Source organism: Roseateles aquae (assembly GCF_032337115.1).
GTDB lineage: Bacteria > Pseudomonadota > Gammaproteobacteria > Burkholderiales > Burkholderiaceae_C > Roseateles_C > Roseateles_C aquae.
In genome coordinates, this window is sequence record NZ_JAVXZY010000004.1 from 318,663 (window position 1) to 432,797 (window position 114,135).

General features: G+C 67.0%; 95 protein-coding genes, 1 pseudogene and 1 riboswitch (2 of these 97 running past the window's edge). Of the genes and pseudogenes, 40 read left to right on the plus strand and 56 right to left on the minus strand.

Annotated elements, in window-relative coordinates; translation table 11 throughout:
• Window positions 1-388: the 5' portion of a cytochrome b/b6 domain-containing protein gene (locus RQP53_RS12355; protein ID WP_315650607.1), read on the minus strand. It extends 299 nt beyond the left edge of the window; the window shows 388 of its 687 coding nt (coding positions 1-388); its start codon is at window positions 386-388; its stop codon lies off the left edge, out of view.
• 118 nt (window positions 389-506) lie between these two features.
• Between RQP53_RS12355 and RQP53_RS12360 the strand changes: the two genes are divergently transcribed.
• Window positions 507-971: a c-type cytochrome gene (locus tag RQP53_RS12360; RefSeq protein ID WP_315650608.1), complete on the plus strand. Its 465-nt coding sequence runs from the start codon at window positions 507-509 to the stop codon at window positions 969-971.
• 423 nt (window positions 972-1,394) lie between these two features.
• On the opposite strand, the gene RQP53_RS12365 is transcribed toward RQP53_RS12360, so the two are convergent.
• The 6 genes from RQP53_RS12365 to RQP53_RS12390 are packed head-to-tail and all read right to left on the minus strand — an operon-like array spanning window position 1,395 to window position 6,124.
• Complete coding sequence (locus RQP53_RS12365) at window positions 1,395-2,123, minus strand: alanyl-tRNA editing protein (RefSeq protein WP_315650609.1); 729 nt, start codon at window positions 2,121-2,123, stop codon at window positions 1,395-1,397.
• Entirely contained in the window at window positions 2,120-2,704 is a 585-nt protein-coding gene (locus RQP53_RS12370; protein ID WP_315650610.1) for a VOC family protein, read from the minus strand. Before RQP53_RS12370 ends, RQP53_RS12365 begins: the two co-directional genes overlap by 4 nt.
• 41 nt (window positions 2,705-2,745) lie before the next feature.
• Window positions 2,746-3,594: a PhzF family phenazine biosynthesis protein gene (locus tag RQP53_RS12375; protein ID WP_315650611.1), complete on the minus strand. Its 849-nt coding sequence runs from the start codon at window positions 3,592-3,594 to the stop codon at window positions 2,746-2,748.
• 49 nt (window positions 3,595-3,643) lie between these two features.
• Window positions 3,644-4,117: a GNAT family N-acetyltransferase gene (locus RQP53_RS12380; protein ID WP_315650612.1), complete on the minus strand. Its 474-nt coding sequence runs from the start codon at window positions 4,115-4,117 to the stop codon at window positions 3,644-3,646.
• A 13-nt stretch (window positions 4,118-4,130) separates the two neighbouring features.
• Entirely contained in the window at window positions 4,131-5,339 is a 1,209-nt protein-coding gene (locus RQP53_RS12385; protein ID WP_315650614.1) for an aminotransferase-like domain-containing protein, read from the minus strand.
• Between the two features lie 23 nt (window positions 5,340-5,362).
• Window positions 5,363-6,124: an aspartate/glutamate racemase family protein gene (locus RQP53_RS12390; protein ID WP_315650615.1), complete on the minus strand. Its 762-nt coding sequence runs from the start codon at window positions 6,122-6,124 to the stop codon at window positions 5,363-5,365.
• Between the two features lie 130 nt (window positions 6,125-6,254).
• On the opposite strand from RQP53_RS12390, the gene RQP53_RS12395 reads away from it, so the two are divergent.
• Window positions 6,255-7,682, plus strand: a complete 1,428-nt coding sequence (locus tag RQP53_RS12395; RefSeq protein ID WP_315650617.1) for an aminotransferase-like domain-containing protein — start codon at window positions 6,255-6,257, stop codon at window positions 7,680-7,682.
• Between the two features lie 9 nt (window positions 7,683-7,691).
• Here RQP53_RS12395 and RQP53_RS12400 read toward each other — a convergent pair whose 3' ends face one another.
• Together RQP53_RS12400 and RQP53_RS12405 are read right to left on the minus strand one after the other, a co-directional pair.
• Entirely contained in the window at window positions 7,692-8,069 is a 378-nt protein-coding gene (locus RQP53_RS12400) for a DoxX family protein (protein WP_315650618.1), read from the minus strand.
• 43 nt (window positions 8,070-8,112) lie between these two features.
• The gene (locus RQP53_RS12405) at window positions 8,113-8,898 is read right to left on the minus strand and encodes an SDR family oxidoreductase (RefSeq protein ID WP_315650619.1); all 786 of its coding nucleotides are present in this window, start codon (window positions 8,896-8,898) and stop codon (window positions 8,113-8,115) included.
• A gap of 148 nt (window positions 8,899-9,046) precedes the next feature.
• Between RQP53_RS12405 and RQP53_RS12410 the strand changes: the two genes are divergently transcribed.
• Together RQP53_RS12410 and RQP53_RS12415 are read left to right on the plus strand one after the other, a co-directional pair.
• Window positions 9,047-9,970, plus strand: coding sequence for a LysR family transcriptional regulator (locus RQP53_RS12410; RefSeq protein ID WP_315650621.1), 924 nt, complete (start codon window positions 9,047-9,049; stop codon window positions 9,968-9,970).
• A 249-nt stretch (window positions 9,971-10,219) separates the two neighbouring features.
• Window positions 10,220-10,819, plus strand: a complete 600-nt coding sequence (locus tag RQP53_RS12415) for a response regulator (RefSeq protein WP_315650622.1) — start codon at window positions 10,220-10,222, stop codon at window positions 10,817-10,819.
• A gap of 46 nt (window positions 10,820-10,865) precedes the next feature.
• On the opposite strand, the gene RQP53_RS12420 is transcribed toward RQP53_RS12415, so the two are convergent.
• Both RQP53_RS12420 and RQP53_RS12425 read right to left on the minus strand, forming a co-directional pair.
• A complete protein-coding gene (locus tag RQP53_RS12420; protein WP_315650623.1) occupies window positions 10,866-12,746 on the minus strand; it encodes an ATP-binding cassette domain-containing protein in 1,881 nt (626 codons plus the stop codon).
• Between the two features lie 48 nt (window positions 12,747-12,794).
• Entirely contained in the window at window positions 12,795-13,655 is an 861-nt protein-coding gene (locus RQP53_RS12425; RefSeq protein WP_315650624.1) for a helix-turn-helix domain-containing protein, read from the minus strand.
• A gap of 55 nt (window positions 13,656-13,710) precedes the next feature.
• On the opposite strand from RQP53_RS12425, the gene RQP53_RS12430 reads away from it, so the two are divergent.
• Window positions 13,711-15,132 carry a cytochrome P450 gene (locus RQP53_RS12430; RefSeq protein ID WP_315650625.1) on the plus strand — a complete coding sequence of 474 codons (1,422 nt, stop codon included), beginning with the start codon at window positions 13,711-13,713 and terminating at the stop codon, window positions 15,130-15,132.
• 9 nt (window positions 15,133-15,141) lie between these two features.
• Here RQP53_RS12430 and RQP53_RS12435 read toward each other — a convergent pair whose 3' ends face one another.
• Window positions 15,142-15,390, minus strand: a complete 249-nt coding sequence (locus tag RQP53_RS12435) for a hypothetical protein (protein WP_315650626.1) — start codon at window positions 15,388-15,390, stop codon at window positions 15,142-15,144.
• A gap of 128 nt (window positions 15,391-15,518) precedes the next feature.
• Window positions 15,519-16,874, minus strand: a complete 1,356-nt coding sequence (locus tag RQP53_RS12440) for a chitinase (protein ID WP_315650628.1) — start codon at window positions 16,872-16,874, stop codon at window positions 15,519-15,521.
• Between RQP53_RS12440 and RQP53_RS12445 the strand changes: the two genes are divergently transcribed.
• On the plus strand, window positions 16,866-17,120 hold the full coding sequence (locus RQP53_RS12445) for a hypothetical protein (protein ID WP_315650629.1): 255 nt from the start codon (window positions 16,866-16,868) through the stop codon (window positions 17,118-17,120). The genes RQP53_RS12440 and RQP53_RS12445 overlap by 9 nt on opposite strands.
• A 100-nt stretch (window positions 17,121-17,220) precedes the next feature.
• Here RQP53_RS12445 and RQP53_RS12450 read toward each other — a convergent pair whose 3' ends face one another.
• The gene (locus tag RQP53_RS12450) at window positions 17,221-17,679 is read right to left on the minus strand and encodes a hypothetical protein (RefSeq protein ID WP_315650630.1); all 459 of its coding nucleotides are present in this window, start codon (window positions 17,677-17,679) and stop codon (window positions 17,221-17,223) included.
• A 200-nt stretch (window positions 17,680-17,879) separates the two neighbouring features.
• Between RQP53_RS12450 and RQP53_RS12455 the strand changes: the two genes are divergently transcribed.
• A complete protein-coding gene (locus RQP53_RS12455) occupies window positions 17,880-18,662 on the plus strand; it encodes a hypothetical protein (RefSeq protein ID WP_315650631.1) in 783 nt (260 codons plus the stop codon).
• Here the strand turns inward: RQP53_RS12455 and fghA are convergent.
• From fghA to RQP53_RS12480, 5 genes are read right to left on the minus strand one after another with little or no spacing between them, the layout of a single operon-like run.
• Window positions 18,636-19,469 carry an S-formylglutathione hydrolase gene (fghA, locus tag RQP53_RS12460; protein ID WP_434064082.1) on the minus strand — a complete coding sequence of 278 codons (834 nt, stop codon included), beginning with the start codon at window positions 19,467-19,469 and terminating at the stop codon, window positions 18,636-18,638. The genes RQP53_RS12455 and fghA overlap by 27 nt on opposite strands.
• A 1-nt stretch (window position 19,470) precedes the next feature.
• Window positions 19,471-20,577: an S-(hydroxymethyl)glutathione dehydrogenase/class III alcohol dehydrogenase gene (locus RQP53_RS12465; RefSeq protein ID WP_315650739.1), complete on the minus strand. Its 1,107-nt coding sequence runs from the start codon at window positions 20,575-20,577 to the stop codon at window positions 19,471-19,473.
• Window positions 20,578-20,618: 41 nt separating this feature from the next.
• Window positions 20,619-22,772 (minus strand): FUSC family protein, encoded by a 2,154-nt coding sequence (locus RQP53_RS12470; protein WP_315650633.1) that lies wholly within the window; start codon window positions 22,770-22,772, stop codon window positions 20,619-20,621.
• A 26-nt stretch (window positions 22,773-22,798) separates the two neighbouring features.
• The gene (gene gshB / locus RQP53_RS12475) at window positions 22,799-23,749 is read right to left on the minus strand and encodes a glutathione synthase (protein ID WP_315650634.1); all 951 of its coding nucleotides are present in this window, start codon (window positions 23,747-23,749) and stop codon (window positions 22,799-22,801) included.
• A 40-nt stretch (window positions 23,750-23,789) separates the two neighbouring features.
• A complete protein-coding gene (locus tag RQP53_RS12480) occupies window positions 23,790-24,956 on the minus strand; it encodes a benzoate/H(+) symporter BenE family transporter (RefSeq protein WP_315650635.1) in 1,167 nt (388 codons plus the stop codon).
• A gap of 69 nt (window positions 24,957-25,025) precedes the next feature.
• Between RQP53_RS12480 and RQP53_RS12485 the strand changes: the two genes are divergently transcribed.
• Entirely contained in the window at window positions 25,026-25,793 is a 768-nt protein-coding gene (locus tag RQP53_RS12485) for a class II glutamine amidotransferase (RefSeq protein WP_315650636.1), read from the plus strand.
• Window positions 25,794-25,876: 83 nt separating this feature from the next.
• Window positions 25,877-26,698, plus strand: a complete 822-nt coding sequence (locus RQP53_RS12490; RefSeq protein ID WP_315650637.1) for a glutaminyl-peptide cyclotransferase — start codon at window positions 25,877-25,879, stop codon at window positions 26,696-26,698.
• Here RQP53_RS12490 and RQP53_RS12495 read toward each other — a convergent pair whose 3' ends face one another.
• The 4 genes and pseudogenes from RQP53_RS12495 to RQP53_RS24765 form a co-directional block, all read right to left on the minus strand.
• Entirely contained in the window at window positions 26,699-28,585 is a 1,887-nt protein-coding gene (locus RQP53_RS12495; protein WP_315650638.1) for a potassium transporter Kup, read from the minus strand. It abuts the gene before it with no gap.
• 92 nt (window positions 28,586-28,677) lie between these two features.
• Entirely contained in the window at window positions 28,678-30,696 is a 2,019-nt protein-coding gene (locus RQP53_RS12500; protein WP_315650639.1) for a S9 family peptidase, read from the minus strand.
• Window positions 30,697-30,698: 2 nt separating this feature from the next.
• Window positions 30,699-32,198: a TonB-dependent receptor domain-containing protein gene (locus RQP53_RS24760; RefSeq protein WP_434064087.1), complete on the minus strand. Its 1,500-nt coding sequence runs from the start codon at window positions 32,196-32,198 to the stop codon at window positions 30,699-30,701.
• Window positions 32,199-32,951: 753 nt separating this feature from the next.
• Window positions 32,952-33,437 (minus strand): annotated as a pseudogene (locus tag RQP53_RS24765) (TonB-dependent receptor plug domain-containing protein); the annotation flags it as partial.
• Between the two features lie 91 nt (window positions 33,438-33,528).
• On the opposite strand from RQP53_RS24765, the gene RQP53_RS12510 reads away from it, so the two are divergent.
• On the plus strand, window positions 33,529-34,527 hold the full coding sequence (locus RQP53_RS12510; RefSeq protein ID WP_315650641.1) for a LysR family transcriptional regulator: 999 nt from the start codon (window positions 33,529-33,531) through the stop codon (window positions 34,525-34,527).
• On the opposite strand, the gene gshA is transcribed toward RQP53_RS12510, so the two are convergent.
• Window positions 34,518-35,813 (minus strand): glutamate--cysteine ligase, encoded by a 1,296-nt coding sequence (gene gshA, locus RQP53_RS12515; RefSeq protein WP_315650642.1) that lies wholly within the window; start codon window positions 35,811-35,813, stop codon window positions 34,518-34,520. The two genes, RQP53_RS12510 and gshA, sit on opposite strands and share 10 nt — an antisense overlap.
• Window positions 35,814-35,975: 162 nt before the next feature.
• Here gshA and RQP53_RS12520 point away from each other — a divergent pair, with 162 nt between their 5' ends.
• A complete protein-coding gene (locus tag RQP53_RS12520) occupies window positions 35,976-36,365 on the plus strand; it encodes a response regulator transcription factor (protein ID WP_315650644.1) in 390 nt (129 codons plus the stop codon).
• 93 nt (window positions 36,366-36,458) lie between these two features.
• Here the strand turns inward: RQP53_RS12520 and RQP53_RS12525 are convergent, their stop codons facing one another.
• The 3 genes from RQP53_RS12525 to RQP53_RS12535 form a co-directional block, all read right to left on the minus strand.
• Complete coding sequence (locus tag RQP53_RS12525; RefSeq protein WP_315650645.1) at window positions 36,459-37,994, minus strand: ammonium transporter; 1,536 nt, start codon at window positions 37,992-37,994, stop codon at window positions 36,459-36,461.
• Window positions 37,995-38,149: 155 nt separating this feature from the next.
• Entirely contained in the window at window positions 38,150-38,488 is a 339-nt protein-coding gene (gene glnK, locus RQP53_RS12530) for a P-II family nitrogen regulator (protein WP_315650646.1), read from the minus strand.
• Window positions 38,489-38,514: 26 nt separating this feature from the next.
• Entirely contained in the window at window positions 38,515-39,249 is a 735-nt protein-coding gene (locus RQP53_RS12535; protein ID WP_315650647.1) for a TorF family putative porin, read from the minus strand.
• 244 nt (window positions 39,250-39,493) lie between these two features.
• Between RQP53_RS12535 and RQP53_RS12540 the strand changes: the two genes are divergently transcribed.
• On the plus strand, window positions 39,494-41,008 hold the full coding sequence (locus RQP53_RS12540) for a YifB family Mg chelatase-like AAA ATPase (RefSeq protein WP_315650649.1): 1,515 nt from the start codon (window positions 39,494-39,496) through the stop codon (window positions 41,006-41,008).
• 103 nt (window positions 41,009-41,111) lie between these two features.
• Here the strand turns inward: RQP53_RS12540 and RQP53_RS12545 are convergent, their stop codons facing one another.
• The 5 genes from RQP53_RS12545 to metH form a co-directional block, all read right to left on the minus strand.
• Window positions 41,112-42,449 carry a hypothetical protein gene (locus tag RQP53_RS12545; RefSeq protein ID WP_315650650.1) on the minus strand — a complete coding sequence of 446 codons (1,338 nt, stop codon included), beginning with the start codon at window positions 42,447-42,449 and terminating at the stop codon, window positions 41,112-41,114.
• A gap of 99 nt (window positions 42,450-42,548) precedes the next feature.
• Window positions 42,549-44,531 carry an acyltransferase family protein gene (locus RQP53_RS12550; protein ID WP_315650651.1) on the minus strand — a complete coding sequence of 661 codons (1,983 nt, stop codon included), beginning with the start codon at window positions 44,529-44,531 and terminating at the stop codon, window positions 42,549-42,551.
• A gap of 286 nt (window positions 44,532-44,817) precedes the next feature.
• The gene (locus tag RQP53_RS12555) at window positions 44,818-45,309 is read right to left on the minus strand and encodes a SixA phosphatase family protein (protein WP_315650652.1); all 492 of its coding nucleotides are present in this window, start codon (window positions 45,307-45,309) and stop codon (window positions 44,818-44,820) included.
• Window positions 45,306-45,854 carry a glycine zipper 2TM domain-containing protein gene (locus tag RQP53_RS12560; protein WP_315650653.1) on the minus strand — a complete coding sequence of 183 codons (549 nt, stop codon included), beginning with the start codon at window positions 45,852-45,854 and terminating at the stop codon, window positions 45,306-45,308. Before RQP53_RS12560 ends, RQP53_RS12555 begins: the two co-directional genes overlap by 4 nt.
• Before the next feature lie 211 nt (window positions 45,855-46,065).
• Complete coding sequence (gene metH, locus RQP53_RS12565) at window positions 46,066-48,813, minus strand: methionine synthase (RefSeq protein WP_315650654.1); 2,748 nt, start codon at window positions 48,811-48,813, stop codon at window positions 46,066-46,068.
• A gap of 61 nt (window positions 48,814-48,874) precedes the next feature.
• A riboswitch (S-adenosyl-L-homocysteine riboswitch) is annotated at window positions 48,875-48,973 on the minus strand.
• A gap of 116 nt (window positions 48,974-49,089) precedes the next feature.
• Between metH and RQP53_RS12570 the strand changes: the two genes are divergently transcribed.
• Window positions 49,090-50,286, plus strand: a complete 1,197-nt coding sequence (locus RQP53_RS12570) for an HD-GYP domain-containing protein (RefSeq protein WP_315650655.1) — start codon at window positions 49,090-49,092, stop codon at window positions 50,284-50,286.
• 2 nt (window positions 50,287-50,288) lie between these two features.
• Here the strand turns inward: RQP53_RS12570 and RQP53_RS12575 are convergent, their stop codons facing one another.
• The 5 genes from RQP53_RS12575 to RQP53_RS12595 all read right to left on the minus strand — a co-directional run bounded on the left by RQP53_RS12575 (window position 50,289) and on the right by RQP53_RS12595 (window position 54,530).
• Window positions 50,289-51,356 carry a homocysteine S-methyltransferase family protein gene (locus RQP53_RS12575; RefSeq protein WP_315650656.1) on the minus strand — a complete coding sequence of 356 codons (1,068 nt, stop codon included), beginning with the start codon at window positions 51,354-51,356 and terminating at the stop codon, window positions 50,289-50,291.
• Between the two features lie 62 nt (window positions 51,357-51,418).
• Window positions 51,419-52,084 (minus strand): DUF4197 domain-containing protein, encoded by a 666-nt coding sequence (locus RQP53_RS12580; RefSeq protein ID WP_315650657.1) that lies wholly within the window; start codon window positions 52,082-52,084, stop codon window positions 51,419-51,421.
• Window positions 52,085-52,112: 28 nt separating this feature from the next.
• Window positions 52,113-52,586: a GNAT family N-acetyltransferase gene (locus RQP53_RS12585; protein ID WP_315650658.1), complete on the minus strand. Its 474-nt coding sequence runs from the start codon at window positions 52,584-52,586 to the stop codon at window positions 52,113-52,115.
• Window positions 52,579-53,544 carry a nucleoside hydrolase gene (locus RQP53_RS12590; RefSeq protein ID WP_315650659.1) on the minus strand — a complete coding sequence of 322 codons (966 nt, stop codon included), beginning with the start codon at window positions 53,542-53,544 and terminating at the stop codon, window positions 52,579-52,581. The genes RQP53_RS12585 and RQP53_RS12590 overlap by 8 nt, the downstream gene beginning before the upstream one ends.
• Window positions 53,541-54,530, minus strand: a complete 990-nt coding sequence (locus RQP53_RS12595) for a fumarylacetoacetate hydrolase family protein (RefSeq protein ID WP_315650660.1) — start codon at window positions 54,528-54,530, stop codon at window positions 53,541-53,543. The genes RQP53_RS12590 and RQP53_RS12595 overlap by 4 nt, the downstream gene beginning before the upstream one ends.
• Before the next feature lie 73 nt (window positions 54,531-54,603).
• Between RQP53_RS12595 and RQP53_RS12600 the strand changes: the two genes are divergently transcribed.
• The 4 genes from RQP53_RS12600 to RQP53_RS12615 all read left to right on the plus strand — a co-directional run bounded on the left by RQP53_RS12600 (window position 54,604) and on the right by RQP53_RS12615 (window position 61,863).
• Complete coding sequence (locus RQP53_RS12600) at window positions 54,604-55,509, plus strand: DUF3108 domain-containing protein (protein ID WP_315650661.1); 906 nt, start codon at window positions 54,604-54,606, stop codon at window positions 55,507-55,509.
• 202 nt (window positions 55,510-55,711) lie between these two features.
• Entirely contained in the window at window positions 55,712-55,996 is a 285-nt protein-coding gene (locus RQP53_RS12605) for a BTH_I0359 family protein (RefSeq protein WP_315650662.1), read from the plus strand.
• 169 nt (window positions 55,997-56,165) lie between these two features.
• Window positions 56,166-58,466: an ATP-binding protein gene (locus RQP53_RS12610; protein ID WP_315650663.1), complete on the plus strand. Its 2,301-nt coding sequence runs from the start codon at window positions 56,166-56,168 to the stop codon at window positions 58,464-58,466.
• A 538-nt stretch (window positions 58,467-59,004) separates the two neighbouring features.
• Window positions 59,005-61,863 (plus strand): TonB-dependent receptor plug domain-containing protein, encoded by a 2,859-nt coding sequence (locus tag RQP53_RS12615; RefSeq protein ID WP_315650664.1) that lies wholly within the window; start codon window positions 59,005-59,007, stop codon window positions 61,861-61,863.
• Window positions 61,864-61,917: 54 nt separating this feature from the next.
• Here RQP53_RS12615 and RQP53_RS12620 read toward each other — a convergent pair whose 3' ends face one another.
• A complete protein-coding gene (locus RQP53_RS12620) occupies window positions 61,918-62,331 on the minus strand; it encodes a VOC family protein (RefSeq protein WP_315650665.1) in 414 nt (137 codons plus the stop codon).
• A gap of 67 nt (window positions 62,332-62,398) precedes the next feature.
• Between RQP53_RS12620 and RQP53_RS12625 the strand changes: the two genes are divergently transcribed.
• The 3 genes from RQP53_RS12625 to RQP53_RS12635 all read left to right on the plus strand — a co-directional run bounded on the left by RQP53_RS12625 (window position 62,399) and on the right by RQP53_RS12635 (window position 65,358).
• A complete protein-coding gene (locus RQP53_RS12625; RefSeq protein ID WP_315650666.1) occupies window positions 62,399-63,388 on the plus strand; it encodes a TraB/GumN family protein in 990 nt (329 codons plus the stop codon).
• 71 nt (window positions 63,389-63,459) lie between these two features.
• Entirely contained in the window at window positions 63,460-64,173 is a 714-nt protein-coding gene (locus RQP53_RS12630) for a PhaM family polyhydroxyalkanoate granule multifunctional regulatory protein (RefSeq protein ID WP_315650667.1), read from the plus strand.
• Window positions 64,174-65,358: an FIST signal transduction protein gene (locus RQP53_RS12635; protein WP_315650668.1), complete on the plus strand. Its 1,185-nt coding sequence runs from the start codon at window positions 64,174-64,176 to the stop codon at window positions 65,356-65,358. It begins immediately after the preceding gene.
• A 25-nt stretch (window positions 65,359-65,383) separates the two neighbouring features.
• Here the strand turns inward: RQP53_RS12635 and RQP53_RS12640 are convergent, their stop codons facing one another.
• The 4 genes from RQP53_RS12640 to RQP53_RS12655 form a co-directional block, all read right to left on the minus strand.
• Window positions 65,384-68,068 carry a TonB-dependent receptor gene (locus tag RQP53_RS12640; RefSeq protein ID WP_315650669.1) on the minus strand — a complete coding sequence of 895 codons (2,685 nt, stop codon included), beginning with the start codon at window positions 68,066-68,068 and terminating at the stop codon, window positions 65,384-65,386.
• Window positions 68,069-68,155: 87 nt separating this feature from the next.
• A complete protein-coding gene (locus RQP53_RS12645; protein ID WP_315650670.1) occupies window positions 68,156-69,382 on the minus strand; it encodes an MFS transporter in 1,227 nt (408 codons plus the stop codon).
• On the minus strand, window positions 69,379-70,344 hold the full coding sequence (locus tag RQP53_RS12650; RefSeq protein ID WP_315650671.1) for a carbohydrate kinase family protein: 966 nt from the start codon (window positions 70,342-70,344) through the stop codon (window positions 69,379-69,381). Before RQP53_RS12650 ends, RQP53_RS12645 begins: the two co-directional genes overlap by 4 nt.
• Before the next feature lie 70 nt (window positions 70,345-70,414).
• Window positions 70,415-71,662, minus strand: coding sequence for an ROK family transcriptional regulator (locus tag RQP53_RS12655; RefSeq protein WP_315650672.1), 1,248 nt, complete (start codon window positions 71,660-71,662; stop codon window positions 70,415-70,417).
• Between the two features lie 152 nt (window positions 71,663-71,814).
• Here RQP53_RS12655 and RQP53_RS12660 point away from each other — a divergent pair, with 152 nt between their 5' ends.
• From RQP53_RS12660 to RQP53_RS12695, 8 genes are all read left to right on the plus strand, one after another.
• Window positions 71,815-73,722, plus strand: a complete 1,908-nt coding sequence (locus tag RQP53_RS12660) for a glycoside hydrolase family 9 protein (RefSeq protein ID WP_315650673.1) — start codon at window positions 71,815-71,817, stop codon at window positions 73,720-73,722.
• A 137-nt stretch (window positions 73,723-73,859) separates the two neighbouring features.
• Complete coding sequence (locus RQP53_RS12665) at window positions 73,860-74,360, plus strand: MarR family winged helix-turn-helix transcriptional regulator (RefSeq protein WP_315650674.1); 501 nt, start codon at window positions 73,860-73,862, stop codon at window positions 74,358-74,360.
• A gap of 18 nt (window positions 74,361-74,378) precedes the next feature.
• On the plus strand, window positions 74,379-75,260 hold the full coding sequence (locus RQP53_RS12670) for a LysR substrate-binding domain-containing protein (RefSeq protein WP_315650675.1): 882 nt from the start codon (window positions 74,379-74,381) through the stop codon (window positions 75,258-75,260).
• Window positions 75,261-75,420: 160 nt separating this feature from the next.
• The gene (locus RQP53_RS12675; protein ID WP_315650676.1) at window positions 75,421-77,079 is read left to right on the plus strand and encodes an L-lactate permease; all 1,659 of its coding nucleotides are present in this window, start codon (window positions 75,421-75,423) and stop codon (window positions 77,077-77,079) included.
• 30 nt (window positions 77,080-77,109) lie between these two features.
• The gene (locus RQP53_RS12680) at window positions 77,110-78,576 is read left to right on the plus strand and encodes an FAD-linked oxidase C-terminal domain-containing protein (RefSeq protein ID WP_315650677.1); all 1,467 of its coding nucleotides are present in this window, start codon (window positions 77,110-77,112) and stop codon (window positions 78,574-78,576) included.
• Entirely contained in the window at window positions 78,576-79,661 is a 1,086-nt protein-coding gene (gene glcE / locus RQP53_RS12685; RefSeq protein ID WP_315650678.1) for a glycolate oxidase subunit GlcE, read from the plus strand. The genes RQP53_RS12680 and glcE overlap by 1 nt, the downstream gene beginning before the upstream one ends.
• A 6-nt stretch (window positions 79,662-79,667) precedes the next feature.
• Window positions 79,668-80,909, plus strand: a complete 1,242-nt coding sequence (gene glcF, locus RQP53_RS12690) for a glycolate oxidase subunit GlcF (protein WP_315650679.1) — start codon at window positions 79,668-79,670, stop codon at window positions 80,907-80,909.
• Between the two features lie 433 nt (window positions 80,910-81,342).
• A complete protein-coding gene (locus tag RQP53_RS12695; RefSeq protein ID WP_315650680.1) occupies window positions 81,343-83,091 on the plus strand; it encodes an alkaline phosphatase family protein in 1,749 nt (582 codons plus the stop codon).
• A 10-nt stretch (window positions 83,092-83,101) separates the two neighbouring features.
• Here the strand turns inward: RQP53_RS12695 and RQP53_RS12700 are convergent, their stop codons facing one another.
• The 4 genes from RQP53_RS12700 to RQP53_RS12715 form a co-directional block, all read right to left on the minus strand.
• The gene (locus RQP53_RS12700; RefSeq protein WP_315650681.1) at window positions 83,102-84,700 is read right to left on the minus strand and encodes a PH domain-containing protein; all 1,599 of its coding nucleotides are present in this window, start codon (window positions 84,698-84,700) and stop codon (window positions 83,102-83,104) included.
• Entirely contained in the window at window positions 84,693-85,190 is a 498-nt protein-coding gene (locus RQP53_RS12705) for a PH domain-containing protein (RefSeq protein WP_315650682.1), read from the minus strand. Before RQP53_RS12705 ends, RQP53_RS12700 begins: the two co-directional genes overlap by 8 nt.
• A 141-nt stretch (window positions 85,191-85,331) precedes the next feature.
• Window positions 85,332-86,069 carry a substrate-binding periplasmic protein gene (locus RQP53_RS12710; protein WP_315650683.1) on the minus strand — a complete coding sequence of 246 codons (738 nt, stop codon included), beginning with the start codon at window positions 86,067-86,069 and terminating at the stop codon, window positions 85,332-85,334.
• 138 nt (window positions 86,070-86,207) lie between these two features.
• Window positions 86,208-87,023, minus strand: a complete 816-nt coding sequence (locus tag RQP53_RS12715) for a head GIN domain-containing protein (RefSeq protein WP_315650684.1) — start codon at window positions 87,021-87,023, stop codon at window positions 86,208-86,210.
• Between the two features lie 289 nt (window positions 87,024-87,312).
• Between RQP53_RS12715 and RQP53_RS12720 the strand changes: the two genes are divergently transcribed.
• The 5 genes from RQP53_RS12720 to pssA are packed head-to-tail and all read left to right on the plus strand — an operon-like array spanning window position 87,313 to window position 91,015.
• The gene (locus RQP53_RS12720; RefSeq protein ID WP_315650685.1) at window positions 87,313-88,017 is read left to right on the plus strand and encodes a hypothetical protein; all 705 of its coding nucleotides are present in this window, start codon (window positions 87,313-87,315) and stop codon (window positions 88,015-88,017) included.
• Window positions 88,018-88,020: 3 nt separating this feature from the next.
• Complete coding sequence (locus RQP53_RS12725) at window positions 88,021-88,335, plus strand: HPr-rel-A system PqqD family peptide chaperone (RefSeq protein WP_315650686.1); 315 nt, start codon at window positions 88,021-88,023, stop codon at window positions 88,333-88,335.
• Window positions 88,332-89,249, plus strand: coding sequence for an HprK-related kinase A (locus RQP53_RS12730; protein WP_315650687.1), 918 nt, complete (start codon window positions 88,332-88,334; stop codon window positions 89,247-89,249). The genes RQP53_RS12725 and RQP53_RS12730 overlap by 4 nt, the downstream gene beginning before the upstream one ends.
• On the plus strand, window positions 89,246-90,367 hold the full coding sequence (locus tag RQP53_RS12735; protein WP_315650688.1) for a nucleotidyltransferase domain-containing protein: 1,122 nt from the start codon (window positions 89,246-89,248) through the stop codon (window positions 90,365-90,367). Before RQP53_RS12730 ends, RQP53_RS12735 begins: the two co-directional genes overlap by 4 nt.
• 30 nt (window positions 90,368-90,397) lie before the next feature.
• Window positions 90,398-91,015 (plus strand): CDP-diacylglycerol--serine O-phosphatidyltransferase, encoded by a 618-nt coding sequence (gene pssA / locus RQP53_RS12740; RefSeq protein ID WP_315650689.1) that lies wholly within the window; start codon window positions 90,398-90,400, stop codon window positions 91,013-91,015.
• Here the strand turns inward: pssA and RQP53_RS12745 are convergent, their stop codons facing one another.
• Complete coding sequence (locus tag RQP53_RS12745) at window positions 91,016-92,635, minus strand: S41 family peptidase (RefSeq protein ID WP_315650691.1); 1,620 nt, start codon at window positions 92,633-92,635, stop codon at window positions 91,016-91,018.
• Between the two features lie 81 nt (window positions 92,636-92,716).
• The gene (locus tag RQP53_RS12750) at window positions 92,717-93,679 is read right to left on the minus strand and encodes a DMT family transporter (protein WP_315650692.1); all 963 of its coding nucleotides are present in this window, start codon (window positions 93,677-93,679) and stop codon (window positions 92,717-92,719) included.
• 141 nt (window positions 93,680-93,820) lie between these two features.
• Here RQP53_RS12750 and RQP53_RS12755 point away from each other — a divergent pair, with 141 nt between their 5' ends.
• From RQP53_RS12755 to RQP53_RS12765, 3 genes are all read left to right on the plus strand, one after another.
• Window positions 93,821-95,053: a DEAD/DEAH box helicase gene (locus RQP53_RS12755; protein WP_315650693.1), complete on the plus strand. Its 1,233-nt coding sequence runs from the start codon at window positions 93,821-93,823 to the stop codon at window positions 95,051-95,053.
• Between the two features lie 99 nt (window positions 95,054-95,152).
• Window positions 95,153-97,255: a putative bifunctional diguanylate cyclase/phosphodiesterase gene (locus RQP53_RS12760; RefSeq protein ID WP_315650694.1), complete on the plus strand. Its 2,103-nt coding sequence runs from the start codon at window positions 95,153-95,155 to the stop codon at window positions 97,253-97,255.
• A gap of 16 nt (window positions 97,256-97,271) precedes the next feature.
• Complete coding sequence (locus RQP53_RS12765) at window positions 97,272-97,877, plus strand: DUF938 domain-containing protein (RefSeq protein ID WP_315650695.1); 606 nt, start codon at window positions 97,272-97,274, stop codon at window positions 97,875-97,877.
• Window positions 97,878-97,895: 18 nt separating this feature from the next.
• On the opposite strand, the gene RQP53_RS12770 is transcribed toward RQP53_RS12765, so the two are convergent.
• Complete coding sequence (locus RQP53_RS12770) at window positions 97,896-98,342, minus strand: hypothetical protein (RefSeq protein WP_315650696.1); 447 nt, start codon at window positions 98,340-98,342, stop codon at window positions 97,896-97,898.
• 326 nt (window positions 98,343-98,668) lie between these two features.
• Here RQP53_RS12770 and RQP53_RS12775 point away from each other — a divergent pair, with 326 nt between their 5' ends.
• A complete protein-coding gene (locus RQP53_RS12775) occupies window positions 98,669-100,006 on the plus strand; it encodes a DUF3422 family protein (RefSeq protein WP_315650697.1) in 1,338 nt (445 codons plus the stop codon).
• A 4-nt stretch (window positions 100,007-100,010) separates the two neighbouring features.
• On the opposite strand, the gene ppk2 is transcribed toward RQP53_RS12775, so the two are convergent.
• The 3 genes from ppk2 to glpD all read right to left on the minus strand — a co-directional run bounded on the left by ppk2 (window position 100,011) and on the right by glpD (window position 104,216).
• On the minus strand, window positions 100,011-101,210 hold the full coding sequence (gene ppk2, locus RQP53_RS12780; protein WP_315650698.1) for a polyphosphate kinase 2: 1,200 nt from the start codon (window positions 101,208-101,210) through the stop codon (window positions 100,011-100,013).
• 91 nt (window positions 101,211-101,301) lie between these two features.
• Entirely contained in the window at window positions 101,302-102,597 is a 1,296-nt protein-coding gene (locus RQP53_RS12785) for an acetyl-CoA hydrolase/transferase family protein (RefSeq protein ID WP_315650699.1), read from the minus strand.
• A 62-nt stretch (window positions 102,598-102,659) separates the two neighbouring features.
• On the minus strand, window positions 102,660-104,216 hold the full coding sequence (gene glpD / locus RQP53_RS12790; RefSeq protein WP_315650700.1) for a glycerol-3-phosphate dehydrogenase: 1,557 nt from the start codon (window positions 104,214-104,216) through the stop codon (window positions 102,660-102,662).
• A gap of 25 nt (window positions 104,217-104,241) precedes the next feature.
• Here glpD and glpK point away from each other — a divergent pair, with 25 nt between their 5' ends.
• Complete coding sequence (gene glpK, locus RQP53_RS12795) at window positions 104,242-105,735, plus strand: glycerol kinase GlpK (protein WP_315650701.1); 1,494 nt, start codon at window positions 104,242-104,244, stop codon at window positions 105,733-105,735.
• 1 nt (window position 105,736) lies between these two features.
• On the opposite strand, the gene RQP53_RS12800 is transcribed toward glpK, so the two are convergent.
• The gene (locus tag RQP53_RS12800) at window positions 105,737-106,354 is read right to left on the minus strand and encodes a Crp/Fnr family transcriptional regulator (protein WP_315650702.1); all 618 of its coding nucleotides are present in this window, start codon (window positions 106,352-106,354) and stop codon (window positions 105,737-105,739) included.
• A gap of 28 nt (window positions 106,355-106,382) precedes the next feature.
• Here RQP53_RS12800 and RQP53_RS12805 point away from each other — a divergent pair, with 28 nt between their 5' ends.
• The gene (locus tag RQP53_RS12805) at window positions 106,383-107,159 is read left to right on the plus strand and encodes an SDR family NAD(P)-dependent oxidoreductase (RefSeq protein ID WP_315650703.1); all 777 of its coding nucleotides are present in this window, start codon (window positions 106,383-106,385) and stop codon (window positions 107,157-107,159) included.
• A 38-nt stretch (window positions 107,160-107,197) separates the two neighbouring features.
• Window positions 107,198-107,533: a darcynin family protein gene (locus tag RQP53_RS12810; protein WP_315650704.1), complete on the plus strand. Its 336-nt coding sequence runs from the start codon at window positions 107,198-107,200 to the stop codon at window positions 107,531-107,533.
• A 60-nt stretch (window positions 107,534-107,593) separates the two neighbouring features.
• Here RQP53_RS12810 and RQP53_RS12815 read toward each other — a convergent pair whose 3' ends face one another.
• The 3 genes from RQP53_RS12815 to RQP53_RS12825 form a co-directional block, all read right to left on the minus strand.
• A complete protein-coding gene (locus RQP53_RS12815) occupies window positions 107,594-110,368 on the minus strand; it encodes a TonB-dependent receptor (protein WP_315650705.1) in 2,775 nt (924 codons plus the stop codon).
• 203 nt (window positions 110,369-110,571) lie between these two features.
• A complete protein-coding gene (locus RQP53_RS12820) occupies window positions 110,572-113,688 on the minus strand; it encodes an ATP-binding protein (protein WP_315650706.1) in 3,117 nt (1,038 codons plus the stop codon).
• Between the two features lie 40 nt (window positions 113,689-113,728).
• Window positions 113,729-114,135, minus strand: the end of a protein-coding gene (locus RQP53_RS12825) for a response regulator (RefSeq protein ID WP_315650707.1). Its footprint extends 751 nt past the window's final position; the window shows 407 of its 1,158 coding nt (coding positions 752-1,158); its start codon lies off the right edge, out of view — the gene reads right to left on this strand; its stop codon occupies window positions 113,729-113,731.

The window sequence follows — 114,135 nt, forward strand, 5'->3', positions numbered from 1 at the left end:
CGATCTCGTCGTCGGCAATCAGCCCCGAGCCCACCTGCAGCCCCAGCCAGGCCAGCATCAGCAGCACCGACAGCGCCCCCAGCGGGTTGTGACCGATCTCGAAGCAGTCCTCAGGCAGCGGGCGGCCACGCAGATAACGCACAAACGCCGCCGGCGTGTAGAAAAACTGGCGAAAGCGCGACCAGTGGCCACCAACAATGCCCCACAGCAGCCGAAAGACCAGCAAGGCCGCGATCGCATAGCCGCAGCGCAGATGCCAGGCCATCATCAAGCCGCCGATCTTGGCCGATACCACGGCGCCGAGCACCGCCAGCACCAGCGCCCAATGGAACAGCCGTGTCGGCAGGTCCCAGACGCGGATCTTGTTGACTTGATTGGCTTCGCTCATCCCATGCAGCACTGTTTACGCGGCACACACGATACCCGAAGCGCGCCAGGCTTCTACACTCGCGCACCGGCACCCGTCCTCGGTAGCCGCCGGCCTTCAACCCCAAGGAACACCCCGCATGAAGCAAGTCCTGCTGGCTCTCGCCGCCACCGCTGCCCTGAGCTGTGCCCTGCCCGCTCACGCCCAATTCCAGAAGCCCGGCGACGCCATTGAATACCGCCAGTCCGGCTTCACCATCCTGGCCACGCATTTCAAGCGCGTATCAATGATGGCTCAAGGCAAGACGCCCTTCGACGCCAAGCTGGCCGCCGAGAATACCGCCGTGATGATGGCGGTGGCCAAGCTGCCCTTCAGCGCCTTCCCCGAAGGCAGCACCACCGGCCACCCGACCGCCGCCCGCGCCGAGATCTGGAAGGAAGCCGACAAGTTCCGTGAAGCCTCGGAAAAGATGATCAGCGAAGTCGCCAAGCTCGACGCCGCCGCCCGTGCCGGCAACCTGGACCAGATCAAGGCCGCTGTCGGCGGCGTGGGCCAGAGCTGCAAGGCCTGCCACGATAGCTACAAGGACAAGCACGAGCACTGAAGCGCGCCACAGCCAGCCTCCGGAGCCTTAGCCTCCGGCTGGCTGGGCAAAGCCCAGCACGACGCGGCGCGCCATGGCGGCACAGGAGTTTCTGGTGATCACTCACATCGGCTGCGCCGATATGAGTGCTCCCCGAAGAAGTCCGCCCAGGGCAGCACTGAACCCGTCTCCGCGCGCCGCGTTTGCGAGAGAAGCGGCTGACTCGTAGGCGCAGTGCGAAGGTCGGGCTGGTAGCCCGACAGCCGAGCGCTGCAACGCCCGAGACGGCCGCTTATCTCGCAAACCCTTCAGGGGCGGGCCTTTGCGGGTGCTGGCCGGCGTTGCGACCCTTGCACAGGCCGCCAGCCTGTGCGGCGGCTCGCGCCTTGCCCAGCCTCCCGCAAAGCCCCCGCCGCGGCGTGCGGAGATGGGTTCAGTGTTGCCTCAGCCTGGCTGGGCAAAGCCCAGCACGACGCGGCGCGTCATGGCGGACTTCTTCTCAATCTTCGTGATGATGATGGGGCCGATGTCGGCGGTATTGGCGACATGAGTGCCGCCGCAGGGCTGCAGGTCCACGCCGGCGATCTCCAGCAGGCGCACCCGGCCCGAACTGCGCGGTGGCTGGACGCTCATGCTGCGCACCAGGCCAGGATTGGCATCGAGTTCGGCATCGCTGATCCAGCGATGTGTGACGGCATGTCCTTCGGCCACCAGGCGCGCCAGCCCGGCATTGAGCTGTTCCTTGTCGAGCGGCTCGTTCATGTGGAAATCCAGCCGCGCATAGCCGGCAGTGATCGAACAGCCGTCGACCGGCTGCGGCACCAGCGCGCAGAGCAGGTGCGTGGCGGTGTGAAAGCGCATATGGGCGTGTCGACGAACCCAGTCGATCCGCGCCTGCACGGCAAGACCTGGCACCAGCGTGTCCAACAACGCTTCCTGCCCGGGGGCGGGCAGGTGCAGGATCTCGCCGGCCTCGCCTTTGCGGGTGTCGGCGATCTGCAGCCGACGCTCGCCAGGCAACAACAAGTCGCCTGCATCGCCGGCCTGGCCGCCGCCCTGCGGATAGAACACGGTGCGGTCCAGCAGCAGGCCGCGCTCGTCGGCGCGCAGCAAGATGCCAGTGCACTCGCGCAGCAGCGCGTCCTCGCGGAAAAGTTCTTCGGTCGCGTTCACGCCAGCAATTCCAGTTTCAGCTCGCCCCTGGGCGTCAGCAGCGTCGCCGTGAGGCCGTCACGCGCCTCCCAGCTTTGCAATTGCACGCCGGAGGCTGGCAGCGCATCGCAGGGATGCGCGGCGCCCCATTCGATCAGCACCGGCAGGCCCTCGCGGCGCAGACGCCGGCCATCCTCACGCAGCGCAATGCGCCAGCTCAAGGCGCCGCGCGTGGCCGCCACGGCGACGCCAGCATCGACACCCTCGCCGCGCCACTGCGCCAACGCCGCCTCCAGGCTGGGCACCCGGGCCACCCAATGGATCAAGCCGGCGCGCTGGCTCAGCGCTGCCTGCAACGCCGGCTGATCGAGATCGAACCAGCGTGCCCGCGTCGGCGGCGGCGCTTCCGGGTCGATGGCGATGATTTCCAGATAACAGCGCGGATAGGCGTCCGAGCTGATGTTCAACAGCAGGTTGTGTGTGCCCATCAGCGCATGCTTGCCGCCAGGCATCGGGCTGACGCCAAACTGCTGCTCGCACCAAGCCACACCTTCCTCTAGGCTGGCCGCGCCAACGACCAGGTGATCCAGTTCCATCGCCATGTCTGCCTCCCTGCGCCGCCTGAACGGCACGCAAATACCTGTCAGAGCTGCAGCTTACCTGCGATCAGCCGCTGCACATCGCCGCCAATCCAGGTCTGCTCGCCTTCGCGGCTGATATGGATGCGGCCCTGACGCTGCAACTGCGTGCCCTGGGCCACGGTGTAGCGCTCGGGCGCCAGTCCAGTAGCCATCATCCACAACGCCAGGCCGGCGTTGAAGCTGCCCGTCACCGGGTCTTCGGGCACACCCATCTCGGGCACGAACATGCGCACCTCGAACTGCGCCTCGGCGCCGGGCTCATGGGCACCGACGACGCCGACGTTCAGCCCCGCCATCGCAGCGAAATCGGGCTGCAGCGCCAGCACCTGGGCGGCACGGGCCACACGCACGGCAATCCATTCCGGTCCGTTGCTGACCCAGACCACATCCAGCGCCTCAGCCTCGGGGAGGCGCAGCGCGCGCAAGACCTGGGCGCGCAGTTCAGACGCCAGCGGACCTTCGCGCGTCAGCGGCGGCGCGGCAAAGGCGAGCCGGCCCTCTTGACCGGCCACCTGGCGCACCGGGATCAGGCCGATCTGGCACTGCTGAACGATCAGCCCGGGCTGGCGAGGCCGCCCGCCATGGTCCAGCCAGACCTGGGCACTGCCCAGCGTCGGATGGCCGGCAAAGGGCAACTCGCCGCCGGGCGTGAAGATGCGCAGCCGGTAGTCGGCCGCAGGGTCGGTGGGCGGCAGCAGAAAGGTCGTTTCGGACAGATTGGTCCAGCGCGCAAAGCGGGCCATCTGCGCGTCACTCAAACCCTCACCGTCAACGACCACCGCCAGCGGATTGCCGCGCAAGGGCTCGTTGCTGAAGACATCAACCTGGGCAAAGCGGCGTGATCGGTTCATGGGAACTCGCGGGTGAGGGTCAGGTCTTGCCGCTGCGCCGCCAAACGACTCAGGCGGCGGGCTGCAGATACAGGCCGGGCCGGCTGATCTCCATGCCGCGATCCGGCGCGGCCAGCGGCTTGAAGCCATGGCGCTGGTAGAGCGCATGGGCGTCACGGGTGATCAGCTGGAAGCGGCGCAGGCCCTGCAGCTCCGGGTGCTGCAGCAGGGTCGCAATCAGCCAGTCGCCCAGGCCCTGGCCGCGGTGGGCCTCCAGCACATAGACGTCGCAGAGATAGGCAAAGGTCGCCCGGTCACTGATCACGCGGGCAAAGCCAACCACCTGCTCCGCCGCCCCGCCCTCGCTGCAGCGCAGCGCGAAACACAGCGAATGCTGCATGGCCTGCTGCACCAGCGCGAGGCTGATGCCTTCGCTCCAGTAGCAGCGGGTCAGGAAGGCGTGAACGGCGACCGGGTCTTGATCGGCCGCCGCACTGCTGATGCGGTAGCGACGATTGCCCAGCGCCTTGATGTCCTCAACCATCGTCGCGGCCACCTCAGGGCGTGGTTTCGGGAATCGCGGCCAGCGCCTCGCCCAGCACGCGGCCGAGAATGGCCACGCCTTCGGCAATCAGCTCGGGCGTCAGCGTCACAAAGGACAGGCGCATCGTGCGCGGATCCGGGTTCGCTGCATAGAAGGCAGCGCCGGGCACGTAGGCAATATTGGCATCGACGGCCTTGGGCAGCAGTGCCATCGCATCCAGGCCCTCGGGCAGGCGGATCCAGAAGAACATGCCGCCCTTGGGGCTCTGCCATTCGCAGCCGGCCGGCAGGTGCTTCTTCAGGCCCTCGGCCATCGCATCACGATTGGCCTTGTAGCGGGCACGGATCTTGGGCACATGCTCGTCGAGGAAACCGTTCTTGATCACCTCGTAAACGACGCGCTGGTTGAAGCCCGGCGTGTGCAGATCGGCCGCCTGCTTGGCCTGCAGCAGCTTGGGGTACAGGGCCTTGGGCGCAATGATGAAGCCCAGGCGGAAGCCCGGCGTCAGCACCTTGGAGAAGGAACCGAGGTAGATCGAACCTTCCGGCCACATCGAGCTGAGCGAGGGCAGCGGCGGTTCGTCGAACCACAGGTCGCCATAGGGGTTGTCTTCGATCACCGGCACGCCGGCAGCCTTGGCGGCGGCCATCACCGCCTGACGGCGCTCCAGGCTCATCACCCGACCGGTCGGGTTCTGATAGTTCGGCAGCAGATAGGCGAAGCGCGTGCCTGGCGCGTCGTGCGGCAGGCGGGCAAAGGCCTCGGGCAGCGGGCCCTGCTCGTCGCTGGCCAGGCTGATGAAGCTCGGCTCATAGGGCGTGAAGGCCTGCAGTGCACCCAGATAGGTGGGCGTCTCGACGGCCACCGGCGCGCTGGCATCGCAGAGGATTTTGCCGACCAGATCCAGGCCCTGCTGCGAACCGCTGGTGATCAGCACCTGATCCGGGCTCACGTCCATGCCCAGCGCTTTGACGCGCGCGGCGACCCATTCACGCAGTGGCGCAAAGCCCTCGCTGGCCGCGTACTGCAGCGCTTCCTTGGCGTTTTCGCTCAGCACCTTGTCGCAGGCCGCCTTCAGTGCGTCGACCGGAAAGGTGTCGGCCGAGGGCAGACCACCAGCCATCGACAGGATGCCGGGCTTTTCGGTGACCTTGAGGATTTCGCGAATGATGGACGGGTTCATGCGCGCGGCGCGGCGCGCCTGGGTCCAGATGCTGCTCATGGGAATATCTCCGGGGAGGGGTCTCAAGTTGTTGTTGTACCACCTGGGCGGTGGGAGTCGGGACTGGGGCTCAGCATCCATTCAACCGCCGCCTGCGCCTGCAGCACGGTGCTGTCGAACAGCGGGATGGGGCTGCTGGCCTGCGCGCTGGCGTCCAGCAGCAGGCCGATTTCGGTACAGCCAAGGATGGCGGCCTGGGCGCCTTCGGCCGCCAGCGCGGCGACGATGGCCTGGTAGCGCTGGCGCGAGGCCGGCAAGACCTGACCCCGGCACAGCTCTTCGTAGATGATGCGATGGACTTCGGCGCGGTCGTCGGCGCTGGGTGTCAGCAGTTCAATGCCGTGGCGCTGCATGCGCTGGTGATAGAAGGAGCCGGCGGCCATGGTGTAGCCGGTGGCCAGCAGCCCGACTCGGCTAAAGCCGCGCGCGCGCAGCGCCGCCGCCGTGGCGTCAACGATGTGCAGCAGCGACAGGCCGGACTCGGCCTCGATCTGCTCGGCCACCCTGTGCATGGTGTTGGTCGCCAGCAGCAGGGCCTCGGCACCGCCGGCCTTCAAACCAGCCGCGGCCTCAGTGAGCAGGCGGGCGGCAGCAGCCCAGTCGTCGGTACGCTGGCAGCGCTCGATGGTCGCGAAGTCCACGCTGTGCATCAGCAGACGAGCGCTGTGCAGCCCGCCCAGCCGGGCCGCCACCTCGCGGTTCAGCAAGGCGTAGAGATGGGCACTGGATTCCCAGCTCATGCCGCCGAGCACGCCCAGCAGCCGCAGGCTTGGCAGCGTGTTCATGGGCAATCTCCGGCGCGGCGGAGGCCGCAGGCGGGGAGCGGGAGCTGGAACTTCATGCGATCCAGTCTAGCGGCGCCAACCAATACAGAACCAGTACACTTTCGCGAACAAGCACAGCATCTGTACTGGCATGAGCACCAACACAGCCGCCCCGCTGGCCCGCGGCGCCAGCACCCCGCTGGCCCAGCAACTGGCCCAACGATTTGCCGAACGCATCCAGCAGCGCCTGCTGCTGCCCGGCGCCCGCCTGCCCTCGGTACGCGATTGCGCCCGGCATCATGGCGTCAGCCCGTATACCGTCGTGGCGGCTTACGATCAATTGCTCGCCTCAGGCCTGCTTGAAGCGCGCAAGCAGCGTGGTTTTTTCGTCCGCGATATGCGGCCGGCCAGCCCGGCGCCGACCAGGGCCTGGCTGGCCCGGCCTGCGCAGGCGCCGGTGGACGCCAGTGCGCTGATACGCGGCATGTTCCAGGCCGATGCCCGCCATGCACCGGGCCTGGGCACCCTGCCCGGCGACTGGCTGGACCTGCCCATGCTGCAAAGCGCGATGCGCCGGGTGCTGACGCAGAGCGAGCAGCCCGATCAGCTGGCGCTGCAGTACGGTGAGCCCGGCGGCGACCCGCGACTGCGCGCGGCGCTGTCGCGTCGGATGGAAGATCTGGGCGTCAGCGTGGCGCCGGAGCAGATCGTCAGCACCGTCGGCGCCACCCATGCGCTGGATCTGATCACCCGCACGCTGCTGACGCCGGGCGATGCGGTGCTGGTTGACGACCCGGGCTGGGCGATCGAATACGCCCGCCTGTCGCAGGCCGGCATGCGGCTGCTGCCGGTGCCGCGCGACCAGCATGGCCCCGACCTGGCGGTGATGCAGCGCCTGATCGCCGAGCACAAGCCGCGCATGTACGTCACCGTCTCGGTGCTGCACAACCCGACCGGCGGCAGCCTCTCGCTGGCCAGCGCCCACCAGATCCTCAAGCTGGCCGAGGCGGCCGATCTGATGATCGTCGAGGACGACACCTATGCCTGCCTGGCGCCCAACCATGCGCCGCGGCTGTCGGCGCTCGATGGCCTGCGCCGCACGCTGTATGTCTCGGGCTTTTCCAAGATCCTGACGCCGGCCTGGCGGGTCGGCTTCGTCGCCGCGAGCGCCGAGCGGGTGGCCAAGCTGACCGATCTGAAGCTGCTGTCCACGCTGACCACCAGCCCGATGATGGACCGCGCCGTCGCCCTCTGCCTGGAGCAGGGCCAGCTGCGCCGCCATGCCGAACGCGTCATCGCCCGGCTGGACGCCGCCCGCCAGCGCAGCGTGCGCCTGGCCGAGGACGCCGGCTGTCGCTTCGTGACGCCACCGCAGGGACTGTTCGGCTGGCTGGATGTCGGCGTCGACACCGAAAAGCTGGCCCAGCGCCTGCTCGACGCCGGCTGGCTGATCGCCCCCGGCGTGCTGTTCAGCCCGACCCGCCGCGCCGGCACGCTGATGCGCATCAATTTCGCTACCTCGCAGGATGCGCGCTTCTGGCGGCTGCTGGAGCAGTTGCGCGCGGAACTTCAGAGATAGGCGGCCCGATCAAGCCGGCGGCAGCCGCCGCTGCCACTCGGCCTGAGCGACCAGCAGCAGGCCGCCGATGGCGCTGAGGTTCTTCATGAAATGCAGCAGCTGGCCATGGCGCTGCAGCCCCTGCTCGCGCCAGAACGGATGCGCGAGGCAGGCATCGACGGCAAGAAAAGCGGCCATCACCAGCGCCGCCCAGCCGGCTTGCCAGCCGCAGACAATGAGCAGACCGGCGGCCAACTCAAACAGGCCGAAGGCCAGGTAGCCGGCGCCGAGCGAGGCGACGCCGCCGTCAAGCACGCCGCCGTAGGCCAGCAGGCGCTCCAGCCCCATCGCGACAAAGACACTGGCCACCAGTGCGCGGGCAAGAAAATAGAGCTGCAACTTGTCCATGATGATCTCTCCCAGGTCTGCAGGGGCGGGCCACCTCTGAGCTTCAGCGCGCCGTGAAACCGCCGTTGGCGAACAGCGTCTGACCGTTGATCCACCAGCCCTCGCCGGCCAGGAAGCGGACGATGGGCGCGATATCGCGAATATCACCCAGCTTGCCGTTCATGCTGGCCGCGCTCAGATAGGCGGTGGAGGCCGCGTTTTCCTGGCCGTGGAAGAAGGGCGTGTCCAGCGGGCCGGGCGCCACGGCATTGACCGAGATGCCACGGGCGGCGAACTCCTTGGCCGCCGCACGGGTGAAATGTTCCAGCGGCGCCTTCGCCCCGGCATAGACGCTGTAGCCGCCAGTGAAGGCGGCCAGCAGCGAGGTCGCAATGCTGATGATCTTGCCGCCGTCTTCCAGTTGCCGGCCGGCCTCACGGATGAAGAAAAAGGCGGCACGGCTGTTGACGGCAAACATCGCGTCGAACTCGGCCTCGCTGGTCTCGATCAAGGGCTTCTTCAGCACCTTGCCGACGGCATTCACCGCGATATCGATGCGACCGAAGGCGGCTTTTCCCTCGGCAAAGAGGCGCTCGATCTGGCCCACCTCGCTGAGGTCGCCCTGCAGCGCCTCGGCCCGCACGCCCAGCCCGCGCAGCTCACGCACCGCCGCCTCGGCATCGGCCGCTGACGAGGCGCTGTGGAAGTGCAGCAGCACATCGGCGCCGGCGGCCGCCAGCTCCAGGGCGATCTGCCGGCCCAGATTTCGCGAAGCGCCGGCCACCAGGGCGACTTTGCCGTGCAGGCTGTGTTCATTCGTTTGGCGGGCGGTGGGGTTCGTGTTGCTCATGGTTTGCTCCGTTGAAATCAAAAAGGGGCGGCTGGCCGCCGTGCTGTGGCCACGTGTCCGTCGCCATGCCCAGACTTTGATTGACAAAGCATTTCGAATAAATAACGATCTATTTGCTTCTTTGTTTTCACATGGGAACCAATAGACGATGGATCGCCTGCAAGCCATGCAGCTTTTTGTGCAGATCGCCGACAGCGGCAGCTTCACCCGCGCGGCCGAGGCACTGGGCCTGTCACGCCCGGCCGCCTCGAATGCGATCCGCGCTTTGGAAGATCGACTGGGCACCCGGCTGCTCAGCCGCACCACCCGCCAGGTCCAGCTGACGGCCGACGGCCAGGCCTACCGCGAGCGCTGCCAGCGCCTGCTGGCCGATATGGCGGAGGCCGAGGCGCTGTTTCGCCCGCAGGGCAGCCAGCTACGCGGCCGGCTGCGCATCGATGTGCCCAGCCGCGTGGCCGCCGGCCTGATGGCACCGGCACTGCCGGATTTCCTCGAGCACCATCCTGAGCTGAGCCTGGAACTGGGCAGCAGCGACCGCGCCATCGATCTGTTCCAGGACGGCGTCGACGCGGTGATACGGGTTGGCGCCAGCAGCGACGAACGGCTGATCAGCCGGCCGCTGGGCCAGTTCCGGGTCGGCAGCTATGCCAGCCCGGCCTATCTGGCCCGCCATGGCCGGCCCGAACGCCTGGAGGCCTTGTCCGGCCATTGGCTGGTCGACTATGCGCCGCCCCAGGCCCCAGCCAGCGAGCAGCTCGGGCTGGCCGCCTGGGAGCATCTAGCCGCCAACGGCAGCCGCCAGCGGCTGATGCTGAGGAGCCGGCTGCGCGTCAACAGCGTCGAGACCTATCTGGCCGCCGGACTGGCCGGCCTGGGCCTGATCCAGGTGCCGGCCTACGACGTGGCCGGCGCGCTGGCCCGAGGCGAGTTGGTTGAGCTGATGCAGGCCTGGCCGGCGCCGCCACTGCCGGTCGCCCTGCTCTATCCACAGCGGCGCCACCTGTCGCGCCGGCTGCAGGCTTTTGCGGCCTGGTGCGAAACACTGTTCCGGCCGCATTTGCTGCCGATATAGCGGCTTGGTGCAGACTGGTGCAGGTCAGTGCCCGGCTGTCAGGCGGCTGACAAGTGCCGCCGCTATGCTCTGTGCAGCCTGCCGAACTGAGGCGGGCAGGATTGACGGCGTCGCTTGCCAGATCGCCAGCGTTCGGCACAAGATTCAGGCATGCTTCGCGTCCAGCCCCAGCGTTTTTCTTGACTCCGTCTTTGATCGAGATCGCCGTTTCCCCGTCTTATGAGCCCACCGTCGCTACGCTTTCTGATTGTGGACCCACTGGCAGGCGTGCAGACCTTTGCGCGCCAGCTGCTTGAGAGCTTCGGCTTTGATCCGCAAGGCATTCTGTGCTGCGGCAATACCGAGACGGCATTGGCCCAGGGCCTGGAGTTCAAGCCCGATTTCCTGATCACCGACTGGTTCGGCAAGAGCCCCCTCACCGGCCTGGCCCTGCACCAGCGCCTGCTGGAGGTGAAGCCGACATGCCGGCTCTCACTGCTCAGCTTTGAAGTCACACCCGACCATGAGGCCCAGGCCAAGCAGGCCGGCGCCCGCTTCCTGCTGAAAAAGCCCTTCACCGCCGAAGACCTGCGTCGCACCCTGCATCAGGCCCTGCAGGTCATGGCCAAGGACTATCCGGAGCTGCACCAGCGGCTGCAGTCGGTGATGATGGCGCCGCGCCCGCAGCCGGCGATTGCCCCGCGCCCCATCGTGCTGCCGCCCATGGTGCAGTACAAGCCGGGCGACAAGGTGCGCTTCGGCGACAAGACCGAGGTCGTCGAGTGCGTGGTGGTGCGCCACGGCGAGCTGGTCGTCCAGCTGAAGAACAAGAGCGGCCTGATCCCCGCCACCAAGCTGCAGAAGCAGTAGGCGGGCGGCCCGCTCCCGCTGCCGCCGCGCCCCTGAGTGCCGCGCCTCAGCGCGCGCCGAGCTCTTCCCAGCGTTCCAGCAGCAGCAGCAGCTCTTCGTCGATCTGCGCGGCCCGTGCCGTCACTTCGGCGATGCGCGCTGCGCCCTGGGTGTAGAGCTCGCTGCCAGTCAGCAGCGCATTGAGCGTGCCCTGCTCGGTTTCCAGCGCGGCGATTCTTGCCGGCATTTCCTCCAGCTCGCGTTGCTCCTTGTAGCTGAGCTTGCGCGCCTTGGGCGCGGCCACGACGGGCGCTGGCGCCTGTGCAGCGACGGGTGCAGGCGCAGCAGCGGGCGCCGGCTGGCGCGCCGCCAGCTGCTTGGCACGGGCCGACTGGATCAGCCAGTCCTGCACGCCGCCCTCGTACTCGCGCCAGCGGCCTTCGCCCTCGCTGACGATGGTGCTGGTGACCACGTTGTCGAGGAAGCGGCGATCGTGGCTGACCAGGAAGACGGTGCCGTCGTACTCGGCCAGCAGTTCTTCCAACAGTTCCAGCGTCTCGATGTCCAGGTCATTGGTCGGTTCATCGAGCACCAGCACATTGGCCGGGCGGGCGAACAGCCGGGCCAGCAGCAAGCGGTTGCGCTCGCCGCCGGACAGGCTCTTCACCGGCGAATTGGCCCGTGCCGGCGAGAACAGGAAGTCGCCCAGATAACTCTTCACATGCTTGCGCTGACTGCCGATCTCGATCCATTCGCTGCCCGGGCTGATGGTGTCGGCCAGCGTGGCTTCAAGATTCAGCGTATCGCGCATCTGGTCGAAATAAGCCACCGTCAGCCGCGAGCCCTGGCGCACCTCGCCGCTGTCTGGGGCGAGCTCGCCGAGGATCAGCTTCAGCAGCGTGGTCTTGCCGGCGCCATTGGGGCCGACCAGGCCGACCTTGTCGCCACGCAGAATCGTTGCGCTGAAATCGTTGACGATGGTGCGATCGCCATAGCGCTTGGAGACGTTCTCCAGCTCGGCCACGATCTTGCCGCTGGCGCCGCCGGTGTCGATATCGAGCTTGACCTTGCCCTGCACATCGCGGCGCGCGGCATGGGCCAGGCGCATCGCCTCCAGGCGCTGGATGCGCGCGACGCTGCGCGTGCGCCGGGCCTCGACGCCCTTGCGAATCCAGACCTCTTCCTGGGCCAGCAGCTTGTCGAAGCGGGCGTTGAACAGCGCCTCGTTCTGCAGCTCGTATTCCTTGGCCGCGGTGAAGGCAGCGAAGTTGCCGGGGTAGCCGCGCAGCTGGCCGCGGTCCAGCTCGACGATGCGGTTGGCCACGTTGTCCAGGAAGGCGCGGTCGTGGGTGATCAGCAGCAGGCTGCCCTTGAAGTTGTTAAGCAGCTCTTCCAGCCAGGTGATGGCGTCGAGATCCAGGTGATTGGTCGGCTCATCGAGCAGCAGCACATCGGGCTGGGCGACCAGGGCGCGGCCCAGCGCGACGCGCTTCTTCAGCCCGCCGGACAAGGAACCGACGATGCGCGAGCCATCCAGGCCCAGCCGGTGCAGGGTCTCGTCCACCCGCTGTTCCCAGTTCCAGGCGCCGATCTGCTCGATGCGCTCCTGCACCCAGGCCAGATCGTCGTTCTCGTCGTGGATCTCATAGCGCTCGCGCAGGCTCTTGGCCTCGGCCACGCCCTCGCTGACGACTTCGAAAATCGTCGCCTCCGGGCGCAGCTCGGGCTCCTGCGGCACATAGACGCTGGTCAGCCCCTGTTGCAGCTGCAAGAGGCCATCGTCGAGCTTTTCAAGCCCGGCCAGGATTTTCAGCAGGGACGACTTGCCCGTGCCGTTGCGGCCAATGAGGCCGACACGCTCGCCGATTTCCAGCGAGAAGGAGGCACCGTCGAGCAGGGCCACGTGGCCGAAAGCGAGATGGGCGTTGGAGATGGATAGGACTGCCATGGCCCGCATTGTCCTCGACCGCCGCGCTCGGGCGCCTTCGATGCCGGTTCAGGCCCAGATTCGATAGACCCAGAAGGCCTCGTGCAGATCGATGCGCTGGCGCAGCTCCTCGGGGCTGAAGCCGGTGACGCGGCGGGTTTCGCGGCACAGATGGGCCTGATCGGTATAGCCGGCATCCTGGGCCAGCGCGCTCCAGACCACCTCGCCGGCCGCCATCTCCTCGCGGACCTGGAAGAAGGTCGCCTCGGCGCGGCTGATGCCGCGCAGCGCACGCAGGCTTTGCCCGCTCCACTGCTTGATGCGCCGCTCCATCTGCCGCAGGCTGGCGCCGTGGCCGCCGGCCACCGCACGCATGGCCAGGTTCTGCGTCCAGTCGCGGTAGCGGCCCCGGTAGGGCCTGTCCCCGCCACGCAGGGCGCGCCAGCGCGGCAGCAAAAAGGCTTCCAGCAGCTGCTGGCAGTGATGCTCATCGCGCGCCGCCAGCATCTGCTGATTGAGCTGCTGCCAGTCCTCGCCGAGCAGCTGCTCGACGGGCAGGTAGCGATCCATCAGCGTCGACAGGTCCAGCCCGGTCAGCGCATGCAGGGCCTCGGGCTGTATCGCCACCATGAAGCAGCGGATGCCCGCCTCGGAGCGGAACTGCACCGGGCGGCTGCGCGGGCCGCCGATCAGGCTGCGGTGAGTGAGCGGCTCCAGCTGGCCGTCCTCACGCACCTCCCAGCCCTCGCCTTCCAGCGTCCAGGTCAGGCCACAGAAGGGCGTGGCCGGGAAATGGCTGTTGCGCTGCGCTTCGCTGAGCGCCGCAGCCCGGCTGGTGTCGCGCCAGAGCGAGGCATGCAGGCAGCCGGACAGCGCCAGGCTGGGCACCAGCAGGCGCGCGACGGTATCGGGATGGCGATCAGTCTCCATGGCGCAAGTGTAGGCAAGCGAGATGGCTGCCGCGGCACGGTGCGGTGCAGCGCCCATGTCGTTTTCGTTCAAGACGCCCGCCGACCGCCGCGGCACCATGGCGGCCATGAACCAGCCCACCACCCTGAACGGCGGCCAGGCCGCCCGCCCCGCCACGCCCCCCGGCCCCAGCGGCTTCGGTTTTGCCCAGATGCGGGCGATGCGCCAGGACTACCTCGGCACCATACGTGGCTGGCAGCAGCGCTACGGCGACGTGGTCTGCCAGCGTTTGATGGTCTATCGCGACTACAGCTTCTTCCACCCCGATCACATCCGCGAACTGCTGGTTGCCTCGCACGATCAGCTGATCCGCTGGGAGCGCGGTACCGAGATCTTTGCCTCGGCCCATGGCCAGAGCGTCATCGTCGCCGAGGGCGCGCCGTGGAAGCGCCAGCGTCAGATGCTGCAGCCGGGCTTTTCGCCCAAGCGCGTCGAGGCCTTTGTGCCGCTGATGATTGAGGCCGGCAGCCAGGCCATGGCGCGCTGGAAAAGCCTGGATCAGTTCCCCTTCGAGGCGGCGATGACGCAGCTGACCATGGAGGTCATCCTGCGCAGCCTGTTCTCGCACAGCGATGAAGCTCAGGCGCAGGCCGCGGCCGAGGCGGTGCATGTGCTCAGCGTCGTCGCCATGGGCGAGTTCTACTGGCCGGTCAGCAGCCCCTTGTGGGCGCCATGGAAGGCGCCCAAGCGACGCGCGCTGCAGACGCTGGACAGCCTGATCCGCGGCGAGCTGGCGCGCCGCCGCGAGGATGCGACGCCGCGCGACGATCTGCTCAACATGATGCGCAACCTGCGCGATCCGCAAGGCCAGGGCTTCGATGAACGCGGTCTGCGCGATGAATGCATGACCACCTTCCTGGCCGGCCACGAAACCACCGCCGCGGCGCTGAGCTGGTGGGGCTGGTGCATGGCCGCGCATCCTGAGCTCCAGCAGCGCATTGCCGACGAGATCAGCAGCGTGATCGGCGAGCGCACGCCCACCGCGGCCGATCTGCCGCAGCTGCATCAGCTCAACCTCAGCATCAAGGAAACGCTGCGCCTGTATCCGCCCGGCGCCGCGCTGTTGACGCGCCGAACCACGGCGCCGCTGCAAATCGCCGGCTACGCCATCCCAACCGGATCGATGATCCGCCTGACCCCTGCCATCACCCAGCGCGACCCGCGCTGGTTCGAGGAGCCTGACGCCTTCCGGCCCGAGCGCTTCGACCCGGCCAGCGGCCATGCCGACATTCCCCGCGGCGCCTATCTGCCCTTTGGTGCCGGTCCGCGGGTCTGCCTGGGCAGCCATTTCGCCACCACCGAGATGCTGCTGATCGGCGCCATGATTTTGCAGCGCTACCGCTTGAGCGCCGTGCCGGGCTTGCCGGCCCCACGGCCCGAGCTCAACATCACGCTGCGACCGGACACGCCGCTGCAGCTGCGCCTCAACCCGCGCTGAATCCAGGCTTCAGTCGCGATCGGTATAGATGCCCGCGCACAGCGCCAGGCCGATCAGGTAGAGCAGCCAGGTCTGCGACACCAGATAGGGATAGAGCATCAGCGCCAGCCCCAGCCAGCGGGTGCGTGGCCGCTGGCGCACACGGCCCAGGCGAAATGCGGCCAGGCCGATCAGCCCGAACAGGATGGCACCAAAGATGTAGGCCGGGCTCGGCCATTGAAAGCCGAGCGCCTGCAGCATCGCCATTTGATCGTTCATGGCGCGCGAGTATGCGCCCTTCGCTCCGTGCAGCCGGCGACTTTACCGATGGGCAAAGTCGCTGAGCCAGGCAAGCCCGAACGGCGGGCCGCGCGCCCGCCGGGGTCAGGTCTTGCCCAGACTGGCACTCAGGGCAGCGTCTTCAAGTGCGCCTTCACCGGCACCGAGAAGTTGTGGCCATCCGCCTTGTCCCAGTTGATCGACCAAGTCATCGCACCGCGGAAGCTCGGGTAGGCCTGCTTGGGTTTCACCGTGCCGCAGTTCTGCAACAGGGTCAGGCAGCTGAGCGCCTGGTTGATGACACTGGGCGGTGCATAGCCACGGCCGGCCGAGCGGGTGCCCGAGGGCACGCCGAAGGCGACCTGATCCGGCCGCAGGCCCGGGAAGGCCCAGCCCGTGCCCTGGCTGACCTTGAAGCCCTCGATCAGCATCAGGCTGCCGCCGACCAGCGCGTCCACCGTGCCCTCGTTGAGCGTGCGCCCATCGGTGTAGGTAAAGCCGCCGTTGTTGTAGTACTGGACGTGGATCATCGTCAGCTCGTTGCGCAGGCCGTCGATGATGGGCAGGTAGGCGCCCCAGATGCTGCCGTAGGCCACATAGCCGCCCTGCACATAGGGATGCTCGGGCGCCATCGACAGGTAGAAGCTCGGCCCGACCTTGGCCTTGAGCTGCTTCACGCCGCTGATCAGGTTGTTGATGATCGGTGAGCCCAGCGAGACGCCGGCGCCACTCTCCAGGTCGAGATCGATGCCATCGAAACCGTACTTGGCGATCAGCGCCGCCAGCGTGTTGACGAAGTTCGTCACCTGCGCACTGGTGTTCAGCGTCATCCGGCCCTCCTGGCCGCCTAGCGACAGCACCACCTTCTTGCCCTTGGCCCGCTTGGCGGCAATGTCGGCAATGAAATCGGCCTCGCTGCCGGCGCCCGGATCGAGCTGGAAGTCGACGCCGCCATTGCCCGCATCGCTGGCAAAGGACACCATGATCACATCCCAGTCGTCACGGACATCGCGGATGCGGATCGGTGCGCCGGCGCCATTGCTGAAATTGTGCCAATAGCCGATCAGCGCATGCTTGGGCAGACCCGGGCTGGGCGTCGGCGTCGGTGTTGGCGTCGGTGTTGGCGTCGGTGTTGGTGTTGGTGTTGGCGTGGGGGTTGGCGTGGGGGTAGGTGTTGGTGTGGGGGTTGGCGTCGGGCTGGCCGTGCAGTCAGCCACATAGCGCCACAGCGTCGGCGCCGCGACCGGGTTCCAGCCGGTGCCCACATAGGCGGTGTGCGTCACCAGCGCGCTGTAGTCCTTGCCCTGGTAGCTGGCCAGGGTGTTGGCGAGATAGGTCTTGCCTTCGGCCCAGGCGGCCGAACAGGTCGCCGCCTGGGCCGCCCAGGGCGTGGCCGCCATCAGGGCCAGCCACAGCGTCTGACGACGAGCGCCGTGAGCGGCGCCGCGCAGCCGGCGCTGCGCTGAAGAAACGGAATGAGACATGCAAACCTCCAGCAATCGGAGCGGGGTGAAAACCGGCACCTGCACGGCGCACGCCTCAAGCGCACGCGCTTCGGGGCCGAACAGCGTCGACCCCTCCTGCTCACCCAACTTGGAATCGACCAGCCCTTGCCAGCCCTGCAAGCCCCGTCAGGTGGCGCGCAGCCCTGCCATCGCAGGATCAAGCGCTATTGGTATTTTTTTGGTCTTGCATTGGTATTTCACTACGTGCCAAGCGCCATGGCATGAGGATCAACCCTTCCCAGGGCAGAGCTCTTCAGTTGGCCACGACAAGCCAGGCCGCAGCAACGGGCCGGGCAAAGAAACGCCTGAATCGCCCGAAGCGCGATCAGCTATTGCGTGCGACGTCGGCGTAGGCCTTCAGGGCCGAGCTGTCGGCTGGCTTTTCAAGCGAGGGATGCTCGAAGTCGTAGGCTTCCTGCTCCAGCACGGAGACCAGGCCATCCTTGTTGCCGTCGGCTGGCCGGTAGGCGGCCTCGGGCAGACCGCCCCGGCCACCGCTCGCCGGCAGCTGCGCGGCCGCTGCACTGGCTGAGCTGTTCTGAGCCTGTGGCGCCGGAGTCTCCGGCGCGCGCGCCGGCTGCGCCGGCCTGGCCTCCGCAGCAACGGCCTGAACCGGCTCTTGCTCGGCCTGCTTGAGCGCCTCGGCAGAAATGCTGACCTGGGTGCTCTCGCCCTCGGTGGCCTGCTCGGCCTTGGGGCGCAGTCTGCTGGCGGGATCAAGCGCCTGCTTGAGCGAACCAGGCGTAGCACTCGTGACCGACGGAGTGGACAGTGATGCGACCATGGTGTGACTCCTTGCCTGAAGACTGCAAGCCAAGCTTCAGCGCCAGAACGAAGGCGCTGCCGGCAATGGTAGTCCGATTGTCCACCGCACACCACCGGGCCTGTTGCCCATGTGCGCCAGCGCACCGACACCGCATGGCCGCATCGACATCCTCGGGCCTCGGCGCGAGCTCAGGCCGCGCGACACTCAAGGAGCCCAGCATGTCCAAAGGCCAACGCGGCAACAAGGAAGCCAAGAAGCCCAAGCAGCCCCCCAAGCCTCTGCTTCCGCCTGCCTCACCCGACCGGCACGAAGCGCCTCTTCCACCGCGCAGCCGCGCCATGGCGGCCTCACAAAGCCCGCACATCAGACAGCCTTCGGGCCACGTCTACCGGTTCAGCCGAGCTCGCAACGGCTGGGGTCTTACGCCTCCGGTGTTGGTGCTGAGCACGGCGATGCTGTTCGCTGGTGCTGCGCAGGCTGGACTGGTGCTCGTCGGACAGAACGACAGCTGGAAGGTCAAGAACCCGAGAAACGAGTTGGCAACAGACATGAGTCTTCTGACAAACGGCCCGGCCTTGAGTTGCGCACTATCAAGTGGGGGCGCCGCGTTCGACAGTTGCTCTCAAGGCCTCGCCAATGGCCTTACGTTTTTTGTCGGCACCGGTGCCAATGCCGGCTCTGGTGTGGCTGCAAATGGCTACTACGTGATCACCTTCAGCAACCTTGCCGCCGGAACGGAAATCAGCGTCGACTTTTCCTACGGGCCGCACAACGTCGTCGACATTTCCTTGGTCACGGACTACAACTACTTGGGCCAGTTTGACCCTGCATTTCCACCAGGACCGCCCGGGCAGGATGGTCTGATACATGGCCTGGCCGAGCCTCCTGCCAGCGCGCTTATCCTGCTTGCCATGCTGGGGCTTGCGATACCGCGAAAGTTGGGCCGGAGAATGGAAAACTGGTGGGCCGCTCGCTCAGAGCAGCGCGGCATGATGCCTTAGATGCTCGTCAATGACGCTGGCGATGAAGTAGTAGCCATGGTCATAGCCGGCATGGCGACGCAGTTGCAGCGGCTGGCCTACCGCGACGCAGGCGGCTTCGAGCGCTTCAGGCTGTAGCTGCTCGAGCAGGAATATATCCGCCAGGCCTTGATCGACCAGGATGCCGCCAGCAAAGGGGGGCTGCGTTTGCGCGCGCATCAGGCGGCTGGCATCGTGGCGGGCCCACAGGCTTTCATCCGGCCCCAGATAGCCGGCAAAGGCCTTGCGGCCCCAGGGGCAGTCGACCGGCGCACAGATGGGTGCGATCGCCGACACCGCGGCAAAACGCCCCGGGTGGCGCAGCGCCAGCGTCAGTGCCCCATGGCCGCCCATCGAATGGCCGCTGATGCCGGTGCGCGCGGCGTCCAGGCCCAGCTCGGCCTGCACCTCGGGCAGCAGCTCATTCAGCAGATAGCTCTCCATCCGCCAGTGCGTGGCCCAGGGCGGCTGGGTGGCGTCAAGGTAGAAGCCTGCGGCCAGGCCGAAGTCCCAGCTATCGCTTTCGCCCGGCACGGCGGCGCCGCGCGGGCTGGTATCCGGCATCAGCAGCGCCAGACCCAGCTCGCTGGCCAGGCGCTGCGCGCCGGCCTTCATCGTGAAGGTCTCCTCGCTGCAAGTGAGGCCAGCCAGAAACACCAGCAGCGCGCGCGGCCTTGGCGGCAGGAACAGCGCATAGCGCATCGGCAAGCCCGTGACGGCCGATTGATGGCGCCTGAATTGCTGCCGGCCGCCGAAGCAGCTGTGTTCGCTGAGCAGTTCGACCGACACGTCAGAACTCAACCACCGAGCGGATCGACTCGCCGCGCTTCATCAGATCGAAGCCCTCGTTGATGCGTTCCAGCGGCAGCTTGTGGGTGATCAGCTCGTCGATCTTCAGCTTGCCGTCCATATACCAGTCAACAATCTTGGGGACATCGGTGCGGCCGCGCGCGCCGCCGAAGGCCGAGCCCTCCCATTTGCGCCCGGTCACCAGCTGGAAGGGCCGCGTACTGATCTCGGCGCCAGCCTCGGCCACGCCGATGATGATGGAGCGGCCCCAGCCCTTGTGCGTGCACTCGAGCGCATCGCGCATCACCTTGGTGTTGCCGATGCATTCGAACGAGTAGTCGGCACCGCCATCGGTCAGCTGCACGATATGGTCGACCAGATTCGGCACGTCCTTGGGGTTGATGAAGTGCGTCATGCCGAACTGACGCGCCAGCGCCTCGCGCTGCGGGTTGATGTCAACGCCGATGATCTTGTCCGCGCCAACCATCTTGGCGCCCTGGATCACATTCAGCCCGATGCCGCCGAGGCCAAACACGACGACGTTAGCACCCGCCTCCACCTTGGCGGTGAACAGCACCGCGCCGACGCCGGTGGTGACGCCGCAGCCGATGTAGCAGACCTTGTCAAAGGGCGCGTCCTCGCGGATCTTGGCCAGCGCGATGCCAGGCACGACGATGTGGTTGGAGAAGGTCGAGGTGCCCATGTAGTGGAACACCGGCTGGCCGTTGAGGCTGAAGCGGGCGCTGCCGTCGGGCATCAGGCCCTTGCCCTGGGTCGAGCGGATGGCCTGGCAGAGATTGGTCTTGCGCGACAGGCAGAACTTGCACTGCCGGCATTCGGGCGTGTAGAGCGGAATCACATGATCGCCGGGCTTCAGCCAGCTCACGCCCTTGCCGACCTCCAGCACCACGCCGGCGCCCTCATGGCCCAGCACAGCCGGAAAGATGCCCTCGGGGTCGGCGCCAGACAGCGTGTAGTAGTCGGTATGGCAGATGCCGGTGGCCTTGACCTCGACCAGCACCTCGCCCTCGCGCGGGCCGTCCAGGTCCAGGGTTTCAATCGTCAGCGGAGCGCCGGCCTTCCAGGCGACGGCGGCACGGGTCTTGATCATGGGAGCTTTCCTTCCGGGTTCCAGGGGCAGGTCTTGCCTCAGTCTATGCGAGGCCCAGCAATGGCGTCCCGCACGCGCTGCACGGCCGTCTTGAGCCAGCCCGCTTCGCGCACGCACAGACGCAAGCGGCGCTGCAGCCAGGGCGTGAGGCTGAGATCGTCACGATGTTCGGGCCAATCATCGGCAGCATCGCTGTCCAGCGGCAGGGGCTCGGGCGTCGTTGCCGCGTCGCGCAGCTTGGCCAGCACGTCTTGCCGCGCCTGCGCCAGCGCCTGCTGCGCGTCAAGCGGATCGAGCCGCTGGGTGCGCCGACTCAGCAGCTGCTGCACGGCACCCAGCAAGGCCATCAGCCGGTAGGCATGACTCAGCAGCGCCTCGATATGGGCATCGGGCACGCGCACCGTCTCCGGCTCGGCGCGGGTGCGCTGCCCGGCGCCGGCCAGCGCCGCCAGTGCGGCATAGGCCTGCTGGCGGCTCAGGCGCTGGTCCAGCTGCTGGGCCGACGTTGGCGCCCACTGCAGCACATTGGCGCCATGGCGGGCCAGCGCGCCACGCAGTTGCTGCGACAGGCGCAAGAGGCTGCGCCGCTCCCAGGACGGCAGCACAAAGCAGAAGGCCCAGGCCAGACCGGCGCCGATCAGCGTGTCGGCCAGCCGCTCCAGGATGGGCGGCGGCATGCCCGGTTCCAGCATCAAGGGCTGCAGCAGCGCCATCAGCGTCGCCGCGGTGGCAGCGACGCGGTAGCGCACATTCAGATAGGCATGGGCGACGCCGATGGCGCCGACATAGATCAGCGCCAGCACCGGCACCGTCATCCAACCGCCCGGCAGATAGCCCAGCGCCGCGACGACCAGGCAGCCGATCACGGTGCCGCTGATGCGGTCGTTGCGGCGTGCCAGTGTCTGTTCCAGATTGCCGCGCAACACCACGATGACGCTCAGCAGCAGCCAGTGCGGGTGCGCCGCCCAGGGCAGCCAGCGGCCCAGCTGGTAGGCCACGCTCAGCGCCAGCATGCCGCGCAGCGCATGGCGCAGCACCGGCGAGGCCAGCGTCAGATGCGGCGGCAGCGCGGCCATCGGCCAGCCCTCGGGCGAGACGAACTGGCGCAGCTGCTGCGGCGTCAGGCTGGCTTCGCGGTCGCTGGTGCGGCAGCGCTGCACCATGGCCGCGACATCGTCGAGCATATGGCCGAGCCGGCCTTGCAAGGCCGCGAGCAGATGGCGCCGGCTGTCCTCGGCGGCGCAGGGGCGAGCCTGCAGGCGCTGCTGCAGCTCGGCACGCCATTGCGCCGCCGACACGGCGGGCAAGGGCGCGTCGCCCACCAGGGCCTCCGCCAGTTGCTGCAGCGCGCCGGCCAGCTGGCGCAGCGTTTCGGCCAGGCTGCGCCGCCAGTGCCAGCCAGCTTCGTCCTCACCCAGCAAGGGGATGTCCAGGCGGCTGGCCAGCAGCAGATCGCGCAGCTCGATCAGGCCCAGCAGCAGGTCGACCTGGCGCCGCGCATGGACCGAGTCCTGCGCATCGAAAACCTGATCACGCGCTGCCTGCAACGTGTCGGCGAGCAGCACATCATCGGCAATCGAGGCACGGATGCTGTCCTCGGCGGCGGGCAGCTCGCCGGCGATGCGCAGCGCGCGCGAACGCAAGCGCTGTGCCGTGGCGCGCATGGCCGTGGCCAGCGCCAGTTCGCGATAGCGGCGCCGCAGTGCCCAGCTGGCAAAGCGCGCCCACAGTGCATAGACCAGCGCCCCGGCCAACACCCAGCCGGCGTGGTGAACGGCATCGAGCCGCGTCTGCGGCGCCTCCCAGGCCATCGAGAACACCAGGGCAATCAGCCCGGCAAAGGACAAGGGGCCGGCCCGCGGCCCCCAGGCCAGCGTCATCAGCGCGATGAAGGCGGTGGCCGCCACCAGCAGCGGCATGCCCAGCGGCTGCTCGCGCAACAAGCCCACGCCCAGCGTCACCAAGGCCGCCAGCAAGGCCGCCGGCACCACACGGGGCCAGACGCGCCGCGGCGGATTGGGCACATCGGTCAGGCTGGCGCACACCGCACCGCCCGAAGCCGCGAGGCCGATGTGCAGGCCGAAGACAGCGCTGAACAGATACAGGTCCAGCGCCAGGCCGACGCTGACGCTCAGCCCGTTCAGCTGGGCGGCCGTCAGGTGATGACGGCGGGCGCGACGCAGCAGCTCCAAGCGCAGACCTCGCCGCTCTCAAGCGGTCATGCCGCCAGCGCGCGTTCCAGCGCGTCGATGAACATCTTCGGCACGTCGAAGCCAGTCTGCTCGGTAATTTCCTGGAAGCAGGTCGGGCTGGTCACGTTGATCTCGGTGAGCCGGTCGCCGATCACGTCCAGGCCGACCAGCAGCAAGCCGCGCGCCGCCAGGATGGGGCCCAGGGCTTCGGCGATCTCACGATCGCGCGCGGAGATCGGCTGCGCCACGCCCTTGCCGCCGGCGGCCAGATTGCCGCGCACCTCGCCGCCCTGCGGAATGCGCGCCAGGCAGAAGGGCACGACCTGACCCCCGATCAGCAGCACGCGCTTGTCGCCGTCCTTGATGGCCGGCAGGTAGCGCTGCACCATCACCGTCTCGGCGCCGCCCTTGTTCAGCGTCTCGATGATGGCACCGAGGTTCAGGCCATCGCTGCCGACACGAAAGATGCCGGCGCCGCCCATGCCATCCAGCGGCTTCAGGATGATGTCGTGGTGCTCGGCGTGAAAGGCGCGAATCGCAGCCTCGCTGCGCGTCACCAAGGTCGGCGGGGTGAACTGCGGGAACTCCAGGATGGCCAGCTTCTCCGGATGGTCGCGCAGCGCTTGCGGGCTGTTGAACACCCGGGCGCCCTCGCGCTCGGCCTGGCCGAGCAGATGGGTGGCGTAGAAGTACTCGCTGTCAAAGGGCGGGTCCTTGCGCATGACGACGGCATCGGCCTCGGCCAGTGCCAGCTCGGCCGTGGCGACGACGCTGAACCAGTCGTGCGCAGCGCCGGTCAGCGTGATCGCCCTCGCCTGCCGCGCCACCACCCGGCCACCGCTGTGCCAGACCAGATCAGCCGGATGGCAGGCCCACAGCTCATGGCCGCGTCGGGCCGCCTCGCGCATCATCGAGAAGGTGGTGTCCTTGTAGGTCTTGAAGGACTCCAGCGGGTCGGCGACGAATAGGATTTTCATGGGTCGGGGATGCTCGATGAGGCAAGAAAAGCCGCGCCACTCAGCGCGGCCTGAAGTGTTGCACCAAAAGAGAAACCGTGCCGGCAACCACGCCCCAGAAGGCCGAGCCAATGCCCAGCAGGCTGAGGCCGGACAGCGTGACCAGGAAGGTCAGGATGGCGGCGTCGCGGTGGCGCTCGTCCTTCAGCGCCGCGGCCAGGCCACCGCCTATCGTGCCCAGCAAGGCAAGACCTGCCACCGCCGCGACCAGCTCGCGCGGAAACGCCGCCAGCAGCCCAACGACGGCCCCGCCGGCCAGGCCAACAGCGAGGTAGAAGAGCCCGGCCATCACCGCCGCGGTGTAGCGCCGCGCCGGGTCTTCGTGCGCCTCGCGGCCCATGCAGATCGCCGCGGTGATTGCGGCCAGGTTGAAGGCATAGCCGCCGAAGGGCGCGAGCAGCAGCGTGGCCAGGCCGGTGGCGCTGATGCTCGGTGAGATCGGCGTCTGGTAGCCGGAGGCCCGCTGCGCCGCGACGCCGGGCAGGTTCTGCGAGGCCATGGTCACCAGGAACAGCGGCAGCGCCAGGCCGATCAGCGCCTGCAGGCTGAAGCGCGGTGTGATCCAGACCGGCTCGGCCCAGGCCCATTGCACGCTGCCCAGATGCAGCCGCCCCTGCAGCAGCGCGACGACGACGCCCGCCAGCAGCACGCCCGGCACCGCATAACGCGGCCAGAAGCGCCGCCCGAGCAGGAAGGCGCCAGCCATCACCAGCACCAGCCCGGGCGCCGAGCGAGTGGCGTTGACGGCATCCAGGCCGAAGCGCGCCAGCACGCCGGCCAGCAGCGCGGAGGCAATGGCCACCGGAATACGGTCCATCACCCGCTCGAAGGCACGGGTCAGCCCGGCCAGCAGGATCAACGCACCGCAGACCAGGAAGGCGCCGGTCGCCTCCGCCATGTCCAGGCCCGAGGTGGCCGCGATCAGTGCCGCACCGGGCGTGGACCAGGCGGTCAGCACCGGCTGGCGTGTCCATAGCGACAGGCCGATGCTGGTCAGGCCCATGCCCAGGCCCAGCGCCCACATCCATGAGGCCGTCTGTGAAGAAGTTGCTCCCAAGGCCTGGGCCGCTTGGAATACGATGGCCACGGAGCTGGTGAAGCCCACCAGCACGGCCACGAAGCCCGCCACGGCGGCCGGCACGGAAAGGTCGCGGAGAAAGCGTTGCATGCGCGAAGCATAGCGAGGCCTGTCCGCCCTGAGCGCGAGCGGCCGTGCCTTACCTGGAAAAACGCGACGATGTGCAGATTCCTGGCCTACTACGGCGACCCGATCTTTCTCGAAGACCTGGTCTGTACCCCGCAGCACTCGCTGGTTCGCCAATCGCTGCGTGCCGAAGAGGCCAAGACGGTCACCAATGGCGATGGCTTCGGCGTCGGCTGGTACGGCGAACGCGAGCAGCCAGGGGTGTATCGCGAGGTGATGCCGGCCTGGTCGGACGACAACCTGCTGGCCCTCTGCGCCAATGTCCGCTCGCGGCTGTTCTTCGGCCATGTGCGCGCGGCCACCGGCGGCGGCATTGCGCGGCAGAACTGCCACCCGTTTCACAGCGGCCGCTATCTGTTCATGCACAACGGCCAGATCGGCGGCTACAGTGCACTGCGCCGCGGCCTTGAAAACCGCTTGCCCGATCACCTCTATGAACAGCGCCGTGGCGCGACCGACTCCGAGCTGCTGTTCCTGCTCATCGTCGCCCGCATCGAGCAGGGCCTGAGCGTGCTGGATGCCACCTGCCAGGTCCTGGCCGAGACCGAGGCGATGATGCAGGTGCTGCACATCCAGCAGCCGCTGCGCTTCTCGGCCGCACTGGCCGACGGCACGCAGGTCTGGGCCTTCCGTTTCGCCAGCGACAAGCGCGCCCCGACGCTTTACATGAGGCCGCAGAACAGCGGCTGGGCAATTGCCTCGGAACCCTTGGGCGACGATGCCCAGGAATGGACGCTGATCCCGCAGGGCCATATGGTGCACCTCGATGCACGGGGTCAGACCTTGCGCGAGATGCATTGATTGGTGCCTTGATTCTTTACAAGGCGTGGCCGCCGCGGCTGGGCCTGAAGGCGGCCCGCGAGCCGGCACAATGCGGCTCCACGATGGATGCACGCCCTATTCCCTCCCCCGCCCTGCCATGGCGACGCCGCCTGCTGGCCCAGGCGCTGCTGCTGGCCAGCTTGGGCCCATGCGTGGCCCTGGCGCAAAGAATTGCCGAACCGCCGGTCGAGCGCGTCGAGGTCGTGCGCGCCTACCCGCATGACCCGGACGCCTTCACCCAGGGCCTGATCTTTCTGGACGGCATGCTGTTCGAGAGCACCGGCCTGAACGGCCGTTCCTCGGTCCGCCGGGTGCAGCTGGAAAACGGCAAGGTGCTGCAAAAGCTGGCCGTGCCGCCGCAGTATTTCGCCGAGGGGCTGACGGTCTGGAAGGACGAGCTGATCCTGCTGACCTGGCAGTCGCGCATGGGCTTTGTGCTGGATCGCCGCACGATGGAGGTCAAGCGCAGCTTTGCCTACGCTGGTGAAGGTTGGGGCATCACCCACGACGATCAGCAGCTGTACATGAGCGACGGCACGGCAACGCTACGCGTGCTGGATCCGCTGAGCTTCAAGGAAAGCCGCCGGATTTCGGTCACTGCCAATGGCCGCCCGGTCGAGCAGCTGAACGAGCTGGAATGGGTGGAAGGCGAGATCTGGGCCAATGTCTGGCAGACCGATCGCATTGCCCGCATCGACCCCTTCAGCGGCCGGGTGTTGGGCTGGCTGGACATGAGCGGCCTGCTGGCCTCGCAAGGCCTGCCGCCCGATCAGGCCGATGTGCTCAACGGCATCGCCTACGACGCGCAGAGCAAGCGGATCTTCGTCACCGGCAAGCTGTGGCCGCGGCTGTTCGAGATCCGCCGCAAGGGCGTCAAACGCTGATCAGATCTCCACCTTGGAGCCCAGCTCGACAATGCGATTGGTCGGCAGATGGAGGAAGTCGGCCGCGGCGGCCGCATTGCGATGCATGCCGGCAAACAGCTTCTCGCGCCACAGCGCCATGCCGCCATTGCCTATCGTCGGGATGACGATGTCACGCGACAGGAAATAGCTGGTCTCCATATCGTCCAGGTGCACGCCGCGCGATTCCAGCAGTTTCAGCGCCTCGGGCACATCGGGCTCGTTCTTGAAGCCGAAATGCAGGCTGACCTGCCAGCAGTCATTGCCCAGCGCCTCAACCTCGATCCGCTTGTCGAAACCGACCCAGGGCTTTTCATGGTGCTTGACGGTGACAAACAGGTTCTGCTCATGCAGCACCTTGTTGTGCTTCAGGTTGTGCAGCAGCGCGTTCGGTGTAACCCCCTGCTCGGCCGACAGGAACACCGCCGTACCCGGCACGCGCAGCGGCGGGCTGATGAAAACCGCCTCCAGGAAGCCGCGCAGGTCGATCGCGTCATGGCGCAACCGGTCACTGAGGATGTGGCGGCCCTGCTTCCAGGTCAGCATCAGCGTGAACATGCCGATGCCGATCACCAGCGGGAACCAGCCGCCGGCCAGCAGCTTCAGCGCGTTGGAGGCAAAGAAGGTGATGTCGACCAGGAAGAAGAAACCGGTCGCCGCCAAGCACAGCGGCAAGGGGTACTTCCAGCCGTAACGGATCACGTAGAAGGTCATGATGGTCGTGATCGTCATGTCCAGCGTCACGGCGATGCCGTAGGCCGCGGCCAGGCGCGACGATGAGCCGAACAACACAACGGCCAGCACGATGAAGACGAACAGCCCCCAATTGATGAAGGGCACGTAGATCTGACCGGTATCGCGCACCGAGGTGTGCAAGATGCGCATGCGCGGCAACAGGCCCAGCTGCACCGCCTGCTTGGTGACCGAGAAGGCCGCCGTGATCAACGCCTGCGAAGCAATCACCGTCGCGGCCGTCGCCAGCACCACCAGGGGCAGAGCCGCCCAGTCCGGCGCCATGTGGAAGAAGGGGTTCTCGACCGACTCTGGCTCCTTCAGCAGCATTGCGCCTTGGCCGAAGTAGTTGATCACCAGCGCCGGCATCACCATGCCATACCAGGCCAGGCGGATCGGCCGCGGCCCGAAGTGGCCCAGGTCGGCATAGAGCGCCTCACCACCGGTCACGCACAGCACGACCGCGCCCAGCGAGATGAAGGCGACCTTGGGCTGGGCCAGCGCAAACTGCAGCGCATACCAGGGGTTGATGGCGTGCAGCACCGTCGGGTTGTCGATCAGGTGCGGCAGGCCCAAGGCGATCAATGCGACGAACCAAATCAGCGTCAAGGGACCGAAGAACTTGCCGATGCCGCCCGTACCGAAGCGCTGCACGGCGAACAGCCCGGTCAGCACCACCAGCGTCAGCGGCACGATCAGCGGCTCCAGCTGCGGCGCGGCCACGCCCAGGCCCTCAACCGCCGACAGCACCGACACCGCCGGCGTGATCACACCATCACCATAGAAGATCGCCGTGCCGAACATGCCCACGGCCATCAGGGTGCGGCGCAGCTGCGGCCGCTCCTTCACTGCCTGCGTCGCCAGCGCCAGCATCGCGATCAGCCCGCCTTCGCCGTTGTTGTCGGCACGCAGGATCAAGAGCACATATTTCAGCGAGACGATGATCGTCATCGTCCAGAAGATCAGCGAAAGCACGCCCAGGATGTTGTCCGGGGTCGCCGCCACGTGCCCGCCGTGAAAGACTTCCTTCAGCGCGTAGAGTGGGCTGGTACCGATGTCGCCATAAACCACACCCAAGGCCGCAAGCGTGAGGCCCGCCAGGGCAGACGGCGAGCGCGCCGCAGTAGAAGAAACCACAGGATGGCGCAGCACCGGCTCGGGCGCCGCTCAAGAGTCAAAAGCGCTATTGTGCGCTCGGCTTGAAGCGCCGCGTCAAGAAGCTCGCGGGCCTATGGCGCTGTTGCGCCGCCAAGCGCATCCTCGGGCTTGCGAACCGCCTCGCCCTGACCCATGGGGCTCCCACCCAGCAGTCGCCGCACAAATTCGATCGTGCTCTGGAACAGGAAGTCGCGGTTGTCTGACTTGGTGAAACGGTGGCCCTCGTCCTCGGCGGTCAGGAACCAGACCGGCGTGCCCTGGGCGCGCACCGCCAGCACCATGCGCTCGGCCTCGGCGTAGGGCACGCGCGGGTCATTGCGCCCGTGCACCACGAACAGCGGCTTGCGCACTTGCTCGGCATGATTGAGTGGCGATATGCCTTGCAGGAACTCGCGCATCGCCGGGTCTCGCTCGTCGCCGTACTCGGCGCGCCGGTTGTCGCGCCGGTAGCTCTCCGTGTTTTCCAGGAAGCTCACGAAGTTGGCGATGCCAACGCGGCAGATGCTGCCAGCAATGCGCGCCGACTCCCGCACCGCGACAGCCAGAGACATATAGCCGCCATAGCTGCCGCCGGCCACCACCACCCGGGCGGCGTCCATCTCGGCACGACCCGCGATCAGGTCCAGCAGCGCGCTGACATCGCGTACCGAATCCTCGCGCAAGCGGCCGTTGTCCAGCATCAGAAAACGTTTACCGAAGCCGTCCGAGCCGCGCACATTGGGCTGGATCACATGCATGCCCAGCACTTCCACCAGATAGCGCAGGGTGCCGGAGACATAGCTCGGGCGCGCCTGTGCGGCCGGGCCGCCGTGAATGCTGATGTAGACCGGGCGCGGCCCTTTGAAGCGGGCCGGCGGCGCCAGGTGCAGGCCGCTGATCTCCAGGCCATCAAAGCTCTTCCAGCGCAGGGTCCGGTACTCCAGCTCCGAGGCCGCGCCCGCCTCGCCGGACCAGGGGGTCAGGACTTGCTGATCATGGGCATAGACCCAGATGCGCCCCGGGTGCTGAGCGCTGACATGGTCGAAGGCCAGCAGGGGCAGGCGCGGATGCCAGCGCGGATTGCGCAGCACACCGGCCGGCAGCGGCAGGGCCGCCGGCAGCACGCTGCGCTGGACCGGGTCGTACCAGCGCAGCGTCGACAGGCCCTGCTCGTTGTACACCAAGGCCATCGGCAGGCCAGAGCCGGCCGGCGCGAGCGCGAACGCTTCCAGATCGGCCGCGATGTCACTGAGCCACTGCTGGTGCAGGCCGCTGTCCAGCCCCACGGTGCTGAGGTGCCGGAACTCACCGCGCACGGCCTGGCGGCGCCACAGCAGCTCCTCACCGTCCCCGTCCCCGTCCCTGCCCTCGCCCGCAGACTTCACGCTCGCCAGCGCTTGCAGCGGCCCGCCAGCGGCAGGCACCCGCATCAGTCGCGAGCTGCCGTTCTGGACCTGCGTCAGCACGATCGCCCCGCGCGGCGTGACGCGCAGGCCGACAAAGCGTCCGCCCTTGAGCTCAGCGAGCACGCGGCGCTTTGCCGGCGCCAGCGGGTCGACCCAGACCAGCTGGCTGTGCGCCTGGCGCTCGCCCTCAGCAGCAGCGTCGTGACGGTCCAGTTGCTCCCACAGGTAAACCAGCCCGCGCGCCTTGGGCAGAAACTGATACTCACTGACCCGCCCAGTGGCCCCGGTGATGCGCTGCGCCGCAGCACCGGCTTGCCAGCGGTAGAGCTGCCAGGCCTCGTTGCCGCCCTGGTCCCGGCTGAACACCAGGTACTCGCCCTGCTCAGGTTCCCAGCGCGCCGACTCCACGCCATCGCGGCCCTCGGTCAGCCGCTCCGGCTTGGCCCCCGCTGCGCCGAGGCGATGCAACTGGGGGCTGCCGCCGGCGCGCATCAGTACCAGCATCTCCGCGCGCTGAGGGTGCCAGTCCTGGAAGCCTAGCGCCGCCGGTTCCTGCGCTTGCCGATGGACCACGCCCTCGAAGACGGGAATGCCATCGGCCAGCAGTTGCGCGCCCGGCCGCACCGCAGCGGCGTGAACAAGGGCTGAAATGCCCCACAGCGCAAGGACGAGGCGCCAGCGCCGGGGCAGAAAGGTCACGCTCATGCTCAGAACTCGTAGCTGGTGCTCACGGAAAGGTAGCGGCCGTAGGGGTTGGCATAGGTGCTGTCAAACCCTGTATCGGGTTCGCTGGGATCGAAGGGCGGCTTCGCGCCGAACACGTTGCGCAGGCTGGCATTGAGCTTGATGTTCTTAAAGCCCTTGTAGCTTAGCGAGGCATCGACGGTCTTCCAGGCTGCCATGACACAGAGATCCTCTCGCGCGGCGGCCTTGAGCTCGGCCTGGCAGCTGCCGGTCACGCTGTGGCTGCGAAAACGCCCTGCGTAGTGGCCGGTGAGTCCGGCCGCCCATGGCCCCCGGCTCCAGTCCAGGCTCAGCCTGCTCTTGACGCGCGAGTTGCCGTAAAAGCCCAGGGTCTCCAGCAGCGGCTGGCCCTCTTCGGCCTGCTGCTTGCGTGTCAGTACCCGCGTGCCGGCAAAGCGTAGCTTCAGCAGATGGCCATCGCCGATTTGCCAGCGCTGGCTGAGCTCGAAGTCCAGGCCACCTGTGCGCGTCAGGGCGAGGTTACGGAACTTGCGCAACACCTGGCCGATCGGCCCGAGCACGCCCGGGGTGCCACTGGGCAGGCGGATCACGGCCCCGGGGAACTCGTCCTCGCGGTCGATCACCTGCTGGGCTGTCAGACGGTCCACCTCGCCCTTGCGTTCGAAGTACCAGGCATCCAGCACCAACTCGGTGTCGCGCCAGGGCTCAAACAACAGACCCATGGTGTAAGAGCTGGACTTCTCGGCCGTCAGCGCCGGGTTTGACTGGTTGACGCTGGAGATGCGGCGGGCGCAGTTGTCGTTGCCGGTGGTGCTGACCGGGCAGAGCTTCTTGTCCTGCACGGTCGAGAAGGCGAACACGGCAGAGTCTGAGATCTGCGAGAGTGAGGGGGCGCGGAAACCGGTGGCATAGGTGCCGCGCAGCGCCATGCCCGATGCCAGCTTGTATTTGGCGCCAAGCTTGCTCGTGAGCGCCGAGCCGAAATCGGAATAGTGCTCGCCGCGCAGTGCCAGCTGCGTCTCCAAGCCTTGCAGCAGCGGGGCCTGCAGTTCGGCGTAGGCGGCTGCGATCTTGCGCGAGCCACTGGCCTGGCCAATACCACGGCCAATGATGTCGCCCTTGCTCATCAGCGGATCCGCCACCACCGAGAAGGTCTCGTGGCGCAGTTCGCCCCCCAGGCCCAGCATCAGGGCGCCGCCGGCCAGTTTGCCGAGTTCACGCGAACCGCGCGCATCCAGCGAGCTGGTCTTGGCCTCGCCCTGATCCTCGGTGCTGCGCGCGATGCCGGCGATCGCCTCAGCGCTGTTGCTGCCACCAAAACGGTAACTGCCAGTTTGCAGCGCCGTGTTCAGGCCCGAAAGACTCAGCCGGCCGCTGCCGAAGCGCGTGTTCTTCTGGATGTGGTGCAGCAGCCCGGCATCGATATCCCAGGCACCGACGGTGGTCGAGGCGCTCAGGACCAGGCGCAGATTGTCAGCCTGGGTGCGGCTGCCTGCGGCAATGTCGGCGAACCGGTAACGCAAACCCAACACGGTGGGCTTGGTGAAGGTATAGGTGCTGCTGTTGACCTTCATCACGACCGGATTGCCGGCAGTGGCCAGGCGGGTCGGGTTGTCCGGGTGATTGGCGGGCAGCGCCAGGCCGTTGAACAGCATCGGCTTGCCCTGGGCATCGCCCCATTGAGTGAGCTGTTCAGTGCGTGAGGCGGGCGCTTCCGCATAGGCGTTCTCGACGCGCGAAGCGAGCACTTCGGCGGACACCGTGGTGTCGGTGCCCAGTTGCCAGCTGCCGCGCATGAAGCCGGCACTGCGCTTCTGGTCGCCGGTGTACTGGATGCCTGCGGCGTCCGGGTTGTACTTGCACTGCAGGGCTGCATTGGTGGCCGAGGTGGGCAGCTGGTTCTCGGCCGCGCAATTGGGCATCATGGCGCGGAAGCTGCCGGCCAAGCCATTGGTGTAGGTGTAGAGATTGCCCGGGTAGGCACTGGTGCTGTCAGCGCTCAGGCGACCGAACATGGGTCCGAACAGCTCCTGCCTGACCAGATCGGGGTTCTCCGCAATCATCACGCCGTCACGGCGATAGAGATCGATGCCGGCGAAGAAGTTGTAGCCCTGCGTGCTCAGGTCCCCAAGGCCGAACATACCGCTGACGGTGTGCGTCTTGAACAGACCATCGCTGACACGTTGCTGGGCATTGAGCGCAAGCAGCCGGCCTTGGTAGTCCTTGCGCAGGATGATGTTCACCACCCCGGCCATGGCATCCGACCCGTACAGCGAGCTGGCACCGTCCTTCAAGATTTCGATGCGCTCAATCGCCGAGACCGGGATGGCGTTGATGTTGAACACCGTGGACTGACCGGTATTGGGGTCCACCACTGCCGCTGGCGCCAGACGTCGACCATTCACCAGCGTGAGCGTCGCCGCTGAGCCCATGCCGCGCAGCGACACCGAAGCCGTGCCGGCAGCGAAGCCGTTGCCAGTGTCCATGTCGTTGAGACTGCCGGCGCCTGCGGCGGAATCCATGCGCAGCAGCTCGTCGATCGAGGTGGCGCCGCTGCGTTCAATCTCCTCCCGACGAATCACGCTCACAGGCGCTGGTGTCTCGGCATCGGTGCGCTTGATCATGGAACCTGTGATCACCACGCGCTCCATGCGCGCCGGGTCGGCGGTTTGGGCCTGCGCGATGGGCAGGGCAGTCATGGCTACTACCGCAAGGGCGAGTGGGTTGAGACGGTGCTGCATCAGTTCTCCTCTTATGTCATGAGTTGTTCGCCCCGCACCGTACGTGCACACCACTAGCGCACCATGAGATCTTGTTTGCTAAAGTTTTTCGATGGTTATGACACCCCCTTGCGCCAGCATTGCTGAGCCCCCTCTTGCGGTCTCGCCCGAGCAGGCCGAGAGCTTTGTGATGCGCCGCATGAGCCTGCGTCACCTGCGCGTGCTGCTGGCGCTCTCAGAGGCAGGCAGCCTCAGCGCAGCCGCAGACGTGCTGCATGTGACGCAGCCGGCCGTGAGCAAAACGCTGGCCGAAATCGAGCAGGGCCTGGGACAAACCCTGTTTGCACGGCGTGGCCGCAGCTTGCGCGCTACAGCACTGGGTCGCCGACTTGTCCTGCTCGCCAGAAAGCTCGAGGCCGGACTGGCTCGCGGTGGCGAAGACGTGGCGTCAATGGTGCGCGGTGCCTCGGGCGAATTGCTGATCGGCAGCACCAACGTGGCGCTGGCCCAGGTACTGCCGGACGCCATGGCCGCCATGAAGGCGGAATACCCCTGCGTGACGCTGAGCGTGCGCACCCACGCCCTGAGCGAGTTGTTCGCCGAACTGCGCAGTGGCCGACTCGACATGGTCATTGCACGCGTACCGCCAGACGAACTGCCCACCGACCTGGAAAGCCTGTGCCTGATCGAGCAGCCAGAGGTACTGGTGATCAGCGCCCAGCATCCCTTGGCCAAGGTCCGTGGACGGGTGAGCTGGGAGACGCTCAGCGAGCAGGCTTGGATCTGGCATCTGCCCCATACGCGTTCACGCGCCCTTCAGGACAGGCGCTGGCAGCAGATGGGTCTGCCCCTGCCACGCAATGTGATCGAGACCGGCGACCTGATCCTGACGCTGAACCTGCTCAGACGCATGCCCTGCGTCACCATCATGCCCATGCACGTGGCGCGCGTCGCGGCGCAATTCGGCGTGGCGGTGATCCTGCCGCTAGAGGCCAGCCTGGGCCTGGCGGACCTGACCCTGTGGCACTTGCGCGAACCCCAGGGCGAGCTGGTCGAGCGATTCAAGCAACTGCTGCACCTGGCGGCACAGCAGGCCGCGCATCAGGCGTAGACCTCGGCTTCCGGATCGGTCACTTCCAGCTCGTAGCTGGCCGCCAGCATGCCCAGCCGGGCGATCACGCCGTACATATAGAAGCGATTGGGCGCGCTGGCCCCGGGCTTTTCACCCAGCCGCGGCAGCTGCGAGCTTTGCGCAAAGGCCAGCGGCACATAGCTGGCGCCCGGCGCGTTCAGGCTTTCATCGGCGGCGCGATCGGCGTGGACGCGGTAGAAGCCGCCAACGACATAGCGGTCCATCATGTAGACCACCGGCTCGGCCACCGCGGCATTGACACGTTCATTCGTCGGCACGCCTTCCTGCACGATCAGCTCGAAGGCGCCCGCCCCCTCGCCGCAGTGACGCAGGCGTTCGCGCACCCGAGCGCCCAGATCCTCGACGTCCTTGGCATCGCGCACCGTCAGGATGCCGGCGCCGCAGTTGCCTGCATCCGGCTTGATGACGGCAAAGGCCTTCTCGTTGATGCCGTATTCCTTGTACTTGCGCCGCGTCTTGGACAGCACCAGCTCCACCTGGGTCTGCAAGGCCTCGATGCCCTGCGGCGAGGCCAGGTCATTGCCCGACACACCCACCGACAGCGGATTGATCAGCCAGTGGTCCATGCCCAGCAGCTTGGCAAATTTCTTGGCCACTTCCTCGTAGGCACGGAAGTGCGCGGTCTTGCGCCGCAGGCCCCAGCCGGCGTGCAGCGGCGGCAGCAGGTATTGCTCATGCAGATGCTCCAGCAGGCGGGGCACGCCGGCCGTCAGGTCGTCGTTGAGCAGGATGGTGCAGGGGTCGAAGTCCTTCAGTCCCAGGCGGCCGCGTTTGCGCAACAGCGGCTCCAGCGTCAAAGCACTGCCATCGGGCAGTGGCAGTGCGGTCGGCTCGGTGATGCTCTCGTCCAGGCTGCCCAGGCGCACATTGAGGCCGGCCTGGGTGAAGATGCGCACCAGCGTGGCCAGATTGGTCTGGTAGAAGCTGTTGTTGCGCTGCCGCTCGGGAATCAGCAGCAGGTTCTTGGCCTCCGGGCAGATCTTCTCGATCGCCGCCATCGCCGCCTGCACGGCCAACGGCAGCATCTCGGGGTTCAGGTTGTTGAAACCGGCCGGGAACAGATTGGTGTCCACCGGTGCCAGCTTGAAACCGGCATTGCGCACGTCCACCGAGCTGTAGAACGGCGGCGTGTGCTCCATCCATTCCAGCCGGAACCAGCGCTCGATCGCCGGCATCGACTCCAGGATGCGTTGCTCGAGCTCGTTGATCGGGCCGGTCAGGGCGGTGATGAGATGTGGAACCATGGTGAGGCGGCCTGAGCGCTGTAGGTGCGGGTGATTCTAGGAGGCAGATCAGGTGGGGCCTGTGCAATGCTTCTCAAGAGCGCCCCCGCGCTGCCGGTGTTCGGGCTTTCAAACGCCGGGCAGAGGGCTATGCTCGCGGTGTCGCCACTTTCCAGCTGCGTGATGAAGTCCAAGATCCTGATCGTCGAAGACCAGGCCGATATTCGGCGCTTGATTCGCTGGTCGCTGGAGGACTCCGACAGCCTTATCCACGAGGCCGCCAACGGCACGCTGGCGCTGCAGATCGCCAAGGTGATGAAGCCCGATCTGATGCTGCTGGACGTGATGATGCCCGGAGGCATCGACGGCCTGGAGGTCTGCAAAGAGGTCAAGAAAGACCCCGAGCTGGCCCACACCATCGTCATCATGCTGACCGCCAAGGCCAGTTCCAAAGACCATGAAATGGCCCGCGAGGTCGGTGCCGACGCCTTCCTGCCCAAGCCCTTCAGCCCGGCGCGACTGCTGGAATTGATCGAAGCGCTGTTGAAGCAGCGCGGCCGGCCCGCCGCCTGATCCTTAGCCGGAGCCGCAAAAGAACAAAGCCGCCAGGCGCGAGGCCGTGGCGGCTTTGTCTTATCAGCCGGGCCTGAGCCCGGCCTCCAGCGCTTACTTGTGATAAGCGGTCTCGCCGTGCGAGCTGATGTCCAGGCCCTCGCGCTCTTCCTCTTCGGAAACGCGCAGACCGATGACCAGATCGACGATCTTGAAGGCGATCACCGAGACCACGGCCGACCAGATGATGGTCACGCCGACCGCCTTGGCCTGCACCAGCACCTGAGCGGCGATCGAGTAGGCGTCCGGCGTCACCGTGGTGACCGTGACCCAGTCGCCGACAAAGCTCGGGCCGCCCAGGGCCGGCGAGTTGAACACGCCGGTCAGCAGCGCACCGATGATGCCGCCGACGCCGTGCACGCCAAACACGTCCAGCGAGTCGTCCGCACCGATCAGCTTCTTCAGGCCCGAGACGCCCCAGAGGCAGGCAAAGCCGGCAATCACACCGATGATCAGCGCCCCACCGACACCAACATTACCGGCGGCCGGCGTGATGGCCACCAGGCCGGCGACGGCACCCGACGCGGCGCCCAGCATCGAGGCCTTGCCCTTGTGCAGCGCTTCACCAGCACTCCAGGCCAGCACGGCAGCGGCCGTGGCGACAAAGGTGTTGATGAAGGCCAGTGCGGCCGTGCCGTTCGCTTCCAGTGCCGAGCCGGCGTTGAAACCGAACCAGCCCACCCACAGCAGCGAGGCACCGACCATGGTCAGCGTCAGGCTGTGCGGCGTGAAGGCTTCCTTGCCATAGCCGATGCGCTTGCCGACCATGAAGGCGCCGACCAGACCAGCCACGGCGGCGTTGATGTGCACCACGGTGCCGCCGGCAAAGTCCAGCGCGCCCCACTGCCAGATCAGCCCGGCGGTACCGTTGACCTTGTCGACCACATCAGCGGCGGTGTAGGCATCCGGGCCGGCCCAGAACCAGACCATGTGAGCGATGGGCAGGTAGCTGAAGGTGAACCACAGCGTCATGAACAAGAGCACAGCCGAGAACTTGATGCGCTCGGCGAAGGCACCGACGATCAGGCAGGCGGTGATGCCGGCAAACGTCGCCTGGAAGGCGGCGAACACCAGTTCCGGAATGACCACGCCCTTGCTGAAGGTGGCGGCATTGGCGAAGGTGCCGGCGACGTTGTCCCAGATGCCCTTCATGAACAGTCTATCGGTGCCACCGATGAAGGCATTGCCCTCGGTGAACGCGAAGCTGTAGCCATACAGCACCCACAGCACGACGATCAGCGAGAAGGTGACCATCACCTGCATCAGCACCGACAGCATGTTCTTGCTGCGCACCAGGCCGCCATAGAACAGCGCAAGACCCGGCACCGTCATCATGATGACGAGCAGCGTGGACAGCATCATCCAGGTGGTGTCGCCCTTGTTGGGCACCAGCACCGGTGCAGAAGCGGCCTCAACGGCAGAGGCCGCAGCCGCGGGTGCCGGCGCCGAAGCAGCCGCCTCGGCCACAGGCGCCGCGACCGTGGCCACAGCGGCAGACGCCGCAGGCGCCGACGCAGCGGGGTCCTGCGCCCAGGCAGCAGGCGCACAGACCGCCGCGGCCAGGGCCAGACAAGCAAGCAGTTTCTTCATCATCAAATCTCCAACGGTTCTGTTCCAGTGCCGCTGCGCGATGCACGCGTCGCAGTCAGCCATTCAAACCACGCGGGGCCCGAGGCTCCGGCTCCGCCGGGCCTTCGGGCACGCCCCCTTTGAGGGGGCCGGCGAAGCCGGTAGGGGGTGGGCGATCACAGCGCGTCCTGCCCGGTCTCACCGGTACGGATGCGCACCACCTGATCAAGCGGCGACACAAAGATCTTGCCGTCACCGATCTTGCCGGTGCGGGCCGCGCTCTCGATCGCTTCGATGACCTGATCGACCACCGCGTCGGCCACGGCCGCCTCGATCTTGACCTTGGGCAGGAAATCGACGACGTACTCGGCGCCGCGGTACAGCTCGGTGTGCCCCTTCTGGCGGCCAAAGCCCTTGACCTCGGTGACGGTCAGGCCCTGCACGCCAATGGCGCTGAGGGCTTCACGCACTTCGTCAAGCTTGAAGGGCTTGATGACGGCGGTGATCAGTTTCATATCGCGCTCCTCGTTTACGTGTCTGTTCAGAAAGTCTTCTTGACCGACAGCACCAGGGCGCTCTTGCCCAGGTTCTTGCCGGCGCCCAGGTAGGCATCGGTGCTGGTACCCACCACAGCGACGCCCCACAGGAAACCGGCGTAGTCCTTGTTCAAGGTCAGCGAATAATCGGTATACGAGTATTCGCCGCTGTGGCGGACGCTTTGATGACCGATGTGCGGCGTCAGCGTCATGCCATCGCCCAGGTCGATCGCGGCACCGAGTTCCAGATAGCCGCTTCCCTTGGAGTCCGCAAAACCGAACAGATTGCTGGTGCTGTGCGAGTACTTGGCGGTGAACATGCCGAAGGTCAGCGCACCATAGATCTCCAGCGTGTTGGCGCTGGGGTTGAGCGCATTGCTCGGGTAGACGTACTGCAGCAGGCCCACGTCCAGCGTCAGCCCCTTGCTGATCTCGGTCTTGTAGCCGCCGTACAGGTCGATCTCGACATTGGCATCGCCGCCACCGTCCTTGATCCACTTGATCGTCGAGGCCCAGGTCCCGATGTAGAAGCCGTTACCGAAGTCGTAGTCGGCACCGCCTTGCAGGGCCGGCTTCAGGCGGGTCTGCGAGATGCCACGGTAGCGATAGTCGGTCGTCACGCTGGCGTTGAAACTCAGCGGCGAGGCGGCCGCAGCAGGCTCCTCGGCGTGGGCCGGGGCGCTGGCGCCCAGCGAAGCAAGGGCAGCCAGGGCCACAGCGGCAAGAATCAGCTTGGACATCACGGTACTCCTGAGGGTTGGATGGTTTGGAGGCAGACTCGAAGCCCTACCTGCAGCTTCCGTGCCAACCTGCAACTCCCCGGCCAAGCCAGCAGCGCAGGCACGGAACGCAACTTTGTGCACCAAGATGGCCCACATCGACCGCATGCGCCGCCCTGGTGCACGCCCCGTTTGTGTGCGCATGTCGCCACGGCGACGATGTTGCGGGCAGAATCGGCGGCAACAAGCAGGGAGGAGACGCCGCATGTCGCTGGCCATCATCCACAGCCGCGCGCTCGATGGCCTCAGCGCCGCGCCGGTGACCGTCGAGGTGCATCTGGCCAATGGCCTGCCCAGCTTCACCTTGGTCGGCCTGGCCGAGACCGAGGTCAAGGAAGCCCGCGAACGGGTGCGTGCCGCGCTGCAGAGCAGTGGCCTGCAATTCCCGGCCAATAAAAGAATCACGGTCAATCTGGCGCCGGCCGATCTGCCCAAGGAAGGCGGCCGCTTCGATCTGCCCATTGCCCTGGGCCTGCTGGCCGCCAGCGGGCAGATCGACGCCACCCGGCTCGATGCTCTGGAATGCGCCGGCGAGTTGTCGCTGGCCGGGGAACTGCGCCCGGTGCGCGGCGCGCTGGTGATGGGGCTGGCGCTGAAGACGGCGGGCAGCCGGCGCCAACTGCTGCTGCCTGCCGCCAGTGCCGCGGAGGCGGCGCTGGTGCAGGATATCGATGTGCGCAGCGCGAATCATTTGCTCGATGTGGTCGCCTGCCTGCTGCCCGGCGCCGAACAGGCACTGGCGCGTGCACAGGCCCAATTGCCGGTGCCCGAGACTGGCGGCCCGGACCTGGCCGATATCAAGGGTCAGGCCTTGCCCAAGCGGGCCTTGGAGATTGCCGCGGCCGGCGGCCACAGCCTCTTGCTGATGGGACCTCCGGGTACCGGCAAGTCGATGCTGGCGCAACGCCTCGCCGGACTCTTGCCGCCCTTAGATGAAAGCGAGGCCTTGGAGTCCGCCGCCGTGCTCAGCCTAGCCGGCCAGTTCGAGCTGCGGCGCTGGGGCCAGCGCGTGCTGCGCAGCCCGCACCACAGTGCTTCGGCAGTGGCCCTGGTTGGCGGTGGCTCGCCACCGCGCCCCGGCGAGATTTCCTTGGCCCAACATGGCGTCTTGTTCATGGATGAACTGCCCGAATTTCCGCGCGCCGCGCTGGAGGCCTTGCGCGAACCGATGGAGACCGGCCGCATCCTGATCTCGCGCGCCGCGCGCCAGGCCGAGTTCCCGGCGCGCTTTCAGCTGGTGGCCGCGATGAACCCCTGCCCCTGCGGCAACTTGGGTCACAGCCAGAAGCTGTGCCGCTGCACACCCGATCAGATCAACCGTTATCAAGCCCGGCTGAGCGGCCCCTTCCTGGACCGCATCGACCTGCTGGTCGAAGTCCCTTTCGTGCCGCCCAAGGAACTCGGCCGCATGGCCGCGGGCGAAACCAGCGCCACGGTCGCCGAGCGGGTCGCCGCCGCCCGCCAACATGCGCTGGCCCGTCAACAGCGGCCCAATGCCGCGCTGGCGGCGCAGGAGCTGGAACAGCATGCGCCGCTGGACCCCGCAGCCCGGCAGCTGCTGGAGCAGGCCGCGGAGCGGCTGGTCTGGTCAGCGCGCAGCTTTCATCGCGTGCTGCGGGTGGCGCGAACGATTGCCGATCTGGCGGGCAGCGGCACGCTGCAAGCGCCCCATGTCGGTGAGGCGATTCAGCTGCGCCGAGGGCTGCCGGCAGCACCCTGAGTCCTACGGCGTTCCAGTAGCGCAGCCGCGCCAGCACCGCCGCCATCGCCACCATGCCTGGGCGGGCGCCGCGACAGATTGCACGCCTAGCCCGACGCCGTACTCAGCGCGGCAGCGTGATCGGTGTCGTCACCCAGGACGACCAGAACGTGCTGCCAGCCGGCTTGGTGCGGACGGCGCCGGTGTACCAATTGGGTTCGGGAGCGCTATCGCTGTCTTCGCTGTAGGTCACGCTCACCTGCGCACCGTACTTGAAGTACCAGCGCGGATTCCAGCCCAGCCCGTTCAGGTCAGGGAAGGTGTAGTCGACCGTCTTGCCGCCCTTGATCCAGGCGGAAGAGAAGCTGAAGCTCCAGATCGGGTCCTGGCCACTCGGATCCGGGTTGTCAAAGGTATCGACCCGGAAGGAGCTGCTCAGGCTGCCGGGCAAGGGGGTCCACTTGACCGTTGGGCGCGGATAAGCACTGTTAGGTGCCAATCCAAAAGCGATCGGATTGACGTTGGGCGGCAGTTGCACGGTTTGCCCGTTGCCGTCGAGTGAGCGATAGCCCGCCTGTCTTTGCGCTCGGCCATCACCCTGCGCGAGCAAGGCGGTGACGCCAACCGAGTAGTAGCCAGCCGGCAGCGCGCTCGCTGTCGGCAGCGTCGGGTAAGCCGTCGATGTCGACGAGCGGTTCAGGGCAATGGAGCCTTGCGCCGAACGCCAGGTGGCCGAGTACGACAGCGTTTCACCCGCTCGCGCGGCGTCGGCAGCAAGACCGATGCGTTGTGTCGCCGTGAGCGGCACGCCCTTGGCCAGATCAAAGCTGAGTTGCATGTCCGTGCTTGTCTTCAGATCACGCTGATAGACGAAAAGATCCGCCACGTTGCTGGCGTCAAATCGTGTCAGCGAGGCATCAAAAGCAGCATCGCCGACCATGAAGCTGTGGCGATCGGCTTGCCAGCTGTTGCAGGCCTCGCTGCCGGTATAGGCCTGCATGCGAATATGGCAACGTGCGCTGCTGTCGGCATTCACAATGCTGGCGCGAACCCTGTGCGTGGCGTCGCGGATGCTCTCAGAGCTTGACAGATCGACCTCCGCCGCTTCGTCGCGGGTCAGATAGAACGCGCTGACGGTCGCCGAGTCATTGGGCATGTCGGCCACCACCATCACGGCGTAGCGGCCGTCGACGTTGTCGACCTGGAAGCTGTACTTGCCATCGGCCGACGGCGCCAGCTTCCACGGGCCATCGCCGTCTTGATAGGCAACCCAGACCTGCAGACCATTGGCCTTTGGCGGCAGCACGGTCACCTTGCCCGCATGACTGGTCGCACCCGAGCCACCGGCGCCGGGCGTCACCACCGTCGACGCACCACCTCCACCCCCACCGCCGCAGCCTACCAAGCCCGACACCAACAGCAGCGCCACCCAGGGCGCCAGCTTTTCCACGCCTCGAATCATCAGCTCCTCCAGCTCTTTTCTAACCCAGCCCAGCCGGGCGACAGGCGCGCAATTCTGTCACCACCCGAGCGACGCCCGCCGCTGCACCGTCGAGCTGCCTCAGCGGGCAGGGCTTGAGGCCATGCTGTCGAACATGCCAAATCGCCGGGCCAGCTGCCTGGCGCCGGGGTTCGAGAGGTGGGCAAAGTCGCGATAGAGCGGCACCCCGAGCGGAAGTGGATCGCAATGCCCCGCAGGGCAGATGTATTCGTCCAGCCGTACCAAGCGCACACCCGCCTGGGCGGCAATCGCGGCGACGAACTCATGCACATCGTCGTTCAGCTCAGCAAACGCGGCCAACTCAAACTTGCAGCCCCGCTTGACGCCATCATCCAGCGTGAAGATGCCGGCATCCAGGCGCTTCAGGCAATCGCCGATATTGCGGCCATTGATTGGCGGCGGCATCACCAGCAGCGGCTCCTTGCCCAGAGCCTTGAGCAATTGAGCCGTGCGTACAAAGCTCGCGATCCGTTCGGCGAGCGCGAGTTGCTGGACCTGCTGGCCATCGAACAGCGGCTCGGCCATATAGGGCCAGAACGGCGAGGCCATCACGACGTAATGAATCTCGGGCATGGCCTTCAGATAGTCCACGACACTCTGATTGAACGCCAGGCATTGCTGCGACCAGTGATGGTTGTATTCCCCCGCATCGGGGTGCGGAACAAGAAATGCATTGGGGCTGCAGGCACTGCGTGTGGCCTGAACAAAACTCACCTCGGCCTCCACCAAGGCGCTGGCCAGATGCATTGCAAAGCTGTCGCCCCAGAGCAGCGTGTTGGGCCGCGCGCCGTGAACACAGTCCGGCTTGGGGCTGAAGGCCTGCTGGTACTCGCACGCGGGGTTCAGGCCATAGTTCTTGCCCTGTATCGCATCCCAGCCCCGCTGCAAATAGTGAGTGGGCATGCGACCCGGGAAGCCTTCTGCCTGCTGAACGCCCAGTCCCAGGCAGAGCGGCACCAGCAAAGCCAGCGCCGCGGCAGCCGGCCCGGGCCGGCGCTGCCCACGCGAGGCATGGCGCAGCGGCCGCTCGACCAGCTGCAGGGTGAGGGTTGCCAACAGCAGCGAGAGCAGCGCCAGGCCCAGCATCACCGGCTGTGGTGCCTGCCCCAGGTACGCGATGCGCGCAAAGGCGAACAGCGGTTGATGCCACAGATAGGCGCCATAGGAAATCAAGCCAACGGCGACCATCGGCCGTATCGCCAGCAGCCGCCCGACCCAGGTCTGCTCGGCGCAGGCAAGCAAGGCCACCGTGCCCAACACCGGCAGTAGGGTGAACAGGCTGGGCGTCGGCGTCCGGTAGTCGAAGCTGAGCGCGGCCAGCACCAGCGCCAGCATGCCCGCTGCGGCCACCAGTTCACGCACCCAGCGACGCTGCTGCAATGCGGCCAGGGCGCCGGTGGGGCTCACAGCCAGCGCGGTGCCGGCCAGCAGTTCCCAGGCCCGGGTGTGGGGTAGAAAGAAGCCGGCCTGCGGGTGCAGCTGGCTGCTCCATTGCGCCAGGCCCAGCGACACAAGCGCCAAGCCCAGCGTCCAGTGCAGCAGCCGCGCGCGTTGCCAGCGCCAGCCGGCAGCCAGGGCCAGCGGCAGCACGATGTAGAACTGTTCTTCGACCGCCAGGCTCCAGCTGTGCAGCAGCGGCAGCGTTTCGGCGGCCGGCTCGAAATAGCCAGTCGTGCTCCAGAAATAGAAGTTCGAGCCAAACAGGGCCACCGCCGCTAGGCTCTGGCCAAAGCGCCTCAACTCATCCGGCAGCAGCAGCAGCAGCGCCAGGGGCAGGCAACACAGCAAGACCAGCAACAGCGCCGGCAGGATGCGCCGGGCCCGGCGTTCGTAAAAGTGCAGCAGCGAAAATCGCCCCTGCTGAAGCTCCTTCAGCAGGATGCTGCTGATCAGATAGCCGGAAATAACAAAGAAGACATCGACGCCGATGAAACCGCCCGGAATTCCATTGAAACCGGCGTGGAACAGGATCACCGGCAGCACGGCCAGCGCACGCAGGCCGTCGATATCAGGGCGGTAGGGCAAAGAAGGGGAACTAGACATCGGCAACGGCAGCAAGGCTGATGACGAACCTGGCCCGGCCAGGACGAATACTGCGATGCCACCTGACGCTCGCCGCCCAAGCAGCCGCAGAGTGATAGCGATGCGATGCAAGGCGAGAAGGAAGGGGCGAACTTGCGCGCGCCCCGCGTCAGTGCCACTGGATCATCACCAGCAAAGAAGCTGGCCTGATCAGCAGGCGACTACTGGCCGCATCATCATCTGGCCGCTCGTATACAGCGGCTAGTCTGGCTTCCCCTGGAAACCGTGCCGTAACCGCTGCACGGTTTCAGTAGCGCAGCCGCGCCAGCACCGGCGCCTCGCCAGCTTTGGGCACCAGCAGGAAGAGCTGATCGAACTGGTCCTCGGCAATCGCTGGTGGCTGTGCCACGCCCAGCGCCTGGATCAGCGCCGGCACCGTGTTGCTGTGGCCGACGACCAGCACGGCCTCATCGCCGCCATGGCTGCGCAAATGCTGAAGCAGCTTTTGTGGTTCACGAGCCGACACAACGATCACGCTCAAGCCCAGGCGCCGTGCCAGCGGTTCGGCCAGTTGCCGGGTGCGCTGGTATTCGCTGCAATAGATGGCGCGGATGCCGCTGCCGGCCAGCATCTCGGCCAGGCGCTCGGCACGGGCCAGACCGGCCGGCGATAGCGGGCTGTCGCTGCTCGCATCGAGCTTCTCGCCGTGGCGAACGAGAAAAACTTGCTGCTGGGCCTGGCTGCTGCCGGCGGCCAGCAGGCCGGCCAGCAGTGCGACGGCACGGGCCGTGCGCTTCATGGCTGACGTTGCAGCTGGCCGTCGCGCACCAGCACCACATCGCCGACGCGCAGCTGTGGGTCATGCTCGCGTTCCAGCGTCTGCGTACTGCCATCGGTGTGGCTCAGGCGAACGATCCAGACGTGATGCGATTTGCTGCGCTTCTCCATCTCATTGCCGGCATAGCCGCCGGCCACGGCGCCGCCGACGGTGGCCAGCTTTTTGCCCGTGCCGCCGCCGATCTGATTGCCCAGCAGACCGCCGATCACCGCGCCGCCAACGGCGCCCAGACCGCTGGCCTTGCCCTTGCGCTCTTCCTGCCGCACCTCGACGACGCGGGCGCATTCATCACAGAGTCGGGCATCACCCGATGCCTTGAACGCAGGCGCAGCCGCCTTCTTGGCACTGCTTTGCGCCGCCGAAGCGGGCAGCGAGGCGGCCTGGCTGTCGGACATCGGCAGCGCGCCACCGGACTGTGCACGGCCCAGCGCATAGGCCCCACCGACGATCACGACCACCGCCAGACCGGCGGCCAGACTCTGGCTGGCAGAAAGAGGAAAGCGCATTTCAAATACTCCACGGAACCAGGCCACCGGCCCCGACACCCGGCCCTCGGAGGGGCGGAGAATCAAGCGAAGACAGCCTGCAGATCAGCATCCAAGCATGCCATGTAGCACCACGCAAAGCTGCAAGCAGAGTCGGGAACTTGTAAACGCCTGTTTGGCAACATGGCAAGACGGGCGATTGGCGGAGCGGGTGGCTTTCGTTCAGGGTCAATCAACCCAGCTGCGGCGCCAGCGCGCGCGCAGCCTCGCGCTCATCGAGTTGGCAGCGCGCCGCCCAGTCCTTCAGCTGATCCTCACCGATCCGGCCCACATTGAAGTAACTCGCCTCAGGATGCGCCAGGTAGAAGCCGCTGACGCTGGCGGCCGGCGTCATCGCCATCGCATCGGTCAGGCCCATGCCGATTTCCTCGGGCGCCAGCACGCGGAACAGATCGCGCTTGACCAGATGATCCGGGCAGGCCGGATAGCCCGGCGCCGGGCGGATGCCGCGGTACTGCTCGGCGATCAGCGCCTCATTGCTCAGCGCCTCGTTCGGCGCGTAGGCCCAGAACTCCTGGCGCACGCGCTGATGCAGACGTTCGGCCAGCGCCTCGGCCAGCCGGTCGGCCAGGGCCTTGAGCATGATGGCGGAGTAGTCGTCGTGATCGGCCAGGAACTGGGCTTCCTTCTTGTCGCAACCGATGCCGGCGGTGACGGCAAACAGGCCCACATAGTCGGGCACCCCGCCCTTGGCGGCCACATAGTCGGCCAGGCAGCGGTTGGGTCGCTTCACCCCATCAACGACCGGGCGCTCCGACTGCATGCGCAGGCCGCGCCAGGTCATCAGCACCTCGCTGCGGCTCTCGTCGCGGTAGATCTCGATATCGTCGTCATTGACCTGCGCCGCGGGGTAGAGGCCGAAGACCGCGTTGGCGCTGAGCCAGCGCCCTTCGATCAGGCGCTGCAGCATGCGCTTGCCGTCGCTGAACACCCGCTGCGCCTCGCTGCCGACGATCTCGTCCTTCAGGATGGCCGGGAAGGGGCCGGCCAGGTCCCAGGTCTGGAAGAACGGGCCCCAGTCGATGCACTGAGCCAGGTCGGCGAGATCGTAGTTCTTGAACACGCGGCGGCCGATGAAGCTGGGCTCCGGCGGCGTGTAGCCGGCCCAGTCCAGCTGCACCTTGTTGGCACGGGCCTCGGCCAGCGGCACCAACGGGGTCTGCTTCTTGTTCGCATGCAGCTCGCGGACCTTGTCGTAGTCGCTCTTCAACTCGTCGATGAAGCGGCTGGCCCGTTCGTCGGACAGCAGGTCGGAGCAGACGCCCACCGAGCGCGAGGCGTCGGGCACATAGACCACCGGGCCTTCGTAATGCGGCGAGATCTTCACCGCGGTGTGAACCCGGCTGCAAGTCGCCCCGCCGATCAAGAGCGGGATCTTCTTCATCCGGAAGTAGTCGTCGCGCTGCATCTCGGCGGCCACGTGTTGCATCTCTTCCAGGCTGGGCGTGATCAGGCCGGAGAGGCCGATGATGTCGGCCCCCTCGACCTTGGCGCGCGCCAGGATGTCCTGGCAGGGCACCATCACGCCCATATTCACCACCTCGAAGTTATTGCACTGCAAGACCACGGTGACGATGTTCTTGCCGATGTCGTGCACATCACCCTTGACGGTGGCGATGACGATCTTGCCCTTGGGCTTCACGTCGCCGCCGGCGGCGGCCAGCTGGCGCTTTTCTTCCTCGATATAGGGCACCAGATGGGCCACCGCGCTCTTCATCACGCGAGCGCTCTTGACCACCTGGGGCAGGAACATCTTGCCCTGGCCGAACAGATCGCCGACCACATTCATGCCGGCCATCAGCGGGCCTTCGATCACATGCAGCGGCCGGCCGCCCTTGGCCAGGATGGCCTGGTAGGCCTCCTCGGTGTCTTCGTTGATGAAGTCGGTGATGCCGTGGACCAGCGCATGCGAGAGCCGTTCGTCCACGCTGCCGGCCCGCCAGGCCAGGCGCGCGGAATCGTCCTTGGCCGCGCCCTTGGCACTCTCGGCCACCTCGATCAGCCGTTCCCCAGCGTCGGGCCGGCGGTTCAGCACCACATCCTCCACGCGTTCGCGCAGCACCGGCTCCAGGTCGTCATAGACGCCGACCATGCCGGCGTTGACGATGCCCATGTCCATGCCCGCCTGGATGGCGTGGTAGAGGAAGACGGTGTGGATGGCTTCGCGCACCGGGTCATTGCCGCGGAAGCTGAAGCTCACGTTCGACACCCCGCCGCTGACCTTGGCGCCGGGCAGGTTCTGCTTGATCCAGCGCGTGGCGTTGATGAAGTCGACCGCGTAGTTGTCGTGCTCCTCAATGCCGGTGGCGATGGCAAAGATATTGGGGTCGAAGATGATGTCCTCGGCCGGGAAGCCGACCTCATCGACGAGGATGCGATAGGCGCGCGCGCAGATCTCGGTCTTGCGCTCGAAGGTGTCGGCCTGGCCTTTTTCGTCGAAGGCCATCACCACGGCGGCGGCGCCATAACGGCGCACCAGATTGGCCTGGCGGCGGAACTCGGCCTCGCCTTCCTTCAGCGAGATCGAATTGACGATGCCCTTGCCCTGAATGCACTTCAGGCCCGCCTCGATGACCTCCCATTTGGAGCTGTCGATCATGATGGGCACGCGGGCGATCTCGGGCTCGGAGGCGATCAGATTCAGAAAGCGCACCATGGCCGCCTTGCTGTCCAGCATGGCCTCGTCCATATTGATGTCGATCACCTGGGCGCCGTTCTCGACCTGCTGGCGCGCCACCGCCAGCGCCTCCTCGAATTGGCCATTCAGAATCAGCCGGGCAAAGGCCTTGGAGCCGGTGACATTGGTGCGCTCGCCGATATTGACGAACAGCGAGCCCTCGCCGATCAGCACCGGTTCCAGCCCGGAGAGCTTCATCGCCGGCGGCTTCGTCTGGGAATGGGCTTGAGCTTGTACGGTCATGGCGGCCTCGGGCAAAGAGAGTGGGCCGCGCAACTCACCGCGGCCACAGGAGAAATCTGGAGCTCGGTGAGCGTCGTTGAGAATCAGGGCCTCGGGCCCCGATGCGGTCCGAGCCTGGCGGCCACTGCTGACGCAGGCCATCGCAACGCTCCTCGAACCGTGGCGGATTTTACGCCGAGGCTTGCCAAGCCGCGGGATTTTGCTGGGCAAGCCAGGCTTCGCTCAAGCCGATACTCGGAACCGCCGAAGAACTGGATACGCTCTGCCCTGCCTCCCGTGGACCTGATACATCTCCCGCCCAACAGCCTGCGCGTCGGCCAGGTGCTGACCTTTTCCGTCCGCGACGCCGAGGGCAAGCTCTTGTTCGCCAGCGGCCAGACGCTGCAGAACACCCCCCAGGTGCAGGCCTTGATCGAGCGCGGCGCCTATGTGCTGGCGCACGAGACCAAGGAGTACCAGCGCGCCCAGCTGCACCGGATGGACACGCTGATGCACCAGGGCGCCTCGCTGTCGGAGATCGCCAAGGCCGAGGCGCAGTTCAAACCCGATCGCGCACCGCGCCCGGTCGAGCTGAGCGAAACCGCGGCCTGGGCCGATCTGCAGTTGCATGCGCACACCCTCTTGCGTGACCCGGCGCGCGAGACCTTTGTGCAGCGGCTGGAGCAGTTGCACGACAGCGCGCTGACCCGGCTGCAGCAGCACCCCGACGCGGTGCTGACGCTGCTGATCTACGACGCCAGCCAGGACCACCAGAACTACAGCTCACGCCATGCCCTGCTCTGCCTGATGCTGGCCGATCTGAGCGCCCGCCAGCTCGGCTGGCCCGCCGACTGGCGCGAGGCGCTGACCCGCGCGGCACTGACGATGAACCTGAGCCTCAGCGCCCAGCAGGACCGCATGGCCGCCCAGGAAGACAGCCCCAGCCCGGCGCAGCGCCGCGATCTGCTGGGCCACGGCGACCGCAGCGCCGAGCTGCTGCGCCAGCAGGGCGTGATCAGCGAGCTGTGGCTGGGCGCGGTACGCCTGCATCACGAGGCCGGCCCGGGGCCGCTGGCGCCGCGCACGCCGGCCGAGCAGCTGGCGCGCCTGCTGCGCCGCATCGACATCTTTGGCGCCCGGCTGGCGCCGCGTCGCTCGCGCAAGGCCCTGCCCGGCGCCTCGGCGGCCCGGGCCGTTTTTCTTGATGAGATGCAGCAGCCCGACGAGGCCGGCGCCGCGCTGATCAAGATGATTGGCCTCTACCCGCCCGGCAGCCTGGTGCGTCTGGCCAATGGCGAGGTCGGCATCGTCGTCAAGCGCGGCCACAGTGCCACCGATCCCCTGGTGGCGGCCCTGCTGGGCAAGAGCGGCGCGCCGCTGAGCAGCCCGGTGCCGCGCGACACCCGGCTCGCCTCACAGGCGATTGCCGCCAGCCTGGCGCCGCATGAGCTGCGCCTGCTGGTCAATATGGACAAGCTGCTGAAGGTGATCTGAACTCAGGCAGCGACCAGATCGCTGAACAGCTTGTGGCCGCAGGGCCGCGGCTGGTAGGCCGAGACCTTGGCCGCAATCGCCGCGATGTGTGCCGGCGTCGTGCCGCAGCAGCCACCGGCAATGTTCAGAAAGCCGCTCTTGGCGAACTCTTCCATCAGCCGGCCGGTGACGTCCGGCGTTTCGTCGAAGCCGGTGTCGCTCATCGGGTTGGGCAGGCCGGCATTCGGGTAGCAGCTGACCGCCGTGGCGCCTGCCGCCTTGGCCAGTTCCTCGATGTAGGGCCGCATCAGCGTGGCGCCCAGCGCGCAGTTCAGACCGATGGCGATCGGCTTGGCGTGGCGCACCGAGTGCCAGAAGGCCGTCACCGTCTGTCCCGAGAGGATGCGGCCGGAGGCGTCGGTCACCGTGCCGGAGATGATCACCGGCAGGCGCTCGCCGGTGTCCTCCATCAGCTCGTCCAGCGCAAAGATCGCCGCCTTGGCGTTCAGGGTGTCGAAGATGGTCTCGACCAGAAAGAGATCGACGCCGCCGTCCAGCAAGCCCTTGGCCTGCTCGTAGTAGGCGGCACGCAAGGTGTCGAAATCGACATTGCGGGCGCCGGGGTCGTTGACATCGGGGCTGATGCTGGCCGTGCGCGGCGTCGGCCCCAAGGCGCCAGCAGCAAAGCGCGGCTTGTCGGGCGTGCTGTACTTGTCGCAGGCCGCCCGGGCGATGCGGGCCGCCGCCACATTCATCTCGTAGGCGATGGACTCGAGGCCGTAGTCCTCCTGGGCCACCGAGGTCGAACCAAAGGTATTGGTCTCGATGATGTCGGCACCAGCGGCCAGGTATTGCTCGTGAATCTCCTGCACGACCTCGGGCTTGGTCACTGGCAGCAAATCGTTATTGCCCTTGAGATCCTTGCCATGCGCGGCAAAGCGCGCGCCGCGGAAATCGGCCTCGCCCAGCTTGTAGCGCTGGATCATCGTGCCCATCGCGCCGTCGAGGATGACGATGCGTTGTTGCAGGATGTCGGGCAGCTGGCTGCCGCGCGTGAAGCGCGGGGCGGTGGAGGCGGTGGTGGCGTTCATGGCCGCATTGTAGGAAATGACGTCGGCCCCGGCCGGCAGCGGGTCTTGCTGACGGGCAGACCTCACCCGCCAAACACCTTCTTCAGGATCGCGCTGCCGGTGCCGATCGGATCCTGGCGGATCTTCTTCTCTTCCTCGGCAATCATCCGGTACATGCCATCGAGCGTCCGTTCGGTGACGTACTGCTGCAGATTGGCATCCTCGCCGCGCAGCAGCCCCAGGCCGGCGGCCTTGCCGGCCACGGCGTTGTACTTGTCGGCCAGGGCCTGTTTTTCGGTCGCCCGGGTGACGATGGGCAGGAACTTCTGCGCCAGCGGGGCGCGGGTCTTGGTTTCAAAGAAGCGCGTCACCGCGTCATCGCCGCCGCGCACGATCTGCAGCGCGTCTTCCACGCTCATCGAGCGCACCGCCGACACCAGCAGCGTGCGCGCTTGCGGCACGGCCTGTTCGGCGGCCCGGTTCATCGCGGTTTCCAGCTCATCGAGCTTGCGGCCCTGGCCGGTCGCGCGCAGCAGCCGGGCGGCGTCCTTCAGCGCGCCCGGCAACTCGATGCGCACGGCCGGGTTGCCGAGGAAACCGTCGTTGCGGCCCAGCGAGCTGACGGCGGACGCCGCACCGCGCTCCAGCGCTGCGCGTACGCCGCTGGCGGCATCGCCCTCGCTGAGCGCCATCGCCGGCAATGCAAACAGTGCCAGCAGGCCCAGCATCAAATGGTGACGTCGTTTCATCGTTCAGCCTCTCAATCCATCCGAACCATCAGCCGCGCGTCGCGTCCAGCGGCACCACAAAGCTGAAGCCATGTCGCTCAAAACCCAGCCGCTCGTAAAAGGCATGGGCCTCGACACGGCGCTGGTTGGAACTGAGTACCAGCTTGTAGCAGCCGGCCGCGCTGGCCCGCTGCATCGCATGTTGGATCAGCCGACGGCCGAGCCCGCGGCCCTGCGCCTCGGGCGCAATCGCCACATCCTCGACCAGCGCCTCGCTGGCCTGGCGGTGCGCCAGCAGCGGCAGGATGTACAGCGTCAGCGTGCCCAGCAGCTGGCGCTCCGGCCCTTCGCCCTGCTCCATCAGCAAGAGCTCGGCGCCACGCGCCTGCATCAGCGGCCAGATGGCCAGCGCGCCATCCAGCTCCAGATCCTCGCGCTCATCGATACCAGCGGCGACCAGCAGATCAAGCACCGCGGGCAGATCGTCGGCCGTGGCCAGCCGGAAGTTCAGTTCATCAGCCACCGCGCCCTCCGAGTCGAGCCAGCGCCGCCGTGATCAAGGCGAAGAAGCCATCGGCATCGACGCCACCCAGCACATGGGCATTGCGCGGCCGGCCGCTGACGCCCCACCAATCGATCACGCTCATGCCCAGCGTCAGTGCGCTGTCGGTTTCGATCTCGACATTGCAGTCGCGGCCGCTGAACAGCTCCGGTGCCAGCAGCCAGGCGATCACGCAGGGGTCGTGCAGCGGCCCGCCCTGCTGGCCGTACTTGGCCTCGTCAAAGCGCTCGGCGAACTCCAACCAGCAGGCCACCGTCTCGGCCAGCGGCGTGCCCAGCGCGCGGATCGCCGCGATGCGCGCCGGCGTCGTCAGCGCCTGGTGGGTGCAGTCCAGCGGCACCATGGTGATCGGCACGCCGCTGGCAAACACCAGCTTGGCCGCCTCGGGGTCAACATAACAATTGAATTCGGCGGCCGGCGTGATGTTGCCACCTTCGAAGCAGCCCCCGCCCATCAGCACGATCTGCTGCAGGCGCGCGGCCAGCTGCGGCTCGCGCTGCAGGGCCAGGGCGATATTGGTCAGCGGGCCCAGCGGGCACAGTGTCACCGTGCCGGCGGGGCGGCTCATCACCGTCTCGATGATGAAGTCGACCGCATGGCCGGGCTGCAGTGGCATCGTCGGCGCCGGCAGCGTGATGCCGTCCAGCCCGGTCTTGCCGTGCACGTGCTCGGCCGTCACCAGCGGGCGCTTCAGCGGGGCGTCGGCGCCGGCAAAGACCTTGACGTCGGGACGCCCGGCCAGCTCGCAGACGATGCGCGCATTGCGGCTGGTCAGCGCCAGCGGCACATTGCCGGCCACCGTGGTGATGCCCAGCAGGTCCAGTTGCGGGCTGGCCAGGGCCAGCAGAATCGCCACCGCATCGTCCTGACCGGGATCGGTGTCGATGATGATGGAACAGCCTTGCTTCACAGCGCTCATGCGGCCTCCGCTTCAGGAGCCGGCGGCTCCACGGGCTCGTGCAGCGAGACGACATCCTGGTCGATTGCGCCAAAGACGCTCAGGCCATCGCGACCCTTGATCTCCAGGCGCAGGCTGTCGCCAAACTTCATGTACTCGGTGCTGGCGCTACCGTCCTTGGCGATTTCCAGCGCCCGCTTGTCGGCGATCGTTGCAACACCACGCGAGGCTTCACGGTTGCTGACCGGGCCGGCGGCAACGAGGCTGCCGGCCGGCAGCGCGCGCAGCCGGGCGAGCTGGGCGATCAGCTGGCCGAAATGGGAGTCCATATCGCTGCCGCACTCGCACTGGCCGATCTTGCGGCCGTTCCACATCGCCTGCAGCGGCAGCAGCACGCGCCCGCCCTTCCAGGCCTCGCCCAGCTCATCGGGCGTGACCAAGAGCGGCGCCTGGCTGGCCAGCGGCTGGCACAGTGCCGCATCGCCGGCATCGAGCTGACGCAGCCACCAGCGACTGCCCAGACCCAGCAGGCGCACCCCTTCGAGCGCCTGCTCGGCGGTGACGCCTTGGGCCACATCGCCGCAGATGGCGATCAGCTCGGCCGCAAAATCAATGCCCATTACCTCGCTGGCCAGGCGCACCGGCTCGGTGGCCCCCAGCCATAACGGCGACAGGAACCGCAGCGGCGGCTCAGCCGCAGCCGCCTCGCCGCGCAGCGTTGCCAGCCGTTCGCCGTGGGCGGGCCAGGCCTGGCCCAGCGCACTGAGCAGCGGCCGCGGCAAGGGCGCCATGCATTTCTGTGGCTCGAAAGCGAAGGCATGGCGGGCACGGCCATGGTTCAACGTGATGGACAATTCTTCCAGCTGCGGCGCGAGGAAATTCCAGTCGTCCAGCACCTGCTGCAGCCGGGTGGCGATGCCGGTGGCGTAATGGGCCTGGCTCAGATCGCGCGAGACCACAACCAGATGGCCGTCGCGGGAGCCGTCCCTGTAGGTGGCGAGTTTCATGGCTGACCATTCAAAGCAATGGCAGCATTGTCCAATGGCCGGGATGCATCCACATCGACTGCGAGCTCCAAAATTGCGCGCCTGGCTGCTGGCCCTGGGTGCTGCCGCGCTGCTGCATCTCTGGCTGCTGGCCCCCAGCCCGCGTCCGCCGCTGGCCCTGGCCGGCCTGCCGGCCATGCAGACCCGGCAGCTGAACGTCGAAGCCAAGCGGCCAGAGCCCGACGCTCAGACCGCGACGGCGCCACTGCCCATCAGCCGGGCGCCACTCATACCAAAGTCCACACCAGCCGCCACACCGCCGCCAGCCGCCGCCAGTGCCGCGCCCCCGCCCGAGCTGCTGAACGCACCGCCGCTGCTGGCCAGTGCCGTCCAGTCCCTGCCCGAGGGCAGCCTGGACTACACGCTGGAACAGGCCGGCCAGCTGGGCACGGCACGCCTGAGCTGGCAGATCAGCGAGGGCCGCTACCAGCTGCGGCTGGAGCGCGAGCTGCCCGGGCGGCGCCTGCCGGACTGGCGCAGCGAGGGCCTGGTGCGCGCCGAGGGCCTGCTGCCGGAGCGCTTTGCGATGCAGCGCCAGGGCCAAGATCGCCAGGCGATCAATTTTCGCCGTGACGAAGGGCTGATCAGCTATTCGGGCCACCGTGCGCTGCATCCGCTGCCCGAGGGCGTGCAGGACCGGCTGTCCTGGTGGCTGCAGCTGCCGGCCATGGTCGCCGCCGCGCCCGAGCGGCTGCAGCCCGGCCAACAGCTGGTGCTCAATGTGGCGGCGCTGCGCGGGCCGCCGCTGCTGTGGCTGTTCCGCTTCGAGGGCAGCCAGGCCGACGGGCTCTGGCATTTCAGCCGTGAAGCCATGGGACCCTTCGATGCGCGGCTTGACGTCTGGCTGGACCCGGCACGCCACTTCCTGCCGACGCGCGTACGCCAAAGCGTGGGCGATGAAGAGCGCTGGGAGCTGCAACTGCAGACGCCAGCCCCCTGAACGCGGGGACTGCTGCTGCAGAAAGCGGCAAAAAGCGGTCGAAAGCCGTGATCTTGTGACGCATCTACGACGAATCTCGCCGCAGCAAGCCCCGATCAGCCACGCTTTCTGCCACTATTTGTTCGCGGCAGGTTCAGAAGTGGCACCGGACTCCCTTGAGATTGGTGCCGCTGACCGCAGATGCTGGACTCAGGAGTACATCATGCACATGCTTTACAACTCCCCCAGTTTTGTCGTGGTGCAGTTTGATGTGCCGGTCGAGGCACTGCGCCCGGACGGCACGGCAAGCCACCCACCGCTGAATCGTGGGGGCTTCGAGATCGTCGACAAATTCGCCCGCAAGGAAATCTTCATCGAGGGCGCACTGGCCGAGGCCTTTCAGGAAGGCGTCGAGGCCTTGATCGAGCAGGACCCTTCAGAGGAAGACCTCGATGACTTCATCGAACGCTTCGCCAGCATGGGCCAGCAACCGGTCGTGATGCACTGAAACGCGGAGGGATCACCCTGCCGCCGGCAATTTCAGATCATCGCAGCGGATCGCCGGCGATCGCCGGAATAGCGGGGGAAAGTGCAAATGCGCCTGACAACAAGAGCAGAGCACTTGTCCTTGCGTTGACGCTGAGCCAAGATCGGGCTCAACCCGCAGGGAGTTGCCTATGGTCAAGCGTCTGGCTGACACACGTGTGCTGACATCGCCCGGTCTGAAAGAGGCCCCGGTGATGGATCTCATGTGTTCGCACTTTGTGCTGACGCTGACCGTCAAGCACGCCAGCCGCTTCAATCTGCGGCGCGATTTCAATGGCCTGCTGTCCTTCACCGGCCGCCACCTGGTCTGGCCGGTGCGTGTGCTGGCCCGGCTGCGCGCCTATCTGGCGCTGCGCTGCCAGAACAACGAGCTGTGGGCGCGCCACGAAACACTGAGCGACGAGGCCTTTCTTGATCGCTACGGTGTCTGGAACGGCCCGTTTGCCGAGGCAACGCTGTTCTTCTATCTGGATGAATACGTCAAGGACGCGCCCAAGGACATGATGGCCCTCTTGGCCACCACCTGCGAGGCGCTGGACCGCCAACTGAAGCAGCAGTCCACCCTGGTCGAGAAGAACATCGCGGCGCTGGGCCAGCTGCTGCAGCTCAATCCGGCCGAACGCGCCATCCTGCTCTACGGCACGCTGGCGCGCTACCAGCGCGAGCTCCGCGGGGCGCTGGTCGAGTTCAAGGTCAACACCGCCCAGGAGGCCTTTGCGGCGATCGCGGCCGTGGCCGGGGTCGATGAGCGAGAGGTGGCCGAAGCCCTGCGTGCCGGCTCGCGCCTGGAACGCATCGGCATGGTCGAGAACCTGATCTCGGAACACAACATCACCGATCTGGCCGATCTGATGAAGGTCAGCGACCAGCTGCCGCCGGTGCTGATGCGCGAGTACCAGGACCCGCAGGATTTGATGGCCGTCTTCACCCGTCCGGCCACGCCCAGCGAGCTGCAGGCCAGCGACTTCGATTTCGTCGCCGCCGAGCTGACGCTGCTGGGCCAGCTGCTGCGTAATGCGGTGGCGCGCCACCAGGCCGGCGTCAATGTGCTGGTCTACGGCCCGCCCGGCACCGGCAAGACCGAGCTGGCCAAGGTGGCGGCACGCAGCGCCGGGCTGGATCTCTATGAGGTGGAGTACGCCGACCGCGATGGCAATTCGCTGTCCGGCCGCGACCGCTATCGCTCGCTGCAGATCAGCCAGGTGTTCCTGAAGGCCAGCGCCAATGTGGCGCTGCTGTTCGACGAGGTCGAGGATGTGTTTCCGCCGCTGTCCAGCGACACCGTGCAGCTGATGGCGCGGATGGATGCGGCACTGGAAATGCCGACCTCCAATTCGGTCAGCGGCAAGGCCTGGGTCAACCAGATCCTGGAAACCAATCCGGTGCCGGTGATCTGGGTCACCAACCGCATCGAGCAGATCGACCCAGCGTTTCGCCGCCGCTTCCAGTACCACCTGGAGTTGAAGTCGCCGCCGCCGGGCGCGCGGCTGGGCCTGGTGCAGAAAGCGTTGGGCGCTGTGCCGGTCAGCGCCGAGTTCGCCAAGAGCCTCAGTGAACGCCGCGGCCTGACGCCGGCACAGATACGCACCGCCGTGCGCTTTGCCCAGCTGGCCGGCGCCAGCCAGGAGGCCAGCGAGATCGAGGGGCTGATCAGCCGCCAGCTGCTCAATGCCGACAAGGCGCTGGGCCACCAGGCCCGCGAACGCGGCGAGCGCCACAGCTGCACCCAATACGCGCTGGAGCTGCTGAACTGCGAATCGCGCTACGAGATCAAACGCATCGTCGCCGCGCTGCAAAAGCGCAGCCGCGGCAATCTGTGTTTCTACGGCCCGCCCGGCACCGGCAAGACCGCGCTGGCCGAACACATCGCGCAGGCGCTGCAGCGGCCGCTGATGGTGCGCCAGGCCAGTGATCTGGCCAGCAAATTCGTCGGCGAAACCGAGCAGAACATGGCGCGGATGTTCGAGTCGGCAGCCCAGGAAGGCGCCGTGCTGCTGCTCGACGAGGCCGACAGCTTTCTGCGCAGCCGGCGCATGGCCGAGCGGCAGTACGAGGTCAGCGAGGTCAACGAGATGCTGGCCGGCATGGAGCGCTTTGCCGGCGTCTTCATCTGCACCACCAATCTGTTCGAAGACCTGGACGAGGCGGCGCTACGCCGCTTTGCCTTCAAGATCCGTTTCAAGGCGCTGCGCCCCGAGCAGCGCGTGCTGATGTTCGAGCGCGAGGTGGCGCCAACAACGGCCGAGCAACGTGAACGCCTGCTGGCGCTGGACTCACTGACGCATGGCGACTTTGCCGCGGTGCGCCAGCAATGCGAGGTCTTGGGCGAGGTGCTGGAGCCTGACGATTTCCTCAGCCAGCTGGAGGCCGAGCACCGCGTCAAACCCGAGGTGCGTGAGCGCCGAAGCATTGGCTTCGGGCGCGCTCACTGAGGCCAATTTCGCACCGCTGAACCGCTGCTCGCACAGGAGCGGCCCAGCTTGCGTAATCTTACGTAAGCACTTGACCCCTGTCCCTCGGGTCATCGTCACAGGCATAGTGCTGCTGTCCCCTGATGCCGTTCGAAGTGCCTGAATCACCCCATTGAGGCACTCCACTACGCCGTTAGTTCAGCGTCGTAATTGTCGGGCTCCACGAGAGCTTGACCAGGAATCGGTTTCCGTGGACAGGCGTGCCGTTCGTCAAGGGCCGAGCAGAGCCCTGCGGGCGGAACAATCAAAACGAGAACACAAGAGGAACACCCAGGCCCGACGCCCGGGTGACGAGGAGCGCGCGGCGTTGCCGTCCTTGGCGCCGCGCCAGCATCAGCAGCCATGCAAGGCCCTGGGGTTTGACGTCTGTTCATGCCCCGAGGCATCGCCACGCCTGCGCAGATGGGACTGGACGCCAGATGCGCCGGGCCCGGCGCCGCTGTGCCTCTGCTTTTGCGCGTCACCGGCCAGGGGGCTGGAGCCACCGATTGCCCACCCCATGAAACTACACAAGCAACGCCCCCATCTGATTGCCCTGGCCTGTGCAGGCCTGCTGCCATTGAGCCCGCTGGCGCGAGCTGCCGGCGCCGAGACGCTGGAGCGCGTCGAGGTCACCGGCAGCCACATCAAGCGCGCCAGCGACGAAGGCAGCACGCCGGTCCAGGTGCTGCGCCGCGAGGATCTGCAGCGCCTGGGCGCCAATACCGTGCAGGAAATGCTCAACAGCCTGTCCAGCGCCACCCCGCGCAGCGGCCTCTCCGATGTCGACGGCGCCAACTCCTTTGCCGGCGGCTCCAGCGGTGCCTCGCAACGCAATCTGGGCAAGCAATCGACCCTGGTGTTGCTGAACTTCCGCCGTGTCGCGCCCTATCCGCTGGCCGATTTCAGCGAGGTCTTCACCAATCTGGACGCGCTGCCGGCCGAGGCCGTCGAGCGGATCGAGATCCTCAAGTCCGGTGGCGCCGCCATCTACGGCTCCGATGCGGTGGCCGGTGTCATCAACATCATCACTCGCCAGGACTTCCAAGGCGTCGCGGCCTCGGCCTCGCGCCAGCAGGGCCTGGGCGCTGCCAAGTTCACTGAGAGCCGCGCCAGCCTGAGCGCTGGCACAGGCGATCTGGCCAAACAGGGCTTCAACATCTTTGCCCACGCCGAGTTGTTCAGCCGCAAGGCCGAGACCGATTGGCGCCGCCTGCTCGGCGAGGTCAATCCACGCTACAAAGAGATCTTCCCCGGCTTGGGCGGCCCGGCCACCTACACGGACTACAACGCGCCGGGCAATGTCTTCCCGATGGACGGCCCGCCACACGCCCTGCCCGGCTGCAAGACGCTCAATCCGAACGGCCTGTGCCTGAAGGACGATCTCGCCAGCGCCGAGCTGAGTCCGGCGGCCGAGCGCGCCAATCTGCTGCTGCGCGCCCGCTACCGCCCGACGGCCGAGCTGGATGGCTTCACCGAAGTGCTGTACTCGCGCACCCGCAACGACTACCAACAGCGCCCCTTCTCGATCCAGTGGCCCTACCGCTGGCTGAACCCGGCCACCAACACGCCGCTGACCTTCCAGCCCAACCGTGGCCTACCCGCCGGCCACCCACTGAACCCTTCGCCGTTCGAGGCCCAGCTGCACTACGCCTTTGACGATGCCCCGACCGCCAATCAGCTGCGCAGCGAGCAGTACCGCGCGCTGACCGGCCTGCAGGGCGTGTGGCAGGGCATGGACTGGGAGGTGGCCGTCGGCGTCACCGGCGGCAAGACCCGGCTGACCCAGCAGGGCGGCTTTGCCAGCGACAGCGGCTTCAAGAGCCTGATCGGCGACTACAACGCCTTCCCGCTGGCGCCGGACTATTTCAACAAGCCCGGCGGCTACCAGCTCGGCAAGGCCAACAGCCCCGACGTGCTGGCCCGCCTGTTCCCGGTGTTGGGTTGGGACGGTCAGAATCGCCAGACCTTTGTCGACGGCAAGCTCAGCGGCGATCTGGCGCAATGGCAGCACGGCGCGGTGAGCGTGGCCACGGGCTTCGACCTGCGCCATGAGTCGATGAAGATCATCCCGACCGACAACATCCAGCACGGCGACATCATCGGCCTGGGCACCTCGGTTTCGGACGGCGCGCGCAATGCCGCGGCCATTTACGCCGAGCTGAGCCTGCCAGTGGCCGCCCAGCTGACCCTGGAGGCCGCCGGCCGCGTTGACAAGTTCGACGGCTTCGGCGCCCATGCCTCGCCCAAGCTGGGTCTGCGCTACCAGCCGAGCAAGCAATGGCTGCTGCGCGCCGCGCTGGAGACTGGCTTTCGCGCCCCCAACCTGACCGAAAGCGCCACCTCGACCAAGTCCGCCTTCACGCCGCCGCTGCGCGATCCGCGCCGCTGCGATGCCGCTCAGGCCCTGGCCAACGACCTGCATGCGCAGGCCAGTGCCCTGCCCGCCAACGACCCGGCCCGCGCCGCGCTGGAGGGGCGTGCCGGCTACACCGTCAATGTCGAGTGCAATGGCTTCGTCAATATGGTGACGCTGAACAATCCGGACCTGAAGCCCGAGACCTCGCGTTCGGTCAGCCTCGGCCTGGTGTTCACGCCCGATCGGGGCTGGAACCTGGCGCTGGACTACTACAACATCGAGCGCAAGGACGAGATCTCGATGCGCAACCCGAATGAGCTGCTGGCCATGGAGGCCGCGCTGCCGTCCGGCGTCGTGCGCCGCGACAGCGATCCCAATCGCGACGGCAGTTTCATCAGCCCGCAGGAGCGCGCCAAGTATTTCGACGCGACCCACCCCTATGTCGGCAGCATCCAGAGCGTGACCAACCGCTTCGAGAACCAGTTCAAGACCCGCACCTCGGGCCTGGATCTGGCCATCAATGCCGCGCTGCCAACCCGCTTCGGCCGGCTTGGCTGGACCCTCGATGGCAGCTACCTGCTGAACTTCCAGCAATGGCTGGCCAGCACCGGCGACTGGAGCGTCAATATGGCAGGACGTTACGGCTATGAACGCCTGAAGCTGCGCAACACCGTGAGCCTGCAGCACGGCAACTTCAGCCATGCGCTAAGCCATGTCTACCGCAGCGGGCAATCACTCGAAGCCAACGATGATGATCGCGGCTATGCGGCGGCCGATTGCGTGGCACGTGGCTGGCCGGCAGATCTGTGCCGGGTCGGGTCGGCGCAGCAGTTCGACTACGACATTGCCTACACCGGCTTCAAGGGCCTGCGCCTGTCGGCTCACCTGTTCAATCTGTTCGCGCAAAGGCCCCCGCTGGATCTGCGCGCCGCTGACCAGGCCCGCGGCGGCAACTACCCCTTCGACCGCGCCGATGTCCGTGGCCGCATGCTGAAGCTGGCGGCCGAATACCGCTTCTGAGCACCGGCGACAAGCCCAGCTGAATCAGCCCGGCGCATGCGCCGGGCTTTTTTGTCAGTGCTGGTAGACCTGCTGCAGCGAGGCGAAGCCCTTGACCTCGATCGGATTGCCGCTGGGATCGTGGAAGAACATCGTCCACTGCTCGCCCGGCTGGCCCTCGAAGCGGCATTGCGGCGGCATCACAAAGGCCTGGCCGGCCGACACCAGGCGCTGCGCCAGCGCCCGCCAGTCCGGCAACTCCAGGATCACGCCCAGATGCGGCATCGGCACCCATTGATCGCCGACCCGGCCGCTGCGCGCGCTGGCGAAGGGTTCGCCCAGATGCAGCGAAATCTGATGGCCGAAGAAATCAAAGTCGACCCAGGTCTCGGTGCTGCGGCCCTCGCGGCAGCCCAGGAGCCCACCGTAGAAATCGCGGGCCTGCTGCAGGTCACGGACATGAAACGCCAGATGGAACAGACTCTTCATGGGCGGTGGTGCGTAAGGCCGAGGCCGACTGTGGCATCGTAGCGGCATGACAGGACTCTCACTACCCATGTTCCAGCGACACGACGTCGGCTGGCCACAACGCTTGCGCCGCGCGCTTTTCAGCGGCCTCAATGCCGTGCTGCTGGTTGTGCTGGGCCTCGTGTCGCAGACGGCCGGGGCCAGGTCTTGCCCGCCGCAGGCCACGGCGCCCAGCGCCGAGCAGGCGAGCCGACTCGCCGCCGAGGCCAAGGATCGCGGCCTGCTGTGGCGCATCAGCCGCGGCGGCCGCAGCTCCTATCTGTACGGCAGCCTGCACATCGGCCGCCAGGCCTGGGCCTATCCCGGCCCCAAGCTGCGCGCGGCGCTGCAAGCCAGCGAGGTGCTGGCGCTGGAGCTGGATCTCGACGACCCAGCCACCCGCCAGCTCCTGCTGGCCCCGCCGGCCCACGCCGAGCCGCTCGCACTGGACCGCAAGCTGCAGGCCCGGCTAGACGCCCAGGCCACGGCCGCCTGCCTGCCGGCCAGCGCACTGGCCGCCCTGCACCCGCTGATGCAGCTGAGCACCTACACCGTGCTCGCCGCGCAGCGCGATGGTCTGGACCCGACCTGGGGCCAGGAGGCGATGCTGAGCCGCTGGGCCCAGCAGCAGAAGATGCCCATCGTCGCGCTGGAAGACGCCGCCGAGCAGCTGCGCGCGCTGATTCCTGCTTCGGCCGAACTGGCCCGCAGCGAGTTGCAGCAGGGGCTGGAGCAGCTGGAGCAAGGCCAGGTGCGGCCGGCGGTGCGGCGGCTGGCGGAGGTCTGGGCCCGTGGTGATCTGAAGCAGCTGGCCGACTACCCACGCTGGTGCCGCTGCGCCGACTCGCCGGCCGATCGCGCCGCATTGCGCCGGCTCAACGATGAGCGCAACCCCCTGCTCGCCCAGCGCATCACCACCCTGCATCAGGGCGGGCAGACGGTGTTCGCTGCTGTCGGCGCCCTGCATATGAGTGGCCCGCAGGCGCTGCCACGGCTGCTGCGCGAACAGGGTTTCGAGATCGAACAGCTGTTGCCCTGATCCAAATCCGCGCCGCAGCCGTGGCCGCAGCGCTTACCATCGACACCGCCGAACCACTCGCCGGAGGATGCATGGCCGACAACAGCTTCACCAAGTTCGTTCCCGGATTTGATTTCCTGCAAGGCCTGGTCAAGAACGCCGGCGCCGCGCTGCCGGGCATCGGGCAGTGGGTCGCCCCGACCTTGAACCCCGAAGAGCTGTCCAAGCGCATCGAGGAATTGCGCACGGTGCAATTCTGGCTGGAGCAGAACGCCCGCATGCTGGGGGCCACCATCCAGGCACTGGAGGTGCAGCGAATGACACTGTCGACGCTGAAGTCGATGAATGTGCCGCTGGCCGAGCTGAGTGAAACGCTGAAGGTGCCGACGCCGGATTTCTCCGCCATGCCCGGTCTGCCCGGCGTTCCCGGCATGGCCGCCCCGGCCCCCAAGGCCAGAAAGCCCGCCGCCACAAAAAGCAAGGCCGAGGAGGCCGCGCCCGCGGCACCGGCCGTTGATCCGATGCAATGGTGGTCGGCGCTCAGCCAGCAGTTCACCCAGCTGGCCGCCAGCGCGATGAAGGACCAGGCCACCGATGCCGCCAAGAACCTGGCCGGCGCCATCGTCAAACAGAGCTTTGATGCGGCCGGCGAAACGCTGAAGAAGGCCGCCGCCGTGCCTGGCGCCGTGGCCAGCAGCATGGCCGGCACCGTCGCCAAGACGCTGACACCCAAGCCCGCCGCCCGCGGTGCCACATCGGCCGCATCAGCAAAGGGCAGCCCGCGCAAGCGCAGCAGCAGCCGCTGAATGCCGCAGTTCCTGCACGCCCACGCCACCCACCCGGACGCTCATCTGGCGCTGGCGCTGGCGGGCGCGCAGATCGAGGCCCAGCGCGCTGCGCTGGGGCCGCGCTCACGTTGGCAGCCCAGCATCGGCTGGCTCTATCTGACCGAGGCCTATGTCGATGCCGCCGACAGCCTTTTGACCGAGGCGCAGCAACGCTGGCCCGGGGTGCAGTGGCTGGGCGCTTCCGGCGTTGGCGTTTGTGCCAGCGGGGTCGAGTATTTCGATGAGCCGGCGCTGAGCCTGATGCTGGCCGATCTGCCGGCCGAGCAGTTTCACCTCTTCTCAGGCCGCCAGCCGCTCGGCCATTGGCCGGCCGCGCTGGCTCAGCTCCATGGCGACCCGAACAACAGCGATCTGCAGGCGCTGATCACCGATCTGGCCGGCCATGTCAGCAGCGGCTATGTGTTCGGCGGCCTGGCCGCCGGGCGCAAGCAGGCGATCCATATCGCCGATGGCGTCTGGCATGGCGGGCTGTCCGGTGTGGCCTTCGGCGCCGGCATCGGCATCAGCTCGCGGGTCAGCCAGGGCTGCCAGGCCCTGGGCGCCACACGCCGCATCAGCGCCTGCGAGGGCCAGTGGCTGACCGAACTGGATGGCCAGCCGGCGCTGGACTGCCTGCTGCAAGACCTGGCCCTGCCGCTGCCCACCGCGGGTGGCGATTTGCGCGAGGCGGTGCCGCGCCTGCGCCGCTGCCTGGCCGGGCTCAGCGAGCCGCAGCAAGGCACGGCGCGGCGCAGCGACTACGGCGCCGAGGTGACCGTGCGCCATCTGATGGGCATAGACCCCGCGCGACGCGCGGTGGCCGTTGGCGAGCAACTCCATGTCGGCCAACTGCTGAGCTTTTGCGAGCGCAACCCGGAGGCCGCGCGACGCGACCTGCTGCGCATCTGCACCGAGTTGCGCGACGAGGCCGAAGACCGCGCCGCACTGGCCAGCAACGGCAGCTCGCCGATCGCCGGCGCGCTCTACATCAGCTGCGCCGGCCGCGGCGGCAGCCACTTCGGCGCCCCCTCGGCCGAGCTGCAATGGATACGCCATGCGCTTGGCGACGTGCCTCTCACCGGCTTCTTCGCCGCCGGTGAGATCGCCCACGACAAGCTCTATGGCTATACCGGCGTGCTGACGGTCTTTCTCAAGCACCACTGAGCGCCGCGCTGCCGGCACTGCCGCTTCAGTAGTCCAGGCCGAAGCGCACACCGATCATCCGCGGATCGTTGTAGTAAGCGCGCACGCTGCCGTTCCAGGGCCCGGCCGAGTTCTTGGTCATCTTGTTGGTCGCATTCAGCACATAGAGCTCGGCATGCCAGAGCTTGGGCGCGTTCAACTTGAGCGACAGGTCGACCTTGGCGAAGGCCTTCTGGCCGTCAGAGATGTGCGGGTTGTCCAGATTGCGCAGGGTGAAGTACATCTTGTCCTGCCACTTCAGGTTCACCCAGGGCACGACTTCGTAGCCGTTGTCGAGGTTGAAGCTCTGCGAGAAGTTCAGGCCGAAGCTGTACTTGGGCGAATTCGGCAGGTGATTGCCGGTGATGTCATAGATCTGCCGGCCGGCCAACTCACGGTTGGGTCCGCTGTAGGGCTCCGGGCAGGCCGGCGCACCGGCATCCCGGCGCACGCCGCAGTTCCAGTCATCGCTGAAGGACGGGTAGTCCTTCATCTTGCTGTTGATGTAGGCGAAGAAGCCGCCCAGCCGCGCACCGGCCCAGGGCTTGTAGTCAAGCTCCAGCTCGATGCCAGGAATGGTCACCCGACCGACATTGACGGTCTGGTACTTGGTGATGATGTCGCAGGTCGGGGTGTCCTGAGGGCAGGGGGCATCGATCTTGACCCGGCTGGCGAAGTAGTCGCCGGTGACCTGCATGTCCTTGTAGATGCTGAAGAAGGCCGTGGCCGAGAGGCTCAGGCGCCGGTTCAGCATCATGCCCTTGTAGCCGAACTCGAAGTTGGTCACCGTCTCCGGCTTGTAGGGGAAGAAGGTGTACTGCGGGCCGGCCGGACCGTCGACGCAGGTCTTGTCGCCGCAGCGGTCGTCCTTGTCGCCGAAGCCGCCGGCCTTGTAGCCGGTCGACAGTGAGGTGTAGACCATGTCGTTGGCCGTCAGCTGATTGGCCAATCCCAGGCGGTAGGTGAACTTCTTCCAGCTCTCCGAATGGTCGTTGCCGGCCGGATCGCCCCATTGCTTGTAGGCGTCGACGCCGGCAAACGGGCCCATCGCCTCGGTCAGATCGCGGCCGTTGTGGGCGCGAAAGCCCGGTTCGCCGGGGGTGCCAGGGTGGTAATGCCCGTTGTAGTACGCGTCCGTCGCGCCATCCCAGCCGCCATAGACCTGGCCGCCGCGATCGGTCTTGCTGTCACGGCTGAAGCGGCCGCCTATGGTCGCCGTCCATCCTGGCGCGAACTTCCAGTCGGCCTGGGCAAACAGGGCCTTGGCATCGATCTGGCGGTCGGGCTGGTGATAGAACTGGCTGGTGGCAAAGCCATAGGGCTCGGTGACCAGCTGTTCCTGCGCATAGTCGATCGCGTTCTTCTCGTGCATCCAGAACAGGCCGGAGACCAGCTGCACATTGTCAAACTGCTGCTTCAGTTGCAGCTCATGGACGGTGGACTTGTACTTGGAGCCCAGCGTGATCGAGGTCTCGTCCCGCACCGGCCAGACGCCCTTCTGGCCCTCATGGCCCAGCGGCAGCTGGATGTCGACCTGGCTCGGCAGCGGGTGGTAGCCGCCATCGTCGTCAGAGATTTGTGAACGACGCTGATTCGCATAGGCCATGCCGTATTCCAGCGTCGTGCTCGGGCTCAGCTTCCAGGTCAGTGCGGAACGGACGGTGTCCATATTCATGTCCGTCTTGCCCGGCACATTGATCTTCACCGCCCAGGGATCGCCCTGGCAGGCAAAGCGCGTGCCGGCCGCCTGCTCGCAGTCCTTCAGCGCGATCTCGCCGGCGCTGTTGTTCTGGAAGCGCTCATAGCTGATCAACCATTCCAGCGACGGGCTCAGCTTGGCCCGCGCGGCCAGGCGCAGCGCCCATTCATCGCGGTTGTAGTAGTAGCGGCTCTTGTCCACCTTGACGTTGCGGCGCTGGTCCACATCGGGAATGCCGTCGCCAATAAAGCCCTGCGCGGGGATGTTGACGTCGGTGAAGTCCTGCTCTTGCTTGATCCAGCCGTCGCGCTTGACCGTGCTGAAGGTGGCGCGCAGTGCCAGCTTGTCGTTGACCGCCAGGTTGTGCACGACGTTGAGCTGGCGCTTGTTGTAGTTGCCCAGGTCCAGCTCGGCGCTGCCATAGCTGGAACCGAACTCGGGCTTGGCCGGAATGATGTTGACGCTGCCGCCGGTGGAGTTGCGCCCGAACAGCGTGCCCTGCGGGCCGCGCAGCACCTCAACCTGCTCCAGATCGAACATCAGCGCCAGCGCGCCCTGCGGCCGCGGCGAGTACAGACCGGCCACATGCAGGCCGACGGCCGGATCGCCGATCTCGGTGAAATTGGTCGAGCCGACGCCGCGGATATTGATCTGCACGCCGGAGTCGGCGCCAGACGCAATCTGCAGGTTAGGGACGGTTCCGGAGAGGCCGCGCATATTGGTGATGCCCTCGCGGCTGAGCGACTCCTGCGTCATCGCGCTGACGGCCACCGGCGTCTGCAAGAGGCTGCTGGTTACACGCGTGGCATTGACCATGACCACGCTGAGCTCGTTCTTGTCTGCCGGCTTGGCCGTCTTGGCGGTCGCCGCTTCTGCGCCCTCGCTCGGCTGGCTCTGCTGAGCCTGGGCTGCCGTCGTCAGCGCAGCGCTGCACAGCAGGGTAATGGCGGCAGCGATGGCGCTGTAGCCCGTGCGGGTGGGATGCTCTTTCACGTCTTGCTCCTTTGATCTTGAAGGCCGGTCTGGCGCCGGCACCATGTCAACTACGAAAGGCTGAAATTCGCTGGTGCTCGAGCCCGGCTAGGGCTTGGGCTGGCGCGCGGCCAGCAGCTGCCGCCAGGGCACCGTCTCGTTGCGCACCAGGGGGCGAGCCCAGACACTGATGCTCAGAATGAAGGCCAGGGTCAGGAAGACCAGGGTCATGGCCAGACGCAGGCCGATGTGATCGCCCAGCGTGCCGACCAGCAGCGGCAGCACGGCGCCGCCGAGAATGCCGCTGCACAAGATGCCGGACAGCGCGCCGTGATGCTGGTCGAGCGAATTCAGGCCCAGCGAAAAAATCACCGAGAACATCACCGACAGACAGAAGCCCGCCAGCGGAAAGGCGATCAGCGACTGCGCCGCCGAGCCGAACAGCGCCAGCGCCACACAGCCCATGGCCGCCAGCGTGAAGCCGGCCAGCACCCGCTGGGCATCGAAGAGCTTGAGCAGCAGCAGGCCCAAGAGGCAGCCCAGCGACATCAGCCCCCAGAAGCGTCCGACCGCATCGGCCGCCTCGCCGGTCGCGGCATAGCCGTGATAGCTGGAGAGGAACTGCGACATCCAGTTGGCCAGCGTCTGCTCGGTGCCGACGTAGGCCACGATGCCAATGAAGAACAGCCAGACATCGCGCCGCTTCAGCAGATCGCGGTAGGCGGCCAGGCCCCCGGCGCGCTCGTCATCCTTCAACTCCACACGGGGAATCGGCAGCGCCTGGTTGAGCAGGATCAGGCCGATGAAGATAGCGAGAAAGGCCCAGTAAAACGCCACCCAGACCAGCCGCGCCTCGGCCGCGCCGGGCCGCTCCATCAAGAGCTTGAAGACCTCGGGGCTGATGAAGGAGGCCAGGCCAAAGATCAGCTGCCCCATCACCGAGTAGAAGGCAAAGTGCGACTCCCCGCCGGCGGTGCGCATCAAGGGGTTGATCACCACCTGCAGCAAGGCCATGCCCAGGCCGATCACGAACAGCCCGGCAATGACGAAGCCGTAGTCCGGCTTGATCGCAATCGCCAGCGAGCCCAGCAGGTTCAGCACAAAGGCCAGCAGCAGCGTGCTGCGGGCGCCGCGTGCCTCGACCAGCATGCCGCCGGGGATGGAGATCAGGCCATAGGCCAGGAAGAAGGAGAAGGGCAGGAAGCCCGCCATGCCCAGGCTGAGCTCGAAGTCCTTGATGATGATGGGCATCAGCGGCCCGATCAGGTTGGTGACGAAGGAGATCACGAACCAGATCAGCAGGATGTAGGCGACGATCAGGCTGCGCTGTTTCATGCGGCCACCTCATTGAATGCGGCGGGCTGCAGACAAGCCGCCAACTCGCCGGGCGCAATGGTGGCACGGGGAAAGCGCGCCAGCACCGCCTGCGCGACCCGGCAGCCGCTGGCCAGCGCCTGCGCAAGGTCGGCGCCTTGCAGCCGCGCCGCCAGGTAGCCGGCATTGAAACTGTCGCCAGCGCCGATGCTGTCAAACACCTGGGCCGGCACGGCGCCCTGCTCGATGCGCTGGCCCGCGCTGAGGCCGATCGCCCCTTTGGCACCGACCTTGACGACCAGGCTGGCGCCCGGCTTCAGCAGCGTCGCGATGTGGCGCATGGCCGCGTCCAGCTCGGTGCTAGCAGCCAGATGGAGCGCCTCGGTTTCGTTGATCAGCAGATGATCGACATGGGCCAGCCAGGGCCGCAGCTCGGCGCGCAAGGCCTCGCTCCAGCCCTGCGAGGGCCAGCCGGTGTCCAGCGCCACCTGATAACCGTTCTGCGCGGCCTCGCGCAAGAGCTCGGCGTACTGGGCACGCAGGCCCGGCAACAAGAAGCTGCCGGTGAACAGGGCGATGGACCTCGGGGCTGGCTGGGCCTGCCACCGTGCCCGCACATGGGCGGCGTCCATCAGTTCCAGATGGCCTTGGGTGGTGAAGAAATTGCGCTCGCCGCAGGCATGCATCAGGCCCACCGACAAGGTCGTGCTGCTGCGGCAGGTCTGCAGATCGGCCTGCACGCCGTGCAGCTGCGCGGCCAGCCAGCGGCCGAAGTCGTCGTCGCCCACGGCGGCGATCAGCTGCACCGGGCGGCCCAGATGGCGCATCACCAAGGCCGTGTTGGCGCCCGAGCCGCCGGCGCGCATTTCGCTGCGCGGCAGGATCAGCTCGGTGCCGACCTGGGGCCATTCGGCAATCGAGCCCATGACCAGGTCGACGCCAAGGTCGCCAACTATGCTGAGGTGCGGATGTGCTCTGTCCATGGCGCCGACTGTAGGTCAGCGCATGGTCCCGCGTCAATACTTAAATCCAGTAGATGTATTTATTTATCGATCACTTGATGCCGGGATGGCCGAGCAGATCGGCGACATCGACCTCGGTGCGCCGCTCCTGCTGCAGCACCTCCAGCCGGGGCGACAGCATTTCGTAGATGGGCAGCACGGCGGCGCCGAGGATGGAGCTGTCGTCCTGCCACTGCGACAGCACGATGCGCTCGGCCGGCTCGCCCGCCCCGGCCAGGCCGCCGCGCACCGAATGGCGCAGCGGCTGGGCCAGCGCCAGCAGGTGCTCGACCAGCGGCTTGGGCGCCGAGCCGCCGATGACGATGGCGCGCGGGTCCAGCATGTTCTCGATCAGGCAGACCGCGTCGCGCAAGCGCTCGGCCGCCTCGCGACACCAGGCCGTGAAGGCCGAATTTGTGCCCTCGCGCAGCAGCTGCTCGATGGGCAGGGCCCAGACCTGCTTGTCGTCGACGCCCATGGCCTCGGCCAGCGAATGCATGGACAGATAGCGCTCCAGGCAGCCGGCATTGCCGCAGTAGCAGGGCCGGCCACCGGGCACCAGAGGCACATGGCCGATCTCGGTCGCATTGCCGTTGGCACCGTGGTAGGCCGCCCGGTTGACCACCAGCGCCCCGCCCAGGCCCAGGCCGAAATGCAGATAGAAGAAGTTGTCCAGCGACTTGGCCACGCCGAACAGCGTCTCGCCGAGGGCACCGGCAACGCTGTCAACGCTGTAGAACAGCGGCAGCCCGGTGATGTCGCGCAGCTCGTCGAGCACCGACAGATCGGCCCAGCCCTCCAGCGCCGTCGGGCCGACAAAGCTCAGCTCGGTGGCCCCCAGCGGCCCCGGCAGCGCCACGCCGATGCCCCAGAGCCGTTCACGCGAGGCCTTGCGCAGCTGGCTGACCAAGTCCAGCATGCCGGCGAGGATGGCGCTGCGATCGCCGGTGTCGACCTGCCGATCAACCCGCAGCCGCACATCGCCGACCAGATTGACCAGCGCCGCCGAAGCCCGCCCGGGCTCCAGGCTGATGCCGATGGCGGCGCCGGCATCCGGATTCAGCTCGAAGGCAATTGGCGGCTGGCCACGGGTCTTCTCCGCCTTCAGCCGGCGCGACACGATCAGGCCGATGGCCTCCAGATCGTTGGTGCTATTGGCCACCGTCTGCGGGCTGAGCGAGACCATGTCGACGATGTCCTTGCGCGACACCGCGCCGTGCTGGCGGATGAAATCCAGCACCACGCGCCGGTTGTAGGGCGCACTCGACTGTTGGGTGGCTCCACGCCCCGTGCTTCTCATTCCCGATTCCTTCTTCATTTTGTTCGCGGCTGACCTGGCGAGCCCGCCAACTCTCGCAGAATTTATTTACATCTATCGATTGTATTTATTGACACGAACTGATCGGCTTGGCTATTGTCGGGGATCCCGCCAGCCGCTGACCGAGTCCATACATGCCCCTTCCCTCCCGTTTGTTCACCCTGCCCGGCAGCTTGCGCCGGCCCGCCAGCGCCCGCGCGGCCGCGGCCTTGCTGGCCCTGGCCACCGTCAGCGCCCTCAGCCCCCTCGCCGCTCAGGCTGGTGAGCCGGCCGCTGCAGCGCTCACCACCGTGTCGGTCAGCCTGCCGTCGGCGCCGCTGCAACTGCATCTGAACCAGGTGGCGCTGGATCGGCTGGGGCCGAAGACGGCGCTGGTCGAGTACCGCGGCGATGCGGATGGCGGCCTGGGCCGCTATCGCATCCACCGCGACGGCCAGCTGGTGGCCAGCGGTGCGCTGCAGGCGCTGCCACCCTTCGAGGCCTGGGGCAGCGGTCGGCGCTATTTCGCCATCGATTTTTCCGAGCAGCAACGCCCGGGCAGCTACCGCGTCGAGGTCGAGATTGGCGGTCAGCGCGTCCGCTCGGCGCCGGTGCGGGTGCAGGACCAGGCCCTGTTCCGCATCACGGCCAAGCAGTTGCTGGCGTACTTCCGCAAGAGCCGGCACCTGGACCCCAGGGACCACCACATCCGCGTCTTCGACACACCGCGCTTCGTCGACGTCTGGGGCGGCTGGCGCGACGCCGGCGGCGACACCGGCAAATACCTGTCCCATCTCGGCTACGCCAATCACTTCAATCCGCAGCAGGCCTCGCTGGCCGCCTGGGTGCTGGCCTATACCGCCGACAGTGCCGCGGCGCTGTACCAGCGCGCCGGCCTGTTGCGCCAGGCCCGCGAGGAAGCTTTCTGGGGCGCCGACTATCTGCATCGCGTGCTCGATGCCGAGGGCTATTTCTACACCACGGTGTTCGACAAATGGGGCGACGAAAAAGCCGAGCGCATGGTCGTCGGCTACGAGGGCGAGGACGGCCGCTACACCGCCCAGTACCGCTCGGCCTACCGGGCCGGTGCCGGCATGGCGATTGCCGCCCTGGCCCGCGCCGCGCAACTGGCCGGCCACAGCGGCCAGCAGGGGGCCTTCAGCGGTGCTGCCTATCTGGCCGATGCCGAGCGCGCCTTCACGCACCTGCAAAGCGCCAACACGCAGTACTGCGCCGATGGCCAGGAAAACATCATCGACGACTACACCGCGCTGATGGCGGCCGTCGAGTTGTACCGCGCGACCCAGCAGCCGCGCTATCTGGCCGCAGCGCGCCAGCGCGCGACGCAGCTGATGGCACGCCAAACGAGCGAGGGCGGCTTCAGCAGCGACGCCGCCGGCCAGCGCCCCTACTACCACGCGGTGGAGGCCGGGCTGCCGCTGATCAGCCTGGCGCATTACCTCGATATCGAGCCCGAGGCCGCGCTCGCCGAGCGCGCGCGCCGCACGCTGGCCGGCGCGCTGGCGCATCAGCTGCAGCTCAACAGCAAGGTCGCCAATCCCTTTGACTATGCCCGCCAGCAGTTCCGGCTCTTCAAGGACGGCGCGCTGCAAGGGCCGGTGCGCGACGGCTTCTTCATCCCGCATCAGAACGAGACCGGCTACTGGTGGCAGGGCGAAAGCGCGCGGCTGGCCTCGCTGAGCGTGGCCGCCGTCGAGGCCGGGCGCCGCCTCGCGCCCCAGCCCGGCGCGGCCTTTGACGTGGCCCCCGAGCTGGCCCGCTTTGCCCAGCATCAGCTGGACTGGACGCTGGGCCGCAACCCCTATGGCATCAGCATGCTGTATGGCTTCGGCAGCAGGAATCCGCCCACCGTGCAGCAAAGTGCCGGCGATATGTATGTGGGCGGCGTGTCCAACGGCATCACCGGCGCCGTCGACAGCGAGACCGGCGAAGGCATCGCCTTCGCGCCCGGCCCTGATGACGCCCAATGGCGCTGGGTCGAGCAGTGGATCCCGCACAGCAGCTGGCTGCTGCTGGCTGCGGTCACGCTGGCCAGACCCTGAACACCTGGCGCGGCCCGGCGCCTCGATGCGCGGGCCGCGCCCTGGCTTTCCCCTGGATATCCCCCTCCGTGGAAGAGCCGAGCCAGCCTAACATCGGCGGCCCCAGTTGTTGAAAACAATCAAGGCCCGCACCCCCCATGGGACTGGACACACCGCAGCGGCTCGACGAGTTGCTGCTTTACCGGCTCAACATCATCACCCGCACCAGCAGCCTGCCGCTGGTGCGCATCTTCGAAGGCGAGCTGGGCATCACCCGGCGTGAATGGCATCTGCTGGCCCTGGTGGCCGAACAACCCGGCCTCTCGCCCTCACGCCTGGCCGAGCTCTGCTGGCTGGACCGCCCGCGCGTCTCGCGCGCGCTGCACACGCTGCGCCAGCGCGGGCTGATCGAACGCCAGGCCGCCCCCCGTGGTTGGCTGGCGCTGCCCAGCGCGTCCGGCCGGCAGATGTACGAAAAGGCGCTGGCCCGCGCCGCCGCCTACAACCGCGAGCTGGTGGCCGGGCTCAGCGACGTGGAGCTCAGCGCCCTGGACCGGGCGCTGCACAAGCTGCAACAGCAGGTCCAGGCCTTGGCCCCTGACACCGCCGCGGCGAGCACGCCGGCACGCCGCCATGCCGGTGGCACCCGGCCCCGCTGAGCCGACAATGGCGCCACGATGAGCCCGCCACGCATTCCGCCGATCCAGTGCCTGCTCGCCTTCGAGGCGGTGGCGCGGCTGCGCAGCGTCAGCCTGGCGGCCGAGGAATTGAGCGTCACCCCAAGTGCGGTCAGCCACCGCATCAAGCAGCTGGAAACCCAGCTCGGTCTGAAGCTGTTCAGCCGCGACTTCGGCCTCAGCGAGGATGGCAAGGCCTATCTGCCGCCGGTGCGCCAGGGCCTGAAATCGCTGCAGCAGGTGCCGGGCCACGCCAGCGGCAAAAGCCAGGGCACGCGGCTGCGGCTGGCCGTCACGCCGACCTTTTCACGCCAGATCCTGCTGCCGCGGCTGGCACTGTTCCGCCATGCATATCCGGAGATCGAGCTGATCATGCAGGTCTCCATCCCGCTGATGGATGTGAAGGCCGAGGACGCGGATCTGGAGATCCGCTACGGCACCGGCCCCTACGCCGGCCTGGAGCAGCGACGCATCCTCAGCGATGCGCTGACGCCCGTCTGCAGCCCCGAGTACCTGCATGAATTCGGCCCTTTCGAGGGCTTTGACAGCGCCGCCGACATCGGCCGCGCAAGGCTGATACGCAGCCCGCTCGATCCCTGGAGCACCTGGTTCCAGGCCCATGGCATCGAGCTGGACGAGCCGCGCGCCGGCGCGCAGTTCAACGACGTCGGCCTGGCGCTCGACGCCGCAGCGGCCGGCTTCGGCGTCGCGCTGATGCGCATGAAGCTGGGCACGATGTGGCTGGACAGCGGCCGGCTGCTGCGCCTGTCGCCGCACACCGTGCCATCGCCCTTCCATCATTTCCTGTGCTGGAAGCCGGGCGCAATGGAACGCTGGGAATGCGCGGCCTTTGCCGATTGGTTGACCCGCGCACTGGCCTGACGGCCGACTGACACCAGGCTGGCAACCGGCACTGGGGACTTCCCTGTGTCCGCCCAGCGCGTTGAAATTTGCTCAAGCCGGCCGCGGCCAAGATTCACGCCAGCCCATCGAGGCTGCCCACACCATCGGCCTCCAGAACACATCAACACTGGAGACGCTCATGGTCTGGCAACAGGTCTACAACCCTTTCAACAATATGCTGCTGAGTACGCTCACCGCCGCCGTGCCGGTGGTGGTGATGCTGCTGGGCCTCGGCGTCTTCCATCTGAAGGCGCACCTGGCGGCGGCGGCCGGCCTGGCCAGCGCGCTGCTGATCGCGATCTTCGCGTTTGGCATGCCGGCCGATATGGCCGGGCGCGCCGCGCTGCTGGGCGGGCTGACCGGCCTGCTCCCGATTGGCTGGATCGTGCTGAACATCATCTTTCTGCACCAGCTGACCGAGCAGAACGGCAGCTTCAAGGTGCTGCAGGATTCGATTGCCGGCATCACCGAAGACCGCCGTCTGCAACTGCTGTTGATCGCCTTTGCCTTCGGCGCCTTCTTCGAGGGCGCGGCCGGCTTCGGCACGCCGGTGGCGGTGACGGCGGCCATCCTGATCGGCCTGGGCTTTTCGCCGCTGGCGGCCTCGGGCCTGTCGCTGATCGCGAACACCGCGCCGGTGGCCTATGGCGCCCTCGGCACGCCGGTGATCACGATGGCCAAGGTGCATGGCTATGACCTGATGGCGCTGTCCGGCATGATTGGCCGGCAGCTGCCCTTCTTCTCGCTGCTGGTGCCCTTCTGGCTGATCTGGGCCTTTGCCGGCCGCAAGGCGATGTGGGAGATCTGGCCGGCCATTCTGGTGACCGGCCTGTCCTTCGCGATCCCGCAATACCTGGTGTCCAACTTCATCGGCCCGGAGCTGGTCGACGTGATCGCGGCAATGAGCGCGATGCTCGCCCTGGTCGGCTTTCTGCGCATCTGGCAGCCGCGGCGCATCTGGACCTCGGTCTCGCTGAAGGGCCATGAGCACGATGGCGGCGAGGCCAAGCCGGCCGAGGCGCCGGTGCAGCACAGCCGTGGCGCCGTCATCAAGGCCTGGACGCCCTGGGTCATCCTGACCGGCTTCGTCTTCGTCTGGGGCCTGCCGGCAACCAAGGCCGCGCTCAACGGCGTCTTTGCGCCGAAGTTCGCGATCGAGGGCCTGCACAAGCTGGTGCAGAAGGTGGCGCCGGCGGTCCCGGTGCCAACCAGCGAATCGGCCGAGTACGTTTTCAATCTGCTCTCGGCCACCGGCAGCGGCATCCTGCTGGCCGCGGTGATCGGTGGCCTGGCCATGGGCTACGGCCTGCCGGCGCTGCTGCGCTGCTTTGTGCGCACGCTCTGGCTGGTGCGCTACTCGCTGCTGACCATCGTGCTGATGCTGGCGCTGGGCACGCTGACGCGCTTCTCCGGCCTGGACACGACGCTGGGCCTGGCCTTCGCCAGCACCGGCGTGTTCTACCCCTTCTTCGGCACCTTGATGGGCTGGATGGGCGTGGCGCTGACCGGCTCGGACACCGCTTCCAACGTGCTCTTCGGCGGCATGCAGAAGGTCGCGGCCGAGCAACTGGGCCTGAACCCCAATCTGATGGGCGCGGCCAACAGCTCGGGCGGCGTGATGGGCAAGATGATCGACGCACAATCGATCGTGGTGGCCTCGACGGCAACGCGCTGGTTCGATCGCGAAGGCGACATCCTGCGCTACGTCTTCTTCCATTCGATCGCACTGGCCTGCCTGGTTGGCCTGTTCGTCACGCTGCAAGCCTATGTGCCGCCGTTCACCTGGATGGTGCACTGAGCACCTGCAGCAGCGCTACAGTCAGCCCCCATGCCTCACCTGACGACCCAAGCCGAGCTGGTGGCTGCGCTGCAGCCGCTGCTGCCCGCCCATGCCTTGCTGTGGACGCCCGAGGACACCACGCCCTACGAGTGCGATGGCCTGACCGCCTACCGCGAACGGCCGCTGGCCGTGGCGCTGCCGGAGGACGAGGCGCAGCTGGCTGCCGTGCTGCGCGCCTGCCATCAGCTGCAGGTGCCGGTGGTGGCCCGCGGCGCCGGCACCGGGCTCTCAGGCGGCGCCTTGCCGCACCGGCAAGGCCTGACCCTGGCGCTGGCCAAGTTCAATCGCATCCTGGCCGTCGACGTGACGGCACGCACGGCCCGGGTGCAGTGCGGTGTGCGCAATCTGGCCATCTCCGAGGCGGCCGCTCCTTTCGGGCTTTATTACGCCCCCGACCCCAGCAGCCAGATCGCCTGCACCATTGGCGGCAATGTGGCCGAGAACTCCGGCGGCGTGCATTGCCTGAAGTACGGGCTGACGCTGCACAACGTGCTGCGCGTGCGCGGCTTCACCGCGCAGGGCGAGGCGGTCGAATTCGGCAGCGAGGCGCTTGACGCCGCCGGGCTGGATCTGCTGGCCGTGCTGGTGGGCAGCGAGGGCATGCTGGCGGTGATCACCGAGGTCACCGTCAAGCTGACGCCCAAGCCACAGCTGGCGCGCTGCATCATGGCCAGCTTCGACGACCTGCGCCAGGCCGGCGACGCGGTGGCCGGCATCGTCGCCGCCGGCATCATCCCGGCCGGCCTGGAGATGATGGACAAGCCGATGACGGCGGCGGTGGAAGACTTCGTCCACGCCGGCTACGACCTCGACGCTGAGGCCATCCTGCTCTGCGAGAGCGACGGCACGCCGGAAGAGGTGGAGGAAGAGATTGGCCGCATGCAGGCGGTGCTGGCCGCCCATGGCGCGACACGCCTGGCCGTCAGCGAGAACGAGGCGCAGCGGCTCAAGTTCTGGAGTGGGCGCAAGAACGCCTTTCCAGCCTCGGGCCGCATCAGCCCCGACTACATGTGCATGGACTCAACCATCCCGCGCAAGCAGCTGGCCACGCTGCTGCTTGCCATCCAGCAAATGGAGAAGAAGTACGGCCTGCGCTGCGCCAACGTCTTCCATGCCGGCGACGGCAATCTGCATCCGCTGATCCTGTTCGACGCCAATGACCCGGACCAGCTGGAGCGCTGCGAACGCTTCGGCGCCGAGATCCTGGAACTCAGCGTCGAGCTGGGCGGCACGGTGACCGGCGAGCATGGCGTCGGCATCGAGAAGCTGAATTCGATGTGTGTGCAGTTCTCGCCCGAGGAGCGTGAGCAGATGTTTGCGCTCAAGCGCGCCTTCGACCCCTTGCAGCTGCTCAATCCCGGCAAAGTCATCCCGACGCTGCACCGCTGTGCCGAGTACGGCCGCATGCATGTCAAGCGCGGCCTGCTGGCCTTCCCCGAACTGGAGCGCTTTTGATGAGCGCCACCCTCACCGCATTGCAGGAGCGCATCCGCGCCGCCGCCGCTGCCGGCACGGCGCTGGACATCCAGGGCCAGGGCAGCAAGGCCTTTTATGGCCAGACTCCGCGGGGTGAGCCGCTCAGCACGGCCGGCCTGAACGGCGTGCGCAGCTATGAGCCCAGCGAGCTGGTCGTCAGCGTCGGCGCCGGCACACCGCTGGTGGACCTGGAGGCCTTGCTGGCCACCCAGGGCCAGTGCCTGCCCTTCGAGCCGCCGCGCTTTGGCGGCGCCGGCACGGTGGGCGGCATGGTCGCCGCGGGGCTGTCCGGCCCGGCGCGTGCGGCCGTCGGCTCGGTGCGCGATCACCTGCTCGGGGCCACGCTGCTCAATGGCCGCGGCGAGCTGCTCAGCTTTGGCGGCACGGTGATGAAGAACGTCGCCGGCTACGATGTGTCGCGGCTGCTGGCCGGCAGCCTGGGCGTGCTGGGGCTGATCGTCGAGGTGTCCTTGAAGGTGCTGCCGCTGCCACGCGCCGTGCTGACGCTGCGCTTCGAGATGGCCGAGGCCGAGGCGCTGGCGCAGCTGAACCGCTGGGGCGCGCAGCCCTTGCCCATCCAGGCCAGCGCCTGCTGGGACGGCGCATTGCTGCTGCGCCTGGTAGGCGCCGAGGCCGCCGTGCAGGCCGCCCGCGCCCGGCTCGGCGGCGAGGAGATTCCTGCCGCGCTGGCGCAGCCCTTCTGGCAAGGCCTGCGCGACCACAGCGACGAGTTCTTCCAGGGCGCAGCGCGTGCCGTGGCCGGCGGGGCCAAGCTCTGGCGCGTCTCGGTGCCGCAAACGGCGCCGGTGCTCCGGCTGCATGGCGAGCAGATGATCGAATGGGGCGGCGCACAGCGCTGGGTCACCACACCGCTGCCGGCCGCGCAGCTGCGCGAGATGGTCACGGCCCTGGGCGGTCATGCGACGCTGTTCCGCTCGCTGGACAAGTCCGTTGGCGTGTTCGCGCCGCTGCCTGCCCCGCTGCTGCGCATCCACCGCGAACTGAAGAAGTCCTTTGACCCGCTGGGCATCTTCAACCCCGGCCGCCTCTATCCCGAGCTCTGATTCGCGATGCAAACCCAACTCGCCCCCGAATTCCAAGGCACACCCGCCGGCGAACAGGCCGAGGCCATCCTGCGCCGTTGTGTGCACTGCGGCTTTTGCACCGCCACCTGCCCGACCTACCAGCTGCTCGGCGACGAGCTCGACGGCCCGCGCGGCCGCATCTACCTGATCAAGCAGGTGATGGAAGGCGCCGAGCCCACGCGCAAGACCCAGCTGCATCTGGACCGCTGCCTGAGCTGCCGCAATTGCGAGAGCACCTGCCCGTCCGGCGTTGAATACGGCCAGCTGCTGGACATCGGCCGGGAGGTCGTCGATGCCAAGGTCGAGCGCCCGCGCCAGGAACGTGCCGTGCGCTGGCTGCTGAAAGAAGGCCTGACCTCGCCCGCCTTCAAGCCCGCGCTGCGTGTCGGCCAGCTGCTGCGGCCCCTGGTGCCGGCGGCGCTGCGCGACAAGATCCCCGCCGCCGCGCCCGCCCGTGCGCATGACTGGCCGACCCGGCCGCATCCGCGCCAGGTGCTGATGCTGCTGGGCTGCGTGCAGCCGGCGATGATGCCCAATATCAACAGCGCCACGGCCCGCGTGCTTGATGCCGCCGGCATCCAGACCGTGGTGGCCGACGATGCCGGCTGCTGCGGCGCGATCCGCAGCCATCTGAGCGATCACCAGGGCGGCCTGGACGATATGCGCCGCAATGTCGATGCCTGGTGGCCGCTGATTCAGGGCGGCAGCATTGAAGCCATCGTGATGAATGCCTCGGGCTGCGGCGTCACCGTCAAGGACTATGGCCGCGCGCTGGCCCGCGACCCGGCCTATGCCGAGCGCGCTGCCAACATCAGCGCGCTGACCCGCGACCTGAGCGAGCTGCTGCCCGCGATGCTGCCCGCGCTGAAGCAGCAGCTCGCGCGGCGCGGTGCTGCCAAGCCCCGCCTGGCCTACCACCCGCCCTGCACGCTGCAGCATGGCCAGCAGCTGCGCGGCGGTGTCGAGTCAGGCCTGCGCGAACTGGGCTTCGAGATCCATCTCGCGCCCAGCGACAGCCACCTCTGCTGCGGCTCGGCCGGCACCTATTCGGTGCTGCAGGCGGCGCTGTCCAAGCAGCTGCGCGAGCGCAAGCTGGCCGCGCTGGCGCCGCTGCAGGCCGAGGCCATCGTCTCGGCCAATATCGGCTGCATCCAGCAGCTGCAATCGGGCAGCACGCTGCCGGTGCGGCACTGGATCGAGGTGCTGGACGAAGCGCTGTCGGGCTGACACCTCAGGTGCGACCAGAGTCCGTCAAGGGCGAATATCGCCCACTTTGCGACATACGGCACTCACCCATCTCAAAAACACCCGCAGTAGCCCAGATTGGTTCTAAACCGGACTGCTAGGTGTAACCGACGGGACAGCAGCTGTGCGCCATTCGCACAATACAAGGGCAAACCAGCAGAGGGCGATTAGAAATTCTTTACAAAATAGCGGCATAACAGGAGGAGGGGCCCTGGTGGCAACTCGCACCGAAGAGGCTGGAGCGTGCAACACCGTGGGGTGGGGCGCCCAGACCCGGAGCCGGCATGTCGCTGAGGGCTGATATGCGAGGCTGCAAGGCCGGATCATGCGCAAGCAGGGTTCGGCCTTTGCTTTTCTGGGTGACGCGATTTGCTCGGCGATACTGGAACGCATGTCGTCGTTCGGATCACGCTCCATGAAACTGACCCGCCGTGCCCTGCCCGCGCTGCTCTCACTGAGCGCGCTCTCCCTGCTGTGCGCCTGCGCCGCCGCGCCCACCGCACCCAGCACGCCCCTGCCTGGCCCCGGCAGCAGCCCGGCCAAGCCCAAGCTGATCGTCTTCGTTGTCATCGACGGCCTGCCAATGCGCCAAGTCCTGGACAACCGCGACCTGTTCGAGCCCGATGGTTTCCGCCGCTTTCTTGACCGCGGCACCTGGTTCTCCGAAGCCCATTACGGCCATGCGCACACCGTCACCGCGGCCGGCCACGCAGTGATGCTGAGCGGCGCCTACCCGCAACGCAGCGGCATCATCAGCAATGAATGGGTGGACCCGCAGACACGCAAGCCGGTCTACAACACCATGGATGCCGACTACCAATACATCGGCCACAAGACCGCCGCGCTGGCCGGCACCAGCCCGCGGATGCTGCTGGCCGAGACCGTCGGCGATGTGCTGCGCGGCAACGAGCCGGCGTCCAAGATGATTGGCATCTCGGGCAAGGACCGCGGCGCCATCCTGCCCGCCGGCCACAAGGGCACGGCCTATATGTACATGAGCGAGACCGGCCAGTTCGCGTCCAGCACCTATTACATGCCGGCCCACCCGCAATGGGTGCAGGCCTTCAACGCCGCGCGCCCTGCTGACGCCTTCTTCCACAAGGCCTGGGCGCCGTTGCTGCCGGGCTGGAATTGCCCGCAGGCGATCGCGTCCAACTGTGCCTATGCCCGCTCGGTGCCCGACGGCCAAACCTGGCAGAGCAGCGGCGGCAATGGCAACACCCTGCCCGCCGTGCTTGGCGCCCCGCTCGACAAGCCAGGCCCGGCCTTCTACGGCAATATCCTGGCCAGCCCCTTCGGTGATGAGCTGACGCTGGCCTTTGCCCGCGCCGCCATCGAGGGCGAGGCGCTGGGCGCCGATGACAGGCCGGACATCCTCTCGGTCAGCCTGTCCAGCCACGACTACGTCAACCATGCCTTCGGGCCGGAATCGCGGCTGTCGCAAGACCACCTGCTGCGGCTGGACCGCCATCTGCAGGCCTTCTTCCGCGACCTGGACGCCAAGGTCGGCAAGAACAACTACCTGCTGATGCTGACCGCCGACCATGGCTTTGCCGACACGCCGGAATGGGCCGCCAGCCAGGGCCGCGATGCCAAGCGCATCCCGGGCAGCGATCTGGTCAAGTTCGCCAATGCCGGCCTCGGCAAACAGTTTGGCGACGGGCGCTGGGTGACCGAACTTTCGGCCATGGGCCTGCTGTTCGACGAAGCCCTGATCAGCAGCCGCGGCCTCAAGCGCGAACAGGTCTACGCCGCCGCCAAGCTGGTGATGCTGCAACACCCCGAGGTGGCCGCCGTCTACACGCCCGACGAGCTGGCGGCCAACACGCCCGCACCCGCGCTGCTGCAGCAGATGCGCAAGTCCTGGCATGCCGAACGCGCCGCGCCGGTGCAGGTGATCATGAAGGAAGGCCGCCTGTTCGGCAGCCGGCCGGTGGGCAGCTCGCACGGCACGCCCTACCGCTACGACACCCATGTACCGCTGCTGAGCTGGGGCCCGGCCTGGGTCGGTGCCGGCGAAGTCAAGACGCCGGTCGAGATTGCCGACGTGGCGCCCACCTTGTCGCGCGTGCTCGGCCTGCGCGCACCGGCGCAGTCGCAGGGCAAGCCGCTGCCCCTGCCCCTGCCCCTGCCGCTGCCCCTGCCCTTGCCTCTAAGCCGCTAGGCATTCACCTTCAGTAAGGCCGCAAAATCTGACGCCAGAGGCGCTCGCGCAGCCACTGGGCGGCAGCCAAGTCCAGGCAGGGAATGTCCAGGGCGCGATGCTGGCGCGAACCGCCCAGCGTATCGGCGCGCAGATGGGTCAAGCCCAGGCTGCGATCCAGCGCCGAGCTGTACAAGGCCACATGCTGCAGCCGCGGACCGGCGATCAGCACCCACTGCCGATTCAAGACGCCGTGGCGGTAGAGCAGCAATTCGCCCTGTTCGGCCACAGCGGCAAATGCGGTCCAGGCCCGGGCGTAGGCAAACAGTGCCAGCACTGCCAGCAGCGCCACACCCGCCAAGCCGATAGCCGGCAGCGCCCAGTGCAGGGCGACATTGATCATGACGCCTGCCCCCAGAATCAGCGCGAGCCAGCGCCCTTGCCCCCAGAGTTGTCGCCACAGCGTTTTCGTGCCGAGCGGCCGCCACTGCAAGGCGGCCCAGTCCAGCGCGGGCAGACAACGCTGCAGCATCTGCTGCGCCTCTGCGGGCGTGGCAATCGGGGCCAGCTCCTCGAAGCGCCCGCCCGGCGCCAGGCCATGCTCATGTTGATCGCCATCGCCCGCCACGGTCACGGCCAGGCGGCAGCGTCCCATCAGGCGGTGGCGCAGGTTCTGCTGCATTTCCCAGCGCTGCAGCCGCGGCAGCCTGGCGCTGGCGCTGACGCGCGTGCTCAAGCCACGCCGCTGAACCAGCTTCTCGCCCTGTTGCTCGAGATGAAAGCCGTGGTATTTGAACAGCGCCAGCACGATGGACAGCAGGTTCAGCACCAGCAAGCCGACCAGCAACAAGACCCCGGCTTCAAGCAGCCACCAGCCCCAGTGCCCCTGGGCCAGCAGGCCGGCACTGGTCTGCTTCAGCCAGACCAGCGGCACCCGCATCGCGCGCAGAAAAGGTTCGCGCAGCTGATCCTTCTGCATCACCGCACCGAATAGCACGCCGACGATGACCATGCCGCGGTTCGACGCCAGCCCCAGGCGGACGATCTCACCCATGCCTAGCTGCAACCAGGTACGCGGCGCACTGCTGCTGTGGCCGACTGCCGGCGCAACAGCGGTCTCGGTGCCGATGCTGGCAAGGGTTTCGGTGGCCGCCGGCGCCACCGCGTCAGGTGCGGGTGCGTGGCGCAGCCGCGCCTCCAGCGCCACCGCGGCACGCAGGCTGAGCACGCGCATCACCGCCTCCGGCTTGCCGCCAGCGGCCGATTCCAGGCTGAGCTCGGTCACCCCCAGGAGCCGGTGCAGCAGCTGCCGACGCTGGTTGCTGGTATGGATGCGCGCCAGCGGGATATGCCGCCACTCGCGACCCAGCACGCCCTCCTGGACCAGCAACTCGCCGTCTTTGAGCTGATAGCGATAGCGGCTGGTGCGCAGCACCGACCACATTGCAATCAGGCACAGGGGCACCGTGGCCCACAACTCCCAGCCCTGATGGCCACGGCCGAGCACTAGCCCTCCGAGGACAGGCAGCGCCACCTTGCGCAACATACCGCCAGCGACGAACAACGCCGACAGCGGGTGCAGGCGCTGCGCCTCGGCCTCCTGCAGCGGCGACAACCCCTGCTCACTCATGCTGGCCTCGCACGCTGGGCATCAGCGCTGCGCGCAGGGCATGGGCCTCGGCCACCGGCAGGCCATGAACCACGGCCTTGTGATCATGCTGCCCCGCCGTATGCAAGACCAGACTGGCCATGCCCCAGGCACGTTCCAGTGGTCCTTGATGAACGTCGAGATGCTGCAGTCGCGCGATCGGGATCCAGACCTCCTGGCGCCACCAGACGCCGTGGCGCAGGCGCAGCCCCTCACCAACGAACAGACAGGCTTCGAACAAAGCGAAACGCCGGGCGCCGTGATAGAGCAAAGGCAGCGGCGGCAACAGGGCCGCCCACATCAGCAACTGCGCATGGGCCGGCGCGAGTTCGCCCTCGCCGAGCAAGGCCCAGGGCAGATAAAACAGTGCGGCAGCGACCACCACCGAGATCAGCAGGCCGCGCAACAACCACAGCCAGCGCAACGCCAGCAGCTTGGGCAGGATGCGCCCCTGCGCTTCGGATTCAGCCATGTCTTCCCGTCCTCCGCCCTGTCGGGCTCGCTTAGGCCGCCCCATGGGCCTGGACGCTGATTGTGCCCGGCAGGCTGGCATCAACGGCGAGACACCCCGCCAGGAAAACCCGAGCAGCCGGCGCGCCGTTTGCCGAGCTCGTCAATCAGGTGCAGGTACGCCATGCCGGCGTGCCAGCGCCGCCACCGTGCCGTCGCGGCGCATGCTGTCCCAGGCCTGCTGCAGCTGCTGACGCAGCGCCGGCGCGGTGGCCAGGCTCACGGCGATCGAGGGGCGTGCGCTGGCCGGATAAGAGAGCACCGGCTCAATCAGCTCGGCATCCAAGCCGTGCTGCTGAAACAGCCGCGCGACGAACTGCGGATTGATGGCCACCAAGTCGTCACGACCAGCCAAGAACTTGCGCAGCACCGAGGCCACATCGGCACTGCGGTCGATCTGCACGCCAAGCTTCAGGCCCAGATCCAGCAACTCCTGTTCTGCGACATCGTCCTTGACGACCGCAATCCGGTAGGCCTTGAGCCCCTCGATATCGCGGGGCGCCACCTCCGGTCGTGATTTCAAGCGGTACAGCGTGCCCTGGCGCAGCGTGGTTGTCCCCAACCAGTGGAACTGGTGTTCACGCTGCGGCAGCCGCACGATGGCCGGCAGCAGCACGTTGGGTCGGCTCTGCCCGGCCCGCATGACCCGCGGCCAGGACTCGAAGGCGTAGTCGCCCTCCAGGCCGGCGCGGCGCAGCAACTCGCGCGCCAGTTCAACCGCATAGCCCTGCGGCTGACCTTGGGCGTCCGGGCTCGAATAGGGCGGCAGGTCTTCCAGCGGCACGCTGATGCGCTCGGCCGCCAATGCCGGCAGGCTCGGCCCCAGCCAGGTCGCAAGCAAACAGACCAACGCAAACACAAAACCGAACCGAGATGTGAATCGCTGGGGCATGGAGACGACACCGGGTGACTGCTGCTGACCATTGTGCAGCACGCGCCTCGCGGCGCGCTGACAACGGCCAGGCCTGGAACGCAGTGCTCAGTAGCCGTTCAGCTCACCCGATCCGGTGACGCTCTTGCTGACCTTGGGTCGGCCCGCGTAGCTGAGGTCACCGCTGCCGCTGAGCTTGGCGTCGAGCTGCTCGCTGACGCCCAAATCCATATCGCCGCTGCCGGACAGATGGGCCTTGACCGTCTTGCCGCTCAGCGCCCGGGCGCTGACATCACCGCTGCCGCTGAGCGACCAGTTCTGCGCATCGGCCCGGCCCGCCACTTCGAGATCGCCAGAGCCACTGAGGCTGGCATTGAGTTCACGCAGCTCCACCAAACCCATATGCAGATCGCCAGAACCGGTGATGTTCAGATTGAAGCTGTCCGCCTTCAGGCGGTCCAGACGCACATCGCCGGACCCCTTCATCTGCAGCGACTGCAGCGCCTTGAAGGCAATATTGACGCGGGGCTCGTTGCGGCAGTCGAAGCCGGAATGGGGCTTCAGGCCCACCACCAAGGTATCGCCCTCGACCCGCGTTTCGATCAGCGGCTCGATATTGTCATCGGCCTGCACCCGCAATTCATCGGCAGCAGCCTGGCTCATGCGCACGTCGATCGGGCCGTCGACCCGCACCCGGCTGAAGACAGCCACGGCGCGCACCTTGTCGACCAACACACCCGAACCCTTCAGCTTGCTGTTGTGATCACCATAGTGGTGCGTGCCGCCCCAATGGATGGTCAGGCCCTTGCCCTCCTGCTTGATGCGCAGATTCCAATCACCGTCGCGGTCGGCGGCGGCGGCGGCGGCGGCGGCGGACAAGGCCAGGCCAGAGAGAAGCAGGGCGGCGATGAAGGTCTTGGTCACGAGGCACTCCTGAAGCGTTGGGCCGCAGTGTGCCCAGGCCGGGCACCGGCCAGCCAGCTGGCGCCGACAGACTGCCGCCCGGCCGGCACGGAGCGCAAATCCGGCCGATCAGCGGCGCGCTGGCGCAGACCTTTCCTGACGCCACCCGTTCAGGGGGGGACCAGCGCTTTGCCGCTTGCCCATTGTGTGAAACACTGCTCAGCAGCCTTGGCAGGCTGCCGCTAGCATTCCCGCATGCTGGCCGCCGCTGGCTCAGCCTGTCCTCGCCCCGCGCAACGAAAGCTTTTCCATGAACGATCGCACACAACCTCAAGAGCAGCAGGACGCCGAGCAGGCGTCCGTGCAGGGCGTCGACGCTCAAGCTGTCGCTGTGGCGCGGCGCCGCCGCTTCCTGAAGATTGGCGCCTCGACCGTGCCCGCCGGCCTGACCCTGGCCAGCCGCCCGGTCCGCGCCTGGCATTGCAACACCACTTCGGCCTGGGGTTCGGCCCAGATCAACCCGGTGGCCAGCACGACCAATCGCAACAAGCTGACCCAGCTGACCGACGAGACCTGGACGATCGCCAACTGGCAAAGCAACACCATCCGTACCGCCGTATCCGGCACGCCGCCCTGGGGCGTGTTGTTTTCGACGCGTACCGACTGCAAGAGCGGTGGCGTGGTGCCGGCTTACGTCAAGAGCTACACCATCGGCACGCTGTTCAGCGGCGCCAGCATCCCCGCCGGCCTGTCGTCAACGAACTACGTCTGGACGGTGCTGAACAACGGCACCCAGTTCCAGAAGTACATCGTCACCGCCTGGCTGAATGCCAAGCTGATCGCCAACGTCGCCAGCTGCCTGAAGAGCGGTGGCACCGATCAGCTGCGCCTGATGCTGGGTGGCAGCTACTCGCCGCCGAATCTGAGCGGTACGCCCTGGACGCAGACGGACATCGTCAACTACCTGTTCAACAACTGGATCGTCCGTCCGACCGAAGGCGCTGTCGTTCCCTAAGCCGTGACCACGGCCTCGGCAGCCAGCGCGCCGCACTGGCGCTCATGCGCCTCCCCCCGCTTCGCGCTGCGCTACCTGGATGGCGACCATTGCGCACTGGCCTTTGACAGCGCCAGTGGCGACACCCACCTGCTCAGCCTGCTCGACTACGAGCTGACCCAGCTCTTGCTGGACGGCGCGCGCCCGGAAGCCGATTTGCTGGCCGAAGTTCGGGCTATGCTCGACGCCCCTGAACAAGAAGCAGACCTGCCCGCCCTGCTGAACGAGAGGCTGCACCATCTGCGGTCGCTGGGCCTGCTGGACTGCCATTCACCTTGAAGGTTTCAGCCCTTTCGCCGCGCGAGTTCGCCCAGCGGCTCGCCGACGGTGAGCTGCTGATCGACATCCATCCCTTCGTCACCCGCCTGCGCAGCCGGGTGCCGCGGCTGACTCGCGAGCTGGCGCTGATGTACGCGGAATTCCCGCTGCTGCCGCCCGACAGCTTCGCCGACTTTCATATCGAGATTCGCCTCGAAGGCCTGCTGCGCCGCTGGCTGCGACCACAGGCCCGCTTCATCTACGACGGCAAGCCGGCCTTTCTGCCGCTGCCGGCCGACCACGCGCTGACCATGGTCGAGTGGGGCCTGAACTGGTGCGTGGCCTCGCACGCCCATCAATTCCTGGTCATCCATGCCGCCGTGCTGGAGCGCGGCGGCATGGCCATCGTGCTGCCGGCGCCGCCGGGCTCGGGCAAGAGCACCTTGTGCGCCGCCCTGATGCTGCGTGGCTGGCGGCTGCTGTCCGACGAGCTGGCGCTGTTTGATATGGCCAGCGGCCTGGTCCATGGCATGGCCCGGCCCGTCAACTTGAAGAACGCCTCGATTGGCGTGATCCGCGCCTTCGAACCCGCCGCCGTGTTCTCCGAGGAGATTCCCGACACCGCCAAGGGTACGGTGGCCTTGCTGCGCGCGCCGGCCGAAGCCGTGGCCCGCCGCAAGGAGCCGGCCCGCCCGCGCTGGGTGGTACTGCCCGCCTACCAGGCTGGCGCGGCAACGGCGCTGCTGCGCATGGACCGCGCCGAATCGATGATGCTGATGGCCGAGCAGTCCTTCAACTACGACATCCACGGCCGCCGCGGTTTCGATGCGCTGACGGACCTCTGCGCCGGCGCCGACTGCTATCGCTTTGAATACAGCCGGCTCGATGAAGGCATCGCCGCCATCGACGCCCTGGCCACGGAGGCCGGCGCATGAGAGCCACGGACAACCTGCTGCTGCGTTGCCTGCGCGAGCCCTCGCTGTGCGAGCGCCTCAGCGCCGTCGAGTGGGACTTGCTGATCCGCCAGGCCCGTGCGGCCAATCTGCTGGCCGAGCTGAACCTGCGGCTGCAGCGTGAAGGGCTGATTGATAGCGCACCGCCGCCGGCACGCCCACACCTTGACGCAGCGTCCAAACTGGTCACACGCCAGCGCATTGCCATCCGCTGGGAAGTCGAGTGCATCCGTCAGGCGCTGCAGGGGCGCAGCCCGCAGCTGGCCGTGCTCAAGGGCGCCGCCTATCTGCTGCGCGAACTGCCGCATGCGCAGTCGCGCATCTTCACCGATGTCGACATCCTGGTGCCGCGCGCGTACATCGACGAGGTCGAGAGTGCCCTGTTGATCGCCGGCTGGCAGCCGCAGGAACTGGATGCCTACAACCAGCGCTACTACCGCCGCTGGATGCACGAGATCCCCCCGCTGACGCACATCCGGCGCGGCACCTCGATCGATGTGCACCACGCCATCCTGCCCGGCACCGCCAGGCTGCGCGTCAACACCGCCGCGCTGTTCGAGCAGCTTCAGCCGCTGGCAGAGTTCCCCGGCGTCAGCACGCTCGGCGACATCGACATGCTCTTGCACAGCGCCACCCACCTGTTCCATGAGGGCGAGTTCGACAACGGCCTGCGCGATCTCTTCGACCTTGACGCCATGCTGCAGCTGTTTGGCCAGCGACCGGGCTTCTGGGATGAACTGCTGCCCCGCGCGCAGCAACTTGGCCTGGTGCTGCCGCTGTTCTATGCGCTGCGCTATACCGAGCGGCTGCTGGGCCGGCATTGGCCGATCACGCTGATGGCCACAATGGCCGCCCATGGCCCTGGTCGCTTGACGCTGACACTGATGGACGCCTGCTACGAACGCGCGCTGGCGCCGGTGCACAGCAGCTGCAACACCATCGGCGTGCAGGCGGCCCGGCTGGCCCTCTACCTGCGTTCACACTGGCTGCGCATGCCGCCCACGCTGCTGGCCCTGCACCTGGGCCGCAAGGCCTGGATGCGGCTCTGGGGACTGGACCAGCCTGCCGAGGCGACGCCGGATGACGCCAAGCCCCGCTGAGCGTCCCGTCGGCTGCTTTATGCTTGCGCCATGACTCGACCCAAGCCCTTCTCGATGATCCGCGAGTTCCACCTGGCGGACTGGTTCACGCTGGCCAATGCCTTCTGCGGCATGGGCGCACTGTTTGCGGTGATGACCTATCTGCAGCTGAAGGATGTGGTGCACCTCTACTACGCCTGCGCGCTGATCCCGGCCGCCCTGGTCTTTGATGTGCTTGACGGCCGCATTGCCCGCTGGCGCCAGCAAAGCTCCAGCCTCGGCCGCGAGTTGGATTCGCTGGCCGATGTGATCTCCTTCGGCGTGGCGCCGGCGGTGATCGCCTACGGCTGCGGCATGCAGGGTCTATACGACCGCATCGTGCTGGTCTTCTTCGTCGCCTGCGGCGTCTCGCGGCTGGCCCGCTTCAACATCACCGCCGAGGCACTTTCCGGCGAGGACGGCAAGGTCAAGTACTTCGAAGGCACGCCCATCCCGACCTCGCTGGTGCTGGTCGTGATGCTCTGGATCGCCGCCGCACAGGGTGCGATCGGTGAGCAGATGTGGCTGGGCAAGCTGGAGCTGGGCGGCTTCTTCTTCCATCCGCTGGCGCTGGCCTTTGCCACCTCCGGCTCGCTGATGGTCAGCCGCATCAAGATTCCCAAGCTCTGATCAGCGCGCCCGGTAGATCCGGTTGCTGCGCTGCGGCGGCCGCTGCAGCAGGCTCAGCAGCGGTCGCGCCGATTGGGGCCGCATCGTCATCACGCTGCCAGCCGGGCACTGCCCGCTGCTGCGGTAGCTCAGCGCCGCCGCCAGCATGGCCTCCTGCGTATCGCCCAGCGCGTGGTTGAAGTCATCAGCCACCTGGCAGCCCGGCACGCCGGCCACGCCGTTGCCGCCGGGCACGAAGCCATCGGCATAGTCGCCAAAGCCCTTGGCATTGGTGCCGACGAATTCAATCGGGAAGTAGGAGATGCCGCAGTTGTCCTTGGCCGTGAAGCCATAGGGCTTGCCGCAGGTCTGGCCGCCGATCAAGATGACTTGCACACCGACGCCGCGCAGGCCGTTGATGATGGACTCGCTGGCCGAGCAGGTGCCCGACTGCGCCAGCACGAAAACGCGCTTCAGGCCCAGTGTCGGCAAGGGTTGCGGAGCGCTGCAGCCGCCGGCGCCGAGCAGGCAGGATTCGCTGTAAAACGGCGTGCGCGAGGAAGCGCTGCTGTTGTCCGCCGTACGTCGGTCGTTGTAGCGCAACTGCTCGAAGAGCTGGCCATTGGTCTGAGTCGGCCCGGCCACCATATAGGCCAGCTCACTGGCAATGAAGAGGTAGCCACCACCGTTGTAGCGCAGATCCAGCACCAGGTCAGATACCGCCTGCTGTTTGAAGCTGTTGATGGCCGCGATCAGCTGCGCCTCGGCTGGCGCGATATGGTCGTTGAAGACGATATGGCCGACACGCTGCCCATCGGCGGTGTTGATGACCTGCTGCGACAAGACCGGCTGCTTGCTGAGCTGTGCACTGGACAACTCGACGCTGAATTCGCCCACACCAGGCCGCACAAAGACAAAGCGGTGCCGTTCCCCGGACGTCGCTGGGAACAGCGCGGCATTGAGCTTGTCGATGCTGCCCTGATCGTTGGCATTGGCGCTGATGCCATCAACACTGCTGAGCTCATCGCCGCGGCGCAGCCCTGCATCGGCCGCGATGCCGCTGGGTTCGAGATAGGCGATGCGCACGGTGCGCGTGCCATTGCCCGACTGCAGCGACCAATCCAGCCCATAGCCAAGATCAACGCCTTGTTGCGACAACAGATTCCAGGCCTCAGTCGGATAGATGAAGCTGAACTTGTCGCGGTGAGCGCCGGACTCGGTCAGCTGAGGCGTCTTCAGCGCGTCGAAGTAGTTTCTCAGCGCCACATAGACATCGCTGCCGTTGAAGTCGCTCGCGTTGGCGTTGACACTGGGCACCTGATCGCGCCACAGATAGGCCTCGTCGAAATAGGAGCGCAACCACTGTTTCTCAATCGACAGGCTGCCGGTGCGCTGGCTCGCCGCCGCATAGCTGTTGGCAGGCGCGCACTGCTGGGCCAGCGACGCGCTGCTGGGCAGCGTGCTGGTGCCCGGGTTGTTGTTATTGCTGCTGCCAGTGCCGGTACTGACGCCACCGTCACCAAACACCGAGTTACCCGGGCTGCCGCCACCACCGCCGCAAGCGACCAAGGCCAGCAGCAGCGCCGCGCAGCCAAGTCGCCGAGTCTGCTGGCGACCGCTGCTGTTCTTTGCTTTTCTCATTCTGTCTCTCCCTTCCAAGCACGCCCGGCAGACCGCAGGCGATCCTGAACTGCCACTGTAGCGTCTAGGCGCCACTGAGATTCAGTCGGCGTTGCGCTCAGGCCGCACCCGCAGCGCCAGCATCACGCCCAGCACCAGGGCGGCAATGCCGGCCAAGGTCAGCGGCTCGGGCCGCTGGCCGCGCCAGACAAAGGCATAGGCCAGGGCAGACAGCGTCTCGAACACAATCAGCTGGCCGACCAGGGCCGTGGGCAGACGCTGGCTGGCCTCGTTCCAGCACAAGGTGCCCAGCCAGGACGCAAACAGGCCGACCGCCAGCATCAATCCGATGAAGGACACCGGCCGCGCACCCAGCGGGAAATCAAAGCCCGTACCCAGCAGCGCGAGGCCGCTGTGCTGCAGCAGCCACAGCAGCCCCAGCCCGCACAGCGCCGCTGGCAGCGTGACCAGGCCCTGTGCCGTGGCCCAGACGCGGGGTGGCCGATCGGCATGGGCGCGCAGCCAGTCGGCATTGCGCAGCGGATACCAGGTCCAGCAGCCCAGCGCCACCAGGGCCAGCGCCGCGCCCTGCAGATAGGCGTCGAGACTCGCTGCCGCCTGGCCCAGGGCACGCAGCTCGACATGGTTGACACAGGCGATGCCCAGCGCGATCAGCAGCAAGGGCGGGAGCAGCCGCAGCCAGGGCAGCCGGCCATCGCGGCGGTGGTCGAGCAGATTGGCGCTGATGGCAATCACCACCGGCAGCGTGCCGATGATGACAGTCGGCAGCGGTCCACCAGCGCGCTGAATGGCCGCGGCCAGGCAGAGGTAGTAGAGGAAGTTGCCAATGGCTGTCAGCTTCAGCGCCTCCAGCCAATCGCCGGCACGCAGCGCGCGCAGCCCGCTGCGGTCCATCCAGGCCAGCGGCAGGGCAATCAGGCCAAAGGCGAGATAGCGGCCAACGGCCAACAAGGCAGCCGGATAGTCGGGCAGCATCTGCGGCGCGACGAATACCAGGCCCCACATCAGGCCGGCGGCCAGGGCAAAAAAGACACCGCTCAGCATTGCGGCAGCAGGGAATCAAGCATGGCGCATCATGGCATGGCGTTCAGGCCCAGCAGCAGCGGACAGCGCGCTAGGCGAACGCGCGCCGGGCACGTTTGCGACAATCGCGCTTTGCTGCTGCCGCAGCGCGTCTGGATTTCCATGCCTTTTGCCTCCCTCGGTCTGAGCCCCGCGCTGCTGCGCGCCCTTGCCACGCTGGGTCATCAGCAGCCCACGCCGGTGCAGGCCGAGGCCATTCCCGCCATCCTCGCCGGTGAGGACCTGCTGGCCCAGGCACAGACCGGCTCGGGCAAGACGCTGGCCTTTGCGCTGCCGCTGCTGCAGCGGCTGCAGCCCTGGCGTTCGGGCACGCCGCGGCGCAGCCAGGCCCTGGTGCTGGTGCCCACCCGCGAACTGGCCCAGCAGACCGGCGCGGTGCTGCGCGCGCTGGCCGGCACGCTGGCCCTGCCACCCCGGGTGGCGGTGCTGTTTGGCGGCGTATCGATCAACCCGCAGATGATGGGCTTGCGCGGTGGCGCCGAAGTGATCGTCGCCACACCGGGGCGCCTGCTCGATCTGGTCGAGCACAATGCGCTGCAACTGGGCCAGCTCGACTGCCTGGTGCTGGACGAAGCCGATCGCCTGCTGGATCTTGGCTTTGCCGATGAACTCGCACGCGTCATCGCGCTGCTGCCGCCCCAACGCCAGCAGCTGCTGTTCTCGGCCACCTTCCCGCCGGCGGTACAGCAGTTGGCCGAGGCCCTGTTGCCCAAGGCCAGGCAGATTCGCATTGCTGACGCCCCGCCACCCGACATCCGGCAGCGCGCGATCTCTGTCGATGCGTCGCAGCGCACCCAGCTGCTGCGCGCGCTGATCGTCGAACACGACTGGCCGCAGGTGCTGGTCTTCGTGGCCACGAAGTACGCCACCGAGCTGGTCGCGCACAAGCTGGTGCGGGCCGGGCTGACGGCGGTGTCGCTTCATGGCGAGCTGAGCCAGGGCACGCGCTCGGCGGTGCTGGCGGCCTTCAAGGCCGGCGAGGCGCGGGTGCTGGTGGCCACCGACCTGGCCGCCCGCGGCATCGACATCGCCGGCCTGCCGGTGGTCGTCAACTACGACCTGCCGCGCTCGACCGCGGACTACACCCACCGCATCGGCCGCACCGGCCGTGCCGGCGCCAGCGGCCTGGCGATCAGCTTCATCAGCGCCGACAGTGAGGCCCATTTCCGCCTGATCGAGAAGCGCCAGCAGCAGCGCGTGCCACGCGAACAGATCGCCGGCTTTGAACCCAAGCAGCTCGCCAGCGAGGCGCAGGCCACCGGCGGCGTCAAGGGCAGGCGCAAGAGCAAGAAGGACAAGCTGCGCGAGGCCGCGGCGGCCAAGCAGCCCGGCTGAAACCCGCCCGGGCAGAGCCTGGGTGGCGAAAAAGCCCGCAAGTTCCGCGGCTGCCGGCCGATAAGCATCTGTTGCCACTGTCCTCTGCGCGCCATCGCCATGCCTTTTCTGCCGCTCACGCGCATCTTGCTGCGCTTGCGCATCGGCACGCGCCTGGTGCTCAGCTCTGCCGCGCTGATTCTGCTGCTGGTCGTGCCCGCCCTCGCGATGCTGGCTCGGCTGGAGCAGCTCTCCCAGGCCTTTGAACAGCTGTCCAGCCAGCGGCTGCTGCTGCTGCGCCTGGCCGGCGAAATCAATCTGCATGCCAACGATGCCGCGCGCAAGCTGCTGGTGCTGATCAGCGCGCCGCGACCGCAGCGCGTCGAGGCCTATGCCGCCGTCGACAGCAGCAATCGCAAGATCGATGAGGGCATGAAAATGCTGGCCGCGCGGCTGCCGGGCGGCCAGGCCAACGCCTCGCTGCGCGAGCTCGAGGGCTCGCTGGCCATCTTCCGACGCGCCTACGACAGCACGGTGGATCTGATCGAGGCCGAGGACGTTCAAGCCGCCCGCGAGATGATGGCCCAGGAGACCGAGCTGACGCTGGGCATGCTCAGCAGCGCGGCCGAGCGGCTTTTGCAGGTGCAGCAGGCCGAGATGGAAGGCCAGGCCAAACGGCTGCAGCGAGACATCCAGCAGGACCGCTGGATGCTGCTCGGCCTGTGCGGTGCGGCCGCCTTGCTCGGCGGCCTAGTGGCCTTGTCGGTACGGCGCAGCATCACCATTCCGCTGGGCGAGACCGAGGCCGCCGCACGGCGCATGGCCGAGGGCGACTACAACGCCCGCGCCCCTCTGCATGGCGGCGACGAGGTGGCCCGACTGGCCGGCACGCTGAACGGCCTGGCCGAGGCGGTCAGCGAGCGCGAGCAGCGCATCATGCATCTGGCCAATACCGATGCAATGACCGGTCTGGCCCAGCGCGCGCGCTTCATCGTCGAGGCCAACGAGTCGCTGCACCAACACCTGGGCAAAAAGGGCATGGCCGCATTGCTCTGCCTGGACCTTGACCGCCTGAAAACCATCAATGCCTTGATTGGCTTTGACGCTGGCGATGCTGTGATCAGGTTGGCTGCGGAGCGGCTGGCCGAACACCTCGGACCGACGGTCGCCCTCGGTCGCCTGGCCGGCGGCACCTTTGCGGCACTGGCACCGGTGCGCGATGCCGCTGCTGCACGCACCCTGGCCGAGGAACTCCGACTGCATGTCGAACGCCCAACCAGCTGGATGGGCCAGACGCTGGACTTGTCAATCTCCTGTGGCGTGGCGCTGGCGCCGGAGCATGGCAAGCAGGGTGAAGCGCTGCTACGCCTGGCCGAACAGGCGCTCTACGACGCCAAGCGCCAGAAAACCGGCCTGCGCGTCTTCAGCGCCATGACCGAAGTCGCGCGCCAGCAAGACCTGACCCTGGCCTCGCAGCTGCAACAGGCCATGCAGGAGAACGAGTTACGTGCCTATCTGCAACCCAAGCTCTGCCTGAGGAGCGGCGAACTGGTCGGCTGCGAAGCGCTGATTCGCTGGGTTCATCCCGAGCGGGGCCTGGTACCGCCGGTGGAATTCATTCCCTTCGCCGAGCGCACCGGCCGCATCAGCCAGCTGACCCGCTGGATGCTGGCCGAGGCCTTGCGGCTGATGGCCGAATGCCCGCTCGGCACGCTGAGCATCGCCGTCAATATCTCCACCCACGATCTGCATGATCGCGAGCTCTTCGATCATTTGCGCGATCTGCTCTGGGCCAGCCATGTCGAGCCGCAACGCCTGACGCTGGAACTCACCGAGAGCGGGCTGATGGACAGCGACCAGGACCCGGTCGCCTTGCTGCAAGGCCTGCGCACCCTGGGCGTGCGCCTGGCCATCGACGATTTCGGCACCGGCCATTCCTCGCTGGCCTATCTACAGCGCCTGCCGGTCGATGAGCTGAAGATCGATCGCAGCTTCGTCAGCAATGTCGACCTCGAGCCGCGCAGCTATGAGCTGCTCGAGACCATCGTCCGCCTCGGCCACAGCCTGGGCCTGAGCGTCACCGCCGAGGGCATTGAACGCGAGGGCGAGCTGGACGCGCTGCGCCGTGCCGGCTGCGACGTGGTGCAAGGCTATCTGCTCGGCCGGCCGATGCCGGTGGACAAATTCATGAGCTGGCGCAGCGAGCACAAGCCGAGATCGTGACGCGTAGACTGGTGGCATGACACTGCTGCACTCCCCCGCCTCCGATCGCAACAAGGGCCCCATCCTCGAACAGCTGCAGCGCCTGCTGCCCGCGCAAGGGCTGGCGTTGGAAATCGCCAGCGGCAGCGGCCAGCATGCGCTGCACTTCTGCGCCGGCCTGCCCGGCTGGACCTGGCAGCCCAGCGATACCGACGCGAGCGCCCGTGCCTCGGTTGAGGCGCGCCGCCAGCAAGCACAGGATTTGTCCGGCCGGCTGCTGGCGCCGCTGACGCTGGACGTCATGCAGACCGACTGGCCGCTAGACCATCCCATCGATCTGCTGTTCTGCGCCAATATGTTGCATATCGCACCTTGGAGCTGCTGCGCCAGCTTGATGCGGGGGGCGGCCCGCCACCTCGCACCTGCGGGTCTGCTGCTCACCTATGGGCCCTATCTGGTGCCAGGTCTTGCCACAGCGCCCAGCAATCTGGCCTTCGACGCCGATCTGCGCCTGCGCAACCCGGCCTGGGGCTTGCGTTCGCTCGATGAGGTGAGCCGAGAGGCCGAGGCGGCCGGTCTGCAACTGCGCGAACAGGTCGAGATGCCCGCCAACAACCGGCTGCTTGTTTTCGCCCACCGCTGAGAGCAGCAGCGCGCAAGCTCAGCGGCTCAGCTTGGCCAGGCCCAGCTTGACCCCGCTGACAAAGCTGCCGTGCCCGGCATCGACACTCAGATCAATGCGGCCATCCTGACTCCGCCATTGGCCTGCCTTGTATTCATGCAGCAGCACCTCAGGGCGATCATCAAGACTGGCCAGCAGCTGGCAGCCCTGGGCCTTCAACTTCAGTGTTTGCCCATTGTCTAGCTGATAGTCGCCTGCCGATGCCTTGGCAAGGATGCGTGTCATGCCGGCGGATCGGCACGACAGGGATTCCGGTTCGGCCACGCGGGCTTGGGCCAGTCCGTGGCCCGACAGCGCGGCGGCAAGGGTAAGCGCCAAGCCAATGGTGCGACGAGTCGTATAGCGTGAAGAGATGAGCATAGGGCCTCCTCGGCAAGGACGGCTCCGAAAGCTCTTCACCGTGATGAGCAACTGCGTCCATTGCATGCTGACAGTCTGGGCGCTGCAATCACGACCTTCATGCGGCAAGCGACAAGCAGGCAAAAGCAGCGCATGAAATGCAGTTTCGAGCGATGTTCAAGCTGCCCGAAGAAATTCCGGCCAATCGACCAGATAGCCGATGGATACGGGCCAAACTCGATTCCATGATTCTCGCAATCAGCTCAGCATGACCGCGGTCACGGCGACCGCTGGCACAGATGACTTTCGACTGCCTGCCGCCATGGCGATGCATCCATTGAGCGTTTGCGAAGCCTGCTGTCATACAGCCCGCCCATACTCAGGCGCGGCACAGCCATCGCAGGTGTTTCACGATGACCATGGATCCCGGCTCCGACCTGACCCATCAACGCGCCGCCCTGCCGCCCGACGACGCCGAGCGCAGCCTCCTGCATAACGAGGTACATGCGCGCCCTTCGGCACGCATACGCTTGCCGGCCTTCATCGTCTATGTGGCGGTGCTCAATGAGGGCATCAGCCGCGAGCAGGAATGCGAACACCTGCGCCGGCTGCCGGGGCAGCAGCAGCTGGACGCCGCCGATCTGCGCGGCAACTTCCTGCGCCTGCGCGGCGCCGGCCACACGGTCAAATGGGAGCGGCACAGCGAGTTCACCCGCTATTCCATCGTCCAGCCGCTGCCGCCCGAGGCCCTGCTCGGTGCCGAAGATCCCGATCTCTTGCATGCGCTCAAGGTCGACCCGGCCTGGCTGGCCGCCATTCCCGGCCGCACGATGGCCGCCATCAGCCTGACGCTGCTGGAGCAGGATCTGGCCGACGCGCCCGCGGCGCTGGCGCTGGCGACGCGCTGGCTGGGTGGCCCTCCGGTGCTGGCCTCGCTGATGGGCGGCGGGCATTCGATGGTGGTGACCGACTTCCGCCTGCGCCCCAGCGGCTTTGAGCGGATGCTGGTGCTGGCCCAACCGGGCACCAGCGAGACACGGGCCGGCCGCATCTCGCAGCGTCTGCTGGAGCTGGAGACCTACCGGCTGATGGCATTGCGCGGCCTGCCGGTGGCCAAGGCGCTGGCGCCGATGCTGGGCGAGGCCGAGGCGGCGCTGGTGCGGGTGACCGACGATCTGATCGCCAAGACCCAATCCGAGCAGCAACTGCTTGACGCGCTGATCGCCATTGCGGCGCGCGTCGAACGGGCGACCGCCCAGCATGTCTACCGCTTCTCGGCCACCGAGGCCTATGCGGCGCTGGTGCGCCAGCGCATCCTGGAGCTGCGCGAAAAGCCGATTCCTGGCACGCAGACGCTGGGCGAATTCATGCAGCGCCGGCTCTCGCCTGCCATTGCGACGGTGGCGGCCAGCGCGCAGCGCCTGGCCTCGCTGTCGGCCCGCACCGAACGGGCCAGCGCCCTGCTGCGCACCCGCGTCGACATCGCCACCGAAACGCAGAACCAGCAGTTGCTGGCGCAGCTGACCCGGGGTCAGTCCTTGCAGCTGAAGCTGCAGAGCACGGTGGAAGGGCTGTCAATCGCCGCCATCTCCTACTACGTGATCAGCCTCTTGCTCTACGGTGGCAAGGCCCTGAAATCAGCAGGGCTGCCGCTCAATCCCGAGCTGCTGGCCGGCGCGCTGATTCCGGCGGTGCTGTGGGCGGTCTGGCGCGGCAACCGGCGCATTCACGCCGATCTGCACGGGCATTGAGCTTTCAGGCGCCAGCGCCAGCCTCGGCCGCCGCCGGGCCATGGCCCTCGCCGCGTTCATAGACCACATTGGCGCGGCCCACCAGCAAGGGATCGAGCGCGCCGATCTTGTCCAGATCCTTGTTGGTGTAGGGCAGCTGGTGCAATACATAGCGCATCGCATTGAGCCGCGCGCGCTTCTTGCAGTCGGACTTCACCACCGTCCAGGGCGCCTCGGCGATATCGGTATGAAAGAACATCGCTTCCTTGGCCTTGGTATAGCTGTCCCATTTGTCCAGCGAGGCCAGATCAATCGGCGAGAGCTTCCACTGCTTCAGCGGATGGGCCCGCCGTTCCTTGAAGCGGCGCCGCTGCTCGGCGCGGCTGACCGAGAACCAGAACTTGATCACATGGACGCCGGAGCGCACCAGATTGCGTTCGAACTCCGGCGCCTGGCGCATGAACTCGTTGTACTCGTCGTTGCTGCAAAAACCCATCACCCGCTCAACGCCGGCGCGGTTGTACCAGCTGCGATCGAACATCACGATCTCGCCGGCCGTAGGCAGATGCTGCACATAGCGCTGGAAATACCACTGGCCGCGCTCGACATCGCTGGGCTTCTCCAGCGCCACGACGCGCGCGCCGCGAGGATTCAGATGCTCCATGAAGCGCTTGATCGTGCCACCCTTGCCGGCGGCGTCACGCCCCTCGAACAGGATCACCACCTTGGCTCCGGTCGACTTGACCCAGGCCTGCAGCTTCAGCAGCTCGACCTGCAGCCGGTACTTCTGCCGCTCATAGCTCTTGCGCGACAGCAGATTCTTGTAGGGGTAGCCGCCACGGCGCCAGCTCGGCGACAACTCTTCGTCCGGGTCGACGCCCGTGCTGCCGGGATGGGCCAGCTCGGCCAGCAGCGCCTGGCGCAGGGCCTGCGCATCGTCGGCCGAGGCACCGGCCACGACGGCCCTGACCGAGCTGGCCAGCGCCTCCGGGCCGCCGCTGGCGACAATGTCCTTCAGCGCTTCAAGCTCGCGTGCCTGGGCCTTGTCGACCGCCTCACGGACCACGTGGCGAGCGATCCGGTCGGCGTCGACGCTGCCTGCCGTGTCACCGCTGCGCGCCCGGCGGGCGCGTGGCGCGGCCTTCGGCGCCGGCTTCACCGCGGCCTGGCGCGGCGCCGCAGCGATCTTGCTGCGGCGCGGGGCGGTGGATTTGGCTGCGGGCATGGGCGCTCTCCTGGGCTGTCATCAAAGCATCACGATGGCAGCCCAGTGTGAGCCTGTCCTTGACCGGCATCAAGCGAAATAGAGCCGGGATTCAGAGCAGATGCAGGCGCCGCGCCGCCTCGCGCAATTCGCCACGGAAGTCCGGGTGAGCGATGGCAATCATCTCGGCCGCGCGCTGCTTGGCCGATTTGCCGCGCAGTTGCGCCACGCCGTATTCGCTAACCACATAGTTGATGTCGTTCTTGCCGGTGGTCTGGTGGGTACCGGGCGAGAGCGTCGGCACGATGCGCGAGATGCTGTCGTCCTTGGCCGTCGAGGGCAGCACGATGAAGGCCTTGCCGCCACGCGAGCGGTTGGCCGCGCGCACAAAGTCGACCTGGCCGCCGGTGCCCGAGTAAGGCACGGGCCCCAGGCTTTCCGAGCCGCATTGGCCCAGCAGATCGATCTGCAGCGTGGCGTTGATGGCAACGAGCTTGTCGTTCTGCCCGGCCAGATAGGGATCGTTGGTGAAATCGACCGGGTGGATCTCCAGGCCCGGGTTGCGATCCAGCATCCGGTAGAGCTTTTGCGAGCCCAGCGCAAAGGTGGCGACCATCTTGCCCGGCAGGTAGTTCTTGCGCGCATTGGTGACGACGCCGGCCTCGACCAGGCTCAGGATGCCGTCGCCGATCATCTCGGTGTGCACGCCCAGATCGCGCTTGGCGGTCAGCTGCATCACCACCGCGTCGGGAATGCCGCCGTAGCCAATCTGTAGCGTCGAACCGTCCTCGATCATGTCGGCCACATACTTGCCGATGGCCTCCTGCACCGGGCCGATCTTGGGCAGGCCCACCTCGGTCAGCGGCGCCTCGCTCTCGACCACAGCTGCCAGCTGCGAGATATGCACATGGCAGTTGCCAAAGGCAAAGGGCACGTTCGGGTTGACCTCCAGCACCACCACGCGGGCGCGGGCGATCGCTGCCATCGTGTAGTCCGCCCCCAGGCTGAGCGAGAAATAGCCATGGGCATCCATCGGCGAGGCGATCGCAAACACCACATCGGCAGCCATCAGGCCGCGTTCGATCAGCTGTGGCATCTCCGAGAAGTAGCTGGGAATGAAGTCGATCCAGCCGGCCTGGCCGCCAGCTCGCGAGGCGGCGCCATAGAAATAGGCCAGGTGGCGCACATGCGCGCTCGTCTCGGGATCGAAGTAGCCGAACTTGCGCACCGGCAGGATCTGGCAGACCTTGACGTCCTGAAAGCGGCGGCGCTGCTCGGACAAGGCCCCCAGCAGCTCGGGCGGCTCACCAACGCCCGTCGGCACAACAATGGTGTCGCCGTCGCGGAGATGGCTCAGCGCCTCGGCGGCGCTGACGAGCTTCTGGCGGTACAGATCCTGGGCAGACATGGCGGCTCACTACAGTCAAACTGAGCCCCAGTCTGGGCACCGCGGCTGACGCCAGCTTGACCTCAAGCCGACTTTTGAGGGGCTTCAGCCACAGCACAAGCCAGCCAGTCCGCCACCGCCTGGCGCTGCGCCTCGCTGTAATGCAGGCCCAGCTTGGAGCGCCGCCACAGCACATCGTCGGCCGTCAGCGCCCATTCCTCGCGCTGCAGATAGCGCAGCTCGATCTCGAACAGACCCGGCGCGATCTCCAGGCCAAGATCGCGCACGCTCTTGGCCGCCCCCAGCACCCGCGAGACCCGCGAGCCATAGGCGCGCGCCAGGCGCCGCGCCAGCGCTGGCGGCAGATAGGGATGGCGGCGCAGCAACGCCAGCACCAGGCGCTCGAAGTCCTGATCGGGGCGTTGCGCCGGGCCGATCCACAGGCTCAGATCGCCGCCGGGCAGGCGGGCCTCGCGGGTCCAGGCCGGGCGGGGATCGCCAAGCAGCTGGGCGATCTGGTCAGCGGCCTCCTCGGCCAGCTTGCGGAAGGTGGTGATCTTGCCGCCCCAGACGGTCATCAGCGGCGCGCCATCGGCATGCGTCTCCAGCAGGTAGTCACGCGTCACCGCCGATGCATTGCCGGATTCATCGTCCAGCAGCGGGCGCACGCCGGCGTAGCTCCAGACCACGTCGGCCGGTGTGAGCGGCGCCTTCAAATAGCGGCTGGCCTGCTCGCACAAATAGTCGATCTCGGCGCCATCGATCTCGGCGCGATCGGCCAGCGCCTGCTCGGGCGGCAGCTCGACATCGGTGGTGCCGATCAGTGTGAACGCGCCTTCATAGGGGATGGCAAAGATGATGCGGCCATCGGGGTTCTGGAACAGATAGGCATGGTCATGCTGGAAGCGCTGCCGCACGACGATATGGCTGCCCTTGACCAGGCGCAGATGTCGCTTGGCCAGCTGCTCGCCGGCCAGCGGCCGCGCCACTTCGCGCAGCAGCTGCTCGGCCCAGGGCCCGGCGGCATTGACCAGCGCCCGCGCGCGCACCTGCCGCTCACCGCCCGCCGTGGCCAGCGTCGCCAGCCAGCCATCGGCCTCGCGCTGCAGCCGCGTGCAGGGGCTGCGGGTCAGAATCTCGGCGCCGCGGTCGCGGGCGTCGAGTGCGTTCAACACGACCAGCCGCGCATCATCAACCCAGCCATCGGAATAGACAAAGCCGCGCTTGAAGCGTGGCTGCAGTGGCTCGCCCAGCGGCTGCTTGCTCAAACGCACGCCGCGCGAGCCGGGCAGGAACTCGCGCCGGGCCAGATGGTCGTAGAGAAAAAGGCCAATCCGTATCATCCAGGCCGGCCGCATCGCCGCGTCATGCGGCATCACGAAACGCAGCGGCCAGATGAGGTGCGGCGCGCTCCTGAGCAGCAACTCGCGCTCCTGCAGCGCCTTGCGCACCAGGCTGAACTCGTAGTACTCCAGATAGCGCAGGCCGCCGTGGATCAGCTTGGTGGACGATGACGAGGTATGCGCCGCCAGGTCATCGCGTTCGCACAGCAGCACCTTGAATCCGCGTCCGGCCAGATCACGCGCAATCCCTGCGCCATTGATGCCGCCGCCGACGATCAGTACGTCAAAATGATCCATCGCCCTACTCTAAAGCATGACGCCCATGACTTATCTGCTCGCGCTCGATCAAGGCACCTCCAGCTGCCGCAGCATCGTCTTTGACGCCGACGGCCGCCAGCTGGCGATGGCCCAGCGCGAGCTGCGCCAGATCTACCCCCAGCCGGGCTGGGTCGAGCACGATGCCGACGAGATCTGGAAGAGCCAGCTGGCCACCGCCCGCGAGGCCATCGCCCAGGCAGGGCTCAGCGCCGCGCAGATCCACGCGTTAGGCATCACCAACCAGCGCGAGACCACGGTGCTGTGGGAGCGCCAGACCGGCCGGCCGCTGCACCATGCCATCGTCTGGCAGGACCGCCGCGGCGAGCCCTGCTGCGCGGCGCTGCGCGAGCAAGGCCTGACCCCGCTGGTGCAGCAAAAGACCGGCCTGGTGATCGACGCCTATTTCTCCGCCACCAAGCTGAAATGGCTGCTCGACAACCTGCCCGGTGCCCGCGAGCGCGCCCGGCGTGGCGAGCTGGCCTTCGGCACCATCGACAGCTGGCTGGTCTGGCAGCTGAGCGGCGGCCAGCTGCACGCCACCGATGTCAGCAATGCCTCGCGCACCATGCTGTTCAATGTGCAGCGCAATGAGTGGGACGAGGAACTGCTGGCGCTGTTGGACATCCCGCGCGAGCTGCTGCCCAGCGTTCACCCCTCGGCGCATGACTACGGCCGCAGCCGGCCCGAGCTGCTCGGCGCGCCAGTCGCCATCGGCGGCATCGCCGGCGACCAGCAGGCGGCCCTGTTCGGCCAGGCCTGCTTCAAGGCCGGCATGGCCAAGAACACCTACGGCACCGGCTGCTTCATGCTGATGCACACCGGTGAGCGCTTCCAGCAATCGGCCAACGGCCTGATCACGACCAGCGCGGCCCAGGTCGATGGGCGACCAGCCTTCGCGCTGGAAGGCAGCGTCTTCATCGGCGGCGCCGTGGTGCAGTGGTTGCGCGACGGCCTGCATGCGATCAAGGCCTCGGGCGAGGTGCAGGCCTTGGCCGAGAGCGTGCCGGATGCCGGCGGCGTGATGTTCGTGCCGGCCTTCACCGGCCTGGGCGCGCCCTACTGGCAGGGCGAGGCGCGCGGTGCCATCGTCGGATTGACACGCGGCTCCACCGTCGCCCACATCGCCCGCGCCGCGCTGGAAAGCATCGCTTTCCAGAGTGCCGCGCTGCTGCAGGCGATGAGCCGTGACGCGGTGGCTGCCGGCGCCGCGCCGGTCAGCGAGCTGCGCGTCGATGGTGGTGCCTGTGTCAACAATCTGCTGATGCAGTTCCAGGCCGATCTGCTGGGCATCCCGGTGCTGCGCCCGCGGGTCACCGAAACCACGGCACTGGGCGCGGCCTATCTGGCGGGCCTGAGCAGCGGCGTGTACGCCAGCACGGATGAGCTGGCCGCGCACTGGCAGGCCGAGCGTGTCTTTCACCCGACGCTGCCGCGCGATCGCGCCGCCGAGCTGATGGCCGGTTGGGAGCGCGCGGTGCGCCAGACCTGCGCCAGCTGAGCTAGCGGCGCCGCGCCCGGATGCGGCTCAGGCTGACCGGCGTGATGCCCAGAAAGCGGGCCAGATCCTTGAGCGGAATACGCTCGGCCAGGCCCGGCTCGGCGGCCAGAAAGGCGGCGTAGCGCTCGGGTGGCGTCAGCGTCAGCAACTCGAGTTCGCGCTGCTCCTTCAGCGCCGCGAAGCGCTGCATCGCCCGGTACAGCGCCAGCAGCCAGGCCGGCTCGCGCGCCGCCAGCGCCTCGAGCTCGCGGTAGTCCAGCCGCTCCAGCTCGCTGGCCTCGATCGCACTGACCGAAAAGCTGCTGCGCCCGCCGGCACTCAGCGCGGCCAGGCTGCCGAAGAACATGCCCTCGTGGCTGAAGCTCTTGATCCATTCCTGGCCATCGGCGCGCAGATAGTGAAGTTTCAGCAGGCCGCTGCGCACCACATAGACATAGGGATGAAGCTGCTCGGCACCGAACAGCTCGGCGCCGGCGGCCACGCGAACGCGCTGAACGCTCGGCATGGCGCTGCCAAGGGTCAGGTCTTGCCCGGCCAAGGCACCGAGCAGGCGCAGTGCGGCGCTGTCGGCGGCTTCGAGCACCGGCGTGACGCTGGAATTAACGTTTGTAAACGACATGGCTGCGGGCGCCCGGTTGAATGGCGCCATGGATTCAAACACATCATCTGGACAAAGACTGTGGCTGGTCACCGGCGCCAGTTCGGGCATAGGCCGCGCCATCGCGCTGCAACTGGCCGCCGCCGGCGACCGCGTGATCGCCTGGGGCCGCGATGCCGAGCGCCTGGCGGCGCTGCAGGCGCAAGTGCCGGGCATTGTCGACACCGGTTGCGTCGACCTGGACGATCTCGATGCGCTGCCGCAGGCGCTGCAGCAGGGCCTGGCGCGCTGGCCAACGCTCAACGGCCTGGTGCACTGCGCCGGCATCCAGCGCGAGCGGCTGTTCGACGCTGAGGGCTATGGCGCCGCGGCCATCGCCGAGGAGCTGCGCATCAATCTGGCCGCGCCGCTGATCCTCACCCAGGCGCTGCTGCCGCAGCTGCGCCGCCAATCCCGGGAGCCTGGCGGCGCCCGGCTGGTGCTGGTCACCAGTGCGCTGGCCCATGCGCCCAAGCGCCACGCTGCCGTCTACAACGCCAGCAAGGCCGGCCTGGCCGTGTTCGTGCAAAGCCTGCGCGCCCAGTTGCAGCGAGAGCTGCAGGCACCGGCCTTGCAGCTGATGGAGCTGATCCCGCCACTCGTTGACACGCCGATGACCGCCGGCCGCGGACGTCACAAGCTGCCGCCCGAGGCGGTGGCTGCCGCGCTGCTGCGCACACTGCGCCGCCCGCGTCTGCCCGCCCAGCTGTGGGTAGGCCGTGCCGCGCTGCTGCCCTGGCTGCTGCGCCTGGCACCCGCGCAGACGCGCCGGCTGATGCTGCGCTGAAGCCCTTCCCCGATCCCCCCGCCCCAACAAGGACCCCGATGAACTGCTGCTTTCTCCTCGTCAACGCCCTGCCCGCCTGGTTGCGCCTGCCCCGCGAGCAGCGCGCGCACATCTTCGAGACCGAGGTGCTCAGCCTGCTGCCCCGCTATCCGGGGCTGAAGCTGCGTCACTTCGATTGCGAGGCCTACTCAGCGGTGTGCAGCGATGTGCTGATGCTCGAAGTGCCCGACGCCAAGACCCTGCACTTCTTCATCGAGGGTTTGCGCGACAGCAGCATCCACACCGTGCCCTACTTCGAAGTGCGCCACGTGCTGCCGGCCTGGGAGGATGGGTTCAGGGCCTACGAAGCCCAAGGCGAACTCGCAAGCACATGAAAAAACCCCGCGGGCCCAAAGGCACCGCGGGGTTCTTGCAAGGCCCTGCCTTGGTGCTGCTTACTTGAACTGGTAAGCGGCGGAGGCGTACCAGAAGCGGCCGCGCGGATCGACGAACGAACCGGCATAACCAGCGGCGTGCGAACCATAGGACGGCACGGCGGTGTACGGCGGTTCCTTGTCGAACAGATTGCGAATGCCAACGCGCAGCGTCACGTCCTTGAAGCCGCGATAGCTGGTCGACAGGTTCCAGCGGCTTGAGTTCTTGACTTCGTGAGCAGCGCTACCGCCGACGTTGTTGTAGACCTGCAGCGCAGACTCCGTCCAGCCCTTGACGTAGACGTTTTCCAGTGACGCAGACCACACACCCATCACCCATTCGGCCGACGCCGTGTGCTGCCAACGCGGCACCGGCTGGACAGCACCGCCATCACCCGCCTTGCCGACATAGCTGATGTACGGCGTGTCCTTGCCGACCTGACGCTCCCACTGGCTGACGTAGGTGCCAGCAATACCCAGGTTCAGGTTGCCGTATTCCTTCAAACTGATGCGGCCGCGAACGTCGATGTCCAGACCGGAGGTGCGCAAACCACCCAGGTTCTCGATCGGCGTATCGATGTAGGAAATGATGCCCGTGTTAGCACCGGTCTGGATGCGGTGAATGCGCGAGGCGTACAGATTCAGCAGATAGGCATCGGCCAGGATGGCATCGCCGCCGACTTGGCTGATCTGGTCGCTCTTGTGGATTGCCCAGTAGTCAACGGTCGCCGTCAGGTACTTGTTCGGCTCAAACACAACACCCAGCGTGGCCTGCTTTGACTTCTCGGGCTTCAGGGTCGACGACGCCGTGCTCAGCACATTGAACTGGTTGTCAACGCAACGCGGATCTTCGTCAGCCAGCATCGCCGGCGGGCAGTTCTTGTCGGTGGCCGGGTTCGCCGTGTTGGTGAACGAGGCAGGGCTGTGAACGTCCCACAGTGTCGGCGCGCGGAAGCCAGTGCCGTAGGAGCCGCGCAGCAGCAGTTCCTTGGTCGGCTGGAAGCGCAACGCGAAGCGCGGATTGAAGGTAGAACCGAAATCGCTGTAGCGGTCATAGCGCGCCGCCACCGTGCCTTCCCAGCCCTTGGCAAAGGGCAGGCTCAGCTCGGTGAACACGGCCGAGATCGAACGCGAGGCCGAGGTCGGCGGCACCGTGCCTTCGCCGCCCACATGCAGACCCGCTGCGTAATCGGCGTTGATAGGATTGTCCTCGGCCTTTTCGTTGCGGAAGTCTGCGCCAACAGCGATGGCTGCCGTGCCACCGTCCATCTGGAAGATTTCACGGCTGGCCTTGGCGTCCAGGGCCATGGTCGTGCTCTTGGACTGGCGCATCGGACCTTCCATCCGGGCGCTGTTCCAGGCGCTCATGTCGGCGCTGGCACCAAAGGGGTTGATATTGCCGGTCGCCAGAGCCGCAATGAACTTGGCCTCATGGACGTAGTTCTGGTACTCCAGATTGCCCTTGGCCTGCGCAAAGGTGAAGCCAGTGTCGTAGTCCCAGCCTGAGAACAGGCCTCGAGCGCCAACAACGACGCGAGTCTGCTCGTTGGTGTTGATATTGGTACGGTTGCCCAGCGGCAGGGCGCGCAGCGCGACTTCGGTGAAGCCATCGCCATCCGGATCCCAGGTCGCCGCGGTGTAACCCAATTTGGTCAGCAGATCCTTGGGGAAGTAGCGGCTGCTGGTGGGCAGCTTGAACGATGGGTATTCACCAGTGGTGCGGTCAAAGTGGCCGGCCAGCGAGTCGATGGGCACCGGCGCGATGCGGCCGATGCTATGGGCACGGGCATACGACGCCTCGGTGAAGAACTCGTTGTCCTTGTCGATCTTGTAGCTGAAGCGGCCGAACAGATCGCCCTTGCTCTGGTCAGGCAGATTGTCGAGCACGGCCGGGTAGATGAAGCGGCAACGCTTCTTGGCAGTGCCATTGGGCGTCGTGGCAGCCAAGGTCTGCAGTACCGTGTTGACCGGGTCGCAAGCCTCGAAATCAGCGCCAGGATTCAGCTCCGGGAAGGCACCGGGCGTGATGTTGAATTCGACCAGGCGGCCAGGGAAGGCGCGACCCGAGGTCGGCGCGCCGGCATCGGCGATTTCGTCGAAGCGGTTGTACAGCTTCTGATCGACGGCGCGCAGGCGAGTATTCTTTTGCACATTGGCCGTCAGCAGCACGTTGAAATTGTCTGCGTTGTAGTCGCCGAAGCCCAGGGACAGGGTAGCGCCCTTTTCCGTGCCACCGATCTTGGCGCTGGTGTCGCCAAAGCGAATGCCAACCTCGCCGCGCTTGTAGTCGCGACGGGTGATGAAGTTGATCACGCCACCGACGGCGTCGGTACCGTAGACGGCCGAGGCACCGTCACGCAGCACTTCGACGCGCTCCAGCGCGGCAAACGGGATGCTGTTCAAGTCCACCGAGACGTTGCCACCGATCGAACCGAAGGGGTGATTGGCGAGGCGGCGACCATTCAGCAGAATCAGCGTCGAGTTCGCACCGAGGCCGCGCATATTGGCGTTGGAGGTCGCGTAACCGGCCCCTTGCGTGGTGTCAGAGAACGCAGCAGCGCTGGCGGAAACGCGGCGCAGCACTTCTTCAACGCTGGTCGCGCCGCTCTTCTCGATTTGCTCACGGGTGATGGTCGTCACCGGCAGTGCTGTCTCAGACTCCAGGCGGCGAATCGACGAACCGGTCACGGTAACGCGTTCCAGCGTTTCTTGTTGAGCGAGAGCGGGCGCCGAGAACAGCGCCATGCTGCCCATGTACGCCAAGCCCAGGGCCATGCAAAGGCGGGTGGTCTTCATTGAGTTCCTCCAGAGGTAGGGTCAGGGTTGCCGGGCCACACGCGAACCAAAGTCGCCATTGATGACCAGCTTCTCAAGGGCTCGAATTGTTGTGGCTGCGCGACCCTTAGACCCACGCGGAGAAACCCTCCCAGTTGCCAAATCACATCACTCGAAACGTGGGCAATGTGACTATTCGTACGGGGCAGACGGCGAAAAACCGGTCATGCCGCCTCGCGGCGCAAGCTCCAGGCCTGTATGGCGGCAATGCTGTGGCCGAGTTCGCGATTCAGCGCGGTGATGGCGCCGGGCAATGCGCTGGGGTCGCCCTCCTCGGCATGGGCCTGGGCGCAGATCTGCTCAAGCTCCGAGGCAACACCGGCCAGCTGGCTCAGGCCCAGATTGCCGGCCACGCCCTTGATGCGGTGCGCCTGGCTGCGCAGACTCATCAGCCCGCCGATCCGGGCCTCCTCCATCACCGACTGGTGATTGGAGTATTGCTTGGCAAAAGCGCCCAGCAGCTTGGTGAGCAGTTCGCTGCGGCCGGCACAGCGTTGCAGGGCGGCAGGGAAATCGGCACCGTCGACCTGCGGCCAATTGCTGTTGCCGAGTTCAGGCACTGCTTGCAAGGGCGCAGGTGAACTGTCGATCGGGCTGGCCAGCCGGGCGGCGCGACGACGATGGGCGTAGACCAGCACCGTCTGCACCAGCACGCCGCCGTCGACCGGTTTGCTCAAGTGGCTGCACATGCCCGCCGCCAGACAGCGCATGCGCTGTTCAGGCAAGGCGTGGGCCGTGAGTGCAATCACTGGCAGGTCGGGGTCGATCTGATGCAGGCGGGCGGTCGCTTCATAGCCGTCCATGTCCGGCATCTGCACGTCCATCAGGGCGGCGTCGAAGCTGCCTGCGCCGCGCTCCGACAGCCGGTTGACGGCCTGCGCACCGCTGTCGGTCGCCACCACCTCGGCGCCTGCATAGCCGAGCATGTCCTGCAGGATCTCGCGGTTGATGTCGACATCGTCGGTCACCAGCAAGCGCAGGCCCCGCAGTGGCTGGCTGGCCGGCGTCTCGGCCGGCAGCACCACGTCGGCCGCTGGTGGATGCAGCGGCGGCGCGGCCACCAAGGGCAGGCTCAGCGTGAAACGCGAGCCCTCGCCCGGCACGCTCTGCAGCTCGATATCGCCGCCCATCAGCTGCGCCAGGCGCCGACTGATGCTCAGGCCCAGGCCCGTGCCGCCAAATTGACGTGTGGTCGAGCTGTCGGCCTGCTCAAAGGCATTGAAGATGCGCGCCTGCTGATCAGGCGCAATGCCGGTACCGGTGTCGTGCACGACGAACTGCAGTCGCTGCGGCGCCTCTGCAGCACCATCTGCGGCAGCTTCGATCTGCAACTGCAGACGCACCTCGCCGTGCTCGGTGAACTTCACCGCGTTGGACAGCAGATTGAGCAGGATCTGGCTGACGCGGAGCCGGTCCAACGCCAGCCATTGCGGCACTTCGGCATCGCGCTCCAGGCGCAGGGGCAGGTCCTTGGCTCTGGCGCGCTCGTCGACCAGGTCGAGCACCTCCTGCACCAGCTGATCCAGCTGCGTGGGCTGCGGGTCGACCTCCAGCTTGCCGCTCTCCAGCTTGGAGAAATCCAGCACATCATTGATGACGCCCAGCAGATGGCCACCGGCGCGGACGATGCGGCGGAAGCTGTCGGCGCTGGCCCGCGCGTCGCTGGCTCGCTGAACGCCGAGTTGAGCCAGGCCCAGCACCGCATTGAGCGGGGTGCGGATTTCATGGCTCATATTGGCGAGGAAGTCGCTCTTCACCTGCGCCAGGCGCTCGGCCTCATCCTTGGCCTGGCTGAGTTCGCGCTGCAGGCGCTTCAGCGAAGTCACATCGGTGCCCAGGTTCAGCACCGCATAGGGCTTGCCTTGGCTATCGGTCATCGACACGGCAGTGACCAGGTAGTCGTGCGGCCCATCTTCGCGCAACAGCTGCCGCTCACTGCTGCGCTGCTCACCGCCAGCCAGCAGCCGGGCATCGCTGATGGCCAGCTCCTGCGCCAGTTCAGTCCCAAAGGCCTGCAAGACGGTGCGGCCCAGCACCTGCTCACGGGTGATGCCGGTGGCACGTTCGAACATCCGGTTCACAAGAATGAAGCGGCCGCGGCTGTCGCGGATGTTCAAGGTGATGGGCAGTGCCTCGATGATCTCCTGCATGCGCTGCTTTTCATCTTGCAGCTCGATGGTGCGTTCGCGCACCTCCTGGCGCAGCCGTTGCTGATGCCATTGCAACGATCGCTCGGCCTCGACGCGGGCAGTGATGTCGTGCGCAAAGGCCACGGCGCAGATGCGGCCATCGAGCTCCATGCGATCCAGCTTGATGTCCCACCACAGCATCTCGCCATTGCGGTGGCGGCTGCGCCATTGAAAGTACTGCTCGCCCTCGGACACCGCACGGCGCACATGGCGCAGCGCCTGGCGCAAGCTGAAATCGCCGCCCGGGCAAAGCTGGCTCAGGCTGAGATCGCTCAGCTGTTGGCAGCCATGCTTGCGCAGGCATTGCGCATTGGCATAGCGCAAAGCGCCGGACTTGCCATCAAAAATCTGTATCGAGCTGAAGGAATTCTCCAGCAGGCCGCGCCAACGCTCTTCGCTATAGCGCAGATCAATGGCGCTTTGCCGCTGGGCGCGCAGCGTATCGGCGAGCAGGCGCCGCGAGCGCTCCAGCCAGTTCGACACATCCCAGTACAGCGTGCCATAACGCAGCACCAGCCAGCCGGCCAGAAAGCAGCTGACCATGTCAACGACCAGGTAGCTGGTCAAGGGCGGCGTGTTGCCGGCATGCATGCCGCTGATCCAACCCTGCATCTGAGCGAACCACAGCAGGCTCATGCCCAGCATGGCGCCGAGCATGCTCCATTTGGCCGCCTTGGGCCCGACCATGAAACCCATCACCACGGTCAGGGCAATCAATGCTGGAATGCCAGAGGAACGCAGCCCGTTGCCGTAGAAGGCCGCCAGCAGCACCAGGGTCAGCATCGTGGCGCTGCAGAAGAAGCAGGCCGCCACGCGCACGCTGATGCGCCAGGCCAGCAAGAAGGAGGAGGCCGCAATCATGAAGACAGCGGTGCCGGTACCCATGCGGCTGATGCGCACCGGCCAGGGATCGTCCATCGCCGCCAGCGAGGCCAGATGAGCCAGCGCAGCCAGCATGACCACGCCCAGCAGCACGGCCGCCACGCGCGCGACCTGCGCGTCCATCCGGGCCCTGAATTGCTTCAGGCCTTCTTCATCGTCAGCGGCACTGAGCACGCTGTCGACACCGTCCCACTGGTTCTCGCCCGTCATGTGCCTTCCCGGACTCAGCCGTGCTGCGGCCACTCAGCGTTCAGGCATAGGTGCCCAGCTTGTTGATGACGCGGCCCAGGAACTGTTCGACTTCCTGACTTTGATCCAGAGTCTGCAGCACGGCGTCCATGTACTGCTTGATGATGCCGCTGAGGTGTTCTTCCTGCACATGCGTCAAGCCCAGATGCAGAAAGCTGTTCTCGACATCGGCGGACAGGCTTTCAAACAGCTTGTGCACCTCTTGCGACTGCGCCTTGTTGCGTGCCGAGATGTCAGTCAGCGCATCGCGGGTCATGCCGACCAGATGACGGAAGTTGGCCAGGTCGCGGGTGGCCAGCTCGCTGTCCAGCGCCGCCACCCGGGTGACCGCGCCTTCCACCAGCAGCGCGATATTGTCGATCGCCCGACCCAGACGCTCCGATTCGGCGCGGTCCATCTCGGCCGGTC

What these genes read in the sequence shown, in the direction of transcription:
- RQP53_RS12400 (WP_315650618.1), bottom strand. Translation starts at nt 8,069, where the DNA reads ATGGACAAGTTGCAGCTCTATTTTCTTGCCCGCGCACTGGTGGCCAGT.
- RQP53_RS12695 (WP_315650680.1), top strand. Translation starts at nt 81,343, where the DNA reads ATGAAACTGACCCGCCGTGCCCTGCCCGCGCTGCTCTCACTGAGCGCG.
- RQP53_RS12385 (WP_315650614.1), bottom strand. Translation starts at nt 5,339, where the DNA reads ATGAGCAGCATCTGGACCCAGGCGCGCCGCGCCGCGCGCATGAACCCG.
- RQP53_RS12655 (WP_315650672.1), bottom strand. Translation starts at nt 71,662, where the DNA reads ATGAGAAGCACGGGGCGTGGAGCCACCCAACAGTCGAGTGCGCCCTAC.
- glnK (WP_315650646.1), bottom strand. Translation starts at nt 38,488, where the DNA reads ATGAAACTGATCACCGCCGTCATCAAGCCCTTCAAGCTTGACGAAGTG.
- gshB (WP_315650634.1), bottom strand. Translation starts at nt 23,749, where the DNA reads ATGAAAATCCTATTCGTCGCCGACCCGCTGGAGTCCTTCAAGACCTAC.
- RQP53_RS12745 (WP_315650691.1), bottom strand. Translation starts at nt 92,635, where the DNA reads ATGAGAAAAGCAAAGAACAGCAGCGGTCGCCAGCAGACTCGGCGACTT.
- RQP53_RS12405 (WP_315650619.1), bottom strand. Translation starts at nt 8,898, where the DNA reads ATGAGCAACACGAACCCCACCGCCCGCCAAACGAATGAACACAGCCTG.
- RQP53_RS12395 (WP_315650617.1), top strand. Translation starts at nt 6,255, where the DNA reads ATGAGCACCAACACAGCCGCCCCGCTGGCCCGCGGCGCCAGCACCCCG.
- RQP53_RS12500 (WP_315650639.1), bottom strand. Translation starts at nt 30,696, where the DNA reads ATGAGCGTGACCTTTCTGCCCCGGCGCTGGCGCCTCGTCCTTGCGCTG.
- RQP53_RS12770 (WP_315650696.1), bottom strand. Translation starts at nt 98,342, where the DNA reads ATGCAATGGACGCAGTTGCTCATCACGGTGAAGAGCTTTCGGAGCCGT.
- RQP53_RS12630 (WP_315650667.1), top strand. Translation starts at nt 63,460, where the DNA reads ATGGCCGACAACAGCTTCACCAAGTTCGTTCCCGGATTTGATTTCCTG.
- RQP53_RS12765 (WP_315650695.1), top strand. Translation starts at nt 97,272, where the DNA reads ATGACACTGCTGCACTCCCCCGCCTCCGATCGCAACAAGGGCCCCATC.
- RQP53_RS12810 (WP_315650704.1), top strand. Translation starts at nt 107,198, where the DNA reads ATGAACTGCTGCTTTCTCCTCGTCAACGCCCTGCCCGCCTGGTTGCGC.
- RQP53_RS12615 (WP_315650664.1), top strand. Translation starts at nt 59,005, where the DNA reads ATGAAACTACACAAGCAACGCCCCCATCTGATTGCCCTGGCCTGTGCA.
- RQP53_RS12750 (WP_315650692.1), bottom strand. Translation starts at nt 93,679, where the DNA reads ATGCTGAGCGGTGTCTTTTTTGCCCTGGCCGCCGGCCTGATGTGGGGC.
- RQP53_RS12425 (WP_315650624.1), bottom strand. Translation starts at nt 13,655, where the DNA reads ATGGAGACTGATCGCCATCCCGATACCGTCGCGCGCCTGCTGGTGCCC.
- RQP53_RS12445 (WP_315650629.1), top strand. Translation starts at nt 16,866, where the DNA reads ATGAGACATGCAAACCTCCAGCAATCGGAGCGGGGTGAAAACCGGCAC.
- RQP53_RS12580 (WP_315650657.1), bottom strand. Translation starts at nt 52,084, where the DNA reads ATGAAACGACGTCACCATTTGATGCTGGGCCTGCTGGCACTGTTTGCA.
- RQP53_RS12645 (WP_315650670.1), bottom strand. Translation starts at nt 69,382, where the DNA reads ATGAAACAGCGCAGCCTGATCGTCGCCTACATCCTGCTGATCTGGTTC.
- RQP53_RS12805 (WP_315650703.1), top strand. Translation starts at nt 106,383, where the DNA reads ATGGATTCAAACACATCATCTGGACAAAGACTGTGGCTGGTCACCGGC.
- RQP53_RS12560 (WP_315650653.1), bottom strand. Translation starts at nt 45,854, where the DNA reads ATGCGCTTTCCTCTTTCTGCCAGCCAGAGTCTGGCCGCCGGTCTGGCG.
- RQP53_RS12490 (WP_315650637.1), top strand. Translation starts at nt 25,877, where the DNA reads ATGGATGCACGCCCTATTCCCTCCCCCGCCCTGCCATGGCGACGCCGC.
- RQP53_RS12510 (WP_315650641.1), top strand. Translation starts at nt 33,529, where the DNA reads ATGGTTATGACACCCCCTTGCGCCAGCATTGCTGAGCCCCCTCTTGCG.
- RQP53_RS12545 (WP_315650650.1), bottom strand. Translation starts at nt 42,449, where the DNA reads ATGATTCGAGGCGTGGAAAAGCTGGCGCCCTGGGTGGCGCTGCTGTTG.
- RQP53_RS12670 (WP_315650675.1), top strand. Translation starts at nt 74,379, where the DNA reads ATGAGCCCGCCACGCATTCCGCCGATCCAGTGCCTGCTCGCCTTCGAG.
- RQP53_RS12625 (WP_315650666.1), top strand. Translation starts at nt 62,399, where the DNA reads ATGTTCCAGCGACACGACGTCGGCTGGCCACAACGCTTGCGCCGCGCG.
- glpK (WP_315650701.1), top strand. Translation starts at nt 104,242, where the DNA reads ATGACTTATCTGCTCGCGCTCGATCAAGGCACCTCCAGCTGCCGCAGC.
- RQP53_RS12435 (WP_315650626.1), bottom strand. Translation starts at nt 15,390, where the DNA reads ATGAACGATCAAATGGCGATGCTGCAGGCGCTCGGCTTTCAATGGCCG.
- RQP53_RS12665 (WP_315650674.1), top strand. Translation starts at nt 73,860, where the DNA reads ATGGGACTGGACACACCGCAGCGGCTCGACGAGTTGCTGCTTTACCGG.
- RQP53_RS12675 (WP_315650676.1), top strand. Translation starts at nt 75,421, where the DNA reads ATGGTCTGGCAACAGGTCTACAACCCTTTCAACAATATGCTGCTGAGT.
- RQP53_RS12525 (WP_315650645.1), bottom strand. Translation starts at nt 37,994, where the DNA reads ATGAAGAAACTGCTTGCTTGTCTGGCCCTGGCCGCGGCGGTCTGTGCG.
- pssA (WP_315650689.1), top strand. Translation starts at nt 90,398, where the DNA reads ATGACTCGACCCAAGCCCTTCTCGATGATCCGCGAGTTCCACCTGGCG.
- RQP53_RS12610 (WP_315650663.1), top strand. Translation starts at nt 56,166, where the DNA reads ATGGTCAAGCGTCTGGCTGACACACGTGTGCTGACATCGCCCGGTCTG.
- RQP53_RS12800 (WP_315650702.1), bottom strand. Translation starts at nt 106,354, where the DNA reads ATGTCGTTTACAAACGTTAATTCCAGCGTCACGCCGGTGCTCGAAGCC.
- RQP53_RS12755 (WP_315650693.1), top strand. Translation starts at nt 93,821, where the DNA reads ATGCCTTTTGCCTCCCTCGGTCTGAGCCCCGCGCTGCTGCGCGCCCTT.
- RQP53_RS12775 (WP_315650697.1), top strand. Translation starts at nt 98,669, where the DNA reads ATGACCATGGATCCCGGCTCCGACCTGACCCATCAACGCGCCGCCCTG.
- RQP53_RS12785 (WP_315650699.1), bottom strand. Translation starts at nt 102,597, where the DNA reads ATGTCTGCCCAGGATCTGTACCGCCAGAAGCTCGTCAGCGCCGCCGAG.
- RQP53_RS12620 (WP_315650665.1), bottom strand. Translation starts at nt 62,331, where the DNA reads ATGAAGAGTCTGTTCCATCTGGCGTTTCATGTCCGTGACCTGCAGCAG.
- RQP53_RS12635 (WP_315650668.1), top strand. Translation starts at nt 64,174, where the DNA reads ATGCCGCAGTTCCTGCACGCCCACGCCACCCACCCGGACGCTCATCTG.
- glcF (WP_315650679.1), top strand. Translation starts at nt 79,668, where the DNA reads ATGCAAACCCAACTCGCCCCCGAATTCCAAGGCACACCCGCCGGCGAA.
- RQP53_RS12590 (WP_315650659.1), bottom strand. Translation starts at nt 53,544, where the DNA reads ATGAGCGCTGTGAAGCAAGGCTGTTCCATCATCATCGACACCGATCCC.
- RQP53_RS12760 (WP_315650694.1), top strand. Translation starts at nt 95,153, where the DNA reads ATGCCTTTTCTGCCGCTCACGCGCATCTTGCTGCGCTTGCGCATCGGC.
- RQP53_RS12370 (WP_315650610.1), bottom strand. Translation starts at nt 2,704, where the DNA reads ATGGCGATGGAACTGGATCACCTGGTCGTTGGCGCGGCCAGCCTAGAG.
- gshA (WP_315650642.1), bottom strand. Translation starts at nt 35,813, where the DNA reads ATGGTTCCACATCTCATCACCGCCCTGACCGGCCCGATCAACGAGCTC.
- RQP53_RS12555 (WP_315650652.1), bottom strand. Translation starts at nt 45,309, where the DNA reads ATGAAGCGCACGGCCCGTGCCGTCGCACTGCTGGCCGGCCTGCTGGCC.
- RQP53_RS12420 (WP_315650623.1), bottom strand. Translation starts at nt 12,746, where the DNA reads ATGGCAGTCCTATCCATCTCCAACGCCCATCTCGCTTTCGGCCACGTG.
- RQP53_RS12700 (WP_315650681.1), bottom strand. Translation starts at nt 84,700, where the DNA reads ATGAGTGAGCAGGGGTTGTCGCCGCTGCAGGAGGCCGAGGCGCAGCGC.
- RQP53_RS12605 (WP_315650662.1), top strand. Translation starts at nt 55,712, where the DNA reads ATGCACATGCTTTACAACTCCCCCAGTTTTGTCGTGGTGCAGTTTGAT.
- RQP53_RS12720 (WP_315650685.1), top strand. Translation starts at nt 87,313, where the DNA reads ATGAACGATCGCACACAACCTCAAGAGCAGCAGGACGCCGAGCAGGCG.
- RQP53_RS12380 (WP_315650612.1), bottom strand. Translation starts at nt 4,117, where the DNA reads ATGGTTGAGGACATCAAGGCGCTGGGCAATCGTCGCTACCGCATCAGC.
- RQP53_RS12595 (WP_315650660.1), bottom strand. Translation starts at nt 54,530, where the DNA reads ATGAAACTCGCCACCTACAGGGACGGCTCCCGCGACGGCCATCTGGTT.
- RQP53_RS12550 (WP_315650651.1), bottom strand. Translation starts at nt 44,531, where the DNA reads ATGTCTAGTTCCCCTTCTTTGCCCTACCGCCCTGATATCGACGGCCTG.
- RQP53_RS12540 (WP_315650649.1), top strand. Translation starts at nt 39,494, where the DNA reads ATGTCGCTGGCCATCATCCACAGCCGCGCGCTCGATGGCCTCAGCGCC.
- RQP53_RS12680 (WP_315650677.1), top strand. Translation starts at nt 77,110, where the DNA reads ATGCCTCACCTGACGACCCAAGCCGAGCTGGTGGCTGCGCTGCAGCCG.
- RQP53_RS12430 (WP_315650625.1), top strand. Translation starts at nt 13,711, where the DNA reads ATGTCGTTTTCGTTCAAGACGCCCGCCGACCGCCGCGGCACCATGGCG.
- RQP53_RS12390 (WP_315650615.1), bottom strand. Translation starts at nt 6,124, where the DNA reads ATGAACACGCTGCCAAGCCTGCGGCTGCTGGGCGTGCTCGGCGGCATG.
- RQP53_RS12735 (WP_315650688.1), top strand. Translation starts at nt 89,246, where the DNA reads ATGAGAGCCACGGACAACCTGCTGCTGCGTTGCCTGCGCGAGCCCTCG.
- RQP53_RS12480 (WP_315650635.1), bottom strand. Translation starts at nt 24,956, where the DNA reads ATGCAACGCTTTCTCCGCGACCTTTCCGTGCCGGCCGCCGTGGCGGGC.
- RQP53_RS12450 (WP_315650630.1), bottom strand. Translation starts at nt 17,679, where the DNA reads ATGGTCGCATCACTGTCCACTCCGTCGGTCACGAGTGCTACGCCTGGT.
- RQP53_RS12410 (WP_315650621.1), top strand. Translation starts at nt 9,047, where the DNA reads ATGGATCGCCTGCAAGCCATGCAGCTTTTTGTGCAGATCGCCGACAGC.
- RQP53_RS12650 (WP_315650671.1), bottom strand. Translation starts at nt 70,344, where the DNA reads ATGGACAGAGCACATCCGCACCTCAGCATAGTTGGCGACCTTGGCGTC.
- RQP53_RS12660 (WP_315650673.1), top strand. Translation starts at nt 71,815, where the DNA reads ATGCCCCTTCCCTCCCGTTTGTTCACCCTGCCCGGCAGCTTGCGCCGG.
- RQP53_RS12535 (WP_315650647.1), bottom strand. Translation starts at nt 39,249, where the DNA reads ATGTCCAAGCTGATTCTTGCCGCTGTGGCCCTGGCTGCCCTTGCTTCG.
- RQP53_RS12455 (WP_315650631.1), top strand. Translation starts at nt 17,880, where the DNA reads ATGTCCAAAGGCCAACGCGGCAACAAGGAAGCCAAGAAGCCCAAGCAG.
- RQP53_RS12375 (WP_315650611.1), bottom strand. Translation starts at nt 3,594, where the DNA reads ATGAACCGATCACGCCGCTTTGCCCAGGTTGATGTCTTCAGCAACGAG.
- RQP53_RS12485 (WP_315650636.1), top strand. Translation starts at nt 25,026, where the DNA reads ATGTGCAGATTCCTGGCCTACTACGGCGACCCGATCTTTCTCGAAGAC.
- RQP53_RS12815 (WP_315650705.1), bottom strand. Translation starts at nt 110,368, where the DNA reads ATGAAGACCACCCGCCTTTGCATGGCCCTGGGCTTGGCGTACATGGGC.
- RQP53_RS12360 (WP_315650608.1), top strand. Translation starts at nt 507, where the DNA reads ATGAAGCAAGTCCTGCTGGCTCTCGCCGCCACCGCTGCCCTGAGCTGT.
- RQP53_RS12820 (WP_315650706.1), bottom strand. Translation starts at nt 113,688, where the DNA reads ATGACGGGCGAGAACCAGTGGGACGGTGTCGACAGCGTGCTCAGTGCC.
- RQP53_RS12520 (WP_315650644.1), top strand. Translation starts at nt 35,976, where the DNA reads ATGAAGTCCAAGATCCTGATCGTCGAAGACCAGGCCGATATTCGGCGC.
- RQP53_RS12440 (WP_315650628.1), bottom strand. Translation starts at nt 16,874, where the DNA reads ATGTCTCATTCCGTTTCTTCAGCGCAGCGCCGGCTGCGCGGCGCCGCT.
- glpD (WP_315650700.1), bottom strand. Translation starts at nt 104,216, where the DNA reads ATGGATCATTTTGACGTACTGATCGTCGGCGGCGGCATCAATGGCGCA.
- glcE (WP_315650678.1), top strand. Translation starts at nt 78,576, where the DNA reads ATGAGCGCCACCCTCACCGCATTGCAGGAGCGCATCCGCGCCGCCGCC.
- RQP53_RS12705 (WP_315650682.1), bottom strand. Translation starts at nt 85,190, where the DNA reads ATGGCTGAATCCGAAGCGCAGGGGCGCATCCTGCCCAAGCTGCTGGCG.
- metH (WP_315650654.1), bottom strand. Translation starts at nt 48,813, where the DNA reads ATGACCGTACAAGCTCAAGCCCATTCCCAGACGAAGCCGCCGGCGATG.
- ppk2 (WP_315650698.1), bottom strand. Translation starts at nt 101,210, where the DNA reads ATGCCCGCAGCCAAATCCACCGCCCCGCGCCGCAGCAAGATCGCTGCG.
- RQP53_RS12575 (WP_315650656.1), bottom strand. Translation starts at nt 51,356, where the DNA reads ATGAACGCCACCACCGCCTCCACCGCCCCGCGCTTCACGCGCGGCAGC.